97 protein-coding genes and 2 pseudogenes (2 of these 99 running past the window's edge) are annotated in these 114,429 nt (G+C 72.7%); 60 read left to right on the top strand and 39 right to left on the bottom strand.

What is annotated here, in order from left to right; all coding sequences use genetic code 11:
• The 5 genes from AC4H2S_RS11210 to AC4H2S_RS11190 all read left to right on the top strand — a co-directional run.
• Window positions 1-60 carry the end of a branched-chain amino acid ABC transporter substrate-binding protein gene (locus AC4H2S_RS11210; protein ID WP_491497055.1) on the top strand. It extends 1,113 nt beyond the left edge of the window, so 60 of the gene's 1,173 nt are visible here — the last part of the coding sequence; its start codon lies beyond the left edge, outside the window; it ends in the stop codon at window positions 58-60.
• Between the two features lie 106 nt (window positions 61-166).
• Window positions 167-1,156: a branched-chain amino acid ABC transporter permease gene (locus AC4H2S_RS11205; protein ID WP_491497054.1), complete on the top strand. Its 990-nt coding sequence runs from the start codon at window positions 167-169 to the stop codon at window positions 1,154-1,156.
• Window positions 1,153-2,286, top strand: coding sequence for a branched-chain amino acid ABC transporter permease (locus tag AC4H2S_RS11200; protein WP_491497053.1), 1,134 nt, complete (start codon window positions 1,153-1,155; stop codon window positions 2,284-2,286). Before AC4H2S_RS11205 ends, AC4H2S_RS11200 begins: the two co-directional genes overlap by 4 nt.
• Window positions 2,279-3,061, top strand: a complete 783-nt coding sequence (locus tag AC4H2S_RS11195; RefSeq protein WP_491497052.1) for an ABC transporter ATP-binding protein — start codon at window positions 2,279-2,281, stop codon at window positions 3,059-3,061. Before AC4H2S_RS11200 ends, AC4H2S_RS11195 begins: the two co-directional genes overlap by 8 nt.
• Window position 3,062: 1 nt before the next feature.
• Window positions 3,063-3,770 carry an ABC transporter ATP-binding protein gene (locus AC4H2S_RS11190; RefSeq protein WP_491497051.1) on the top strand — a complete coding sequence of 236 codons (708 nt, stop codon included), beginning with the start codon at window positions 3,063-3,065 and terminating at the stop codon, window positions 3,768-3,770.
• A 112-nt stretch (window positions 3,771-3,882) separates the two neighbouring features.
• On the opposite strand, the gene AC4H2S_RS11185 is transcribed toward AC4H2S_RS11190, so the two are convergent.
• Genes AC4H2S_RS11185 through AC4H2S_RS11175 form a run of 3 tightly spaced genes read right to left on the bottom strand, consistent with a single transcriptional unit; the run spans window position 3,883 to window position 6,291 of the window.
• Window positions 3,883-4,632: an amino acid ABC transporter ATP-binding protein gene (locus AC4H2S_RS11185; protein ID WP_491497050.1), complete on the bottom strand. Its 750-nt coding sequence runs from the start codon at window positions 4,630-4,632 to the stop codon at window positions 3,883-3,885.
• Window positions 4,633-4,634: 2 nt separating this feature from the next.
• Window positions 4,635-5,459 carry an amino acid ABC transporter permease gene (locus AC4H2S_RS11180; protein ID WP_491497049.1) on the bottom strand — a complete coding sequence of 275 codons (825 nt, stop codon included), beginning with the start codon at window positions 5,457-5,459 and terminating at the stop codon, window positions 4,635-4,637.
• Window positions 5,460-5,466: 7 nt separating this feature from the next.
• Complete coding sequence (locus AC4H2S_RS11175; RefSeq protein WP_491497048.1) at window positions 5,467-6,291, bottom strand: ABC transporter substrate-binding protein; 825 nt, start codon at window positions 6,289-6,291, stop codon at window positions 5,467-5,469.
• A 208-nt stretch (window positions 6,292-6,499) separates the two neighbouring features.
• Here AC4H2S_RS11175 and AC4H2S_RS11170 point away from each other — a divergent pair, with 208 nt between their 5' ends.
• Window positions 6,500-7,069, top strand: coding sequence for a GNAT family N-acetyltransferase (locus tag AC4H2S_RS11170; RefSeq protein ID WP_491497047.1), 570 nt, complete (start codon window positions 6,500-6,502; stop codon window positions 7,067-7,069).
• A gap of 15 nt (window positions 7,070-7,084) precedes the next feature.
• Here AC4H2S_RS11170 and AC4H2S_RS11165 read toward each other — a convergent pair whose 3' ends face one another.
• Window positions 7,085-7,540 (bottom strand): hotdog fold thioesterase, encoded by a 456-nt coding sequence (locus tag AC4H2S_RS11165; protein ID WP_491497046.1) that lies wholly within the window; start codon window positions 7,538-7,540, stop codon window positions 7,085-7,087.
• A gap of 82 nt (window positions 7,541-7,622) precedes the next feature.
• Here AC4H2S_RS11165 and polA point away from each other — a divergent pair, with 82 nt between their 5' ends.
• Window positions 7,623-10,325 (top strand): DNA polymerase I, encoded by a 2,703-nt coding sequence (polA, locus tag AC4H2S_RS11160; protein ID WP_491497045.1) that lies wholly within the window; start codon window positions 7,623-7,625, stop codon window positions 10,323-10,325.
• A 19-nt stretch (window positions 10,326-10,344) separates the two neighbouring features.
• Here polA and AC4H2S_RS11155 read toward each other — a convergent pair whose 3' ends face one another.
• Window positions 10,345-11,598 carry a lipopolysaccharide biosynthesis protein gene (locus AC4H2S_RS11155; protein WP_491497044.1) on the bottom strand — a complete coding sequence of 418 codons (1,254 nt, stop codon included), beginning with the start codon at window positions 11,596-11,598 and terminating at the stop codon, window positions 10,345-10,347.
• A 66-nt stretch (window positions 11,599-11,664) separates the two neighbouring features.
• Here AC4H2S_RS11155 and AC4H2S_RS11150 point away from each other — a divergent pair, with 66 nt between their 5' ends.
• Both AC4H2S_RS11150 and AC4H2S_RS11145 read left to right on the top strand, forming a co-directional pair.
• Window positions 11,665-13,449, top strand: a complete 1,785-nt coding sequence (locus AC4H2S_RS11150) for an MmpA family trehalose lipid delivery protein (protein WP_491497043.1) — start codon at window positions 11,665-11,667, stop codon at window positions 13,447-13,449.
• 53 nt (window positions 13,450-13,502) lie between these two features.
• Window positions 13,503-13,649 (top strand): hypothetical protein, encoded by a 147-nt coding sequence (locus tag AC4H2S_RS11145; protein WP_491497042.1) that lies wholly within the window; start codon window positions 13,503-13,505, stop codon window positions 13,647-13,649.
• Between the two features lie 92 nt (window positions 13,650-13,741).
• On the opposite strand, the gene AC4H2S_RS11140 is transcribed toward AC4H2S_RS11145, so the two are convergent.
• Complete coding sequence (locus tag AC4H2S_RS11140; RefSeq protein ID WP_491497041.1) at window positions 13,742-14,905, bottom strand: glycosyltransferase family 4 protein; 1,164 nt, start codon at window positions 14,903-14,905, stop codon at window positions 13,742-13,744.
• Between the two features lie 103 nt (window positions 14,906-15,008).
• On the opposite strand from AC4H2S_RS11140, the gene AC4H2S_RS11135 reads away from it, so the two are divergent.
• A complete protein-coding gene (locus AC4H2S_RS11135) occupies window positions 15,009-15,839 on the top strand; it encodes a class I SAM-dependent methyltransferase (RefSeq protein WP_491497040.1) in 831 nt (276 codons plus the stop codon).
• Window positions 15,840-15,877: 38 nt separating this feature from the next.
• Here the strand turns inward: AC4H2S_RS11135 and AC4H2S_RS11130 are convergent, their stop codons facing one another.
• Window positions 15,878-16,597 carry a class I SAM-dependent methyltransferase gene (locus AC4H2S_RS11130; protein WP_491497039.1) on the bottom strand — a complete coding sequence of 240 codons (720 nt, stop codon included), beginning with the start codon at window positions 16,595-16,597 and terminating at the stop codon, window positions 15,878-15,880.
• A 100-nt stretch (window positions 16,598-16,697) separates the two neighbouring features.
• Between AC4H2S_RS11130 and AC4H2S_RS11125 the strand changes: the two genes are divergently transcribed.
• A complete protein-coding gene (locus AC4H2S_RS11125; RefSeq protein ID WP_491497038.1) occupies window positions 16,698-20,816 on the top strand; it encodes an alpha-(1->3)-arabinofuranosyltransferase domain-containing protein in 4,119 nt (1,372 codons plus the stop codon).
• A pseudogene (locus AC4H2S_RS11120) lies at window positions 20,789-23,938 on the top strand (alpha-(1->3)-arabinofuranosyltransferase domain-containing protein); the annotation flags it as partial. The gene AC4H2S_RS11125 and the pseudogene AC4H2S_RS11120, both read left to right, overlap by 28 nt.
• Window positions 23,939-24,450: 512 nt before the next feature.
• Here AC4H2S_RS11120 and AC4H2S_RS11115 read toward each other — a convergent pair.
• Complete coding sequence (locus AC4H2S_RS11115) at window positions 24,451-25,740, bottom strand: acyltransferase family protein (protein ID WP_491497037.1); 1,290 nt, start codon at window positions 25,738-25,740, stop codon at window positions 24,451-24,453.
• Window positions 25,741-25,864: 124 nt separating this feature from the next.
• Between AC4H2S_RS11115 and AC4H2S_RS11110 the strand changes: the two genes are divergently transcribed.
• Window positions 25,865-26,617 (top strand): class I SAM-dependent methyltransferase, encoded by a 753-nt coding sequence (locus tag AC4H2S_RS11110; RefSeq protein WP_491497036.1) that lies wholly within the window; start codon window positions 25,865-25,867, stop codon window positions 26,615-26,617.
• A pseudogene (locus tag AC4H2S_RS11105) lies at window positions 26,614-29,859 on the top strand (alpha-(1->3)-arabinofuranosyltransferase domain-containing protein); the annotation flags it as partial. The gene AC4H2S_RS11110 and the pseudogene AC4H2S_RS11105, both read left to right, overlap by 4 nt.
• Window positions 29,860-30,635: 776 nt before the next feature.
• Here AC4H2S_RS11105 and AC4H2S_RS11100 read toward each other — a convergent pair.
• Window positions 30,636-31,901 carry an acyltransferase family protein gene (locus AC4H2S_RS11100; RefSeq protein WP_491497035.1) on the bottom strand — a complete coding sequence of 422 codons (1,266 nt, stop codon included), beginning with the start codon at window positions 31,899-31,901 and terminating at the stop codon, window positions 30,636-30,638.
• Between the two features lie 49 nt (window positions 31,902-31,950).
• On the opposite strand from AC4H2S_RS11100, the gene AC4H2S_RS11095 reads away from it, so the two are divergent.
• Together AC4H2S_RS11095 and pgfA are read left to right on the top strand one after the other, a co-directional pair.
• On the top strand, window positions 31,951-32,727 hold the full coding sequence (locus AC4H2S_RS11095) for a class I SAM-dependent methyltransferase (RefSeq protein ID WP_491497034.1): 777 nt from the start codon (window positions 31,951-31,953) through the stop codon (window positions 32,725-32,727).
• Window positions 32,728-32,772: 45 nt separating this feature from the next.
• The gene (pgfA, locus tag AC4H2S_RS11090) at window positions 32,773-33,762 is read left to right on the top strand and encodes a cell envelope lipid trafficking protein PgfA (protein ID WP_491497033.1); all 990 of its coding nucleotides are present in this window, start codon (window positions 32,773-32,775) and stop codon (window positions 33,760-33,762) included.
• Window positions 33,763-33,771: 9 nt separating this feature from the next.
• On the opposite strand, the gene AC4H2S_RS11085 is transcribed toward pgfA, so the two are convergent.
• Window positions 33,772-34,998, bottom strand: a complete 1,227-nt coding sequence (locus AC4H2S_RS11085) for an SGNH/GDSL hydrolase family protein (protein ID WP_491497032.1) — start codon at window positions 34,996-34,998, stop codon at window positions 33,772-33,774.
• 9 nt (window positions 34,999-35,007) lie between these two features.
• Window positions 35,008-35,844 (bottom strand): class I SAM-dependent methyltransferase, encoded by an 837-nt coding sequence (locus tag AC4H2S_RS11080; RefSeq protein WP_491497031.1) that lies wholly within the window; start codon window positions 35,842-35,844, stop codon window positions 35,008-35,010.
• A gap of 61 nt (window positions 35,845-35,905) precedes the next feature.
• On the opposite strand from AC4H2S_RS11080, the gene AC4H2S_RS11075 reads away from it, so the two are divergent.
• The 9 genes from AC4H2S_RS11075 (at window position 35,906) to AC4H2S_RS11035 (ending at window position 42,490) form a co-directional block, all read left to right on the top strand.
• Window positions 35,906-36,808 carry a phosphotransferase family protein gene (locus AC4H2S_RS11075; RefSeq protein ID WP_491497030.1) on the top strand — a complete coding sequence of 301 codons (903 nt, stop codon included), beginning with the start codon at window positions 35,906-35,908 and terminating at the stop codon, window positions 36,806-36,808.
• A 254-nt stretch (window positions 36,809-37,062) separates the two neighbouring features.
• A complete protein-coding gene (gene rpsA / locus AC4H2S_RS11070; protein WP_491497029.1) occupies window positions 37,063-38,544 on the top strand; it encodes a 30S ribosomal protein S1 in 1,482 nt (493 codons plus the stop codon).
• Between the two features lie 109 nt (window positions 38,545-38,653).
• Window positions 38,654-39,496 (top strand): patatin-like phospholipase family protein, encoded by an 843-nt coding sequence (locus AC4H2S_RS11065; RefSeq protein ID WP_491497028.1) that lies wholly within the window; start codon window positions 38,654-38,656, stop codon window positions 39,494-39,496.
• Between the two features lie 68 nt (window positions 39,497-39,564).
• On the top strand, window positions 39,565-39,948 hold the full coding sequence (locus tag AC4H2S_RS11060; protein WP_491497027.1) for a MerR family transcriptional regulator: 384 nt from the start codon (window positions 39,565-39,567) through the stop codon (window positions 39,946-39,948).
• 29 nt (window positions 39,949-39,977) lie between these two features.
• The gene (locus AC4H2S_RS11055; RefSeq protein WP_491497026.1) at window positions 39,978-40,439 is read left to right on the top strand and encodes a VOC family protein; all 462 of its coding nucleotides are present in this window, start codon (window positions 39,978-39,980) and stop codon (window positions 40,437-40,439) included.
• Between the two features lie 61 nt (window positions 40,440-40,500).
• Window positions 40,501-41,043 carry a putative immunity protein gene (locus AC4H2S_RS11050; RefSeq protein ID WP_491497025.1) on the top strand — a complete coding sequence of 181 codons (543 nt, stop codon included), beginning with the start codon at window positions 40,501-40,503 and terminating at the stop codon, window positions 41,041-41,043.
• Window positions 41,044-41,120: 77 nt separating this feature from the next.
• Window positions 41,121-41,564 (top strand): DUF5063 domain-containing protein, encoded by a 444-nt coding sequence (locus tag AC4H2S_RS11045; RefSeq protein WP_491497024.1) that lies wholly within the window; start codon window positions 41,121-41,123, stop codon window positions 41,562-41,564.
• Between the two features lie 166 nt (window positions 41,565-41,730).
• Complete coding sequence (locus AC4H2S_RS11040; RefSeq protein ID WP_491497023.1) at window positions 41,731-42,117, top strand: VOC family protein; 387 nt, start codon at window positions 41,731-41,733, stop codon at window positions 42,115-42,117.
• 109 nt (window positions 42,118-42,226) lie between these two features.
• Window positions 42,227-42,490 (top strand): hypothetical protein, encoded by a 264-nt coding sequence (locus AC4H2S_RS11035; protein ID WP_491497022.1) that lies wholly within the window; start codon window positions 42,227-42,229, stop codon window positions 42,488-42,490.
• A gap of 366 nt (window positions 42,491-42,856) precedes the next feature.
• On the opposite strand, the gene AC4H2S_RS11030 is transcribed toward AC4H2S_RS11035, so the two are convergent.
• The 3 genes from AC4H2S_RS11030 to AC4H2S_RS11020 all read right to left on the bottom strand — a co-directional run bounded on the left by AC4H2S_RS11030 (window position 42,857) and on the right by AC4H2S_RS11020 (window position 52,533).
• Window positions 42,857-43,438, bottom strand: a complete 582-nt coding sequence (locus AC4H2S_RS11030) for a hypothetical protein (protein ID WP_491497021.1) — start codon at window positions 43,436-43,438, stop codon at window positions 42,857-42,859.
• Window positions 43,439-43,522: 84 nt separating this feature from the next.
• Complete coding sequence (locus AC4H2S_RS11025; protein WP_491497020.1) at window positions 43,523-44,896, bottom strand: class I adenylate-forming enzyme family protein; 1,374 nt, start codon at window positions 44,894-44,896, stop codon at window positions 43,523-43,525.
• Window positions 44,875-52,533: a PKD domain-containing protein gene (locus AC4H2S_RS11020; protein ID WP_491497019.1), complete on the bottom strand. Its 7,659-nt coding sequence runs from the start codon at window positions 52,531-52,533 to the stop codon at window positions 44,875-44,877. Before AC4H2S_RS11020 ends, AC4H2S_RS11025 begins: the two co-directional genes overlap by 22 nt.
• 203 nt (window positions 52,534-52,736) lie before the next feature.
• Between AC4H2S_RS11020 and AC4H2S_RS11015 the strand changes: the two genes are divergently transcribed.
• The 4 genes from AC4H2S_RS11015 to AC4H2S_RS11000 all read left to right on the top strand — a co-directional run bounded on the left by AC4H2S_RS11015 (window position 52,737) and on the right by AC4H2S_RS11000 (window position 57,063).
• Window positions 52,737-53,687 (top strand): GlxA family transcriptional regulator, encoded by a 951-nt coding sequence (locus AC4H2S_RS11015; RefSeq protein WP_491497018.1) that lies wholly within the window; start codon window positions 52,737-52,739, stop codon window positions 53,685-53,687.
• Window positions 53,688-53,776: 89 nt separating this feature from the next.
• Window positions 53,777-55,069 carry an aspartate aminotransferase type Ic gene (locus AC4H2S_RS11010; protein WP_491497017.1) on the top strand — a complete coding sequence of 431 codons (1,293 nt, stop codon included), beginning with the start codon at window positions 53,777-53,779 and terminating at the stop codon, window positions 55,067-55,069.
• 40 nt (window positions 55,070-55,109) lie between these two features.
• Window positions 55,110-55,712, top strand: a complete 603-nt coding sequence (coaE, locus tag AC4H2S_RS11005; protein WP_491497080.1) for a dephospho-CoA kinase — start codon at window positions 55,110-55,112, stop codon at window positions 55,710-55,712.
• Between the two features lie 28 nt (window positions 55,713-55,740).
• Entirely contained in the window at window positions 55,741-57,063 is a 1,323-nt protein-coding gene (locus AC4H2S_RS11000; protein WP_491497016.1) for a glycoside hydrolase family 3 N-terminal domain-containing protein, read from the top strand.
• Between the two features lie 15 nt (window positions 57,064-57,078).
• Here AC4H2S_RS11000 and AC4H2S_RS10995 read toward each other — a convergent pair whose 3' ends face one another.
• Window positions 57,079-58,041, bottom strand: a complete 963-nt coding sequence (locus tag AC4H2S_RS10995; RefSeq protein WP_491497015.1) for a sigma-70 family RNA polymerase sigma factor — start codon at window positions 58,039-58,041, stop codon at window positions 57,079-57,081.
• Between the two features lie 185 nt (window positions 58,042-58,226).
• Between AC4H2S_RS10995 and AC4H2S_RS10990 the strand changes: the two genes are divergently transcribed.
• The 3 genes from AC4H2S_RS10990 (at window position 58,227) to AC4H2S_RS10980 (ending at window position 60,869) form a co-directional block, all read left to right on the top strand.
• Window positions 58,227-58,991 (top strand): 5-oxoprolinase subunit PxpA, encoded by a 765-nt coding sequence (locus AC4H2S_RS10990; RefSeq protein ID WP_491497014.1) that lies wholly within the window; start codon window positions 58,227-58,229, stop codon window positions 58,989-58,991.
• Between the two features lie 442 nt (window positions 58,992-59,433).
• The gene (locus tag AC4H2S_RS10985; protein ID WP_491497013.1) at window positions 59,434-60,027 is read left to right on the top strand and encodes a 5-oxoprolinase subunit B family protein; all 594 of its coding nucleotides are present in this window, start codon (window positions 59,434-59,436) and stop codon (window positions 60,025-60,027) included.
• Window positions 60,024-60,869: a 5-oxoprolinase subunit C family protein gene (locus tag AC4H2S_RS10980; protein WP_491497012.1), complete on the top strand. Its 846-nt coding sequence runs from the start codon at window positions 60,024-60,026 to the stop codon at window positions 60,867-60,869. The genes AC4H2S_RS10985 and AC4H2S_RS10980 overlap by 4 nt, the downstream gene beginning before the upstream one ends.
• Window positions 60,870-61,170: 301 nt before the next feature.
• Here the strand turns inward: AC4H2S_RS10980 and AC4H2S_RS10975 are convergent, their stop codons facing one another.
• Complete coding sequence (locus tag AC4H2S_RS10975) at window positions 61,171-62,472, bottom strand: DNA polymerase IV (protein ID WP_491497011.1); 1,302 nt, start codon at window positions 62,470-62,472, stop codon at window positions 61,171-61,173.
• 207 nt (window positions 62,473-62,679) lie between these two features.
• On the opposite strand from AC4H2S_RS10975, the gene AC4H2S_RS10970 reads away from it, so the two are divergent.
• Together AC4H2S_RS10970 and AC4H2S_RS10965 are read left to right on the top strand one after the other, a co-directional pair.
• Entirely contained in the window at window positions 62,680-63,669 is a 990-nt protein-coding gene (locus AC4H2S_RS10970) for a DUF4192 domain-containing protein (RefSeq protein ID WP_491497010.1), read from the top strand.
• 53 nt (window positions 63,670-63,722) lie between these two features.
• A complete protein-coding gene (locus AC4H2S_RS10965; RefSeq protein ID WP_491497009.1) occupies window positions 63,723-65,186 on the top strand; it encodes a glutamate-cysteine ligase family protein in 1,464 nt (487 codons plus the stop codon).
• A gap of 90 nt (window positions 65,187-65,276) precedes the next feature.
• On the opposite strand, the gene AC4H2S_RS10960 is transcribed toward AC4H2S_RS10965, so the two are convergent.
• Window positions 65,277-65,822, bottom strand: a complete 546-nt coding sequence (locus tag AC4H2S_RS10960) for a hypothetical protein (RefSeq protein WP_491497008.1) — start codon at window positions 65,820-65,822, stop codon at window positions 65,277-65,279.
• Window positions 65,823-65,950: 128 nt separating this feature from the next.
• Between AC4H2S_RS10960 and AC4H2S_RS10955 the strand changes: the two genes are divergently transcribed.
• Together AC4H2S_RS10955 and AC4H2S_RS10950 are read left to right on the top strand one after the other, a co-directional pair.
• Window positions 65,951-66,352, top strand: a complete 402-nt coding sequence (locus tag AC4H2S_RS10955; RefSeq protein WP_491497007.1) for a universal stress protein — start codon at window positions 65,951-65,953, stop codon at window positions 66,350-66,352.
• Window positions 66,353-66,392: 40 nt separating this feature from the next.
• Window positions 66,393-66,971: an HhH-GPD-type base excision DNA repair protein gene (locus AC4H2S_RS10950; protein ID WP_491497006.1), complete on the top strand. Its 579-nt coding sequence runs from the start codon at window positions 66,393-66,395 to the stop codon at window positions 66,969-66,971.
• 36 nt (window positions 66,972-67,007) lie between these two features.
• On the opposite strand, the gene AC4H2S_RS10945 is transcribed toward AC4H2S_RS10950, so the two are convergent.
• A complete protein-coding gene (locus AC4H2S_RS10945) occupies window positions 67,008-67,541 on the bottom strand; it encodes a hypothetical protein (protein ID WP_491497005.1) in 534 nt (177 codons plus the stop codon).
• 257 nt (window positions 67,542-67,798) lie between these two features.
• On the opposite strand from AC4H2S_RS10945, the gene AC4H2S_RS10940 reads away from it, so the two are divergent.
• The 5 genes from AC4H2S_RS10940 (at window position 67,799) to AC4H2S_RS10920 (ending at window position 74,063) form a co-directional block, all read left to right on the top strand.
• The gene (locus AC4H2S_RS10940; RefSeq protein ID WP_491497004.1) at window positions 67,799-69,292 is read left to right on the top strand and encodes an RNA polymerase sigma factor; all 1,494 of its coding nucleotides are present in this window, start codon (window positions 67,799-67,801) and stop codon (window positions 69,290-69,292) included.
• Window positions 69,293-69,445: 153 nt separating this feature from the next.
• Window positions 69,446-71,020 (top strand): SLC13 family permease, encoded by a 1,575-nt coding sequence (locus AC4H2S_RS10935; RefSeq protein WP_491497003.1) that lies wholly within the window; start codon window positions 69,446-69,448, stop codon window positions 71,018-71,020.
• 100 nt (window positions 71,021-71,120) lie between these two features.
• On the top strand, window positions 71,121-72,404 hold the full coding sequence (locus AC4H2S_RS10930) for an SGNH/GDSL hydrolase family protein (RefSeq protein ID WP_491497002.1): 1,284 nt from the start codon (window positions 71,121-71,123) through the stop codon (window positions 72,402-72,404).
• Window positions 72,401-73,003 carry a TetR/AcrR family transcriptional regulator gene (locus AC4H2S_RS10925; protein ID WP_491497001.1) on the top strand — a complete coding sequence of 201 codons (603 nt, stop codon included), beginning with the start codon at window positions 72,401-72,403 and terminating at the stop codon, window positions 73,001-73,003. The genes AC4H2S_RS10930 and AC4H2S_RS10925 overlap by 4 nt, the downstream gene beginning before the upstream one ends.
• 43 nt (window positions 73,004-73,046) lie before the next feature.
• Entirely contained in the window at window positions 73,047-74,063 is a 1,017-nt protein-coding gene (locus tag AC4H2S_RS10920) for a M28 family metallopeptidase (RefSeq protein ID WP_491497000.1), read from the top strand.
• Here the strand turns inward: AC4H2S_RS10920 and AC4H2S_RS10915 are convergent.
• On the bottom strand, window positions 74,060-75,277 hold the full coding sequence (locus tag AC4H2S_RS10915) for a CapA family protein (RefSeq protein WP_491496999.1): 1,218 nt from the start codon (window positions 75,275-75,277) through the stop codon (window positions 74,060-74,062). The two genes, AC4H2S_RS10920 and AC4H2S_RS10915, sit on opposite strands and share 4 nt — an antisense overlap.
• An 82-nt stretch (window positions 75,278-75,359) precedes the next feature.
• Here AC4H2S_RS10915 and AC4H2S_RS10910 point away from each other — a divergent pair, with 82 nt between their 5' ends.
• Window positions 75,360-75,899, top strand: coding sequence for a hypothetical protein (locus AC4H2S_RS10910; RefSeq protein ID WP_491496998.1), 540 nt, complete (start codon window positions 75,360-75,362; stop codon window positions 75,897-75,899).
• Between the two features lie 21 nt (window positions 75,900-75,920).
• Here the strand turns inward: AC4H2S_RS10910 and AC4H2S_RS10905 are convergent, their stop codons facing one another.
• The 3 genes from AC4H2S_RS10905 to AC4H2S_RS10895 all read right to left on the bottom strand — a co-directional run bounded on the left by AC4H2S_RS10905 (window position 75,921) and on the right by AC4H2S_RS10895 (window position 77,578).
• Complete coding sequence (locus AC4H2S_RS10905; protein ID WP_491496997.1) at window positions 75,921-76,748, bottom strand: EamA family transporter; 828 nt, start codon at window positions 76,746-76,748, stop codon at window positions 75,921-75,923.
• A gap of 7 nt (window positions 76,749-76,755) precedes the next feature.
• Window positions 76,756-77,232, bottom strand: coding sequence for a DUF456 domain-containing protein (locus tag AC4H2S_RS10900; RefSeq protein WP_491496996.1), 477 nt, complete (start codon window positions 77,230-77,232; stop codon window positions 76,756-76,758).
• 121 nt (window positions 77,233-77,353) lie between these two features.
• Entirely contained in the window at window positions 77,354-77,578 is a 225-nt protein-coding gene (locus AC4H2S_RS10895; RefSeq protein WP_491496995.1) for a DUF7455 domain-containing protein, read from the bottom strand.
• Between the two features lie 256 nt (window positions 77,579-77,834).
• Between AC4H2S_RS10895 and AC4H2S_RS10890 the strand changes: the two genes are divergently transcribed.
• Window positions 77,835-79,907, top strand: coding sequence for a DNA gyrase/topoisomerase IV subunit B (locus tag AC4H2S_RS10890; RefSeq protein WP_491496994.1), 2,073 nt, complete (start codon window positions 77,835-77,837; stop codon window positions 79,905-79,907).
• Window positions 79,908-80,091: 184 nt separating this feature from the next.
• Here AC4H2S_RS10890 and AC4H2S_RS10885 read toward each other — a convergent pair whose 3' ends face one another.
• The 5 genes from AC4H2S_RS10885 to AC4H2S_RS10865 form a co-directional block, all read right to left on the bottom strand.
• Window positions 80,092-80,883, bottom strand: a complete 792-nt coding sequence (locus tag AC4H2S_RS10885) for a hypothetical protein (RefSeq protein ID WP_491496993.1) — start codon at window positions 80,881-80,883, stop codon at window positions 80,092-80,094.
• A gap of 249 nt (window positions 80,884-81,132) precedes the next feature.
• Window positions 81,133-81,627: a beta-class carbonic anhydrase gene (locus AC4H2S_RS10880; RefSeq protein ID WP_491496992.1), complete on the bottom strand. Its 495-nt coding sequence runs from the start codon at window positions 81,625-81,627 to the stop codon at window positions 81,133-81,135.
• Window positions 81,628-81,647: 20 nt separating this feature from the next.
• Window positions 81,648-83,456 (bottom strand): MFS transporter, encoded by a 1,809-nt coding sequence (locus AC4H2S_RS10875; protein ID WP_491496991.1) that lies wholly within the window; start codon window positions 83,454-83,456, stop codon window positions 81,648-81,650.
• Complete coding sequence (locus tag AC4H2S_RS10870; RefSeq protein WP_491496990.1) at window positions 83,453-84,181, bottom strand: LppX_LprAFG lipoprotein; 729 nt, start codon at window positions 84,179-84,181, stop codon at window positions 83,453-83,455. Before AC4H2S_RS10870 ends, AC4H2S_RS10875 begins: the two co-directional genes overlap by 4 nt.
• Window positions 84,182-84,186: 5 nt before the next feature.
• The gene (locus tag AC4H2S_RS10865) at window positions 84,187-86,697 is read right to left on the bottom strand and encodes a DNA gyrase/topoisomerase IV subunit A (RefSeq protein WP_491496989.1); all 2,511 of its coding nucleotides are present in this window, start codon (window positions 86,695-86,697) and stop codon (window positions 84,187-84,189) included.
• A 478-nt stretch (window positions 86,698-87,175) separates the two neighbouring features.
• Between AC4H2S_RS10865 and AC4H2S_RS10860 the strand changes: the two genes are divergently transcribed.
• The 3 genes from AC4H2S_RS10860 to AC4H2S_RS10850 are packed head-to-tail and all read left to right on the top strand — an operon-like array spanning window position 87,176 to window position 91,651.
• Window positions 87,176-89,899 (top strand): bifunctional acetate--CoA ligase family protein/GNAT family N-acetyltransferase, encoded by a 2,724-nt coding sequence (locus AC4H2S_RS10860; RefSeq protein ID WP_491496988.1) that lies wholly within the window; start codon window positions 87,176-87,178, stop codon window positions 89,897-89,899.
• Window positions 89,900-89,922: 23 nt separating this feature from the next.
• The gene (locus AC4H2S_RS10855; protein WP_491496987.1) at window positions 89,923-90,504 is read left to right on the top strand and encodes a DUF5998 family protein; all 582 of its coding nucleotides are present in this window, start codon (window positions 89,923-89,925) and stop codon (window positions 90,502-90,504) included.
• A gap of 10 nt (window positions 90,505-90,514) precedes the next feature.
• Entirely contained in the window at window positions 90,515-91,651 is a 1,137-nt protein-coding gene (locus AC4H2S_RS10850; protein ID WP_491496986.1) for an alkaline phosphatase family protein, read from the top strand.
• Window positions 91,652-91,698: 47 nt separating this feature from the next.
• On the opposite strand, the gene AC4H2S_RS10845 is transcribed toward AC4H2S_RS10850, so the two are convergent.
• The gene (locus AC4H2S_RS10845; protein ID WP_491496985.1) at window positions 91,699-92,352 is read right to left on the bottom strand and encodes a thymidine kinase; all 654 of its coding nucleotides are present in this window, start codon (window positions 92,350-92,352) and stop codon (window positions 91,699-91,701) included.
• 54 nt (window positions 92,353-92,406) lie between these two features.
• On the opposite strand from AC4H2S_RS10845, the gene AC4H2S_RS10840 reads away from it, so the two are divergent.
• Window positions 92,407-93,246, top strand: coding sequence for a sulfurtransferase (locus AC4H2S_RS10840; RefSeq protein WP_491496984.1), 840 nt, complete (start codon window positions 92,407-92,409; stop codon window positions 93,244-93,246).
• 75 nt (window positions 93,247-93,321) lie between these two features.
• Here AC4H2S_RS10840 and sepH read toward each other — a convergent pair whose 3' ends face one another.
• The gene (gene sepH / locus AC4H2S_RS10835; protein ID WP_491496983.1) at window positions 93,322-94,332 is read right to left on the bottom strand and encodes a septation protein SepH; all 1,011 of its coding nucleotides are present in this window, start codon (window positions 94,330-94,332) and stop codon (window positions 93,322-93,324) included.
• A gap of 130 nt (window positions 94,333-94,462) precedes the next feature.
• On the opposite strand from sepH, the gene AC4H2S_RS10830 reads away from it, so the two are divergent.
• Complete coding sequence (locus tag AC4H2S_RS10830; protein WP_491496982.1) at window positions 94,463-95,098, top strand: trimeric intracellular cation channel family protein; 636 nt, start codon at window positions 94,463-94,465, stop codon at window positions 95,096-95,098.
• Window positions 95,099-95,139: 41 nt separating this feature from the next.
• Here AC4H2S_RS10830 and AC4H2S_RS10825 read toward each other — a convergent pair whose 3' ends face one another.
• Window positions 95,140-96,462: a D-arabinono-1,4-lactone oxidase gene (locus AC4H2S_RS10825; protein WP_491496981.1), complete on the bottom strand. Its 1,323-nt coding sequence runs from the start codon at window positions 96,460-96,462 to the stop codon at window positions 95,140-95,142.
• Entirely contained in the window at window positions 96,459-97,661 is a 1,203-nt protein-coding gene (locus tag AC4H2S_RS10820) for an MFS transporter (protein WP_491496980.1), read from the bottom strand. The genes AC4H2S_RS10825 and AC4H2S_RS10820 overlap by 4 nt, the downstream gene beginning before the upstream one ends.
• A 33-nt stretch (window positions 97,662-97,694) precedes the next feature.
• On the opposite strand from AC4H2S_RS10820, the gene AC4H2S_RS10815 reads away from it, so the two are divergent.
• The 3 genes from AC4H2S_RS10815 (at window position 97,695) to AC4H2S_RS10805 (ending at window position 100,171) form a co-directional block, all read left to right on the top strand.
• Window positions 97,695-98,813 carry a ferrochelatase gene (locus AC4H2S_RS10815; RefSeq protein WP_491496979.1) on the top strand — a complete coding sequence of 373 codons (1,119 nt, stop codon included), beginning with the start codon at window positions 97,695-97,697 and terminating at the stop codon, window positions 98,811-98,813.
• Window positions 98,810-99,619, top strand: a complete 810-nt coding sequence (locus AC4H2S_RS10810; RefSeq protein ID WP_491496978.1) for an inositol monophosphatase family protein — start codon at window positions 98,810-98,812, stop codon at window positions 99,617-99,619. The genes AC4H2S_RS10815 and AC4H2S_RS10810 overlap by 4 nt, the downstream gene beginning before the upstream one ends.
• A 261-nt stretch (window positions 99,620-99,880) precedes the next feature.
• Window positions 99,881-100,171 (top strand): DUF4193 domain-containing protein, encoded by a 291-nt coding sequence (locus AC4H2S_RS10805; protein WP_056600397.1) that lies wholly within the window; start codon window positions 99,881-99,883, stop codon window positions 100,169-100,171.
• Window positions 100,172-100,269: 98 nt separating this feature from the next.
• Here the strand turns inward: AC4H2S_RS10805 and AC4H2S_RS10800 are convergent, their stop codons facing one another.
• The 3 genes from AC4H2S_RS10800 to AC4H2S_RS10790 form a co-directional block, all read right to left on the bottom strand.
• Window positions 100,270-100,905, bottom strand: a complete 636-nt coding sequence (locus AC4H2S_RS10800; protein WP_491496977.1) for a helix-turn-helix domain-containing protein — start codon at window positions 100,903-100,905, stop codon at window positions 100,270-100,272.
• A 445-nt stretch (window positions 100,906-101,350) separates the two neighbouring features.
• Window positions 101,351-101,683, bottom strand: coding sequence for a DUF4235 domain-containing protein (locus AC4H2S_RS10795; RefSeq protein ID WP_491496976.1), 333 nt, complete (start codon window positions 101,681-101,683; stop codon window positions 101,351-101,353).
• A 9-nt stretch (window positions 101,684-101,692) separates the two neighbouring features.
• Complete coding sequence (locus AC4H2S_RS10790; protein WP_491496975.1) at window positions 101,693-102,151, bottom strand: DUF3093 domain-containing protein; 459 nt, start codon at window positions 102,149-102,151, stop codon at window positions 101,693-101,695.
• 138 nt (window positions 102,152-102,289) lie between these two features.
• On the opposite strand from AC4H2S_RS10790, the gene dut reads away from it, so the two are divergent.
• Genes dut through AC4H2S_RS10770 form a run of 4 tightly spaced genes read left to right on the top strand, consistent with a single transcriptional unit; the run spans window position 102,290 to window position 104,508 of the window.
• Window positions 102,290-102,733 carry a dUTP diphosphatase gene (dut, locus tag AC4H2S_RS10785; protein WP_491497079.1) on the top strand — a complete coding sequence of 148 codons (444 nt, stop codon included), beginning with the start codon at window positions 102,290-102,292 and terminating at the stop codon, window positions 102,731-102,733.
• Window positions 102,734-102,772: 39 nt separating this feature from the next.
• A complete protein-coding gene (locus AC4H2S_RS10780) occupies window positions 102,773-103,408 on the top strand; it encodes a DUF3710 domain-containing protein (protein WP_491496974.1) in 636 nt (211 codons plus the stop codon).
• Window positions 103,409-103,411: 3 nt separating this feature from the next.
• Window positions 103,412-103,774: an OB-fold nucleic acid binding domain-containing protein gene (locus AC4H2S_RS10775; protein WP_491496973.1), complete on the top strand. Its 363-nt coding sequence runs from the start codon at window positions 103,412-103,414 to the stop codon at window positions 103,772-103,774.
• A complete protein-coding gene (locus AC4H2S_RS10770; protein ID WP_491496972.1) occupies window positions 103,771-104,508 on the top strand; it encodes a DUF3159 domain-containing protein in 738 nt (245 codons plus the stop codon). The genes AC4H2S_RS10775 and AC4H2S_RS10770 overlap by 4 nt, the downstream gene beginning before the upstream one ends.
• Before the next feature lie 59 nt (window positions 104,509-104,567).
• Here AC4H2S_RS10770 and AC4H2S_RS10765 read toward each other — a convergent pair whose 3' ends face one another.
• Together AC4H2S_RS10765 and AC4H2S_RS10760 are read right to left on the bottom strand one after the other, a co-directional pair.
• Window positions 104,568-105,239, bottom strand: coding sequence for a potassium channel family protein (locus AC4H2S_RS10765; RefSeq protein ID WP_491496971.1), 672 nt, complete (start codon window positions 105,237-105,239; stop codon window positions 104,568-104,570).
• An 89-nt stretch (window positions 105,240-105,328) separates the two neighbouring features.
• Complete coding sequence (locus AC4H2S_RS10760) at window positions 105,329-105,991, bottom strand: potassium channel family protein (RefSeq protein WP_491496970.1); 663 nt, start codon at window positions 105,989-105,991, stop codon at window positions 105,329-105,331.
• Window positions 105,992-106,045: 54 nt separating this feature from the next.
• Here AC4H2S_RS10760 and AC4H2S_RS10755 point away from each other — a divergent pair, with 54 nt between their 5' ends.
• Both AC4H2S_RS10755 and AC4H2S_RS10750 read left to right on the top strand, forming a co-directional pair.
• Entirely contained in the window at window positions 106,046-108,097 is a 2,052-nt protein-coding gene (locus AC4H2S_RS10755; protein WP_491496969.1) for an APC family permease, read from the top strand.
• Window positions 108,094-109,320 carry a class I SAM-dependent RNA methyltransferase gene (locus tag AC4H2S_RS10750; protein WP_491496968.1) on the top strand — a complete coding sequence of 409 codons (1,227 nt, stop codon included), beginning with the start codon at window positions 108,094-108,096 and terminating at the stop codon, window positions 109,318-109,320. The genes AC4H2S_RS10755 and AC4H2S_RS10750 overlap by 4 nt, the downstream gene beginning before the upstream one ends.
• 132 nt (window positions 109,321-109,452) lie before the next feature.
• Here AC4H2S_RS10750 and AC4H2S_RS10745 read toward each other — a convergent pair whose 3' ends face one another.
• Window positions 109,453-110,199 (bottom strand): molybdopterin-dependent oxidoreductase, encoded by a 747-nt coding sequence (locus tag AC4H2S_RS10745; protein ID WP_491496967.1) that lies wholly within the window; start codon window positions 110,197-110,199, stop codon window positions 109,453-109,455.
• Window positions 110,196-110,939 (bottom strand): DUF2867 domain-containing protein, encoded by a 744-nt coding sequence (locus AC4H2S_RS10740; RefSeq protein ID WP_491497078.1) that lies wholly within the window; start codon window positions 110,937-110,939, stop codon window positions 110,196-110,198. The genes AC4H2S_RS10745 and AC4H2S_RS10740 overlap by 4 nt, the downstream gene beginning before the upstream one ends.
• A gap of 88 nt (window positions 110,940-111,027) precedes the next feature.
• Here AC4H2S_RS10740 and AC4H2S_RS10735 point away from each other — a divergent pair, with 88 nt between their 5' ends.
• Complete coding sequence (locus AC4H2S_RS10735; protein WP_491496966.1) at window positions 111,028-111,585, top strand: TetR/AcrR family transcriptional regulator; 558 nt, start codon at window positions 111,028-111,030, stop codon at window positions 111,583-111,585.
• Window positions 111,586-111,684: 99 nt separating this feature from the next.
• Window positions 111,685-112,041, top strand: coding sequence for a hypothetical protein (locus AC4H2S_RS10730; RefSeq protein WP_491496965.1), 357 nt, complete (start codon window positions 111,685-111,687; stop codon window positions 112,039-112,041).
• Between the two features lie 4 nt (window positions 112,042-112,045).
• Here the strand turns inward: AC4H2S_RS10730 and AC4H2S_RS10725 are convergent, their stop codons facing one another.
• The gene (locus AC4H2S_RS10725; RefSeq protein ID WP_491496964.1) at window positions 112,046-112,579 is read right to left on the bottom strand and encodes an AAA family ATPase; all 534 of its coding nucleotides are present in this window, start codon (window positions 112,577-112,579) and stop codon (window positions 112,046-112,048) included.
• Window positions 112,580-112,764: 185 nt separating this feature from the next.
• Between AC4H2S_RS10725 and AC4H2S_RS10720 the strand changes: the two genes are divergently transcribed.
• Window positions 112,765-114,429, top strand: the 5' portion of a protein-coding gene (locus AC4H2S_RS10720) for an aconitate hydratase (protein ID WP_491496963.1). It continues 1,236 nt past the right edge of the window; the window shows 1,665 of its 2,901 coding nt (coding positions 1-1,665); the start codon lies at window positions 112,765-112,767; the stop codon falls past the right edge of the window.

Genomic DNA, 114,429 nt, shown 5'->3' with positions numbered 1-114,429 from the left:
CACGTCTACGCCTACACGGTCGACGGCGGCGAGATCGTCCCCGAGGGCGAGATCAAGTGATCGACGGCTAGATCGTCACGCACGACAGGCGCGGCCGGGGACGACGTCCCCGGCCGCGCCGATGTCCACGATCCGACTCGGCGATACTCCGGCCAGGAGGCCTTGCGTGAACTTCGAGTTCTTCTTCAACAACCTGCCCGGGCTCACCGTGTCCGGGCTCGCGTTCGGCGCGATCTACGCGCTGATCGCCCTGGGCTACACGATGGTCTACGGCGTGCTGCAGCTGATCAACTTCGCGCACTCCGAGGTGTTCATGTACGGCACCTTCGCCATGCTGTGGACCGTCATGGCGCTGGGTGGGGCCGACGCGAGCGGTATGCAGCTCGTGCTGATCCTCCTGGCCTCCCTGGTGGCGGCGATGTTGATGTCCGCCGCCATCGCGCTGATCCTCGAACGGGTGGCCTACCGCCCGCTGATCAAGCGCAACGCCCCCCGCCTCATCGCGCTCATCTCGGCCATCGGAGCCAGCTTCGTGCTCGCCGAGCTGATGGGCCTGCGCGACCGGGTCGCCGGCTGGTTCGGGCTCGACGACGACCTCTCGGCGTACGTCGGCAAGGCCCGCATCAACAACAGCATCGCCGACGTCATCGAGGCGCCCCGCTGGGAGATCGGGGGCGTGAACGTGTCGAGCATCGACATCCTGGTGATCTGCGGCGCCGTCGGGATGATGGTCGTCGTGGACCAGTTCGTCCGCCGCTCCAAGCTGGGCAAGGGCATCCGGGCCACGGCCCAGGACGCCGAGACGGCCTCGATGATGGGCGTCAACCCGACGCGCACCATCCAGATGACGTTCCTCATCGGCGGCCTGATGGCCGGCGTGGCGGCGTTCCTCTACATGCTCAAGATCGAGACGACGAAGTTCGACATGGGCTTCCTGCTCGGCGTCAAGGCGTTCACCGCCGCCGTCCTCGGTGGCATCGGCAACCTGCGCGGCGCCCTGCTGGGCGGGCTGGTGCTGGGCGTGGCCGAGAACTGGGGCGCTGCGCTCCTCGGCACGGAGTGGCGCCACGTCGTCGCCTTCGTCCTGCTGGTGGTCATCCTCCTCTTCCGGCCCACGGGCCTGTTGGGTGAGTCGCTCGGAAAGGCCCGCGCATGAGCAAGCTCAAGGACTCCCTGTCGCGGATGCCCAAGCCGGTCAAGATCGTGCTCTGGGTCCTCCTCGTCATCCTCGCCTACGCGCTCCCACTCCTGGAGCCCCCGTTCATCACCACTCCCGGCGTCGACTTCGGCGGAGTGCTCTTCGTCGTCACGATGTACATGCTGGTCGCGCTCGGGCTCAACATCGTCGTCGGCTACGCCGGACTGCTCGACCTCGGCTACGTCGGGTTCTACGCGATCGGCGCCTACACCGCGGCCATCCTGACGTCGTTCCACGCCAACTGGCCCCTGCTCCTGGCCATCCCGGTCGCCGTCGTGGCCACCACCATCTCCGGCGTCCTGCTGGGCGCGCCGACGCTGCGCGTGCGCGGCGACTACCTCGCCATCGTGACCCTCGGCTTCGGCGAGATCATCCGCCTCGTCGCGGTCAACACCGAGTGGCTGGGCGAGGCGAAGGGCATCAGCAACATCGCCCGTCCGCCGAGCCTGGGTGGCACCGAGGGCCTGTTCGAGGTCCCGCACCTCTACTGGGGCGACGGCACCGTGCTGCTCGACACCCAGGACACCACCAAGTTCCTGGTGTTCGGCGTGCTCGACCAGATCCCGTACTACTGGATGGGACTGACGGTGGTCATCGTCGTCCTGTTCGCCGACTACCTGATCAAGAACAGCCGCGTCGGCCGCGCCTGGGAGGCCACCCGCGAGGACGAGGACGCCGCCGAGCTGATGGGCGTGCCGACCTTCCGTTTCAAGCTGCTGGCCTTCGCCACCGGCGCGTTCATCGGGGGCCTGGCCGGTTCGCTCTACGCCAGTCGACAGAGCTTCATCAACCCCGCTTCGTTCCTGCTGCTCTTCTCGATCCTCTTCCTGGCGGCCGTCGTGGTCGGTGGGCAGGGCAACAGGTGGGGTGTCCTGGTCGGAGCCGCGCTGGTGGCCTACCTGCCCCAGCGCTTCCGCGAGTTCGACGACTTCCGCGTGCTGGTCTTCGGCCTGGCGCTGGTCCTGCTCGCGGTGCTGCGGCCCGAGGGCCTGTTCCCGCCGAAGCGCACCGTCCGAGCCAAGCAGCTTGAGCACGAGCTCGAGGGGCTCGAAGAAGGCACCGAGGGAGAGGAGAAGGCACGTGTCTGACGCACGCATCCTCGAAGTGGACCACCTGACGCTCACGTTCGGCGGCCTCACGGCGCTGGACGACGTGAGCTTCGACATCAAGGAGGGCGAGATCCTCGGCCTCATCGGCCCCAACGGCGCCGGCAAGACCACCTGCTTCAACGCCATCACCGGCGTCTACAAGCCCACCTCCGGGACGATCCGGTTCCAGGGCGAGTCGCTGGCGGGCAAGAAGCGCTTCCAGACCACCCAGGCGGGGATCGCCCGGACGTTCCAGAACATCCGGCTCTTCCCGGCCATGACCGCGCTGGAGAACGTGCTCGTGGGTGCGGACGCCCAGCACACCACGGGCATCGTCAGCGCTCTCTTCCGGCTGCCCAAGCACCGCCGCGAGGAGGCGGCCGGCCACGACCGGGCGATGGATCTGCTGCGGTTCATGGGACTGGCCCGGCAGGCCGACGAGCTGGCCGCCAACCTGTCCTACGGCGACCAGCGCCGCCTGGAGATCGCCCGCGCCATGGCGACCCAGCCCAAGCTGATCTGCCTCGACGAGCCGGCGGCGGGCTTCAACCCGCAGGAGAAGCGCACCCTGATGGACCTGATCCGCAAGGTGCGCGACCGGGGCTTCACCGTGCTGCTCATCGAGCACGACATGCGCCTGGTCATGGGCGTGACCGACCGGATCGTCGTGCTCGAGTTCGGCAAGAAGATCGCCGAGGGCACCCCGGCGGAGATCCGCGACAACCCTGCGGTCATCGCCGCCTACCTCGGAGTGGAGGAAGAAGATGCTTCTTGAGGTGGAAGGCCTGTGTGTCAACTACGGGCACATCGAGGCCATCCGTGACATCAGCTTCAGCGTGCCCGAGGGCAGCGTCACCACGCTGATCGGCGCCAACGGCGCCGGGAAGACGACGACGCTGAAGACCCTCTCCGGCATCCGCAAGGTGCGTGCCGGGTCGGTCAAGTTCGACGGCAAGGACATCACCCACGACGCGCCCTACGACCGCGTCAAGCTGGGCATCAGCCAGTCCCCGGAGGGACGCCGGTGCTTCGTGGGCATGACCGTGCGCGAGAACCTCGAGATGGGCGCCTTCGTGCGCAACGACCGCAAGAGCAAGGCCTACCAGGACGACGTCGACCGGGTGCTCGGGCTGTTCCCCCGCCTGGCCGAGCGGATCAACCAGTCCGCCGGCACGATGTCGGGCGGCGAGCAGCAGATGCTCGCGATCGGGCGCGCCCTCATGGCGCGGCCGCGGCTGCTGCTTCTCGACGAGCCGTCGATGGGCCTGGCGCCCAAGCTCATCGCCCAGATCTTCTCGATCATCAAGGAGATCAACGCCCAGGGCACCACGGTGCTGCTCGTCGAGCAGAACGCCGCCCAGGCGCTCAAGGCGGCCGACGACGCCCACATCCTCGAGACGGGCGAGATCGTCCGCTCCGGCAAGGGCAAGGACCTCGCCGGCGACGACGCCGTCAAGGCCGCCTACCTCGGTGGAGACATCTGAGTCACCCCGCACGTACGACACAGGGCCCAGCCGGATCGGCTGGGCCCTGTGTCTGTGTCGTACGGGGTGACTCAGATGTCTCCACCGAGCGGGAGGAGGCGCCGGAGGAGCGTCAGAGGACCTTCGACAAGAAGGCCTGGGTCCGCTCGTGCTGCGGGTTGGCGAGCACCTCGCGGGGGTCGCCCTCCTCCACGATGACGCCGTCGTCCATGAAGACCAGCTTGTCGCCGACCTCGCGGGCGAACCCCATCTCGTGGGTCACGACCATCATCGTCATGCCCTCGGAGGCGAGCGTCTTCATCACCTCGAGCACGTCGCCGACCAGCTCGGGGTCGAGCGCCGAGGTGGGCTCGTCGAAGAGCATCATGTCGGGGTCCATCGACAGCGCCCGGGCGATGGCCACTCGCTGCTGCTGCCCGCCCGAGAGGTGGGCGGGATAGACGTTCTCGCGACCGCTGAGCCCGACCTTGTCGAGGTTGGTGCGGGCGACCTCGATCGCCTCCTTCTTGGAACGACCCTTCACCTTCTGCTGCGCGACGGTGAGGTTGCGCAGCACGTTCATGTGCGGGAAGAGGTTGAACTGCTGGAACACCATCCCGATGCGCGAGCGCATGGCGTCGAGGTCGGTCTCCGGGTCGGTGATGTCGATGCCCTCGACGAAGATCTGGCCGCTGTTGGGCTCCTCGAGCCGGTTGACGCAGCGCAGCAGCGTCGACTTGCCCGAGCCCGAGGGCCCGATCACGCAGACCACCTCGCCGTCGTCGACGTGGAAGTCGATGCCCTTGAGCACCTCGTTGGACCCGAACGACTTGTGCAGGTCGCGGATCTGGATGGCGGGAGCCGCCTGGACGCTCTCGGTCATGGTCACCGGGCCTTCTGCTGCTTGCGCTCGAGCCACGTCACGAGTCGGGTGAGCGGCAGGGTGATCAGGAGGTAGAGCACCGCCGCCTGGATCAGGCTGGTGGACGTCCCGGCGGTGGGGCTCGAGGCCATGAAGTCGCGCGCCATGGTGGTGAGCTCGCGCTGGTCGGCGGCGAAGCCGATGACGAAGAGCAGCGCGGTGTCCTTGATGAGCAGGACGAACTCATTGGTCAGCGGCGGGATCACGATCCTGAACGCCTGCGGCAGCACTACGGTGAGCGTCGTGCGCCCGGCGCTCATGCCGAGCGAGCGGGCGGCCTCGGTCTGGCCCTTGGGCACGGCCTGGATGCCGGCCCGGATGGTCTCGGCCATGTAGGCGCCGGCGATCAGGATCAGGCCCACGACGCCGGCGCCGATGGTGCCGCCGGGCGGGGTCCAGCCGTTGAACGCGATCGGGATGCCGAAGGCCATCAGCAGGATGACGAGGAGTGCGGGCAGCCCGCGGAAGAACTCGACGTAGGCGGTGGCGATCCAGCGGTAGGCGGCGACGGGCGAGAGCCGCATGAGCGCCAGCACGACCGCCAGCACCAGGCCGACCGCGAAGGCGACCGCGGTGTAGATCAGGGTGTTCTTGACGCCGACCGTGATCAGGTCGGGCCAGGTGCCCCAGTCGCCCTTGAACGGGTTGCCGATGCCGGCGGGGGCGAAGAAGTTGGCGCGGATCGTGGCCCAGTCGGCGCTGAGCGCGACCAGGACCACCACCCCCAGCAGGACGATGTAGAGCACCGCCCTGCTGAGGGCGCGGCGCGTCGAGCGCTTCAGAGCCACGTGCCGATCACTCGGTGGCGAAGTAGGTGTTGTAGATCTCGTCGTAGGTGCCGTCGTCGCGCATCTCACCGAGCTGCTCGTTGACCGCGTCCACGAGGGCGGTGTTGCCCTTCTTCATGGCGAGGCCGTAGGACTCGTCGGTCGAGAAGGTCTCGACGACCTTGAAGCCGCCCGACTCCTGGTGGTTGATGTTGACCGGGAGGTCCTGCAGCAGCGCCTCGACCTGGCCGGCCTTGATCGCCTGGAACATCTCGGCGTCGCTGGGGAACGACACGATCTCCGCGCCGCTCGCGTTCTCCTCGGCGTAGGCCTTGCCGGTGGTGCCCTGCTGGACGCCGATCTTCACGCCGTCGAGGTCGTCGATCGAGGCGATGTCGGAGTCGTCGGCGACGAGGAGGGACTGCTGGGAGTCGTAGTAGCCGTCGGAGAAGTCGAGGGCGGCCTTGCGCTCGTCGGTGATGGTCATCGCGCTGGCGGCGAGGTCGCACTGGGCCGCGTTGAGCGCCTGACCGCTCTGGAGGGCGTCGAAGGAGGAGTCCTTGACCGCGAGCTCGAGCTCGAGGCCGTCGGCGATCTCCTGCACGATGTCGATGTCGAAGCCCTTGAAGCCGGAGTCGGAGGTCTCGTCGAAGTCCTCGAACGGCGGGTAGGGCACGTCGGAGCAGACCGTGAGGGTGCCCGAGGACACCGTGTCGAGGCTGCTCTCGCTGCTGGTGTCGTTGCCGGCGTCGGGGGAGTCGTCGCTCGCGTCGTCGCCGCACGCGCCGAGCGTGAGGGCCAGGGCCAGAGCGGGGACCAGGGTCAGGGATCGGTGAAGGGTGCGAGTGCGCATGCGGCGGAGCCTAGACCACAAGGACCGGACCGGAAGATGGCTTTGGCAGGTACGTCGGCAACGATCCGATGACGCTTGTCCCCAGACCCTGGTGGGGGTCCTCCTGACAGACCCCTCGCGACGGCGTAGGGTCTGCGGCACTGCCCGAGCCGGGATGCGGCAGGGCACGGGGGAAGCGGTCACATCGAGCTGATCCTTGGGAGTCGACATGAGCAGGACTGCGGTGGTCGTGCGAGCGGCCGACCCCTCCGACGCGCCGTCGCTGCGCGAGCTGTGGTGCGGCATCCTCCGCAGGGGCAGTCGCGACGAGCAGCTCGCCGACGTGGCGCGGATCGTCGCGACGGCCTGCTCGAGCGACGATCGGTGCGTGGTCGTCGCCGAGATCGACGGCGAGGTGGCCGGCGCGGTCTACCTCGAGGCCGCCACCTTCACCCCCCTCAACCTCGAGCCCGCCGTGCTGGCGGTCTCGCCCCACGTGTTCACGCAGTTCCGCCGCAAGGGCGTGGGCAGCGCGCTCATGGAGGCGGCCTGCCGCTTCGCCGAGCAGCACGGCATCAGCCACGTGCAGACGGCCGCGGCCGCCGAGGCGCGCGACGCCAACCGCTTCATGGCCCGGCTGTCGTTCGCGCCCCAGGCGACGCTGCGCGCCGCCACCACGGGCGCCGTACGCGCGCGGCTGCCGCAGGGCCGCCAGGCGACCCCCGCCGCGTCGAGCCGCCAGCGCATCGACCGGGTGCTGGCCGCCCGCCGAGTGCGCCGCGAGCGCGTCCCCGGCTGAGCAGCGCCCGCCGGCTCAGCCCTGCGGGGCGTCGAGCAGCGCGCAGGTGATGCGCGAGGTGCACACCCGCCGGCCCTGCTCGTCGCTGATCACGACCTCGAAGCACGTCGACGACCGGCCGAGGTGGATCGGGGTGGCGACGCCGGTGACCACGCCCGCGGTGGCGGAGCGGTGGTGGGTGGCGTTGATGTCGACGCCGACCGCGATCTTGGCCGGGTAGGCGTGGACGGCCGACCCGATCGAGCCCAGCGTCTCGGCCAGCACGACCGAGGCGCCGCCGTGCAGGAGGCCGAACGGCTGGGTGTTGCCCTCGACGGGCATGGTGGCCACGACCCGCTCGGCGGAGACCTCGACCAGCTGCACGCCCATCTTGTCGTTGAGCCGCCCGTTGCCCTCGGGGAGGAACGCGATGAGCTCGTCGATGCTGAGGTCGGCCAGGGACGCGGGGGGCGTGGGGGGTGTCTCGCTCATGGCGCCATTGTGTCCGAGCGGTGCCCCCGGATGGGGCCGGGGCTCGGGGCGTGCTGTCGGCGACGACGGCTAGAGTCGGCGGGTGCCTGAGACGAGCGAGTCGACCCGCCCCCGCCTCCTCCTGCTGGACGGCCACTCACTGGCCTACCGCGCGTTCTTCGCCCTCCCGGTGGAGAACTTCGCGACCGCGTCCGGGCAGCACACCAACGCCGTCTACGGGTTCACCTCGATGCTGGTCAACGTGCTCCGCGACGAGCGGCCGACCCACGTGGCCGTGGCGTTCGACAAGTCGCGCCAGACCTTCCGGCTCGAGGAGTACAGCGAGTACAAGGCCAAGCGCAACAAGACCCCCGACGAGTTCGGCAGCCAGCTCCCGCTGATCCGCCGGGTGCTCGACGCGCTGCGCATCCAGCACCTGTCGATGGACGGCTACGAGGCCGACGACATCATCGCCACGCTCGCCACCCAGGGCCTCGCCGAGGGCATGGAGGTGCTGATCATGACCGGCGACCGCGACTCCATCCAGCTCGTCACCGACGACTCGACCGTGCTCTACACGATGCGGGGGGTCAGCGACCTGGCCCGGCTGACGCCGGCGGCCGTGCAGGAGAAGTACGGCGTCCCGCCCGAGCGCTACCCCGAGCTGGCGGCGATCGTCGGTGAGACCTCCGACAACCTGCCCGGCGTGCCGGGTGTCGGCCAGGGCTACGCCGCCAAGTGGATCAACCAGTTCGACGGCCTCGACAACGTGATCGCCCGCGCCGACGAGATCACCGGCAAGAAGGGCGAGGCGCTCCGCGCCCACCTCGGCGACGTCATCCGCAACCGCCGGCTCAACGCCCTGGTCCGCGACCTCACCCTCCCCGTGCGCCCCGACGGCCTCGTGCGGCAGCCGTGGGACCGCACCGCCGGCCTCGAGCTGCTCGACGAGCTCGAGTTCCGCGGCGAGCTGCGCGGCCGGCTGCTCGACACCATCGACCCCGACCCCGACGAGGCCACCGAGGCCGAGTCCGGCTTCGAGCTCGACGGCCGTCGTCTCGGCACCGGCGAGGCGGCGGCGTGGCTCGACGAGCACGCCCCCGAGGGCACGCGGGTCGGGCTGTCCGTCCAGGGCAGCTGGCGCGCCGGCACGGGCGACGTGCTCTCCATCGCCGTGGCGACGCGGGAGGGTCAGGCCGCCTGGGTCGACGTGAGCGACATCGACCCCGACGACGACGCCGCGATCGCGGCGTGGCTCGCCGACCCCTCGCGCCCCAAGGCCGTCCACGACGCCAAGGGGCCGAGCCTCGCGCTGGCCGCCCGCGGGTGGGAGCTCGCCGGCCTCGAGGTCGACACCGCCCTCGCGGCCTACCTCGTCCAGCCCGACCAGCGCTCCTACGACCTCGCCGACCTGACCCTGCGCTACCTCAAGCGCGAGCTGCGCCAGGACACCGTCGACGCCGACCAGCTGAGCTTCGACGCGATGGACGACACGACGGCCAGCGACACGGCCATGCTGACCGCCCGGGCCGTCCTCGACCTCGCCGACGCGCTCGACGACGCGGTCGAGGAGCACGGCGGCACCCGCCTGCTGCGCGAGGTCGAGCTGCCGCTGATCGGCACGCTCGCGCGGATGGAGCAGGTGGGCATCGCCGTCGACGTCGACTACCTCGAGGGCCTCGAGTCGGAGTTCAGCGACCAGGTGCGCGCCGCGGCCAACGACGCCTACGACGTGATCGGCAAGGAGATCAACCTCGGCTCGCCCAAGCAGCTGCAGGTGGTGCTGTTCGACGAGCTCGACATGCCCAAGACCAAGCGCACCAAGACCGGCTACACCACCGACGCCGACGCGCTCCAGCAGCTGTTCGAGAAGACCGAGCACCCCTTCCTCCAGCACCTGTTGCGCCACCGCGACGTGATCCGGTTGCGCCAGACGGTCGAGGGCCTGCTCAAGTCGGTGGCCGCCGACGGGCGCATCCACACGACCTACAACCAGATCATCGCGGCCACGGGCCGGCTCTCCAGCACCGACCCCAACCTGCAGAACATCCCGGTCCGCACCGAGGCCGGTCGGCGCATCCGGGAGGGCTTCGTCGTCGGCAAGGACGGCGAGGCGCTGCTGACGGCCGACTACAGCCAGGTGGAGATGCGCATCATGGCGCACCTCTCCGAGGACGCCCTGCTCATCGAGGCCTTCCGCTCCGGGCAGGACTTCCACTCGATCACCGCGGCACGGGTCTTCGGCGTCGCCGCCGAGGACGTCACGGTCGAGCAACGCGCCAAGATCAAGGCGATGAACTACGGGCTCGCCTACGGCCTGTCGGCGTTCGGCCTGTCCCAGCAGCTGCGGATCTCCACCTCGGAGGCCAAGGCCCTCATGGACGAGTACTTCGAGACGTTCGGCGGGGTCCGCGACTACCTGACCGGCATCGTCGACGAGGCACGCCGCTCGGGCTTCACCGAGACGATCATGGGGCGTCGCCGCTACCTGCCCGACCTCACCAGCGACAACCGCCAGCGCCGTGAGACCGCGGAGCGGATGGCGCTCAACGCCCCCATCCAGGGCTCGGCCGCCGACCTGGTGAAGGTCGCGATGCTGGGTGTCGAGCGCGCCCTGGTCGAGCACGGGCTGCGCTCACGGATGCTCCTCCAGGTCCATGACGAGCTCGTGCTGGAGGTGGCGCCGGGGGAGGGCGACGCGCTCGCGGAGATCGTCCGGGCCGAGATGGGCGGCGCGGCCGACCTGGCCGTGCCCCTCGACGTGTCGATCGGCACCGGGCGCAGCTGGCACGACGCCGCTCACTGAGCGCGCGGTCAGGCCGCGGTCAGGCCGCGAGCGTCGCAGGCTCTGCCGGCGGGGGCGCCGTCCGGGCGATGCGGAGGCTCGCCAGGGTCAGCACGCCGAGCAGGGTGGCGTCCACGACGACGACCGAGGTGACGAGACCGCCGACCGTGTCGGCCCGAAGCCCGAGCGCGACGACGGCGGCGAGCGCTGCCCAGACCAGGAGCACCGAGCGCCGCGCCTGGCGCGCGAGGACGGCGTAGACCTGCAGCTGCAGCATCGCCAGCACGGTACCCAGCGCCGCGAACAGCCACAGCAGTCCCTCCACCTCGCCGAAGTCCGAACCGCCGACGAAGATCATCGCGACCCCGGACAGCACCTTGGCGGCGACCACGGCGAGGGCACCGAGGACGCCGATCGCCGCCAGGCTGCGCACCAGCGCGCGCCGTCGCCGCTCGGGCGAGGCCATGTCGGGGAACGCCACCACGACGATGAACTGAGGCAGGAACAGCATCACCTTGGTCATGATGAGGCCCGCGGCGTAGAGACCGGCGTCGTGGCCGTCGAGCACCTGCCGGGCGACGACGATGTCGACGCTCGACAGGGCGAAGAACGCGAACAGCACCTGGGCGTTGTGGGTGCTCTCCGCCAGCATCGCGCGCGCCGAGTGCTCCGGCGCCTCCACGCCCGGCGTACGACGATCGCGCACGGCCCACCACCCGACGGCCAGGGGGAAGAGGAAGCCGATGGCCACGCCGAGGACCGCGCTGGTCGCGTCGGGGCGCCACAGGATCAGCGAGGTGCCGACGACGAGCCGGGGGATGCCGCTCGCGAGGTAGAGGGCCGACAGCGCTCCCCACCGGCGCTCGCCCTGGAGCACGCCCGCCTGGCCGCCGGTGAGGGTCATCGGGACGACCACGAGCGAGACGATGACGGCGGTGCTCAGCTCGTCGAGCCGGAGCAGGCGCTGGGTCACCGGGGCCAGCGCGAGCATCACCCCTCCCGCGACCAGCGCGACCTTCCTGGTGAGCGAGAGGATCGCCCGCTCGATGGCAGCGACGTTGTCGCGGTCGACGGCGATGCGTCGGGCCGCGGTGGCCTGCAGGCCGAGTGCCCCGACCTGCAGCACGATCAGCAACCCCAGGCACGCGGCCAGCGCGCCGTACTCGCTCGGCCCGAGGACCCGGGCGGCCACCATGGTGAACCCGTAGGTGGCGATGTTCATCGCGCTGGTGGCGACCGCGACGGTGCTGCCGTCGAAGGTGCGCGGGGGGCGCACCCTCGTCGGCCTGGTCACTGCGGCATCCTAGGTCCCGGCCTCGGCACCGGGTTGCGAGCCCCGGTGCACCTAGGCTGTGCTCCCGTGCGGACGACGACCAGTGCGGTGGCCCTTCGCCTCGCCCCCGTGCTGTGGTCGTCCCTGCTCGGCGTCCTGCTGCTGGGGGGTGCGCTGGGCCCGGGCTACGTGCTGGCCTACGACATGGTGTGGGTGCCCGACCTCGCGGTGCGCCCCGACTTCCTGGGTCTCGGATCGGGCCTGCCGCGGGCCGTGCCGTCGGACCTGGTGGTCGCGCTGGTCGACGAGGTGGTGCCGGGGGCGGTGCTGCAGAAGGCGGTCCTCCTCGGGGCGCTCGCCGTGGCCGGCACGGGCGCCTGGCGAATGGCCGAGCGCGGAGGCCTGCTCGCCTCGGTGGCGGCCGCGACGCTCTACGTCTGGAACCCGTTCGTCGCCGAGCGGCTGGGCATCGGCCACTGGCCGCTCCTCCTGACCTACGCCGCACTGCCGTGGATCCACCTGTGCGCCCGGCGGGTGGGGGCGGGGGAGCGGGCGCTCCCGCAGCTCGTGCTGTGGCTGGGCCTGGCGAGCCTGAGCCCCGTCGGGGGCCTCGTCGCCGGCGTGATGGCGACGGTGGGTGTGGTGGCATCGGGACGCCCCGCGACGCGCAGGCTCGGGTGGACGGTCGCCGCGGTGGCAGCGGTCAACTCCCCGTGGGTCGTGGCCGGCGCCCTCCACGGCACCGGCGCGGTGAGCGACCCCACCGCGGTGACCCTGTTCGCGGCGCACGCCGAGGGACACCTTCCCCCCTGGGCGGCCGTGCTGGGGCTCGGTGGCATCTGGAACGCCGAGGTCGTCCCGGGCTCGCGGACCACGTGGGTGGCCGTCGTGGCCCTCGTCCTCGTCCTCACCGTCTGCGCCGCGGGCGCCGCACGCTGGGTCCGGTCCACGGCCGGGCCCGACCGGGTGGCGCTGCTCGTGCCCGCGGCGCTCGGCCTGGTGCTGGCACTGGCCGGCGCGGCCGCGCCCGAGGTCGTGGGCTGGGTGGTCGCCCATGTCCCCGGAGCGGGGCTGCTGCGCGACGGCACGCGGTTCGTGGCGCTCGTCGCACCTCTGCAGGCGCTGCTCTTCGGCCTCGGGGTGGTGCGGCTGGTCGAGGCGGTGCCACGGCGGGCGCCGGCCGCGCTGCTGGGCACCGTGCTGGTCCTCGCGCCGGTCACGCTGATGCCCGACGCCGCGCTCGGCCTCTCCGGGCGCCTCGACGCCGCGGACTACCCGGACGAGTACGCCGAGGCCCGCCACGCGCTCGCGGACAGCCGACGCGCCGGCCATTCCGGCGACGTGCTGGCGTTGCCGTTCACGTCCTACCGCCGTCCGGGCTGGAACGGCGGGCGCCGGACCCTCGACCCGGTCGGTCGCTACCTCCCGGCCGACTACCTGGCGAGCGACACGCTCGTGGTCTCCGGCACGCAGGTGCCCGGCGAGGACGCCCGGGCCCGTCGCGTGGCGCGCGCCCTCTCCTCGATGCGGGGCACCGACCTGCGGCGGGCGCTGGCCGACGAGGGCATCGGGTGGGTCGTCCTCGACCGTGAGGCCGCGCAGGCGCTCGCCGACGAGGGCCTCGACGCGCCGGCGTACGGCACTGCCCCCGCGCTCGGGGACGCGACGGTCCTGCACGACGGCAGCCTGCTCACGGTGTGGGCGCTGCCCGGGGAGCCCGGCGAGGAGACGAGGGCACCCGCGGAGCGTCCCTTCCCCCTGGTCCTGCTGCTCCTCGCCTGGACACTCGCCGGCGGCTCGCTCACGGCCGCCGCCGTGCTCGTGGCGACCGGCCGGTGGAAGAGTCGGCGTCAAATGCACCGCAGCGTCTGACGGAGTGCTAGGTTTCTCTCGGTCTACTGAACTGGAGCATTGACGTGCAGGGAATGATTGGTGGCATCGTCGCGGTCGTTGTCGGCTGCGTGCTTGCCGGACTCACCACCGTGGGCGTCGTCAGCACGGTGAGCAGCGCGCCGTCGCAGCCTGACCAGAGCGTCATGGACTACGGCACCAACCAGCAGACCGCCGAGTAGCACGGCGCCGCTGCCCCCGAGCCGGCACCCCCTCCCCGCAGCACCGCCCGCGGCACTGTCCCGCGGCAGCGTGATCGGTGGTCGTCGCCCTGTCAGGGCCCGTCAGGGTCCTCGACCGCGACACGCCGTCCAGCGAGCACGTCGGCGAGCACGTGGGCGAACGACTCCTGTGAGTGCGACCAGGAGAACATGTCCGACATCTCGCGCGCACCCTTGCCGAGGCGAGTGCGCTCGGAGTCGTCGCGCACGAGACGGCGCACGGTCTCGGTGAGCTCCTCGGGCGTGTCCACGAGCAGTCCCGAGGTGCCGTCGGCGATGGACTCCCGCGTCCCACCCGCCGAGGCGTAGGCCACCGTCGGCACGCCGTGGCTGCCGGCCTCGCCGACCACGATGCCCCAGCCCTCCTTGAGCGACGGCAGCACCATGAGCCAGGAGCTGGCCAGGATCTCGTGCTTCTCGTGCTCGCTGACGTGCCCGGTGAACCGGACGGCGTCCTCGGCCGCGTGCTCGGCGACGTAGGCGCGCAGGGACTCCTCCCACCAGCCGTTGCCCACGACCACGAGCACTGCATCGGGCCGATCGGCCCGGAGCGCGACGATCGCGTCGATGGCGTGCTCGACCTGCTTGTGGGGGACCAGTCGCCCCAGCACGCAGAGCAGGGGCGAGGTGCTGGGAGCGATGTCGAGCGCCGGCGGCGGCGCGGTGCCGTTGTGGACGACGGCGATGCGATCGCGGCCCACGCCCAGGGCGATCAGCTCGGCCCGGGTGGCCCGCGACACGGCGACGTACTGCGAGCGACGATAGACGCGCGGCGCGACGACCCGCTCGATCCACCAGCCGACCCGTCCCAGGAGGCCCGGGAAGACGACCGGCCACTGCTCACGGTGGACGTGGTGGACCAGGACGACGACGGGGACCCGGGTGACCAGGCGGGTGAAGAAGGGCAGCCCGTTCTGCACGTCGACCACCAGGTCGACCCTTCCGAAGCGGCGCAGCACCAGGTGGAGCATGCCGAGCAGGTAGATCGCGAGGTGGTCGCCGCGGCGGACGTAGCGCACTCCGTCGACGACCTCGTCGCCCGGCGCATGGTCGTGGGCGGCGCAGAAGATGGTGGCTCGTGCGCCGCGGTCGACGAGGCCGCGCGCCATCGCCTCGACGTAGCGCTCCGACCCGCCCCCCTCGGGGTTCTGGGTGTCGCGCCAGTTGAAGAGCACGACGTGGCGTCCCTCGAGTGACGCCCGGTCAGGTGCCTGCATGCGCAGGATGTTACCCGTCAGTTGGGTTTCGTGTGAGCCTGCTCTCCAGGAGATCGCCGACGCGGCCCGAGCGGCCGGGTCGTGCCTGACATACTCCGTCCCCATGACCGGCCTGGACGCTCTCCGACTGTTCTACGAGCGCCGCATCGCGGTGCCGGTCGACGACGACGCGCTCGTCCTCGACGTCGGCAGCGGAGACAAGCCCTCGTGGCGCGCCGACGTGCTGCTCGACCGCTACGCGGGCGCCGAGCACGCCGCCCAGCGCTCCGGACGGGCGGCGGCTCGGGTGAGCCGTCCCCTCTTCGACGCCGACGCCGCCGACATGCCCTTCCGCGACGGTGCGTTCGACTACGCCATCTGCTCCAACCTGCTCGAGCACGTGGAGGACCCGGCCGCCGTCGCCGCGGAGCTCGGCCGGGTGGCCAGGGCCGGCTACATCGAGGTCCCCGAGGCGGCGAGCGCCAAGATCGTCGACTTCCCGTCCCACGTGTGGTGGTGCCGGCTGGAGGAGGGCGCCGACGGGCCGACGCTGGTCATGACGGCCAAGCAGGCGCCGTGGTTCGACGCCGAGATCGACGCCTACATCGAGCGCGCCGGCGTACGCCAGGAGCTGGACGACCTGCTCAACCGGCGCTTCGAGCACCGCGTCATCCAGTATCACTGGAGCGGGTCGGTCGACCTGCGGACCGAGGGCGAGCTCGATCCGGCGTTCTTCGCCGAGGCGATGCGCGCACCCGGACACCAGCGCGGCTGGGAGGCCGCGGCCGCGCAGGCGCTGACCGGGGCGCTGACGTGGCGCACGCGGCGGCGGCGCAGCGACCGGACGATCCGTCTGGACGAGGTCGTCAAGCCGGAGCTCTGCCGCGGCCGCGACGGCGGTGAGGTGCTGGAGCGCAGGATCTACCGCCTGCCCGGGACCGACGCCGCGCAGTGACACCGCGAGGTGCCTGTGCGCGCGTGCGGGCCGGGCGGTCAGAAGGGGTCGTAGGGCCCTTCGTGGCCGAAGGCCCGTGCCGCCACGGAGCGCAGCCGCAGTCGCAGGAGCACCTTGACCGCGACGTTGCGCACCCACCAGGGGATCTCGCGCACGATGCGCACCCGGTCGGCGACGCTCGGGCGGCCCACCCGGAACAGTGCCAGCGAGCCCGCGCGACGCTCGTAGCGGATCGTGCGCGACGGCAGGACCTTGGCGAGCACGCCGAGCGTCACCCCGATGGAGGAATAGCAGTCGTGCACGAGGATCGGTGCGCCGGGCGGCAGGTGGCCGGCCCACTTGAGGTCGTCGCTGAGGGTCCAGTAGTCGTGCTTGCCGTCGATGTAGAGGTAGTCGATGCGACGGGTCCACGTGGGCCGCGCTCGGGTGCTGTAGTCGGGGAGCAGCTCCACGGTGTCGGCCAGCTCCGCGTGACGGACGTTGGTCTCGAACTTGGTCCGGGTCGAGGGACCGCCGAAGAGTCGACCGTCGACGAACGGGTCGACGGCGACGACGCGGCCACCGTGCGCCCGGGCGGCGGATCCGAGGACGACCGTCGACTTTCCCTGGTGGCTGCCGATCTCGAGCAGGAGCGGGCCGGCGGGCAGCTCGCGCGCGGTGTCGAACAGCAGCCTCGCCTGCTCCTGGGTGAGCCACCCCGGGATCGTCGACGCGACGTCCCAGACGGCCTCGAAGTCGAGGGCTGGGCGATCGCTCATCTGGAGTTCCTTGCGGCCGGGCGGCCGGGGTGGCCGAGAGTGACGACGCAGAATATAGACTGCGCCGCGCTCGGCTGGGTCGACATGGGAGGCAGCCTCAGTGACTGACGGCGCCGCCACCACGGCCCCGGTGCGCCAGTGGCGCCGGCCATCACGGCCCGCGTGGCCCACCCGCGTCACCATTCTCGTCTACGTCGGCGTGGTCGTGCTCAACCTGCTGCAGCAGCCGGGACGCATCACGTTCGACACCAAGCTCGACCTCCAGCTCGATCCCGGTGCCCTGCTGTCGCGCAGCCTCGACCTGTGGAACGCCGACTGGGCGCTGGGTGGGCTGCAGAACCAGGCGTCGGGCTACCTCTTCCCGATGGGCCCGGCCTTCCTCCTCGGTGAGGCACTCGGCGTCCCGATGTGGGTGTGGGAGCGGTTGTGGTCGGCGGCGGTCATGCTGCTCGCCTACGAGGGGGCGCGACGTCTCGCCTCGAGGTGGCCGGGGATCGGCCCGGCAGGCGCCGTGCTGGCCGGTCTCACCTACATGCTGTCGCCCCGGGTCCTCACCACGGTCGGTGGGCTGAGCGGCGAGACCCTCCCCGCCGCCGTCCTGCCGTGGACCGTCCTGCCGTTGGTGCTGTTCCTCAGGGGCCGGATGCGCGGCTGGGTGGCCTTCGTCCTGTCGGCCGCGACGGTGCCCCTGATGGGAGGCCAGAACGCGACCCTGGTCGTGGCGTGTCTGGTCCTCCCGGCGCTCCTCCTCGCCCTCGCCTCCGGACGGTCGCTGCGCCAGCGGTTCGGCCACCTCGCGGGGTGGGGCGCGCTCGTGGGCGTCGCCTCCCTGTGGTGGGTGGTGCCGCTCCTGCTGCTCGGTGCGTACGCCCCTCCCTTCCTCGACTTCATCGAGTCCGCCCGCAACACCGCAGGTGCGACGGGGTGGCTGTCGTCGCTGCGCGGCACCAGCCACTGGGTCGCCTTCTTCCCCGGGGGCGGCCAGGTCGGCTGGGAGGGCGGCTACGAGCTGGCGTCCTCGCGACTCCTGCTGCTCCCCACCGTGCTCGTCGCGGCGGTCGGCCTGGTGGGCCTGCTGCAGCGTGGGCTCTGGGAGCGGCGGACGCTGGCCGTCTCGGTGCTGGTCGGCCTGGCGGTGCTGACCGCCGGGAGCGGTGGATGGGCCGGCTCCGTGCTCGCCGACGCCTGGCTCCACGCGCTCGACACCTCGCTCGCGCCGCTGCGCAACATCCACAAGTTCGACCCCGTCGTCAGGCTGCCGCTGAGCCTCGGGGTCGGCGCCTTCGTGACGTCGGCGCTGCCGCGCACGTGGCGCCGTACGAGCACCTCGGCCGCGCTCCCCGCCCGCGGCATCGCCATGGGCGCGGTCGCTCTCGTCGTGCTCGTCGCCGCCGGCCCGGCAGCAGCAGGGTCGCTGCGCACGACGGGTGGTTTCGACGACATACCCGACCAGTGGCGCGACGCGGTCGCCTTCCTCGACGAGCAGCCGGGTCCGACGCGGGCGATCGTGCTCCCGGGCGCGGGGTTCGCGGTGCAGACCTGGGGGCGGACGATCGACGAGCCGATCCAGGTGCTCGACCCCACGCCGTGGATGGCCCGTGCCCAGGTGACCGTCGCGCCCGCCGGGACGCTGCGCCTGCTCGACTCCGTGGAGCAGTCGGTCGCCGAGCCGCGGCCGCAGAAGCGCCTCGCCGCCGCACTCGAGGCACTCGGTGTCACCCACGTGATGGTGCGCGACGACCTCGACCGCGACGAGGCCGACGCACCCGATCACGCGCTGGTGCGCACCGCGGTCGCCAACGTCCGGGGAGCCGCGCTGGCCGCCGCGTTCGGGAGCACGTCCGACGGCGTCGCCGAGGTGGAGGTCTACGAGCTGCGCCACGATGACGAGCCGCGCGTGGACGTGCAGGACTGGGCCGACCGGGCGGTCGTCGACGGCGCACCCGAGGCCGTCCCCGACGTGCGCGCAGCGGGCCTGGTGGGGGAGGACCAGGCGGTCGTCCTCGCGACGGGCGACGAGCGCCCCGACGTCGTCACCGACAGCCTGCGCCGCGTCGAGCGCAGCTTCGGCCGGGTCCAGGACCCCCGGTCGGGCGTGATGACGGCGACCGACTCCTACCGGGTCCGGCGGCTGGCCCACGACCACAGCGACGACGCCATGCCGCAGGCGCGCACCGTCGCCGACTATGACGGGGCCGCCGAGATCGTCGCGTCCACCTCCGCCGGGTACGCCGACATCCTGGGGCCGGTGCGGCCCGAGCAGCACCCGTGGTCCGCCTTCGACCACTCGATCTTCACGGCGTGGGGCACCGACCCGTTGGCGCCACCCGAGGGACAGTGGATCGAGGTGACGTTCGACGCACCGATCCGGGTGGGCGAGGTGTCGCTGTCCTTCGACACCTTCACCGGAGCACCGGTCACCTCGGTGCGGGTATCGACCGACGACCGCTCCGCCGTGGCCGAGGTCGAGCCCGGCGGTGCGGTGCCGACCCTCAGCATCGACGACGACGCCACCACCCGACTGCGCATCACCGTGCTCGGAGCGGGAGCCGAGCGCGGACAGGTCCGTCTCTCCGACGTGCGGATCGCGGGTCACGACGTGACGCGGTCACTGGTGGTGCCGGGCCCCGTGTCCGCCGACACCGCCGTCCTGCTCCACGCCGAGGTGCCCCGACGGGCCTGCGTCGTGGGCACCGACCACTCGGTGGTGGGCTGCGAGCTGGCCTGGCAGCGGGAGACGTCGGAGACGCCGGGCTTCGACCGCACGATCACGGTCGCGGAGAGTGGGGAGTGGACCCTCAAGGGGCGCGCCTTCGCGACCCACGGCCCGGCGCTCGACCGGCTCTTCGCTCCGCTGGACGACGACCTGGTGACGGTCACCGCCACGTCCACCTACGGCGGCGACCCGGCGGTGACCGCGGCCGGCGCGCTCGACGGACGTGCGGAGACGGGCTGGACGTCGGCGCCCGGAGACCCGGCCGCCGCTCTGCAGCTGACGTGGGGTCCGCGTCGCACGGTCTCGAGCGTGAGGCTCCGCGCCTCGCCCGGCACGCCCGGTGAGCTGCCCGAGCTCGTCGTGGTCGACGGCGGCCCCGGGACGGGCGACCCCCAGCTGGTGGCGACCCGGGGAGGCGGCGCCGGCGAGATGCGACCGGTGCGGACCAACCGGCTCCGCGTCACGGCGTACGGACCAGCCGGCCTCGACGGCGTGGGCGTCTCCGAGCTCGAGGTCGACGGGATCGAAGACCTGCAGGTCCGACCGGACCCCCGAACCTCCACGGGCACGGCGTGCGGCTTCGGCCCGACGATCGAGGTCGGCGGGCGCATCGTGCAGACCCGCGTCAGCGGCACCCTCGACGACATCCGAACGGGCGCCGATCTCGAAATCGTCGCCTGCGGCAAGCGGTCGATCTCGCTGCCGGCGGGGGAGCACCGCATCCGCGTGATGAACCCCGACGGCTTCGTGACCTCCAGCCTGGCGCTGACCCCGTCCGCGCCGGCTGCGGCGACCTCCACCGCTCGACCCTCCGTCCTGGAGTGGGCGGCCACCCACCGAGAGGTCGAGGTGTCGGTGTCCTCGGAGTCGGTCGTGGGCGTCGCCGAGAGCGCCAACAGCGGCTGGACCGCACGCGTCGGCGCCACGGAGCTCGATCCGGTCGTCCTCGACGGGTGGCGCCAGGGCTTCGTGGTCCCCGCCGGCACCACCGGGGTCGTCGTCATGGACTACGCACCCCAGACGCCGTTCCGGCTGGCGATCACCGTCGGGCTCGCCATGGCGGCGGCCCTGCTCGCCCTCGCCGTCGCCCTGCTCGTGCGGCGGAGCTGGCGCACGCGGTCCGGGTCGTCGTGGCCGACGGAGGGACCGCGTCACGGCCGGGCTGAGGTCGAGGTCGCGGAGGACGCCGGGGCTGGCGGGGAGGATGGCGGCGAGGCTGGCGGCCGGGATGGCGACGAGGACGGCCTGCCCCTCTGGGCGCGGGTGTCGGGTCTCGTGGTGCTTGCCGTCGTGTCCTTGCCGCTCGCCGTCGGCACCGTGGTCGGGTGGCTCACCCGGAGCCGTCCCGACGTCCAGGGCTGGGCGGCCGCCGCCGGCGCGCTGGTATTCGCAGGCGTGATCGCCCTGTCCACCTCTGCCATCGTCGTCCCACCGGTAGGCTCCGACGTCGTCGTGGCGCTGGCCGTGGGAGCCGTGTGCGGCCGGGTGCTCGCCCGGCCGTGAGCGATCCGGATCGGAGCCTGGTGTCCGGACGAGGAGGAGGGCGAGGGGCGGTGCCGGTAGCCGGTGTGCGCACGCTGGTCGTGTCGGTCCTCGCCGCGGCGGTCGCCGTCAGGCTGACCGCGACGCAGCCTCTCGCCGGTGCGTTCGCCCGGATCGGCGCTGACCCCGGTCGTGCGCTGGGGGACTCCTTCTCCGGGTGGACGGTGTCGGGCACGCTGGGCGACGCCACCGCACAGGGACTGCGCGAGGTGCCGCTCTCGAGCTTTCTGTGGTTGACCGACGTCCTGGGCCTTCCCCCGTCCGCTGGCAGGACGGTGTGGTCGGTGCTGGTGCTGGTGCTGGCCGTGGTCGGCGCCGTCCGGCTCGCACGTGCCCGCCCGGTGACCACCGAGCAGACCGTCGCGGGCGCGGAGGAGCCCTGGACGGCGTGGGTCGCTGCTGCGCTGTACGCGTGCGGACCCGTCCTCCTCGCCTCGCTGCAACACGCCCCGGGTGACGCGTTCGCGGCGGCCCTGCTGCCGTGGGTGCTGGTGCCGCTGGTGCGGCGTGTCGACGGGTGGCGGGCCGCGGCCGGCTCCGCCGGCTGGTTGGGGCTGGTCGGGGCCGGGTCGCCTGTCTGGGCTCTCGCTGCACTGGCGGCGGGTGCCGTCGCGGCCGTGACGACGTCCCGGCGGCCGGGGGGCGCCCGGCAGCTCGCACGGTGGTCCCTGCTCGCCGTGGCAGCGTCGGCCTGGTGGCTCGCCGCCTACGTGTGGGAGGCGTCGTACGCCACCGACGTGGGCGGCCTGGCAGCCACCGAGGCGTCGGCTGACGCCCTCGCGCTCGCCGCCGGGGTCTCCGCGACGTCGCCGGGCTGGGTCGCCGGCGTGGTCCTCGCGCCGGCGGCGGTCGCGCTGGCGTCCCTGGCCCTGCGGGTGGGACGTGAGCGGGTGCTCGTCGGCGCACTGCTGGCGCTGACAGCGGCCATGGCGGTCGCGGGCATCGCGTCGGGCGGGTGGCCGTCCTGGCTGCCGCTCCCCGCCGCAGCCGCGGGCGCGACCGATGCGGTTCCGGCGCCCTGGGGCATCCTCGCGGGCTGGATCGGCGTCGCGGGGCTGCTCGCGTGGACGCCGGTCGTGGAGTCGGCACGCGCCCGGGTGCCCCGTGCTGCGTCGGGCTGGTCACGCGAGGCCGGCCTCGCGGGCGCTGGCCTCGCCGTGCTGGTCCTGGGGACGCTCGCCGGGCCGGTCCTCGCCGTCCAGGAGGAGGGCGCCGCGACCGCAGCGCCCGACCCACGGGCCTGGGCCGACGTGGCCGCCTGGTCGGACACCGCGCCGCCGGGCCGGGTGCTCGTGCTGCCCGCCGTGACCGACGGTCGCGTGGACCCGATGGTGGCGCAGGCACTCAGCGGGCGGCCCTGGATCGGCCGTGACGCCCTCCCGCTGTCCGGCACCGCGGCGACGACAGCGGTCGACGCCGCTGTCAGTCGGCTCGACCGCGGTCACGACGGTGCAGGGACGGCTGCCGCGCTGCGCCACCTGGGCGTCTCCTACGTCCTGCTCCGCAACGACGTCGCCGCGGCGGTCGATCGCGAGCGTCCGATCGCGCTGGTGCGGCACGCGCTGATCCGCCTGGGAGCCTCCCGGGTCGCCGTCATCGATCCCACCGGGGCGCAGGACGCGGACGGCGGATCGGTGGTGCCGGCCATCGTGGACCTCGGCGTCCGCGACCCGTCCGGTGCTCTCGAGATCTGGGCGGTCGACGAGGCCGCGGACGGGGCCGTCGTGGACGGCGAGCCGCTGGCGGTGTCGGGAGACGCGCAGGTGGTCGCCGACCTGGCGGACGCCCGCCTGGCCGGCGGTTCGACCCTCGCGATCGGCTCGCCCGCCGACGGGCGGCCCGACATCGTGTCCGACAGCGCCAGGCGGCGCGACATGGACCTGCGTGTCGCCGTGGACCCGGCAGGTCCCAGCCTCGGTGCGGACGAGCCACGCAACGCCGTGCCGGCGGATGCCGGGGCCGGGGCGACCGCCACGCGCGCGGTGCAGGGGGCCGGACAGGTGCACGCCTCGTCGTCGGCCGCCGACCTCGACAGCTCGCGACGACGTCTCGGCGCCGTGCCCACCGCGGCGATCGACGGCAACACGTTCACGGCATGGCAGTCGCGTCGTGGCGCGGTCGTCGACGAGTGGTGGGAGATCTCCTTCGACGGGGTCACCGACCTGACGAACGCGTCGATGCAGGTCGTGCAGAACGTCTTCGCGACCTACCAGCTCACCCGGGTGCGGCTCGAGTCCGACAACGGCTCGACCGAGGTCGACGTCCCCGCCGACGGCGTGGTGCCGCTGGCGGTCGCCGGCCGGACCGCCCGGCTGCGGGTGGTCGCCACGGGCGTGGGCGGCACGCCGTCGGCGACCAGCAGCTTCGCGATCGCCGAGGTCGCCATTCCGGGGCTGGAGGTGGAGGAGGAGCTCGTCGTCGACGGAGGCGACGCCGATGCCTGGGTCCTCGCGGCTCGCCCGTCGAGCTTCGCCACGTGTGTCCCCTCCTTCTCGATCGGCGGCACCCGCGACCCCGGCGCCTACGAGACGGTGTGCAACCGGGGTCTGTCGGTCGACGGGCCCGACGCCGGCGCCATGGCCAGGGTGCTCCGCACCACGGTCGAGCAGAAGGTCGCCGGCCGCGTCTGGGTGCGCGCAGCGGACAGCACGCAGTCCGCTCGGCTGGCGCAGGAGCTGGCGCACCCCTCGATCGTCGCGTCGGCGTCGAGCGTCGCCGCGCCAGACCTCGTCGTCGGCCCGCAGGCCGCGGCGGACGACGACCCCAGCACCGCGTGGCGTCCGTCCCCGGAGGACGAGACACCGACACTCGACCTGTCCTGGGAGCGCCCCGGCGTGGTCACCGGGATCCGGGTGACGACCGCGGCGCGGCGTCTCTCCAGCCAGCCGACCCATGTCACCGTGTCCTACGGCGGCCGGACGCGCGTGGCGCTCGCGGAGATCGGTGCCGACGGGGTGGTCGACCTCCCGCCGGTGCGCACGCGCCGGGTCTCGCTGGCCTTCGAGTCCGAGCTGCCCCAGCCGTCGCTCGACTCCCTCACCGCCGCGTCGCAGCCGGTGCCGCTCGCGATCTCCGAGGTCGAGGTGCTCGGAGTTCCTCCCGCGGTCTACGAGGCGGATGCCGTCGAGCAGCTGCCGTGCGGATCAGGTCCGGAGGTGACGGTGGGCTCACGGTCCTACGAGACGGCCGTTCGGGCGTCGGCCCGTGAGGTGGCACAGTCGGCCGTCGTCCCGGCCACGCTGTGCGGTCGACCGGTGCTGGGCGCGGGCGACGTGCCGGTGAGGGTCGATGCGTCGTTCGCGTGGATCCCGGTCGGCCTGGTGCTGGCAGCGCCCGACTCCGCGCTCGGCGTCGTCGACGAGCTCTCGGATCCCACCGAGGTCGGGTCCACGGTCCCCCCAGGTGTGATCGGCGCGCGGCCACGCTCGCAGACCGTGCAGGTCGATGCGACCGGCCCGGCGACGCTGGTCCTCGCGGTGCCGGCAGGGAAGGGCTGGACCGCGACTGCGGCCGGCCGCGAGCTGTCCGGGTCGACGGTGGACGGGTGGGCCCAGGCGTGGCAGGTGCCGGCCGGTGCGTCCGCGGTGGCGCTGCGCTACGCCTCGGGCGAGGTGTTGCGCTGGACGGCCGGCGCCGGAGCCTGCGGCTGGCTCGTGGTGGTCGCGCTCGCGCTCTGGCCGGTGACCAGGACGCGGCGGCCGCGGGGCCCCGGCAGGTGGGGACGGCGGGACCACGCGATGGTCGGCCGCTCGACCCAGGCATAGGTCGCGGCCCCGAGCGGGATCGAGATCCCCAGCACCCACACGAGCCGCCACAGCAGGCCGATCACGCCGTCGGGGAAGGCGATGTCACGCTCGAGCACGACGATGACCGGCAGGTGCCAGAGGTAGATGCCGTACGACCAGCGGCCGACGGCGGTCGACGCGCGAAGACGCAGGATCCGGTTGACCGGCGCGGACACGGGCGAGAGGACCGCCGTCACGAGCAGGAGCAGTGCGATGGCCGCGGCACAGACGACCCGCACCTGGTGCTCGACGTAGGAGACGGCTGCGAAGCCGTTGGGCCCGGCGACCGACGAGGTGGCCAGCAGCACGGTCGCCACGGTCAGGAGCGGCAGCGCCCACGGGTCGTCGCAGACGCGCTTGAGCCGGTCGAGGGACACCAGCTCGGCGCGCTCACCCTCGACGAGGTGCGCGACCATCGCTCCTCCGGCGAAGCAGAACAGGAACGCGGGGAGCCAGAAGGAGTAGGTGAGGTACTGCTCGAGGTCGTTGACCTCCACCCAGCGCCGGTAGCCGAAGGAGATCGGGATCGACACGCACAGCAAGGCCGCCGTGAGGCGGAACCCGGCACGGGTGCTGAGCCGCCGCGCCATGAGCGCGGCCGCACCGCCCAGCAGCGGGAGCGCGACGTACCAGGACAGCTCGGTCCCGAGGCTCCACGTCTGGAACAGGGAGGTCCGCAGGTCGTCCTGAGGGGTGTAGATCCAGGTCAGCGTCACGGCCCGGAACCAGTCGCCGGCACTCTGTGGCCGGTCGTGGGGATAGACCACCGACACGACGGCCAGGACCACCAGATAGGCCGGGAAGATGCGCAGCAGTCGCCGGCGCCCGAAGTCGACGATGGACGGTCGATCGGCGGTCCGCATCCCCCAGCGTGCCCAGGGGCGGTAGAGGAGGAAGCCCGAGAGCACGAACAGGCTGACCGGGCCGTACTCCGGCACCCCGAGCCACGAGTACTCGGTCAGGACCGAGGTGTGGATGAGCACGACCATCAGCGCCGCGAACCCCCGCAGGCCGGTGAGGCTGGCGATCTCGGCTGCGCGCCTGGCCCGTGCCTCGTCGGCGGGGGTGTCCTCCCACTCGACCGCGGTGCTCGCTACCACGCGGGCGATTAGATCACGGCCGCGGCCGGGCCGGGGACGTTCACCGCGGACCGTCACCGCCGACCGTCAGCGGGTCGCGCCAAGCGCAGCATGGGCGGCGCGACCCATCGGCTACAGTCGCGCCGTGCCGCAGCAGTCCTCGTCCGCTCAGTCGGCATGGTCGCCGACCTTGCGACGGTCGGTGCGCCTGTTCCGCGCCTTCCGGGTCGAGCAGACGCAGCCCGACGTCTTCTACGGCCAGCTCGCCGACGACGCGGTCGGGCACGTGTCCCATTACGCCGACCTGCGCGGCGCCCGGATGCTCGACGTCGGTGGCGGGCCGGGCTACTTCCGCACCGCGTTCGAGGGCGCGGGAGCGACCTACTTCGCCCTCGACGCCGACGTCGGTGAGCTCTCCGGTCTCGGCGGCATCGCCCCGCGCACGGTGCTGGGCAGCGGCATGCAGCTGCCGTTCGCCGACGCCACCTTCGACATCTGCTACTCCTCCAACGTGCTCGAGCACGTCGACGACCCGTGGCGGATGGCGGACGAGATGGTGCGGGTGACCAGGCCGGGCGGTCTGACGTTCATCTCCTACACCGTCTGGTTCGGCCCGTGGGGAGGCCACGAGACGTCGCCGTGGCACTACCTCGGCGGCCGACGCGCCCGGCGCCGCTACCGGCGCCGCCACGGCCACGAGCCGAAGAACAGGTTCGGCGAGTCGCTCTTCGCGGTCACGGTGGGTGCCGGCCGGGAGTGGGCGCGCAGCCAGACGGCGGCCGAGGTGCTCGACGTCGTGCCGCGCTACAACCCGGCGGCCGCGCGCTGGCTCTCCAGGGTTCCGGTGCTCCGCGAGGTCGTCACCTGGAACCTGGTCATCGTCCTGCGCCGGCGATGAGCTCTCCCTCCCCGCACGAGCCTGCCCACGAGTCGCCGTCATCGGTCACCTGGCGCTTCCGGCTGTTCGTCTGCTCGCTGGTGCTGGTCGCCCTGGCCTTCGCCCAGCGTCCCGGCCGGCTGGTCAGCGACACCAAGTTCGACCTCGTCGCCGACCCGGGCGCCATGCTGGCGCGCGCCCTGCACATGTGGGACCCCTCGGGTGGGTTCGGGCAGGTGCAGAACCAGGCCTACGGCTACCTCTTCCCGATGGGCCCGTTCTTCTGGCTCGGCGACCTGGCCTCGGTCCCGGCCTGGGCCGTGCAGCGGGCGTGGTGGTCGCTGCTCCTGGTCGTCGCCTTCCTCGGCGTCGTCAAGCTCTGCGGCGCGCTGGGCCTGGGCAACCCCACGGGTCGGATCGTCGCCGGCTTCGCCTACGCGCTGTCCCCGAGGATCCTCGCCACGCTCGGCCCCATCTCGATCGAGGCGTGGCCGATGGCGCTCGCGCCGTGGGTCCTCGTGCCCCTGGTCATCGGGGCACAGCGAGGCTCACCGCGTCGCGCGGCCGCCCTGTCCGCGCTCGCGGTCGCGGCCGTGGGCGGCGTCAACGCCGCCGCCACCTCGGCGGTCCTCCCGCTCGGGGTCATCTGGCTGCTGACCCGCGCCCCCGGACCCCGCCGGAGGGCGTTGCTCCTGTGGTGGCCGGTGCTGGTGGGGGTCGCGACGCTCTGGTGGCTGGTCCCGCTCTTCCTCCTCGGCAACTACAGCCCGCCGTTCCTCGACTTCATCGAGACCGCGGCGGTGACGACGTTCCCCACCACTCCCTTCGACGTGCTGCGCGGGACCTCGCACTGGGTGCCGTACGTCGACGCGACCTGGCAGGCCGGCAACGACCTGATCGCCACCGGCTACGTCGCCGTCAACGGAGCGGTGCTCCTGGTGCTCGGACTCGTGGGGCTCTCCCTGCGCAGCAACCCGCACCGCCGGATGCTGGTGCTCGGCCTGCTCAGCGGGCTCGTCCTGGTCTCGCTCGGGCACTCCGGTGCCGTCCACGGCTGGTTCGCCGACGCCGAGCGCTCCCTGCTGGACGGCGTGCTCGCCCCGCTGCGCAACGTGCACAAGTTCGAGCCGGTCATCCGGCTCCCGCTCGTGCTGGGGCTGGCCCACGTGCTCGGGGTCGCCGCCGCTGGTCTGCGCGCGCCCGACCCCGGCCGGCGCGGCTGGCGCTCGCGCCTCCAGGACGGGCAACGCGTCGCCCACACAGGCCTCGTCGTGCTGGCGAGCGTCGCGGTGGTCGGTGTGGCGAGCCCGGCGCTGGCGGGGCGGCTGGCGCCGGCGCAGGACGTCGAGGCGGTGCCCGGCTACTGGGAGCAGGCCGTGTCGTGGCTGGAGGAGCAGGACGCCCGCGAGCGTGGCACCGCGCTGCTCGTGCCGGGGTCCAGCTTCGCGACCTATCTCTGGGGCACGACGGAGGACGAGCCGGTCCAGTCCTACGGGGTGTCCGGGTGGGCGGTCCGCAACGCCGTCCCGCTGGCACCGCCCGGCAACATCAGGATGCTGGACGCGGTGGAGCAGCGGCTCGCGAGCGGGCAGCCGTCCGCAGGGCTGGCGCCGTTCCTCGCCCGAGCCGGCGTGGGTCTGCTGGTGGTGCGCAACGACCTGCGCCCGAGCGACGACGTGCCGCTTCCCGTGCTGGTGCACCAGGCGCTCGAGGCCTCACCGGGCATCGAGCGCGTCACCGACTTCGGTCCCGACGTCGGGGGACCGGTCCGGCTCGAGTCGGAGCGAGGGACCACCCTCGTCGCGGAGGGCGGCTGGCACTCGTCCTACCCCGCCGTCGAGGTCTACGAGGTCGTCGGCGCCGAGGACGCCGTCCTCGGCAGCGCCCCGCCGGTCGTCGTCGGCGGCCCGGAGGACCTGCTGGGCCTGCTGGACGCCGGGCTGCTCGGCAGCGAGCCCACGGTGCTGGCTGCCGATGTGGACACCGACGACGGTGCTGCGGACGCCCGAGCGGGTGGCGTCCTGCTGACCGACGGCATGCGCCGGCGCGAGGCGACGTTCGCCCGCGTGCACGACGGGCGCTCGGCCACCCTGGAGGCGTCCGACGACGGCCGGCGCGGCGCACCCGCACGCGACTACGTCGCAGGCGACGCGACGGCGTGGGAGACCACCGCACGCCTCGTCGGCGCGCGTTCCGTCACCGCCTCCGGGTCGCGGGCGTACGCCGACACGGTCGGTCCGGTCCGGCCGGAGACGCTGCCCTATGCGGCCTTCGACGGCCGCCCCGGCACCCAGTGGGAGTCGGGTCCGCCCCGCGGTGGCGAGCCGTGGGTGGAGGTCGGGCTCGATGAGCCGATGGAGCTCGACCAGGTCACCGTGCTCACCGGTGAGACCGGGGCCGACGACCCGCTCACGATCGTGGTGGAGACCCAGCGGGGCAGCTCCGAGCCGGTGCGCGCCCCCGCGGGCGAGGCCGTGGTCGTCCCGCTGCCGGACGGCACGACGTCGTGGCTGCGGATCCGTGCGGCCGACGCGGACGCCTCGCGGCCGGCGCGGGAGCTGGCGATCGCCGAGGTGGTCGCCGAGGGTCTCGACGTCGACCGCACGCTCGTCCTGCCGCGGGTGCCCGCGGCCTGGGGTGCCCCTGAGCACGTGCTGCTGTCGGCCGGGTCCGCCGTCGACGCGTGCGTCCGGGTGGACGACGACGTGCGCTGCGCTCCCGACCGGGCGCGCCCCGACGAGGGCGGCGGCGTGATCGACCGCACGGTGCGGCTCGGCAGCGGCGCGGACTACGAGGTGGCGATGCAGGTGCGGCCCGTCGCCGGTGACGCGCTGACCGGGCTGATGCTGCGTGACCAGCTCGTCAACGTGACCGCGTCCTCGACAGCCGTGGCGGACGCGCGGGCTTCCGGTCTGGCCGCGATCGACGGACGGACCGGCACCACCTGGCTCGCCGACGAGGACGACGCCGAGCCGACGCTGAGCCTCACCTGGATCGGCAAGCGCGACGTGCGGGGGCTCCGGCTCTCGCTCGACCGCCAGGTGGCGGCCTCGCGGCCCACCCGCGTCGAGGTCACTTATCCCGGGGGCCGGCAGGTCGTGCGGCTCGACGCGGCCGGACGCGCCGACCTGGCGCCCTTCCGCGCCGATCGGGTCGCCGTGCGGGTGCTGGCGGAGGAGCGCGCCTACGGGCGTACGCGCGGCGGCGACCTGGTGCCGCTGCCCGTCGGGGTGAGCGAGCTGCGGTTGACGGGCGTCGAGGTCGTCCCGCTCGCGCTCTCCGACACCCCGGTCGACATCGGCTGCGGCTTCGGTCCGACCCTGCGGGTCGGCGACACCCTCTTCGCCAGCAGCGTCACCGCCTCCCCGCGCCAGCTCTTCGACGCGGAGGCGGTGTCGGCGCGGGCCTGCGGTCCCGAGACGGCGCGCCTCGACGCCTCCTCCACCCGTGTCGTGGCGGCGCCGGCGCCGGCCTTCCGTCCCGTCGAGGTGACGTTGTCGCGGCCGGGAGCCGCGGAGCCGGGCACCGCCGAGGTCGCGACCCTGAGCCGGCAGTCGCCGGTCGCCGCGACCGCCGAGCTCCCCGACGCGGACGGCGGCGTGCTCGCGGTGCGGCACAACGTCAACGCGGGCTGGCGGGGCGAGCTCCCGGACGGCTCGACGACCGATCCGCTGGTCGTGGACGGCTGGCAGCAGGGCTGGCGGGTCCCGTCGGGGGTCACCGCCCTCGACCTGCGCTACGTCCCGGACCGCACCTACCGCGCGGCGCTCGCCGCGGGCCTGCTGCTCCTGGCCGGCCTGGCCCTGGCGGTGCTCGTCGTCCGGCGCCGCCCCGGGCGGCGGCTGCCGCCCGCAGGGACCAGAGTGGGTCGGTGGGCGGTCCCGATCGCGGGCGCACTCGCCCTCGGACTGGTGGGCGGCTGGTGGGGCGTGGCCTGCGGAGCCGCGGGCGCAGCGGCCTCGATCGCCGCACGACGCCGGCTCGCGGCCCCGACGGTGGCGTGGGCGGCGGGCCTCCCGGTGGTCGCCGCGGGGCTCGTCTACTGGTGGCGGCCGCTCGGCTCGGCGGACGGCTGGGCGGGTGCGCTGCTGCTGCCCCAGCTGCTGGTCGCGGTGGCGCTCGGGGCCCTCGTCGTGGCCGACGTCGACCTGCGTGGCCAGACGTCCCGCAGCCGCAGCGCGGGGCGCTCCACGGCACGGTGAATCACCTCGGCCACCACGAGCGAGGCCGTCAGGGTCAGGGCGAACAGCTCGATGCCGCGACCCTCGAACAGCCCCACGCCGCGCCAGTCGGCGATCAGCTCCAGCAGCAGCAGGTGCACGCAGAAGATGCCGTAGGACAGGTGGCCCACGTGGCGCAGCGCCGGCGACGAGAGCGCCCGGACGAAGCGCCCGTCGGCAGGTGCGAAGACCGCGGGCAGGATGACGAACCCGGCGATCGCGGCGTAGAGGAGGTTCTTCGTCAGGGCTGCCCCGAGCGTGGTCGGGGTCAGGTCGGCCGGACCGGCCAACGGGGTCGCGGCGACGACGAGCAGGGCACCCGCTGCCAGCCAGCACAGGCCGGGGGAGCGGCCCAGCTCGCGGACCACGGCCGTGACGCGGTCCGCGGCGGCGCCGCGGTCCTCACGTGAGCGTACGTCCAGGGACGCCAGCGAGATGCCGACGGCGAACCACACCAGGTAGGACGGCAGCCACAGCCGGATCATCGTGTCCCCGCCGTCCCAGCGCACGGACAGGTCCATCAGCCACACGATGCTCATCGCCGTCATCACCAGCGCGACACGACCCAGCCGGTCGTGCCCGGGCCGGGTCCGGGCGAGGGCGAGCCACATCAGGACGGGCAGCAGCAGGTAGAAGGCCACCTCGGTGGCCAGGCTCCACATCTGGGTGAGGCCGTCGGGCAGGCGGTCGTCGACGTAGATGTCGGCGAGCAGCAGCGTCTGCACCCACTGGCCGAGCCCGGCCCCGCGATTGCCCGGCAGGAGGACCAGGGCGGCGACCACCGTCACGACGTAGACCGGCACCAGCCGGAGGGCGCGCTTCCACAGATAGTGCGACGCGGACGGCGGCGGCAGCCCCGCGCGGTGCCGGGCGATCCACGGGCGGGAGAGCAGGAACCCCGACAGCACGAAGAAGATCGCGACACCCACGTCGAGTCGGGCGAGGGCCGTGCCCCAGACGGGGTGGGCGTAGGCCCCGGCCCAGAAGGCGGCGTGGGTGGCCAGGACGGCCACGGCCGCCAGTGCCCGGAGGGAGTCGAGCGCAGGGAAGGTGACCGGGGATCCCGGACGGGGCGCGCTCGACATGGGGCGAGTGTTCCACGCGACCGCAGGTCCCCAGCACTACTGTTCGCGCATGCTGCTGCTCAGACGAGGCCGTGCCGTGCTGTCCCGGGTGGTCTCGGAGTCCCGGGAGCGGGGCGTGGGGGAGGTCGTCGGCTCGTGCCTGCGGTGGGCGAGCGGTCGGGTGACCGGGCGCCCTGCGCGGGGCCGCGACCACGGCTCCTTCGCGTGGGACGGACGGCGCCTGCCCTACTTCGTGCACGACTACCACTACACGTGGCTCAACGAGCGAGCCGTCGAGGTCGCCCTCGCCCTCGACCTCCTCGAGCGGCACCCCGGGGCCACGGTGCTGGAGATCGGCAACGTGCTCGGCCACTACGTGCCCCTCGAGCACACGGTCGTCGACAAGTACGAGCAGGCGCCGGGCGTGCTCAACGAGGACGTCGCCGACCTCGACCTGGACCGGCGCTTCGACCTCGTGCTGGCGATCTCCACACTGGAGCACGTCGGCCTCGACGAGGACGAGGTGGACGAGGACAAGCCGCTGCGGGCCCTGGAGCGGCTGCGCGCCCACGTCGCACCCGGCGGGCGGCTCTGGGTGACCCACCCCGTCGGCTACAACGCCTCGCTCGACGACCGGCTGCGAGCCGGCGTTCCGGGGGTCGTGCGGATGCGGGCGCTGCTGCGCGACCCGTCGCGCAACGAGTGGCGCGAGGCGGCGGTCGAGGACGTGTGGGACACGCCCTACGACCGGCTGCTCTACACCGCGCACGCGATCGTGGTGGCCGAGTTCGACGCCGCGCAAAACCGTCTCGTCGAGTCTGGTGCCGACGAGGTGACTGGCTGGTAACGTTCGCGCGTCGTATGAGGCCGAACACATTCTTGAGGAGCTCAGGTGGGTAAGAAGCTGGCCGTCGTCTTGACGGGGTTGGGCGTCTTCGTCCTCGGGGTGGCGTTGCTGGCCCGGTTCTATGCCTACGACCGATTGGCCGTGGTTCCGCTCGACCAGGACACCGTGTCGGTGTCGGAGGGCCCCGGCGCCACGATCTTCGACATCGCCAGTCAGCAGGAGATCAACGTCGACCTCGTCTCCACGCGCAACGTCGTGGGTGACGTCGAGGCCTCCGAGGCGGCGAGCGAGGAGCTCGGCCGAGACGTCGCCGTGTGGGAGACCCTGGTCTACACCGACGAGCCCGGCGCGGAGATCAGCGCCGACAGCCCGCCGCGCTCCGGCACCCACGACCTCGTCGCGTTCGACCGTCACACGGGCGAGACCATCAAGTGCTGTGACACCTACACCAGCACCTCGGCCGACGACCGCGGGGTCGAGACCAAGGACACCATCGGCTTCGAGGGCCTCTACTTCAAGTTCCCCTTCCAGACCGAGAAGAAGACCTACGAGTTCTGGGACGGCTCGCTCCTCGAGGCACCCGAGATCGAGTACAAGGAGACCGAGAGCATCGAGGGACTCGACGTCTACCGCTTCGAGCAGGTCATCCCGCCCACGCCGGTCGGCACCATCACGGCCCCCGCCTCGTTCTTCGGCATCGACGAGGACGGCGACGTCACCCTCGACCGGATCTACTCCAACACCCGCACGCTGTGGATCGAGCCGGAGACGGGCGTGATCATCCGCGGCCAGGAGGACCAGCTCAGCGTCGCCGAGTACGAGGGCGAGCAGATGGCGACCCTCACCGACGTGACCATCGGCTACAACCCCGAGACCATCTCCGACAACGTCGAGACCTACTCCGCGCTCGCCACACAGCTCAAGCTGGTGCGCATCTGGGTCCCGATCGTCGGCGGCATCCTGGGTCTGCTCCTGCTGATCGCAGGGATCGTCATGCTCCGCGCGCGGCGCTCCCACCCGCACGAGGCGCGCTGACGCCGAGGGTCACTCGCAGGTGGTCGGGTCGCGGTGGGGCCGTGCCGCCTCGCGCCCGTCCGGTCGGCCGTCGCCGTCGGTGTCGGCCACGGCCGGGTCCGTCCGCACCATCCGGCCGTCGGCGAGCCGGTAGCCCTCGACCTCGCGGCGGTCGGTGATGGTGTCGCCGTCGGTGTCGCGCACGTAGGGCAGGCTCCTCGTGCGCAGGCGCGCGCGGACCGTCCCCCCGCACGGGACGACCGACTGTCGCAGCACGTAGCCCCTGACCTCCCGGCCGTCACGGAGCCCGTCGCGATCGGTGTCCGCGCGAGCGGGGTCGGTGCCCGTACCGAGGTCGTGGCCCGCGAGCCCGAGCGACATGACCAATGTGCGGGCGAGCAGCGCGTGCCCGGCATCGGTGGGGTGGACGCGGTCCGGGCCGATGAGGTCGTCGGGGTCGGCGCCCAGGGCGTCGTGCGCCTCGAAGGCGGCGCCCAGGTCGAGGAACGTCGTGCGCGGCAGCCGCGATGCCAGCTGGTGCAGCGCGTCGCCGTAGGCCTGCCAGGTCGAGACGTCCACCTGGTAGCGGCGCACCGGCTGGAGCAGCAGGTGGCAGGGAGGACGGGTGCTGGCGGCGTCGATCCGGGCGACGGCAGCCTCCACCTGCGCCACGAAGGTGGCGGGGGGCAGCCGGGCGATGGTGTCGTTGGACCCGATCATGTGGACCACGCAGGTGGGCTGTCCCACGTGGACCGCATAGGCATGGGCGTCGGTGACGTAGGTCGCCGCGGTCGACCCGCCCACGGCGCCGTTGACTCCGTGGATGCCGGGCGTCTCGTCGGGATGCTCCACGCTCTCGCGCAGGCTCTGGGGCGCGGCCGTCGGGCCCGGGCCGGCCGGGAACCGGTCCTGGAGGCGGCGGACGGCCTGCGCGACGAATCCCGCAGCCGGCGAGCTGGCCCCCACGCCGTACGTCGTGGACGAGCCGACGAACATCAGCCGGACGGGCTGGCTCCGGCGCCGGGCCAGGGCGGTCGTCAGCGGGATGAGGGCCGGCCGCGAGACGGCGGCTGAGCCGAGCTCGGCCAGGTCGGTGAGCCCGTCCCGGTCCTGGTCGGCAGCAGCCCGGGCCTCGATCGCGGGTGCGGTGGCCTGCGCCGGTCGCCCCTGCGCCGGCGTCGCGACCACGCACGTGCTCGCACCGACGAGCGCGAGGGCACACCACGACAGCGCCCGGCTGGGCTGGGGTGTGGACACCGGCGCAGGCTACCCGGACGGCTGGGCGGGCCCGCCCAGCCGAGCGACGAAGATCGCCGTGCCCGGGGTCAGCAGCCCGCGGACGCGTGACCAGCCGCCCCACACGCGGTCGTGGTCCTCGGGCCACTCGGGCTCGACGAGGTCGACCAGCCGGAACCGGTGGGTGGCGAGCAACCGCACCCAGTCGCCGATCGTGCGGTGGTGCTCGACGTAGGACACCACCCCGGTGGCGTCGTCGACCTCGACGTAGGGCGTGCGGTCCCAGTAGGACTGGGTCGCGGTCAGGCCCGCCTCGCCTGGGTCGTCGGGGAACATCCAGCGCGTCGGGTGGGTGACGGAGAAGGCGAAGCGCCCGCCCGGGCGCAGCACGCGGGCCACCTCGGCGACGGCGACGTCGATCTCGCTGACGAACTGCAGGGCGCCGAAGGAGCAGAAGACGACGTCGAAGCTGCGGTCGGCGAAGGGGAGCGCGGTGGCGGTGCCGCGCACGGACGGGACCGGGACGCCCGTCTCCTCGTCGAGGCGCAGCGAGTGCTGCAGCTGGCGGTGGGACAGGTCGAGGCCGAAGCCGCGGCCGCCGTGCAGGCGCACCCAGCGCGAGCACTGTCCGGCGCCGCTGCCGACCTCGAGGACGTCGAGGCCCTCCACGTCGCCGAGCACCCGGAGCTCGTCCTCGGTGTGGCCCTCGGGCCCCCAGACGAACCCCGCGTCGCCGAGGAAGGCGCCGTGGGTGGCCTGGTACTCGTCGGCGTAGCGGTCCCAGTCGGGACCGTTGGCGAGGCGCGACTCCTGCTCGGAGACAGACCGCCGCTCGACACGCACGGACTGGGGCAGGTGATCCTCCACGTTCCGGAGCGTACTTCCCGCCCGCCGGTCGCGCGGACGGGGCGTGGCACGATGCGGGGCGATGAGTGCCTTCGACCCCACCCTCGTCCCCCTGGCCGGCGGTCACTCGGGGCGGACCTTCCTCGGCGAGGCCGGCGGGGAGCGCGCCGTCGTACGCCTCTACCCGCCGGACGACCCGCGCGGCGCCGCCGCGCCCGAGGTGGACCAGGCGGCGCTGCAGCTGGTGCGCGGCCTGCTGCCCGTGCCCGAGGTGCTCGAGGTGCGGCGGGCCGACCCGGCCACGGGACACCCCGGGCTGCTGGTGACGTCGTGGCTGCCGGGGGAGCGCGGCGACCTCGTCATCGAGCGACTCACCGCCGCCGGTGACGCCGAGGCGCTGCGCCGGCTGGGCACCCGCACGGGCGCGGTCGCGGGCACGCTGGCCGGGATGCCGATGCTGCGCCCGGGTCCCTTCGCCGACCCCGATCTCGGCCTCGGCCGCTTCCCCGACATCGGCCTGTTCGAGTGGGTCGAGTCGCGGCTGGCGCACTGGCCCGAAGAGGAGCGCGCGGCCCTCGGGGACGTGGCGTGGCCCGCCCAGGAGCTGCTCGACACGGTGCGGCGCTCGTGCCTGGTCCACAGCGACCTCAACCCCAAGAACCTGCTGGTCGACCCGCACACGCTGGAGGTGACCGGCGTGCTGGACTGGGAGTACGCCCACGCCGGACACCCGTGGACCGACCTGGGCAACCTGCTGCGGTTCGACCGGCACCCGGACTACGTGGATGGGGTCCTCACCGCGTGGACGTCACTGCGCGGGGGCGAGCGCGACGCCGCCCTCGAGGGCGCCCGCGCCGCGGACCTGTGGGCCCTGGTCGACCTCGCCGCGCGGGAGGGGGAGAACCCCGTGGCGGACCGGTCGGCGACCCTGCTCCGGGCCGTCGCGGCTGGCGGCGACCTGCACGCCTGGCCCTTCGGCACCTGAGCGTCGGGCGGGGCTGCGGCGCCCGCGGGCGGCAGCGGTCGCTGAGCGTGGGCTGAGCGTGCGGCGCCGGTTGGACGCGATGGTGCGCGCACGCGTAGGCTTGGGTGTTGCGTCAGTCGTCTGCCCGGCTTCCATACCGAGCGAACTCGGGCTCGCCGCGTCACCGCGTGTGATCAGTCACCGTCGGAGACCAGTGAAACGGACCGCTGCACGCGTCCGCACGACTCCATCCATCCAAGGGAACCTCCTTCCACATGACGAGCACCCTCTCCACTCTTCCGGACTACGACGCCCCCCAGGTGGCGATCAACGACATCGGGTCCGAAGAGGACTTCCTCGCGGCGATCGACGCGACCATCAAGTACTTCAACGACGGTGACATCGTCGACGGGACCATCGTCAAGGTGGACCGCGACGAGGTCCTCCTCGACATCGGCTACAAGACCGAGGGCGTCATCCCCTCGCGCGAGCTGTCGATCAAGCACGACGTCGACCCCAACGAGGTCGTCAGCGTCGGCGACAAGGTCGAGGCCCTGGTCCTCCAGAAGGAGGACAAGGAAGGCCGCCTGATCCTGTCCAAGAAGCGTGCTCAGTACGAGCGTGCCTGGGGCACCATCGAGCAGGTCAAGGAGGAGGACGGCGTCGTCGAGGGCACCGTCATCGAGGTCGTCAAGGGTGGCCTCATCCTCGACATCGGCCTGCGCGGCTTCCTCCCGGCGTCGCTGGTGGAGATGCGTCGCGTGCGCGACCTGCAGCCCTACGTCGGCCAGACGCTCGAGGCGAAGATCATCGAGCTCGACAAGAACCGCAACAACGTGGTCCTGTCGCGTCGCGCCTGGCTCGAGCAGACCCAGTCCGAGGTCCGCCACGGCTTCCTGACCCAGCTCCAGAAGGGTCAGATCCGCAAGGGTGTCGTCTCCTCGATCGTCAACTTCGGTGCGTTCGTGGACCTCGGCGGCGTCGACGGCCTCGTCCACGTCTCCGAGCTGTCGTGGAAGCACATCGACCACCCGTCCGAGGTCGTCGCCGTGGGCGACGAGGTCACCGTCGAGGTCCTCGACGTCGACATGGACCGCGAGCGTGTCTCCCTGTCGCTGAAGGCGACGCAGGAGGACCCGTGGCAGCACTTCGCCCGCACCCACCAGATCGGCCAGATCGTGCCCGGCAAGGTCACCAAGCTGGTGCCCTTCGGCTCGTTCGTCCGCGTCGAGGAGGGCATCGAGGGCCTGGTGCACATCTCCGAGCTGGCCGAGCGCCACGTGGAGATCCCCGAGCAGGTCGTGCAGGTCAACGACGACGTCATGGTCAAGATCATCGACATCGACCTCGAGCGTCGCCGGATCTCGCTGTCGCTCAAGCAGGCCAACGAGACCGCTGCCGCCTCTGACGTGGAGGAGTTCGACCCCACGCTCTACGGCATGACGGCCACCTACGACGAGCAGGGCAACTACGTCTACCCCGAGGGCTTCGACCCCGAGACGGGCGAGTGGCTCGAGGGCTTCGACGAGCAGCGTGCGATCTGGGAGGACCAGTACGCCAAGGCGCACGCCCGCTGGGAGCAGCACGTCAAGCAGCAGGCCGAGGCCAAGGTCGCCGAGGCTGAGGCCGGCGAGGCCACCTCGTACTCCTCTGGTGGCGACACCGCGGCCGAGACCGGTGACGAGACCGGCGGTTCGCTCGCCTCCGACGAGGCGCTGCAGGCGCTCCGCGAGAAGCTCACCGGTGGCCAGGCCTGATCGCCTGAGCACCTGAACAGCACCACCACGACGGCCCGCCGGGACTCCCGGCGGGCCGTCGTCGTACGTCCTGAGCCGCCGGTCAGGGTGCGTCCGCTACAACTGGCCCATGACTGATCGCGGCACATCCGCCTTGGTGCTCGGCGGAGGAGGCATCACCGGCATCGCCTGGGAGCTCGGCATCCTCACCGGACTCGCCCGCGAGGGGGTCGACCTCACCGGCGCGGACGTCGTGGTGGGCACGTCGGCCGGCTCCGTGGTCGGTGCCCAGGTGACCGGCGGCCCGTCCCTGGAGGAGCTCTACGCCACCCAGCTCGAGCCCGCCGACGCCGAGCTCGGCGGGCGGCTCTCGCGCATCGCGGCGCTCAAGCTCGTCCCGCCCTACGTCCTGCCCGGCAGCGGACGCGACAAGCTGGCGCGCGTCGGCCGGGTGGCCCTGGCCTCGCACGCGCCGGGCAGCGTCGACCGCGAGGCCGTGATCCGCTCGCGCCTGCCGGTCCGGGCGTGGCCCGAGCGCGACCTGCGGATCACCGCCGTCGACACCACCAGCGGGGAGTTCACCGTCTTCACGCGCGACTCCGGCGCCGACCTCGTCGCGGCGGTCGCGGCGAGCTGTGCGGTGCCGACGGTGTGGCCGCCGGTCGAGATCGACGGGCGCACCTACATGGACGGCGGCATGCGCTCGACCGCCAACGTCGACGTGGCCGCGGGCGCCGAGAGGCTCGTGGTGCTCGCGCCCCTGCCGCGCTCGGTCAGCCGGAAGGTGTCCATCCGGGCGCAGGTCGAGCGCGTCGCGCCCCGGGCGTGGTCGGTCGTGACCCCCGACGCCGAGGCGCTGGCCGCCTTCGGTCGCAACCTGCTCGACCCGGCCAAGCGCGCCGTCGCCGCCGAGGCCGGGCTGCGCCAGTCGCGCGACCTGGTCGACCGGGTCGGCGCGGTCTGGGCAGCCTGAGCGGGCTGGTCGGTCCGCTCGCCGGCGGCACGCAGCCGGGGCCCTCCGGGTCGTGGGATCCTGTGCCGGTGAAGATCGGCCGACTCTCCCACCTGACCGGGGTCAGCGTGCGGTCCATCCGCTACTACGAGGCCCGCGGCCTGGTGCGCCCCGCCCGCGACAGCTCGGGCCAGCGCCTGTTCGCCCCCGAGGACGTCGACCGCGTCATCCGCATCCAGGAGATGCTCGCGGCCGGTCTCGGCACGCGCACCATCGCCGAGATCCTCCCGTGCATCGACGCGCCTGTCTCGCAGCGCACGGGCTTCCTCGAGGAGAGGCTGCGCGAGGAGCAGCAGCGCATCGAGGACGAGCGTCGCGAGCTCGACCGTGCCCAGCGCGTGCTGGACGGGCTGCGGGCCGAGCTGTCGGTCGTGCGACCCGACGCGACCCGGCGCGATCCGGCTTGCACCTGACACCGGTGTCAGGGCCGATCCTGTGGAGCATGGACACCGACACCAACAGGAACGTCAGGCAGCTGCGACTGGTCGTCGAGGCCGCTGACTACGAGCAGGCACTCCACTTCTACCGCGACGTCCTCGGGATGGAGGAGGTCGCCGCGTTCGCCAACGGGGGCGACGACCTCGTCGCCATCCTTGACGCCGGACGCGCCACCCTCGAGATCGCCAACCCGACCCACAAGCGCGTGATCGACGAGGTGGAGAACGAAGGCCGCCCCGGGGCGTCCCTGCGCGTGGCCTTCGAGGTCGACGACGCGGCCGCCACGACCGACGCCGCCACCGCCGCCGGCGCCGAGCTCCTCGCCAGCCCTCGTGAGACGCCGTGGCGTTCCCTCAACTCGCGGCTCAACGCGCCGGCAGGACTCGAGATCACCTTCTTCCAGGAGCTCGAGGACCAGGCCACCAGGGCGAGGAGGCCCGGCTTCGGCACCGACGCCGACAGGTGACGGGCGCCGGGGTCGTGCTGGAGGATGCCGGCTGACGGCGAACGACGACAGGAACGAGGCGATGGGTCTGGACCCGGACGGGCGCATCGACCTCACCGGGGACGACCTGCGCGAGGTGGTGCGCTTCGCCGCGCGAGGCGCTGAACGCGTGCTCGAGCTCGAGCTCTTCGAGCGTGCCGCGCCGGATGATCGGCGCCCGCGGGCCGCGGTGGAGGCGGCCCGGGACTTCGCTCGTGGGAGCCGGCGCAGCCAGCTGCTGCGCACGACCGCCTTCGCCGCTCACCGGGCGGCCAAGGGCGTCGACGACGAGGCGGCCAGGCACGCGGCCCTCGCAGCGGGTGACGCTGCAGCAGCCGCCTACCTCCACCCCCTGGCGCGAGCGAACCAGGTCGGACACATCCTCCGCGCGCACGCCCACGCCGCCTGCGCCGAGGCGATCGAGCGTGGCGATCCGTCGTACGCGCTCACCTGCATCGTCCGGTCAGCCGGGCAGGCGACGCCGCACCTCGTCGAGGTGCTGCGCCGCTACCCACCGGCGCCCGCGAGCCGCACCCGCGTCGGCGTGATCATGAAGACGATGGACGACGAGCTCCGAGCGCTCTGACTCCCGGGGTCGCGGTCACGGCAGGTCCGGACGTTCGGATGCAACATGAGGGTGCGTTCCGATGGCAGAGTTCCCGCATGCCTTCGTACCCGGATGCCGTGGCGCGACTTGTCGGTGCAGCCGAGCACTACTGCTACCTGATCCAGACTCCCTCGACAGCCGGGGACCGTGCCGCTTTCGTTCGTGGCGTCCGCGCCGGTCTCGCCGAGGTGCTTGCTTCGGGCTTCGCGGTGCCAGAAACCGAGCCGTCCGACGATCTTCCCGAAGGCCCGGCCCACGCGGGGTGGACTTCGGTGTTCATCTCCGCGCAGACGATCCTCGGTGAGCTGCCGGGCGGCCCAGAGGCGTACTTCTCTGTGCCGGACGACCTTGCCGACGTTTGGAGAGACCTCAGGCGTTGCCTGAATGCGCTCACCTCCGGTGCGCGCTGGGAGGACGTCACATGGGAGTGGAACTTCGGCCTTCAGGCGCATTGGGGCAAGCACGCTGAAGACGCCCTCGTGGCGCTACACGACGCGTGACGGGCCGACGCTCACCCCGCAGATCCGTGCGCTGATCGCGGCAGGTGCGGATGCTTGCCATCTATGGTCGTCCCGTGATTGGACCAGTCATGGAGAACTCGACGTCGGCCCAAACACCGTCGGTGTCCACCACTGAGAGGACCATTGAATGAGTAGCCGGGTCACCGTGAGCTTTCCCATCAACGATCGGCAGGCATCTCGAGACTTCTACTCCGCGTTCCTAGGGCTAGATGCCGCCGGTGTACCCGCGGAGGACGGCGTTCCGGAACCACTTCAGTTCCATCTCAGCGACGGCTTCACTTTGATGCTGATCCCGCCGGGTGGTCTCAGCGCCGTGGTCGAAGATGCCGGGGTTGTTGCGAAGCGAGGGACGTTCAGTGCCCTGCTAACCCTTGATGCGTCCAATGCCGCCGACGTCGACGCCATCACGAGTCGAGTTCACACGGCGGGAGGCGCGGTCGTGCGAGGCGCGCGTCATGAGGAGTGGGGCTACTGCGCGCTGGTGGCGGACCCGGATGGCCACTTGTGGGAAGTGGTCGCCCCGCCGGAGTGAGTCGACCACCGACGCCGGAACCACGGCCCGTCCTGACCGCTCATCGCGGCAGATGAGTGCGTTCACAACCGAGTGGACGCTGGTCGCTCGGACGAGCATCGTTGGCCGCGTGAACGGAGAGCGCGAGCACTCGGACAACGTCACCGTCGTCACGCTTGAGGTGGACGGCGAACAGTTCGCCATTCGTGAAGCAGAGGAGCGTGTGCCTGGCTACATCGACACCGGCTACACGTGGCTGACCGGTCCCAACGAGGGTTATGGGTTTGCCGTACAAGGTCCAGGGCGACCGTCATTGGAGGACCACCGTGGTCGCCTGCGGGACTTCCTCAGAATGGTGGACCCCGCCACGGGGTTCATGAAGGAAGAGTGGTGACCACATCGCGTTCAGCCCGCAGCCGCTCAACTGGACAGCAGCGGACACGGATCGCGGCGGATGAGTACGTCTGGTTCACTCCTGAGCGAAGTCGGGCCACTCCTCGTGCAGCGCTTCGCCCAGGGATCGGCCAGCTGAGTCCCGTGGGTGCAGCGAGGCGGCGACGAGCACCATGGCCACCGACGTGCCCCACATGGGCGACCGAGGATCTGCGAGTACAGCAGTCAGCCTGTAGAGGCCAACAACGGCGCACAATGCGAGCAGCACCTCCTTCCCAGTCGCCATGCTGGACGGTAGCGCGAAGTCGCGCACATCGGCATGAGCGGACGCACGGGTTGCAGCTGATCCGGACGTCGGCCCAGGGCGCTAGGCAAGGCATCCCGGGTTGGATCCGCGCCGTCGGAAGGCGAGATCCTGGTCGCTGGAGATGTCGTGGCTTCGCCCCAATGCCTCTACCGTCACGGTCGGCCAACCGGGCACCCACATCGTGCCTGGTGCGGTGCAGCCGGCGGGGTTGAACACGAGGATCACGTCGAACGTCGTGGACTCCCCGGCGCCGAGGTCGTCTGCGAGTGGGAAGACCGCGTCGATGGCGAGTCCGGACTGCGCGCTGCGGCCGGCGTTCTGTGCGGTGACGACCGTTCCGGTCTCCGGTCCGACCATCGGAGCGACTGCCCGTGCGATGTGGATGGTGCGGGTGCCCCTGTTGGCGACACGCACCTCGATGACGCAGCGCATGGTCTTGCGGGCGTCGAAGAGGGGAGAGTGCGGTCCCGACCACTGCACAGGCGTGCCCGTGCACCGGGGCGAGGCAGGCGACCACGAGACGACCACGTTCGCCGCCGTGCGCGAGGACCATTCCAGCCATCCGCCGACCATGGCAACGGTCGCCAGAAGGACGGCCGAGACGGCGACGGTTCGAGATCTTCCGCGCATGAAAGGCAGCATGTCACCGCACTGCGTCTCGGGCCGAGGGCTTGCTGACCGATCAGGGCAGCGGCGTCCCCTCGATGGAGGGCCCTGACACCCGACTCAGAGCAGGTCGGGCAGCGCGTCGCGCCGCACCTTGCCGGTGGCGGTGAGCGGTAGCTCCGCCACGGCGACGTAGTCCTTGGGCCGCTTGGCCGGGGCGAGCACGCGTCGCGCGTGGGCGTCGAGCGCCCCGGTCGTCGCGTCGCCGACGACGGCGGCGCAGACCCGCTGGCCCCACTCGGGATCGGCGACCCCGAACACCGCGACCTCGTCGACGCCGTCGACCTCGCGCAGCGCGTTCTCCACCTCGAGCGGGTAGACGTTGACGCCGCCGGTGATGATCAGGTCGGTGCGCCGGCCGTCGAGGTGGAGGTAGCCGTCGGCGTCGAGGCGCCCGACGTCGCCGACGGTGAAGGCGGGCCCCGCCGGCGTCTGCCGCCAGGCCGCGGCCGTCTGCTCGGGCGCGCCGAGATAGCTGAACCGGGCGTGGCGCGGCACGGCGCACCAGATCCGGCCGTCGGCGCCGGTGCTGAGCGTGCGACCCGGGCGGGCGCGGCCCACGGTGCCGGGGCGCTCGAGCCACTCCTCCGAGCGGCACGCGGTGAACTGGCCCTCCGTCGACCCGTAGAACTCCCACGTCGCGCCGTCGGGGAAGAGCTCGACCAGGCGGCGCTTGATCGGCGCGGGGCATGGCGCGCCGGCGTGGGCGACGAGCCGGAACGACGAGAGGTCCGGCACGCCGACGCGGTCCCAGTGGGCGAAGAGGCGCTGCAGGTGGGTGGGCACGCAGAACATGGTGGTCGGGCGGTCGCGCTCGATGGCCGCGGTGACGACGGCCGGGTCGAACCTGCCCGGCACCACGATCCGTCCGCCGGCGAGCAGCGTGCCGCTGGCGAAGCGGAGCGGCGCGGAGTGGTGGAGCGGGCTCACCACGAGGTTGACGTCGTCGGGGACGAAGCCCCACAGGTCGCGCTCCTCGGCGACCAGCGCCGCGGCGTCGGCGTCGGGGAGCAGGCCCGACCACACGCCCTTGGGTGTCCCGGTGGTGCCGCTGGTGCAGTGGATCGGCCGGCCCAGCGGCAGGGACCGGGACCGGCCCACCCGCTCGGCGAGCAGCCGCTCGACCTGCTCCTGCGAGGTGACGAGGAGGTCGGGGGAGATCGGCGCGAGGACGCGCTCACGCTCGGCGTCGGTGAGCGCCGGGTCGAGCGGCACCGGGAAGACGCCGTCGGCGAGCAGCGCCAGCACCAGGTCGACGTACGACGGGGAGCCGGGGACGAGCAGCGCCACGCGGGCGCCCGGGGCGAGCTCGTCACCCCTGCCGGCACCGACCATGGCGGCATTGTGCTGCAGCCGCACCCGTCGGTGGATCGGCGGGTGCGGCTGCGAGGTGGTGCTGGTCAGGCGCTGGGTCAGCGGAGCACCAGCAGCCACCAGCGGAGCACGCGCTTGTTGCCCGCCTCGTCACGGACCACCAGCACGACCCGGTGGCGTCCGGGGGCGAGGGTCTTGGACGTGGCGACCAGGAGGCCCTTGCGGGTCACCCGCACGTCGGCCGCGGTCCGGCCGCCGAAGCGCACCGTCACGTCGCTCGCCCGGATCCGGTCGTGGCGGTCGCTGATCCGCGCGCGGACGGTCGGCGTCCGGTCACGGGTCGGCGTCTTCCCCGAGACCACCGTGACCTTCGGCTTGCCGCGGTCGACCGTCCAGGTGCGGACCGCCGGGGTGGCCTCGGTGTTGCCCGCCGCGTCGGTGGCGCGCACCTTCAGCTCGTGCTCGCCCTGGCCGAGCTTGGTGAACGTGGCCGGGGAGCTGCACGCCGCCCACGCACCGCCGTCGAGGCTGCACTCGAACCTGCTGCCGGGCTCGGAGGAGACGAAGGTGAACGTCGCCGCCGGGCCGCGGCCGTGGCCCTTCGGTCCACCGGTGATGGTGGTGTCCGGGGGAGTCGTGTCACCCGGGTCGGTCGGGCCGTCACCGGCGACGACGACCTCGACGGAGTCGGTGACCTCGTCGGTGCCCCCGTCGCGGGCCACCGTGACCGTCGCCTCGTAGGTGCCGGGCTCGGTGTAGGTGTGCGTCGGGTCCGCGACGTCGGCCGTCCCCCCGTCACCGAAGTCCCACGCGTAGGTGAGCCCGGTGGTGCTCGGGTCGAGGTCGACGCAGCCGATCCGCTTGGCCGGGTTGTCCGGGTCGTGGATCACGATGGCGACGGCGTCGGAGCCGGCACGCTGGTCGCTGGTCACGACCACCTCGCCGCTGGCGCCGTCGTCGTCGCTGGTGAACGGCAGCCAGATCTCGTTGTCCTCGCTGAACGGGAGATCGGTGTCGAAGCGGAAGTGCGGCCCGCCATTGGCGTCCGAGCAGGCCTGCTCGTGCACGTGCACCATGTGGGCGGCGTCGGGCTTGAGCCCGGTGACGTCCAACGTGGTCACCGTCGTCCCCCGCGAGCGGACCATCGAGGCGGTGCCGACCAGCTCCGGGTAGGTGGTGGTGCCGTCGGCGAATGCGGCGACGTCGCCCTCGGTGGTGACCGCCGTGGAGAAGTCGACCTCGAGCGGGGCGTCACCGCTGGTCGGTGAGGCGAGCGCCTCGATCCCGGGCAGCGCATCGACGCTGATCTCGACGCTGTCGCTGCCCTCGTTGCCGTCGGGGTCGGTCACGGTCAGCGTGGCGGTGTAGCTGCCGGAGGCCGTGTAGACGTGGTTGAGCGGCGGCTTGGGACCGGTGTACGTCGTCCCGTCACCCCAGTCCCACGTGTAGCTGAGCGGGCCTCCCTGGTCGTCGATCGCGTTGATGGTGAACGCGACCGGCAGGGGAGCGGGGCCGCTCGTGGGCGTGGCCGCCACGCTGACGCGCGGTGCCACCCCGGTGGCGGAGATCTCGAACTCCTCCTCGTAGGTCCCGCCCTTGCCGTCGCTGACGGTCAGGGTCGCGGTGTACCTGCCGGGGTCGGCGTACGTCACGTGGGCGTGCGACTCCGTCGACTGGTCGGACGGCCGGTCGCTCTGGCCGAAGTCCCACAGGTAGGTGAGGGCGTCGCCGTCGGGGTCGCTGGCGCGGGCCTCGAAGTGGACGTAGAGCGGCGCGGGCCCGGTGCGCGGGGAGACGAACGGATCGGCCGTCGGCGGACGGTTGTCCCCGGCGGGCTCCTCCACGACCACGGTGCCGCGCATGGTGGCGCCGTGGATGCTGCACCAGTACTCGTAGGTGCCCGGTCGGGTGAAGGTGTAGCGCACCGGCGCACCGTTGGCGTCGCGGTACTCCTGGAGGGGCGGGTTCCAGGCGTCGGCGGTGTCGCGCGAGGTCAGGTCGTGGCCCATCGTGGCCCGGTCGAACTGCCACTCGACGGTGTCGCCCACCTCGACGGTGACCGTCGACGTGCCGGTCTGCTCGGCCACCCACTGGTTGTCGGTGGCCGTGTCGACCGCGTCGACGACGAAGACGTCGCCGCCGGCCGGCTCCTCGACCACCACCTCGACGGTGTCCTCACCGGTCTGGCCGTCGGGGTCGGTGACCGTCACGGTCGCCGTGTAGGTGCCGGGCTCGGTGTAGGTCCAGCTCGCGTCCGCGCCCGTGGCCGTGTCGTCCTGGGTGCCGCCGACGCCGAAGTCCCAGGCGTAGGTGAGGTCGCCGCCCTCCGGGTCGGTGCCCTCGGCGCTGAAGTCGACGTCGAGCGGCGCGGTGCCGGAGGTCGGCTCGGCCGTGGCGGTCACGGTCGGGTCCTCGCCCTCCTGGACGCCCGACCACCGGAAGAAGTCGAAGTCGGCGACGGGGCTGCCCGAATCGCCTCCGGTGAGCGCCATCACGCCGACACGGGGGTTGGTGATCCCGGCCAGGGCGCGCGGGTCACCGACCTCGGTGAACTGCTGGCCGTCGGTGGAGTACCAGCCACGCAGCTGTGCGCCGTCGGAGGTGAACCGCAGCCAGAACGTGGTGGGGAAGCTCGCGGGCAGGAACGGCCCGTCGAAGCTGCCGCCGCCGGTGTTCCAGTTGCCGCTGAAGTCGAAGTCGTTGTTGCTCGGGCTCGACGAGCGCAGGAACTCGATCCACTCCCGGTCGCTGCCCTTGTCGACGAAGGTCAGCTTGGCGAAGCCGGAGCCGCCGCTGCCGGCGACCACCAGACCCGCCTGCTGACCGGCCTCGAGCGGGTCCCAGGTGAGCTTGGTCGTCGCGGTCCACGCACCGTCGGGGGCGGCCTGGGTGATGATGTTGGGGGTGTCGTTGTACTCGCCCCGGCGCGCCGTCAGGTGCAGCGCGCCGTCGGAGACGTCGTACGCCGTCTCGTCGGGGCGGCGCACCGTCCAGTGGCAGTTGTCGAGCAGCTCGGTGTCGTTGAACTCGTCGGAGCGCTCGGGCTGCTCGCACGGCGGCTCCGGCTCCTGCGACCGCGTGCCGGAGACGGCGAAGACGTGCAGCTTCGGGTCGACGGGCAGGGTCAGGGTGTCGGGCTGCTTGCCGGCCGCGAGCGGGATCGGCTGGGTGAAGATCATGACCCGCGGTGAGGTGTCGCCGCTCCCGTTGTGGCGGTAGGGCATGTCGATGGCGATCTCCTCACCGAACTTGGGCGCCACCGCCCAGTCGGTGAACCGCAGCGGCACCTGGACGGTCGTGCCGTCGTTGTAGGCGAGGGTGGCGTCCTTCTGCACGTCGCCGTTGTGGGCGGTGGCCAGGACGCTGAGCTCGTCGTAGGTGCCGGTGGGCAGGGTGATGACCTGGCCGTCGGCCTCGACGTTGTTGAGCCGGCCGTCGGCGGGGCTGCCGAAGTCGTAGTCGACGCCGTTGATCCGCACCGGGCCCCCGTCCTCCTGCACGGCCGGGGGGAGGAGCTCGGCGGCGAAGGTCCAGCCGCCGCCGTCGAAGTTGCCGTCGCCGGGGTTGGCGTCGGTGGAGATGCCGTCGTTGTTGAACAGCTCGGACAGGTCGGCCACCGGGCGGCACTCGCCGTCGGCGAGCACCTCGATGCGCACCGAGCTCGTGCCGGTGTTGCCGTCGGGGTCGGTGGCGGTGACGGTGGCGGTGTACTCGCCCGCCTCCATGTAGGTGTAGGTGGGCGACTTCTCGGTGGAGGTGTCGTCGTCGGTGCCGTCGACGCCGAAGTCCCAGCGCCACGTGACGGCCTGGTCCTGCGGGTCGGTCGCGGAGGCGTCGAAGGCGACCTCGAGGGGGAGCACGCCGCACCGCGGGGTCGCGGTCGCCGTGGCGACCGGGTCGACCAGGACGGTGATCTCCTCGGTGGTGCGGGTCAGGCCGCGGTTGCCGTCGGCGTCGACGGGGGTCACCTCGGCGGTGAAGGTGCCGCCCTCGGTGTAGGTGTGCGAGACCTCGCCGGTGCCGGTGACCGGGTCGGACCCGTCGCCGAAGTCCCACTCGTAGGTGATCGCGTCGCCCTGGCGGTCGATGCCCTCGGCGGTGAAGGCGACCTCGAGCGGGGCCGCGCCGCGCACGGGCTCCGCGGTGAGGGTGTTGACGAACGGCTCGTCGACGTCGAGCTCCCTGATCTGGATGTTGCGGAAGCTCACCTCGTCGGCGTCGCCGTGGTTCTGCAGGCCGAGGTAGCCCTCGGCGCCGCGCGAGCCGTCGGAGGTGTACTCGTTCACCACCTGGCCGTTGAGCGTCATCGTGTAGGTCTGGCCCACGACGCGGATCTCGTAGTCGTTCCACTCGCCGACGGGCTTGGCGTTGCGCGCGTCCTCGCGGTCGAAGTTGTAGACCGAGCCGGTCTTCTGCGGCTCGTCGCCGGGCTGGCCCTCCTTGATCTGGATCTCGTGGCCGTTGTCGACGGCGACCCACGGGTCGTTGCCGGGGTCGGGGAAGCGGGTGAAGACGCCGGAGTTGTCACCGTCGTCGGACAGTTTGAACTGCACCTTGAGCACGTAGTCGGCGAAGGTGCGCTCGGAGTACCAGAACAGGCCGAGGCCGCCGCGGCTGGTGAGCGCGCAGTTCTCCACGGTGAAGGCGCCGGGCCCGGCCTGCTTCCACGCCGACACGTCCGTGCCGTCGAAGAGCAGCTCGTAGCCGTCGTCCGGGGTGGGCGCGCTGGCGCAGGGCTGCCGCACGATGACGTCCACGGCCCGGCTGGTGGTCTTGCCGGTCGCGTCCTCGACGGTGATCGTCGCGGTGTAGGTGCCGGGCTCGGGATAGGTCCACGACGCGGTGGCCGTGGTGGCGGTGTCGTCCTCGGTGCCGTCGACGCCGAAGTCCCACGCGTAGGTGATGTCGTCGCCGTCGGGGTCGCTGGCCTGGGCCGCGAACTCCACCTCGAGCGGCGCGAGCCCGTCGGCGGGCGTCGCGGTGGCGGAGGCGATGACGGGGGAGGTGTTGCCCGCGATGCCCTTGCCGGCGACGGAGAACTCGTCGAAGTTCATCTCCCCGCTGCCGGAGTAGACGAAGTAGAGGCCACGGCCACCCGGGTCGGCGTCGCGGGCGGTGATGCGCGCGCTGACCGTCTTGTAGAAGTACTGGCCCTGGGTGCCGCCGTCGAGCGGCACGGTGGCCACGACGGGGCCGTTGGCCGCACCGGCGCGCACCTGGATGGTGGCACCGGCCTGCGGTCCGCCGGAGTAGCGGATCGACACGTCGGTCATGTTGACCAGGCTCATCGGGTCGAACATGACCCAGTCGCCGTTGCCCATGCCGGTGATCAGGCCGCCGCCTCCGGGGCGCGTGCCGGACTTGTCGTCGTAGCCGGTGTAGCCGACGCCCTGGCGGTTGGTCGCGTGCTCGGCCTGGCGCAGCTTGGGCTGGAGGATGACGGTGTCGCTGCCCTGCAGCGGCGCGTTGGCGCCGTCGTTGGCGCCGCCGTCGCGGTAGGTGGCGATGAGGACGCCGTAGGTGTTGGCGTCGGGACCGTGGTCGCCGGAGGCGGCGGTGCGGATGGTGCCCTCGCAGCCGTTGACCGACAGGTTGGGGTGGACATGGATGTCGTGGCCGAGGCCCTCCTGCACCACGACCTCGCTGCAGTCGACGGTCTCCTCGGCGTCCTGCACGTCGACGACGAACGGGATGTCGTCGCCGGAGGAGTAGAAGCCGCCGTCGGCGGGCAGCTCGATCGTGACCTTCGGGGCCGTGTTGCCGACGTTGATCACGACCTGCGACGTGGCGGACTTGCCCGTCGCGTCGGTCACGGTGAGCAGCACCCGGTAGTCGCCGGGGGTGTCGTAGGTGCGGGACGGGGCCGGGTCGGTCGAGTCGGTGTCGCCGTCCCCGTCGAGGTCCCAGGCGTAGGTGACGGCGTCGCCGTCGGGGTCGCTCGTGCCCGCGCTGGTGAACTGGACGGCCAGCGGTGCCGGGCCCTCGGTGACGTCGGCGCCGGCGCGCGCCACCGGGGCGGAGCCGTTGATCGCGTAGTCGATGCGGACGAGCTTGGTCTGGGGGGACCCGGAGAAGAAGCCGGTGCCGTACTCGAGGACGTACATCGAGCCGTCGGGCCCGAACTCGAGGTCACCCGGGGCGACGAACCCGTCCATGAAGTCGTTGATGGCGGTGATGTTGCCCGCGGCGTCCATCCGGACCTCCTTGATCCAGCCGCGGCTCATCTCCGACATGAAGTAGGAGCCCTCGTAGTCGGCGGGGAAGGCGGTGTCCTTGGCCGCGGTGTTCTGCGACTGCCGGTAGACCTGGCCGCCGGTCGGGGTGGCGCCCTGGACGGCGGGGTACTTGTAGGGGCCGACGTCGGAGTAGGGGATCCACGCGTCGGTCATCGGGGGCAGGTCCTGCAGCCCGGTGCTGTTGGGCGAGTCGTTGACGCCCGTCATCCCCTCGGGGTCGTCGCAGGGGAAGCGCTTGGGGCTGCCGTCGGGGTTGGTGCGGTAGCGGTTGGCCACGAAGTCCCAGTCGACGTAGGCGCCGCCGAAGTCCATGTTGGTCAGGTCGGGGCCGACCTCGCCGCCGCAGTAGGGCCAGCCGCCGTTCATCGCGACCTCGGTGCGGTTGAACTCCTCGAAGTGGCGCGGGCCCCGGTTGGGGCTGTTGACCCGCGAGTCCGGGCCGACCTCGCCCCAGTAGAGGGCGTCGGTGTCGGGGTCGACGCCGAGGCGGTAGGGGTTGCGCAGGCCCATCACGTAGATCTCGGGACGCGTCCTGGCCGGGTCGGCGTCGGGGTAGCGCGCGGACGGGTAGGCGCCGCCCTCGCCGAACAGGTTGCCGTCGGGGATGTCGTAGGAGATGCCGTCGCCGGGGGTCGGGTCGACGTCGCCCGCGTCGTCGTTGCGCGGGACGACCCGCAGGATCTTGCCGCGCAGGTCGTTGGTGTTGGCCGAGGACTTCTGCGCGTCGTAGTCGGAGCGTCCGGGCCGCTCGTCGTGGGGGGAGTAGCCGTCGTTGTCGGAGGAGGAGGTGTTGTCACCGGTCGCGAGGTGCAGCACGCCGCCGTCGCCGAACTGCAGGGAGCCGGCCGAGTGGCAGCACACGTTGCGCTGGGTGCCGACCTCGAGGATCACCTTCTCCGACGACTTGTCGATGTACGTCTCGCCGTCGTCTCCGGTCTCGATCGTCAGCCGCGAGAGCCGGTTGACGGTGAGCGAGGCGGGCAGCGGGGCGTAGTAGACGTAGACCCAGCCGTTGTCGGCGAAGGCGGGGTCGAGCGTGATGCCCAGTCCGCCGTCCTCCAGGCCGCTCCACACCCCGAGGCTCGGGTTGTTCATGATGATGTCGATGCTGCCGTCGGCCGGGTCGTACATCGAGATGTCGCCGGCGCGGGTGATGAAGAAGACCCGACCGTCCGGCGCGACGGTGAGCTCCATGACCTCGCCGAGGCCGGTGCCCTGGCCGAGGACGACCTTCTGGAACTTCGACAGGTCGGGCGCGGCGGCCGCCGCCTTCGCGCTCGCCGTGCCCGAGCCCTTGCCGGAGCCCTTTCCGGAGCCCTTTTCCGGCTTGCCGGAGGTCGTCGCCGACCCCGCGGCGCCCGTGTCGGGGCCGGGGGAGGCGTCCGCCCGCTCGCCGGCGGCCGGCGGGGCCACCGGGTCGGGGACCGCTGCCATGACCGGGGCGGTGAGCCCGAGGGCCAGCGCCAGGCCGGTCACCAGGGCGAGCAACGAGACGACGAGCTGACGAGACCGCAGGTGCATGATGCGCCTTCCACAACCGAGTTCGGGGGCGCCCCAGGGCATCTTCGCGCCCTGTGACCCATGTCACGCTAGGGCCGACTTTTGCATGGGGTCAAGCAAAAGGTGGTTTCTGCTCGTCGGAACGCCGTCAACCGCTTGCCTGCCGCGGTGGCAGGAATGTCGAGATCGTTGATTTCCTGCCACCGGGCAGGCACGCTGTCGGGATGAGGAAGGTCGCAGCAGTGGTGCAGGACGGCGCCGAGCCGTTCGGGCTCGGGTCGATGTGCGAGGTGTGGGGCGAGCCCTACCACCCCCAGGACGACAACCCCGTCTTCGACTTCGTGGTCACCACGCCGCGGCCCGGGCGGGTGCGCGGCGCGACGGGCTACGACCTCCACGTCGAGCACTCCCTCGACGACGCCGCCGACGCCGACCTGGTGTGCCTGATCCCGAAGCGCGGCTACCTCGAGCCGTCGCCGGAGGTCGTCGAGCTGGTGCGCGGCGCGTACGACCGGGGCGCGCAGGTGTTCGCCCACTGCACCGCCGCATTCATCCTCGGTGAGGCCGGACTGCTCGACGGGAGGCGGGCCACCACGCACTGGCGCCACGTCGACGAGCTCGCGGCCCGCTACCCAGAGGCGAGCATCGACGGCAACGTCCTCTACGTGCAGGACGGCTCGATCGTGACCGGCGCCGGCTCGGCCGCCGGCCTCGACGCCGCGCTCCACGTCATGCGCCAGCACTTCGGCGCCCGGGTCGCGGCCACCACCGCCCGGCGCATGGTCGTGCCCCCGCACCGCGACGGCGGGCAGGCACAGTTCATCGCCCGGCCGGTGCCGGTCTGCGAGTCGGAGGCGCTGGCGCCCCTGCTGGCGTGGATCAGCGCCCACCTCGCCGACGACCTGGACGTCGAGACGCTGGCCCGGCAGATGCACATGTCGGGGCGCACCTTCGCCCGGCGCTTCAAGGAGGAGACCGGCACGACGCCCTACAGCTGGATCCTCGGCGAGCGGGTGCGGGCCGCCCAGGAGCTGCTCGAGCTGACCGACCACTCCATCGACTGGGTGGCCGCCGAGGTGGGCTTCGGCAACGCCGCCACCCTGCGCCACCACTTCGGCCGGGCGCGCGGCGTCAGCCCCCAGGAGTACCGGCGCACGTTCCGGATGACCGCCTGAGCGGCGCGCCGGCCGAGGGATGCCGCCGTCCGTCCCGCTCCGTGGGTACGACCGGCCGGGCGCGGGCCGTGTCTCGGTAGCCTTGGGGGGTGAACGCGACTGCGCTGGCCGACCTGTCCGCCGACGACCTCGCCGCCCTGCTCGAGGAGCAGCGGGCGGCCTACGAGGACCTCAAGCGGCGCGGGCTCAAGCTGGACCTGACGCGCGGCAAGCCGTCGGCCGAGCAGCTCGACCTCGCCGACGACCTGCTGCGGCTCCCGAGCTCGACCCGCGACGCCAAGGGGGTCGACGTGCGCAACTACGGCGGCCTCGAGGGCCTGCGCGAGCTGCGCGAGATGTTCGCCGACCTGCTCGGGGTCGAGCCCGACCAGGTCGTCGCCGGGGGCAACTCCAGCCTGTCGATGATGCGCGACTGCCTGGTCTGGATGATGCTCTTCGGCGCCGTCGACTCCAAGCGGCCGTGGAGCAAGGAGGACCAGGTCAGGTTCGTGTGCCCGGTGCCGGGCTACGACCGCCACTTCACCCTGCTGGAGAGCCTCGGCATCGAGATGCTCACGGTGCCGATGAACGACGACGGCCCCGACGTCGACGCCGTCGCGGCGCTGGTCGCCGACGACCCGAGCGTCAAGGGCATGTGGGTCGTGCCGACGTACGCCAACCCGACGGGCGCCGTGTGCAGCGTCGAGGTCGCCGAGCGGCTGGCGGCCATGCCGACCGCTGCCCCCGACTTCAAGATCTTCTGGGACAACGCCTACGCGCTGCACCACCTCGGCGACGACGAGACCGAGAGCGCCGACATCCTGAGCCTCGCCGCCGCCGCGGACCACCTCGACCGGCCGGTCATGTTCGCCTCCACGTCCAAGATCACCTTCGCGGGCGCGGGGGTGGCGTTCCTCGCCGCCTCGACCGACAACGTCCGCTGGTACCTGGAGCACCTCGGCACCGGGTCGATCGGCCCCGACAAGGTCAACCAGCTGCGCCACGCTGAGTTCTTCGGCTCGCCGCAGGGCGTGCGCGAGCACATGGCCAGGCACCGCGAGATCATCGCGCCCAAGTTCGCCGAGGTCGACCGGGTGCTGTCCGAGCGGCTGGGCGGGCGTGGCGTGGCGACCTGGAACGCTCCCGCCGGCGGCTACTTCGTCAACCTCGACGTGGTGCCGGGCACTGCGAGCCGGGTGGTGGCGCTCGCCAAGGACGCCGGCATCGCCCTGACCCCAGCCGGGTCGTCGTTCCCCTACAAGCAGGACCCGGACGACACCAACATCCGGCTGGCGCCCACGATGCCGCCGCTCGAGGAGGTCACCGCCGCCATGGAGGCGGTGGCGACGTGCGTGCTGCTCGCCGCGGCCGAGCAGGCCGTCGACCGCGCCACCGCATCCTGACCGCCATCCTGGATCTCGTCGTGGGGGAGGACCTGTGAGCGTGCGTGTCGGGCTGACCGGAGGCGTCGCCTCGGGCAAGAGCACCGTGTCGACGATCCTCGCCGAGCTGGGAGCGGTCGTCATCGACGCCGACCTGATCGCCCGCGAGGTCGTGGCGCGGGGCACGCCCGGGCTGCAGGCGGTGGTCGAGGAGTTCGGGCCGGAGCTGCTCACCGCGGACGGCGACCTCGACCGGCCCGCGATGGGCGCCCTCGTCTTCGCCGACCCCGACGCGCGTCGGCGGCTCGAGGCGATCATCCACCCGCTGGTGCACCGGCGCAGCGCGGAGCTCGAGGCGGCTGCGCCCGCCGACGCGGTCGTCGTCCACGACATCCCCCTGCTCGCCGAGGTGGGGCGGGCCGACTCGTTCGACGCGGTCGTGGTCGTCGATGCCCCCGCCGAGCTGCAGGTCGAGCGGATGGTGCGCGACCGTGGCTGGACGAAGGAGGACGCGGAGGCGCGCATCGCCGCGCAGGCGACACGGGAGCAGCGGCTCGCCATCGCCACCCACGTGGTCGACAACACCGGCTCGCTGGCCGACCTGCGCCGGCAGGTCGAGGCGGTCCACGCCGAGCTGGTGGAGCGCGCCCGCGTTTCCGGCTGACGGGGGTCCGGCCGGTAATCTCCGCGGGGTGTCCCCGCTCCGACCCCGCCTGGCCGTGATCGCGACGGGCGTCCTGCTCCTGGGCGGCTGCGCCGGTCTCACCTCGACGTCCGACGACGCCGATCCGGCCTCGTCGCCGCCCTCGTCGTCGGCCTCCACGACCGGCGACGCCGAGCAGGCCGCGCCCGAGGCGGAGGAGACCGACGACCCCGACGCACCGACGGGCTGGGGTCCCACGACGGGTGAGCTCGAGGAGGCCCGCGAGCTGGTCGGGTCGTGGAGCTCCGCGCAGCTCGCCGGCGGGGTGATCGTGGGCCGCTTCCACGGCACCGACCCGCAGGAGCCGGCCCGGATGGTGCGCGACCTGCACCTCGCGGGTGTCTCGGTGACCGGCGCCAACGTGACCGACCGCGAGCAGGTGCTCGCGATGACGTCGGCGATCGCCGACGCCGCCGCGGCTGACGGCCGCGACCACCCGCCCGTCATCGGCGTCGACCAGGAGGGCGGCTACGTGTCGCACCTGCGCGGCATCGCCACCGACTTCCCGCACTTCCAGACGGCCGGCCTGGCCATCGGCGCCGACGCGCGCCTCGGGCGCCGGGTGACCCGGGACGCGGCCCTCGCCACCGGCCTCGAGCTGCGCGACCTCGGCTTCACCTGGGTCTTCGCCCCCGTCGCCGACGTCACGATCGGAGCCGCCGACCCCACCATCGGCGCCCGGTCGCCCTCGACCGACCCCCGGGTGGCGTCCCAGGCGGTGGGCGCGGCGATCAAGGGCTTCGACGAGGCGGGCGTCGTGTCGACCGTCAAGCACTTCCCTGGCCACGGCGGAGCGACGAGCGACAGCCACGACACGCTCCCCGTGCTCGACTCGACGCGCGCCGAGCTCGCGGCCCACGACCTGCCGCCGTTCGAGTCGGCGTTCCGCCAGCACGCGCCCGCGGTCATGCTCAGCCACCTCGACCTGACCGACATCGCCCCCGGCGTGCCGGCCAGCATGGCGCCGGAGGTCTACGACCTGCTGCGCGAGGACCTCGGCTTCGAGGGCGTCGCCATCACCGACTCGCTCGGGATGGGCGCCGTCGGCGGCCGCCCGACCCCCGCCCTGCAAGCACTCCAGGCGGGAGCCGACCTGCTGCTGATGCCGGTCGACACCGCCACGACGCACGGCATCGTCACCGACGCCATCGACTCCGGCCTGGTCTCGCGCAGCCGCGTGGAGGAGGCCGCCGCCCGGGTCGTGGCGGTGCAGCTGTGGCAGGCGCGGGTGGCAGCACGACGGCCCGTGCCCGCCGACGTGGTCGAGCGGGCACGGGCCGCGAGCGCGGACCTGGAGTCCGCGGCGTACTGAGGCTGCCGGTCCGGGTCAGGCAGCGAGGTCCGGGTCGCCGGCGCGGCGCAGCTTCTGCAGCGCCTCCCGCTCGAGCTGGCGGACCCGCTCGGCGGAGATGCCGTGGCGGGCACCGATGTCGGCCAGCTTGTGCTGGCGACCGTCGGCCAGCCCGTAGCGCGCCCGGACGATGTCGGCCGAGCGCTCGTCGAGGATCCCGACGAGGTCGTCGAGCCGCTGGCGGGCCTCCGCGTCGAGGACGTTGAGGTCGGGGCCGGGGGCGGTCTCCTGCGCCATCAGGTCGCCCAGCGACGTGTCGCCGTCCTCGTCGACCGGCGTGTCGAGCGACACGTGGTCGCGACCCCAGCTCATCAGGTCGAGGACCCGGTCGAGGTCCATGCCGAGCTCGGTGGCGATCTCGTGCGGCTCCGGGTCGCGGCCCAGCTGGCGCTCGAGGGTGCGGCGGGCGCTGCCGACCTGGTTGAGCTCCTCGACGACGTGGACCGGCAGGCGTACGACGCGGGCCTGCTGGGCGATGCCGCGGGTGATCGCCTGGCGCACCCACCACGTGGCGTAGGTCGAGAACTTGTAGCCCTTGGTGTAGTCGAACTTCTCGACCGCGCGGATCAGGCCGGTGTTGCCCTCCTGGATCAGGTCGAGCATCGGCATCTGCGAGCGGCCGTACTTGCGCGCGATGGACACCACCAGACGCAGGTTGGCCTCGATGAACCGGTCGACCGCGAGCCGGCCCTGCTCGGCGAGCCACTCGAGCTCGGCCTCGTTGGCGCTCATCGGGGCGCCGCCCTTGCGACGTCCCACGCGGCCAATGTCGAGGAGGTGCTGGGCCAGCAGGCCCGCCTCGATGGTCTTGGACAGCTCGACCTCGGTCTCGGCGTCGAGGAGCGGGGTGCGAGCGATCTCGTCGAGGTAGAGGCCCACGCTGTCGCGGCCCTCGATCTCACGAGTGGTGCTGGTGCGCTTGGCCTGTGCGGTGCTCATCTCGTCCTCCTGCTCTCGTGCGCGACCACCCCGTGTCGCACATCTGATCCAACGCCTGTGTCCGTCGCGGGATTCCCCACCGGATGTGGTGCCTTCACCTGCCTTGACGAGTCAGTACCCACTCGAGTTGCACGATCCACCAACTCTCAGGGACTTCTCAGGGGCCTCCCGGGGACACTGGGGCCATGCCGACCCCCGAAGACCCCCATCCGGAGGACCCTCGCGCGGTCGACCCCCTCGCGGTCGACCCCCTCGCGGTGGACCTCAACGCCGACCTCGGCGAGGAGGTCACCGACGACGAGGAGCTGCTCGCCCTGGTCACCAGCGCCAACGTCGCCTGCGGCTTCCACGCCGGCACCCGCGCCACGATGCGGGCGGTGTGCGCGGGCGCGGTGCGGCGGGGGGTGGCGATCGGGGCCCAGGTGTCGTACGCCGACCGCGCCGGCTTCGGCCGGGTCGAGCTCGACGTGGCCGGCCACGTGCTGCGCGAGCAGGTGGCCGAGCAGGTCGGTGTCCTCACCGAGCTGGCCGCGGCCGAGGGGGCGGCTGTGACCTACCTCAAGCCGCACGGCGCGCTCTACCACCGGGTCGCCCGCGACGAGGAGCAGGCGGCCGCCGTGCTGGACGGGTCGGGCGGGCTGCCGGTGCTCGGGATGCCCGGCTCACTGCTGCTGGCGATGGCGCAGGGACGCGGACGCGGGGTGCGGCACGAGGGCTTCCCCGACCGCGGCTACGACGACGACGGCGGGCTGCTGGCCCGGGACCGGCCCGGGGCCCTGGTGACCGACCCCGACCAGGTGGCGGCGCGCGCCCTCGAGCTCGCCGCGACGGTGCACTCGGTCTGCGTGCACGGCGACTCCCCGGGAGCGGTGCGGACCGCGGCGGCGGTGCGGCGTTCGCTCGAGCTGGCGGGACTGTCGGTCGCCACCTGCTGGCCGTCCACAGGCTGAGTCCCTCCCTGTGGAGGGGATGGGCTGCGATGTGGATCACGGCGCGACTTCTGTGGGCAACCCTGTGGGACCGCGGGTTTGTCGCCCGGAAGCCTTGCGGGACGCCGTCCGCACCGCGTAGAACTCTGGCTACCGGCACCGCTTCGGCGGGGTCGGGGATCGGATCGGACGAACAGCTCCAGACGGCGACTTGTTCGCCGCGCAGGCCCGGTGGCGGGGTCTGTGGGGGCCGGGAGGCCGGTCCGGTGGATCGGACGTCACCACCCCGATCACATCGAGGGGCTCCTGGTGCTCATACCACCGGGAGCCCCTCACCTGTGTGCGCCCACGGCGCCGAGATCCGCCTCCATGATGCCCCCGCGATCCAGCCCCGCGATCCAGCCAGCGTTCACCTGCGACGACGGCGGCCCGCGGGTGACGCGCCCGGTGGACAATGGCCGCCGTGAGGGTCATCGACGTCGGCACGCGCGCCTGCCTGGTCGAGGTGGAGGACGCCGTCGCCGCCGCCTCGCTCGCCACCTGGGTGCGGCGCGCCGGCCTGCAGGCCGACGAGGTCGTCCCGGCCGCCGCCACCGTCCTGCTCGACGGCGTCGACCCGGAGGCCGTGCGCGCGGTGCTGCCGCAGTGGGCGAGCGACGGGACCGTCGACCGAGGCCCGCTCGTGCGGGTGCCGGTGCGCTACGACGGTCCCGACCTCGACCTCGTGGCGGAGCACTGGGGATGCACGAGCGCCGAGGTGGTCGACCTCCACACCTCGCTCGAGCTGACGGCGGCCTTCTGCGGGTTCGCGCCGGGCTTCGCCTACCTCGCCGGGCTGCCCGCCGCGCGCGCCGTGCCGCGGCTGGAGTCGCCGCGGGCCCGGGTGCCCGCCGGCGCGGTCGGCCTCGCCGACGCCTGGTGCGGGGTCTACCCCGCGGCGTCGCCCGGCGGCTGGCTGCTGATCGGCACCACCGACGCCGACCTGTGGGACGTGAGGCGCGAGCCGCCCGCGCTGCTGGCCCCGGGCACCCGCGTGCGGTTCGAGGCCGTCGGGTGAGCGGCGTCGAGGTCGTCGACCCCGGACCGCTGTCCACGCTCCAGGACCGGGGGAGGCGGGGATGGGCCCACCTCGGCGTCCCCCGCGCGGGCGCCCTCGACCGCGGCGCGGCGGCGCTGGCCCGGCGCCTCGTCGGCGGTCAACCCGACGACGCGGTCGTCGAGACGACGGTGGGCGGGGTGACGCTGCGCCCGCAGCGCGCGGTGACCATGGCGGTCACCGGCGCGGCGTGCACCGTGCGGGTCGGGCGCAGGGCGGTGGAGCACGGCGCCGCTGTCACGGTGCCGGCGGGTGCGCTGGTCACCGTGGGACCGGCCACGACCGGCGTCCGGTCCTACGTCGCGTTCGCCGGCGGCCTCGCGGTCGACCCGGTGCTCGGGTCGCGCTCCACCGACACCCTCGCCTGGATCGGGCCGCCGCGCCTGGCCGCCGGCGACGTGCTCGCGCTCGGGACGCCCGGGCTGCTGCCGGAGCCGCCGCCCGCGGTCGTCGTACGTCCCCACGAGCCGGTGCTGCGACTGCGGCGCGGGCCGCGGGCCGACTGGCTCGACGCGCGCGGGTGGGCACGCCTCGACGGCGCGACGTACGCGGTCGACGCCGACAGCGACCGCATCGGCCTGCGGCTCGCGGGGCCGCGGCTCGACCGGCGGGCCGGTGAGGTGGCGAGCGAGGGCATCGTGCTCGGGTCGGTGCAGCTGCCGCCGTCGGGCCAGCCCGTCGTGTTCCTGGCCGACCACCCGACGACGGGTGGCTACCCGGTCGTCGCGACGGTCGAGGACGACGACCTCGACGGGTGCGCCCAGCTGCGCCCCGGCGACGAGGTGCTGGTCCGGGTGGTGTGAGGGTGCGTGCGGGGCTCATGGGTCCGCGGCACCACCTGGCCGTGCCAAGGCTAACGGGAGCCGAACAGGGTCGAGTGGGCGCGTCCTGACCGCCGAACAGGGTCGAGTCGGCGCGTCCTGACGCCCGTAGAGGGTCGAGTCGGCGCGTCCTGACGCCCGTAGAGGGTCGAGTCGGCGCGTCCTGACCTCGACTCGAGGGGCTGGGCGTGTGAAGACGCGCCGACTCGAGGGGCTGGGCGTGTCAGGACGGGCCGACTCGACGGGCTGGGCGTGCCAGGACGCGCCGACTCGACGGGCTGGCTCAGTCCTCGGAGGGCGGCTCGAGGCGGTGCAGCGCCGGGTCGTCGACCCGGAAGCTGCGCACCGGACCCGGCGGGGTGTCGGCGGTCTCGAAGCGGACCGTCACCACCCCGGCCCCGGAGCCCCAGACCCACCCGGGGCCCATCTCGTCGTGCACGACGTCCGCACCGGGTGGCCACGTGCGCCGCGGCGGCTCGGGCAGCACGACCTCCACCTCGTCCTCCTCCTCGGCCTCGCCGAAGAGGTCCTCCTGCACCCAGTCGGCGAGACCGGACACTCCGACGCCGAGCAGGCGCACGCCGCCGGTCGTGTCGAGGTCGGCCAGCAGCGAGCGCGCCACCCGGGCGATGGTGCCGGCGTCGTCGGTCGGGCTGGCGAGGGTGCTCGACCGGTTGAGCGTGGTGAAGTCGTGCAGGCGCACCTTGATCGTCACGGTGCGCCCGGAGGAGCCGTTCTTGCGCATCCGCGCGCCCACCTCGCGGGCCTGCCGGGTGAGCAGGCCCTGCATCAGCCGGCGGTCGGTCAGGTCGGAGTCGTAGGTGCCCTCCACGCTGATCGACTTGGCCTCGCGCTCGGCGACCACCGGGCGCGAGTCCTGGGCCCGGGCCAGCTGCCACAGGCCGTGGCCCTGCGCCTGCCCGAGCAGCCGGACGAGCTCGTCCTCGGTCACCGCCTCGAGCTCGGCGACGGTGTGGATGCCCGCTCGGCGGAGCCGCTCGGCCGTGGCCGGCCCGACGCCCGGGATGACCTTGACCCGCATCGGTCGGAGCAGGTCGAGCTCGGTGCCGGGCGGCACCACGGTCATCCCGTCGGGCTTGTCGAGCTCGCTGGCCACCTTGGCGAGGAACTTCGACGAGGCGATCCCCACCGTGGCCGTCAGCCCGCCCGTCACCTCCTGCACACGCGCGCGCAGCGCGGCGCCGGCCTCGGTGACGGTCCCGACCTCCAGGTCGGGAAGGTCGGCCGCCGCCAGGTCGACGAAGGCCTCGTCCAGCGACAGCGGCTCGACCAGCGGGGACAGCTCGCGCAGCACCTGCATCACCCGCCGGCTCGTGTCGCGGTAGGCGTGGAAGCGTCCGCTGAGGAACGCGGCGTGGGGGCACCGGGCCCGGGCCTCCCGCGTCGACATCGCCGACCCCACGCCGTACCTGCGGGCCTCGTAGGACGCGGTCGACACCACGCCCCGGCCGCCGGTGCCGCCGACGACGACCGGCTTGCCGCGCAGCGAGGGCTTGTCGCGCTGCTCGACCGCGGCGAAGAACGCGTCCAGGTCGAGGTGCAGGATCGACGCGGTGCTGCGCATCAGCCGGTGCGGCCCGAGGCGGGGGACTGCGTCACGCTGCCATCCTCCCGCATCCCGGTCGCCGCACCCGCCACCGCCGTCGCCCTGCTCCCGAACGGCGCGCCTTCGGGCCGCCAGTCGTCCACAGACCCGCCGGATCCGCCGTCGTCCACAGGCCCGCGCGCCGGAGGGCGTGCACGGTCGGTGCCGGCGGGAAGCGTCCCCGCCATGGAACCCCTCGACCCGTCCCCTCCGTCAGCCCTCGCCCCGGGTGCCACGCCGATGCAGGCACGCACCCCCGAGGACATCGCCGCCTTCGTGCCCCTCGCGCTGGGCTTCGTGCCCCAGCACTCGGCGGTCGTGGTGAGCGTCGGCCGCCAGGGCGGCATGCACGCCCGCGTCGACCTGCCCCACGACCCCGACGACGTCGACGACGTCGTGGAGGCGCTGCTCCGCGCCGCCCGGCTCAACGACGTCCGCGAGGTCGTCGCCGTGGTCTACGACGACGACACGACCGTCGCCGACGTGACCGCGTGGTCGCTCCACGACGAGCTCACCGCCGCCGGCATCGCCGTGCACGAGGTGCTGCGCGTCCACGACGACCACTGGTACGCCGTGCTGCCGGGGGCGCCGCTCGCCGCCTACCGGGGCGTGCCGTTCGCCCGCTCCGAGCACCCCTTCACGGCGCGGTCGGTCTTCGAGGGCCGGGTCACCCATGCCAGCCGCGACGCCCTCCGGGCCACGATCGCCCCCGACCACGCGGCCGCCCGCCGCACCGGCGCCCACCTGCGAGGCGCGGTGCCGTTGCCCGAAGGGGCGCTCGGCGCGCTGGTGCGTCGCCACGTCCGGGCCGGCACCACGCTGTCGGTCGCCGAGCTCGCCTCGGTCGCCGCGAGCGTCCGCGTGGGCGCACGCCGCGACGAGGCGTGGGTCTGGCTCGACCGGTCGACGGCCCGCCCGGCGGTGGAGCTGTGGTCCGACGCGGTGCGGCGGCTGCCGGCCTCCCACGTAGCGGGTCCTGCAGCGGTGCTGGCGTTCGCCGCGTGGCTCTCCGGTGACGGCGCCCTTGCGTGGTGCGCGGTCGACCGGTGCCGCGAGGCCGAGGAGGCACACTCCCTCGCCGGGCTGGTGGCCCAGCTCCTCGAGTCGGCCACGTCGCCCGACGCCTGGGCGAGCCTCCGGCCGTCGCTCGGCGCGAGCGGGGATCCCGCCGCGTGAGCCCAGCCCTCGGGACGGTGTCCGCCGGGCGGTCACGTGGTTAGGGTGCCGCCATGGGAGAAGAGGTCGCGCAGCAGGAGTTCAGCCGGGCCGACCGGACGCGGCACCGCGAGAAGGTGCGGCGCAACCTCGACGTGTTCGCGCGGATGCTCCGCGAGTCGGCGTTCGACACCGACGACCCGATGACCGGGCTCGAGATGGAGCTCAACCTCATCGACGAGGTGGGCGACCCGGCGCTGAAGAACGCCGAGGTGCTCGAGGCCATCGCCGACCCGGACTTCCAGACCGAGCTCGGCCAGTTCAACATCGAGATCAACGTCGCGCCGGCCAAGCTGCGCGAGGGCGGGCTCTCGGAGTTCGAGCAGAGCCTGCGCCGCTCCCTCAACGACGCCGAGGAGAAGGGCGCCAAGGTGGGCGCCCAGCAGGTCATGATCGGCATCCTCCCGACGCTGGCCGAGGGCCACATGAACGTCTCGTCGCTCAGCTCCAACCCGCGCTACAAGCTGCTGTCGGAGCAGATCCTCGCCGCGCGCGGCGAGGACATCACGATCAGCATCTCCGGCCGGGAGCGGCTCACCACCACGGCCGACTCGATCGTGCCCGAGGCGGCGTGCACCAGCACCCAGTTCCACGTGCAGACCTCACCCGACCAGTTCGCCGCGCACTGGAACGCCGCCCAGGCGATCGCCGGCGTGCAGCTCGCGGTGTCGGCCAACTCTCCCTACCTCCTCGGCAAGGAGCTGTGGCGCGAGACGCGCATCCCGCTGTTCGAGCAGGCGACCGACACCCGCAGCGAGGAGCTCAAGGCGCAGGGGGTGCGGCCGCGGGTGTGGTTCGGCGAGCGGTGGATCACGTCGGTGTTCGACCTCTTCGAGGAGAACGTCCGCTACTTCCCGGCGCTGCTCCCCGTCACCGACGAGGAGGACCCGCTCGAGGTGCTCGAGTCGGGCGGCACGCCCTCCCTCCACGAGCTCAAGCTCCACAACGGCACGGTCTACCGCTGGAACCGTCCGGTCTACGACATCTCGCTGGGCATGCCCCACCTCCGCGTCGAGAACCGGCTGCTCGCCGCCGGGCCGACGGTCGCCGACACGATCGCCAACGCCGCGCTGTGGTTCGGCCTGGTGCGCTACCTCGTCGAGAGCGAGCGCCCGCTGTGGTCGCAGATGTCCTTCTCCGCGGCCGAGGAGAACTTCCACGTCGCTGCGCAGATGGGCGTCGACGCGCAGGTCTACTGGCCCGGCCTGGGACAGGTCCGCGCGACCGAGCTGGTGCTGCGCCGGCTGCTGCCGATGGCGCGCGCCGGTCTCGAGTCGTGGGGCGTGCCGACCGAGGAGAGCGACCGCTACCTCGGCATCATCGAGCAGCGGTGCCAGACCGAGTCGAGCGGCGCCGGCTGGTTCGTCGACCGGGTGCGCGAGCGCGGGGGAGCCGACCGCTACGACGCGCTGCGCGGCGCCCTGCTCGACTACCGCGACCGGATGCACAGCAACGAGCCCGTGCACACCTGGGACTGACCCCGCACCCCGCCCGGCCACGCCATCGCGTCAGGGCAGGGTGGGCCCGGCCGGCGGACGTGGGGGAGTGCACCGGTCAGCGGGCACCGATCAGCGGGCGCCGGGCCGCGGGCGCAGGCGACGCCACTCCCGGCGTACGTCGCTCACCGGGTCGAACCACCCGCGCCGGGTCACCACCACCAGGCCGACCGGCATGCCCAGGGCGCGCGCGGCCCACGCGGCGGGGCCGAGCCAGCGCAGGTCGTCGTCGTGCACGGAGAGCTCACCGGGACGGGTCAGCCACAGCAGCGGACGTGGGGCGAGGGGCGTCGCCGCGCGCAGCAGGGCGAGGACGACGTCGGCGCGCGACCCGGCGTCTGCGACCGGAGGGTCCTCGACGTGGCGGACCGAGCGTCCCGGGACCCCGGCGTTCAGCGCGGTCGGGAACCGCCGCGGCGCCTCGGCCTCGACGAGCTCGAGGGTGGCGGCACGCAGGACGTCGTGGGTCCACCGGTCGACCGGGGCGTGCACCGCTGCCTGGACGGGTGGCTGCACCACGGTCCGGACCGCGAGCCGGAGCCCGGCGGCTGCGCCTCCCGGGCTCGCGGGACGGTGCGAGGGGTGGGTCGCGGGAGGGGGCGCGGGCCGAGGTGCCACGCGCCCAGCGTGCCCCAGGCGCGGGGTTCGCGACCCACCCCTCCACAGGCTGCCCAAGGCCAGCCGTTTCCGTTACGGTGCCAACAGGCCACCGGCGAGGCGCTGTGGCCACGAGAAGAGGAGACACCATGGGCACCGTCGTCGTCGGATACGTCCCCAAGCCGGAGGGCGAGGCGGCCCTCGCCGCCGGGATCAACGAGGCGAAGCTGCGCGGCAGCAAGCTCGTGGTCGTGAACTCCCACCGGGGTGGCCAGGACTTCGACGGATCGGCCGCCCGTGCCGCCGAGGACGAGCTCACCGGGATCGAGAAGCAGCTCAAGGACAGCGGCGTCGAGCACGACGTGCGCCAGCTGGTGCGCGGCTTCGAGCCGGCCGAGGACCTGATCAGCATCGCCGAGGCCAACGGCGCCGAGCTGCTCGTGATCGGCCTGCGCCGCCGCTCGCCGGTCGGCAAGCTCATCCTCGGCAGCAACGCCCAGCGCGTGCTGCTCGACGCCCCGTGCCCCGTGCTGGCGGTCAAGGCCACGTAGCCCGCGCCCACCCGGTCACCACGTCGGGCACAATCGCCCCATGGGCTTCCAGATCACCGGCGACCCCGCTGCCGACAAGGTTCTCGACGACTCCGCGTTCGCGCTGCTCGTGGGCATGATGCTCGACCAGCAGTACCCCATGGAGCACGCGTTCCGGGGCCCGGCGAAGGTGCTCGACCGGTTCGGCACCGTGGACCCCGACGCGATCGCGGCCGCCGACCCGGAGGAGTTCGCGGCGATGGCCGCGACACCGCCGGCCATCCACCGGTTCCCGGGCTCGATGGCAGCGCGCCTCCAGGAGCTGGCCCGCATCGTGGAGGAGACCTACGGCGGGGACGCCTCGCGGCTGTGGACCGAGGCCGCGGACGGCAAGGACCTGCTCAAGCGCGTGATGGCGCTGCCGGGCTTCGGCAAGCAGAAGGCGCAGATCTTCGTCGCGCTGCTGGCCAAGCAGCTCGGGGTGCGCCCGGAGGGCTGGGAGGCCGCCGTCGGCGACTACGCGCTCGACGGCCACCGCTCGGTCGCCGACGTCGTCGACGCCGAGTCGCTGCAGAAGGTGCGCGACCACAAGAAGGCCCAGAAGGCCAAGGCGTCCACGAAGCCGGCAGCACGGAGCTAGCCGATCGGCCGGCCAGCGGCCGCGGCCCGGGATGGGTCAGCGTGCGCCGGTGAGCACCTCGCGCCGCACCCGGGCGCCGAACCACGCTGCCGCGAAGACGGTGACCACGTAGATGCCGACCGCCTGCGTGGCGTAGTTGGGGTAGCTGAGCACCCATCCACCGGCGGGGTCGCGCCAGATGTGGGGCATCAGCCATGCGAGGTAGAGCCCCACCAGCTGGGAGGCCACCAGCCAGCCGCTCGCCTCGGCGACCAGGCGCCACCACCGCCCGCGGCGGTGCCGGCGCAGCTCGCGGAAGGCGTGCCAGGCGGTCCGCGGCTGCCATCGAGGGGTGCGCGCCACCGCGGCCGAGACGCGCACGGAGACGGCCACCAGGAGCAGCGTCAGGGCGGGGGCACCGTAGATCCCGAGCCACGCGCTCCCGTCGAACCAGGCGACCCTGGTGCGCATCAGGCCGGGGCTGAGCAGCAATGCCAGCAGGGGGAGCCCGATGCCGAGGAGGGCGAGGTACGTGCGCCCCAGGGCCGGGAGGAACGACGTCGCGGAGAGTGTCTGTGGGTGGTTGGCCATCTCTGCCCCCGGTGGCATGCTGCGCGGTCCCGTCGGTGCCCATCGTATCGCCTCCCCGCCGCCCACCGGCGCCCAATTGGGCGTGCTCGCGGCAGGGCGGCGTGGCAGACGACGAAGAGGTCGGGCTGAGCGCCGAGCCGCCCCGACACGCGCGGTCGTGCGCCCGGTGGCCACTCGTCAGGAGGGCCGTGGCACAATTACGGCGCGGCTCTTGACGTCACCGGGCCTCGCCGCGCCCCGAAGCTGTTTGACGAGAGGTGTTCGTGTCCTCACACGCACGCAAGTTGCTCCCCGCGGAGGTGCTCACGCACCCCTCCATCGCCACGCTCGTGGCCGGTGCCACCCCAGCCGGCACCGTGTCCCCCGAGGACGTCCGGCGAGCCAGTGAGGAGGCCGGGGTCGAGCCTCGGCACCTGAAGGCGCTGCTGGTGCATCTCAGCGGTCTCGGGATCTCGGTCCAGATCGACGCGGAGGGCACCCGAGCGGTCGCCGCGACCAGCAAGCGTGCCGCCAGCTCGTCGGCGGCCAAGAAGGCGCCCGCCAAGAGCGCCGCGGCGAAGAAGGCCGCGCCCAAGAGCGCCGCCAAGAGCGCCGCCCCGGCCAAGAAGGCCGCAGCCAAGAAGGCTGCCGAGGCTCCCGCCGACGAGGTCGTCGACCTCGGTGTCGTCGAGGCCGCCGTGGTCGGACCGGACGGCAAGAAGATCCTCCCCGACATCCCCGACGACCAGTTCGAGAAGGACGTCGTCGCCGACCCGACCATCAAGGAGGACGAGAAGCAGGCCTTCACCGTCTCCGCGGCGGACGAGACCGACGAGCCCGAGCAGCAGGTCATGGTGGCCGGCGCGACGGCCGACCCGGTCAAGGACTACCTCAAGCAGATCGGCAAGGTTCCGCTGCTCAACGCCGAGATGGAGGTCGAGCTCGCCAAGCGCATCGAGGCCGGCCTGTTCTCGGAGGAGAAGCTCGCCAAGGGCGGGCGGATCAGCCCGAAGATGCTCGAGGAGTACGAGTGGATCGCCGAGGACGGTCGCCGGGCGAAGAACCACCTGCTCGAGGCCAACCTCCGTCTGGTCGTCTCGCTGGCCAAGCGCTACACCGGTCGCGGCATGCTCTTCCTCGACCTCATCCAGGAGGGCAACCTCGGCCTGATCCGTGCGGTCGAGAAGTTCGACTACACCAAGGGCTACAAGTTCTCGACCTACGCCACCTGGTGGATCCGCCAGGCGATCACCCGCGCGATGGCCGACCAGGCCCGCACCATCCGCATCCCGGTGCACATGGTCGAGGTCATCAACAAGCTCGCCCGCGTCCAGCGGCAGATGCTCCAGGACCTGGGCCGCGAGCCCACTCCGGAGGAGCTGGCCAAGGAGCTCGACATGACCCCCGAGAAGGTCATCGAGGTCCAGAAGTACGGTCGTGAGCCGATCTCGCTGCACACGCCGCTCGGCGAGGACGGCGACTCGGAGTTCGGTGACCTCATCGAGGACTCCGAGGCGATCGTGCCGGCCGACGCGGTGTCGTTCACGCTCCTGCAGGAGCAGCTGCACGCCGTCCTCGACACGCTCTCCGAGCGGGAGGCGGGCGTGGTGTCGATGCGGTTCGGCCTCACCGACGGCCAGCCCAAGACGCTCGACGAGATCGGCAAGGTCTACGGCGTGACCCGCGAGCGGATCCGCCAGATCGAGTCGAAGACGATGTCCAAGCTGCGCCACCCCAGCCGCTCGCAGGTCCTGCGCGACTACCTGGACTGATCGACCACCCGGTCTCACCGACCACCTGCCGACGACGGCCCGGATCCCACGGATCCGGGCCGTCGCCGCGTCCGGGCGGGTGACCGGTTGGGGTGTGGTCGGACCCATCCGCGCTGGCTAGCGTCAGGGCCTTCCCGACCCGAGGAGCCCGCCGTGCCCGACCACGCCCGCCCCGCGACGTACCGCACCTTCGACGAGGTGGAGGAGACGCTCAGCCCGGCCGAGCAGCGCTTCGAGCGGCTGCGGCGCACCTCGGGCCTGGTGATCGGTCCGGCCGTCGCCGTCGTGGTCTACCTGCTCTGCTCCGGCCTCGACGAGCCCGCGCAGAAGCTCGCCGGCATCCTCAGCCTGGTCATCGTCTGGTGGATGACCGAGGCGATCCCGATCCCGGTGACCGCGATGCTCGCGATGGCGGCGTGCGTCCTGCTGGGCGTCGCCCCGGCCGAGGAGGTCTTCGCCCTCTTCGGCAACTCCACGATCTTCGTCTTCATCGGCGGCTTCGTGCTGGCCGAGGCGATGCGCAAGCACGGCCTGGACCAGCGGTTCGCCTACGGGGTGCTCAGCATCCCGGGCGTCGCGTCCTCCACGGTGCGGGTCATCGTCGCCTTCGGGCTGATCAGTGCCGGCCTGAGCGCGTTCGTGTCCAACACCGCCAGCGCGGCGATGCTGATGCCGATCGCGATGGGGATCATCGGCTTCCTGGCCGGGCGCGTCTCGGCGCAGTCCGACGAGGACGCCGATACCGACGACGTGCGGCGGTTGCGGTTCTCGACCGCCCTGCTGCTGATGGTCGCGTACGGCGCCAGCGTGGGCGGCCTGTTGACCCCGGTCGGCAGCCCGCCCAATCTCATCGGCCGCGAGCTGATCACGCAGGAGACCGGCGAGGAGATCCCGTTCTTCACCTGGATGCTGCTCGCCTTCCCCGTCGTGGCGCTGATGTTCGTCGCGCTCTGCGTGGTCCTGCTGCGGCTCAACAAGCCCGAGACCAAGCGGATCGAGGGGGCCGAGGAGTTCATCCGCGAGCAGCGCAGCAACCTCGGCCCGATGGGCAGGGGCGGGCGCAACACGCTCGTCGCGTTCGCGGTCACGGTGACGCTGTGGATCCTGCCCGGGTTCGTCGCGCTGGTGACCGGCGGCGAGGGCTCGTTCTACGAGTCCGTGTCGGCCCACCTGCAGGAGGGGGCGGTCGCCATCCTCGGCGCCAGCCTGCTGTTCCTGCTGCCCGTCGACTGGCCGCGGCGGCAGTTCACGATCACGTGGAACGACGCGTCCCGCATCGACTGGGGCACCATCGTGCTCTTCGGCTCCGGCATCGCGCTCGGCGGCTTGCTGGGCTCCACGGGCCTGGCGGAGTCGATGGGCACCGGGCTGAGCGACCTGCTCGGGGTCAGCTCGCTGCTGTCGATCACGCTCCTGTCGACGGTGATCGCGGTCGTCATCAGCGAGACCACGAGCAACACGGCCAGCGTGGGCGTGGTGGCGCCGATCGCGATCCAGCTCGCGCTCGCCGCCGACGTCAACCCGGCGATCCCGGCGCTCGCCGCGGTCTTCGGCGCCTCCTACGGCTTCATGCTGCCCGTCTCGACGCCGCCCAACGCGATCGTCTACGGCACCGGGCTGGTCCCGATCACCCGGATGGTGCGCTCGGGCATCGTCTTCGACATCATCGGCATCGTCATCATCGTCGCTGGCGTCACCACGATGGCCAACGTCCTCGGCATCGGCTGAGGCCGGGGCGCTCCTGCCGACCCGCCCTTGACGGGACGCACGGGCCGGGCGCACGATCGAGAACGCGAATCCTCTTTCGCGTTCCTCTCGGGAGGCTCCCATGCTCGGACGTGGTGCTCGTGCGTCGTTCTCACTCGCCGGAGCGCTGCTCCTGGCCGCGGCGACCGCCGCCGGGACGATGGCGCTCGCGCCGCCGGCCTCGGCCGACCCGCTGCCACCGACCGCGGTCGCGATGGGCGACAGCTTCATCAGCGGCGAGGGGGCGGGCGGCTACGTCGCGGTGACCGACCAGAACGGCGTGGCGCAGGGCTTCCCCGGCTGGGCGGCGCCCAACAGCAACCCCTACTTCTGCCACCGCTCGGCCAACGCGTCCATCCAGGTCGCGGACCTGCCCGGCATCTCCCGCCGGGTCAACCTCGCGTGCTCGGGGGCCCAGCCCGCCGACATGGCGTCGCCGTCCAGCGCCCGCCCGGCGGGACGCACGGTCGCCGCCCAGATCGCGCAGCTGCGCGCGGTCGCGCAGACCGGTGACATCGACCTGGTGCTCCTGGGGCTGGGGTCCAACAACAGCCAGTTCACCTTCGGCGGCGTCGCCGCCGAGTGCGCCGGACGGTTCGTCGCCGACGGCTACACCGGCTGGTGGGAGGTCTGGATCCACTTCATCAACTGGGTCACCGGGGAGGAGCTCAACGAGCGGGCGTGCAGCGACGCGGACTTCGCGACCGCGGCCCAGCTCGCCACCGCACGGGCCGAGACCACCGCCGCCGTGCGGCAGGTGCTCGACGTGCTCGACGAGGTGGACGCCGACGGCGACCACCGGGTCGTGCTGCAGGACTACACCAACCCGCTCCCGCCGGCGTACGCCGAGCAGTACCGCACCGAGGACGGTCGCAGCGACACCCGCGACAAGTACCGCGCCCTGGTGGACGAGCGGTACGCCGCGGGGTGCCCCGCGGACATCGACTCCCTGGCACCCGCCCACCGGTTCAGCCAGAACCTCGGCGGGCTCGTCGGCGGCGTCGCGGCCACGCTGCGGGCCGAGCGCCCCAGCGCGAAGATCACCTACCTCGACGTGCAGCGCGCCTTCGACGGGGCGCGGCTCTGTGAGGCGCCGGGCAGCCCCGGTAACTCCCTGGCGACCCCGTTGCGGGTGATGGACGGCCCCAGCGGCGTCCACGTGCAGAGCTTCGGGCCCTTCGACAAGCTCGACATCAAGCGTGTCACCGACACCTGCTCGGACTACTACCAGACCTGCCAGGAGTCGTGGCACCCCAACGCGGCCGGGCACCGTGCGCTCGGCCAGTGCCTGCGCGGGGCGTGGCTGGCCGCCCGCGCAGCGGTGACCTGCACCCGCGCCTCGTCGGGCGTCATCACCACGCAGTGACCCGCGCCCGGCGCGACCCCCAGCAGGACCGGTCCCGCGAGACCGTCGACCGCATCCTGCGAGCAGCGGACGAGGAGGTCGGCGAGCGCGGGGTGGCGCTGTCCAGCACCACCCGGATCGCGGCGCGCGCCGGCCTGTCGGTGGGCGCGCTCTACCGGTTCTTCCCCGACCTCGACGCCATCGTTGGCGCCCTCGCCGCGCGCTACCTCGAGGCGGCCGCCTCGGCGTACGTCGACGCCGTCGCCGGGCTGGCGTCGCTCGACGACCTCGGGCCCGTGCTCCGCGAGCTGCTCCGGCGTGCGGCCGCCCTCCAGCTGCAACACCCCGGCTACTACCGCCTCACCGAGGAGGTCGCGCCCGAGCGCGCCGACTCGCCCGCCCACGTCGTGCGCGAGCACCTGGTGGGCGAGTTCGCCCGCGCCCTCCGCGGGGCGGGGGTCACCACGCCCGACCCGGAGCTGCGGGAGGTGCTGGGGCTCTGCATCGAGACCGTGCGGCACGCCCTCGCCCGGCATCCCGCCGGCGACCCGGAGCGCGACCCGCTCCTCGCCGAGCTCGAGGTGATGCTCGCGGCCTACCTCGCCGCCCGGCTGCGCTGAGCGCACGAGGACCGGGGTGGGCACCGGCTGGCAGGGTGGACCCATGCAACCGGGCGCGGGTCGTGGGCGAGGGGCCCTTGCCGCCGTCCTCGCGACCCTCGTCCTGGCCGCGGGCTGCTCGGCCGGTGACGGGGTCGGCTCCCCGGCGCCGACCCCCGACGAGGGCAGCGGACCCGCCACCACCGACCGACCGGTCGACCCGCCGACGTCCGGCGGGGCCACGACCGGCGCCGAGCCCGAGCCCGTCGCGGTCTCCCCGGACGACCTCGACCGGGCGACGGCCGTGGGCACGGTGCGCCGGCTCGCCGGAAGGATCGGACCGCGGGAGGCGACCGGAGCGTCGTACGCCCGCGCCGCCCGCTGGGTGGCCGGCGAGCTGGACCGCCTGGGCTACGACGTCACCCGCCAGCGCATCGACGTGCCGGCCGGCGTCTCGTGGGGCGTCCCGGTGGCGGGCGGCGCGTCGGTCAACGTCGTGGCCCGGCCGCCGGGGATGGACCCCGCCGCGCCGCACCTGGTGGTGGGCGCGCACCTCGACACGGTGCCGCAGGCGCCCGGCGCCGAGGACAACGCCTCCGGCGTGGGGGTCCTGCTGGCGGTGGCGGAGGCCGTGTCGGAACGCCGCACGCGGCTGCCGGTGGTGCTGGTCGCCTTCGGCGCCGAGGAGCCTCGCGGTCCCTCCGACGACGACCACCACTACGGGTCACGTCGCTACGTCGCCGCGATGACGCCTGCCGAGCGGCGCGCGATGCGGGCGATGGTCTCGCTGGACCGCGTCGGTGTGGGCGACCGGGTGCCGATCGGGTCGGCCGGCGTCGCGGACCCGGTGCAGCGAGCGCTGCTGGCCGCGGCCCGGCGCGCCGGTGTGCCGGCGGTCGCCGACGCCGAGCAGCGCAGCAGCGACCACTGGTCGTTCGTTCGCGACGGGCTCCCCGCCGCCCGGCTGGGGTCGACCCCCTACGCCGGCTACCACTCCGCCGGCGACCTGCCGGGCGTCGTGTCGCCCGCGCAGCTCGAGCGGGTCGGCCGGGTGGTGCTCGCGTGGCTGGCGCCGCGCTAGCGGGTCCGTGGCGCGGCCAGGCCGGCGCACGTACGCAACGACGCACGCCTGGCGTGTGACGCCGCGGCCGAGGGACCGGTGGCGGCCGCGGCCAGCCCGTCGGGGCCGATCGTCGCGGGCCACCACCGCGACGCGGTGACCCTGGCCCGGCCCGACCGCTCGCGCGGCGGCCGGACGGTGAGGGTGAGGACGCCCGTCGGGCCGGGGGAGTACCACGCGAAGTTGCCCAGCCCGTAGGCGACGTACCCCGGCCCGAGGCGGCCGTCGCCCTGCACCTCGTGGGCGTGGCTGCCCACCACCACGTCGGCGCCGGCCGCGACCAGGTCGCGGGCCAGACGCCGCTGGTCGGGGGACGGGCAGCGCTCGCCCTGCACGCCCCAGTGGAGGTAGGCCACGACCACGTCGGCGGCGCGGTCGGCGCGCCGGACCTCGCGCAGCAGGCGCCGCGGGTCGGTGGCGTCGGCAACGCCGGAGCGGCCCGGGCGGGCGGCCCAGTGGCCGGTGGGGTCGGCGTTCGGGTCCTGGTCGGCGGCGGACGCCGCGAGGGTGGCGACCACCGTGCCGTCCACGACGGTGCGCGCCGCGCGGTGCGCCTCGTCGGCGTCGGCGCCGATGCCGACCACCTGGAGCGGCGGGTCGGCGGCTGCCGCCCGTCGTGCCGCGCGCAGCGTCGACGGAAGCCGGGCCCGTCCGAAGTCGAGGGCGTGGTTGTTGGCCATGCTGGCCACGTCGATCCCCGCGGCGGCCAGCGCGGTGAGGGCCGGCGCGCCGGCGGAGAAGGTGAACCGCTTGCCCGGCTCGGGGCTGCCCCCGTCACCCACGGACGTCTCCAGGTTGACGATGGCGACGTCGGCGTCGGCCAGGACCCGGGCGGCCGGTGCCAGCGCGCCCGCCGGCCGGCGCAGCCGCTCGGCGAGGGCGCCCTCGAAGTGGACGTCGCCCGCCACGGCGATCCGCACCGGGGCGGGGCGGGCGCGCGTGGTGCCGTCGGCACCCTCGTCGGCACCCTCGTCGGCCCCCTCGTCTGCTCCGTCCGGTCCCGGGGCCGCCGGCGTGGGTGTCGTCGTGTCCGCAGCCGGGTCGTCCGGGCGGGCCGGCCGGTCCGCCGGCGTGGCACCCGGCGCGCAGCCGGCGAGGGCCGGGACGAACAGCAGGCAGGCGAGCGCGAGGGCACTCACGTGACGACGTACGTCGGCGCCGCCCGCTCCGCTCATGCGGCCATCGTGCCACCGCCGCGGAGTCCAGCCCTCGGAAGTCGCTGGACGCGGCACCCGTGCGCGGTGTCACACTCGACGCATGAGAACTCGGATCTCTCTCCTGGCCGTCCACGCCGTGGCGCTCACCATCCTCGTCGCTGCGCCGGCGCACGCGGAGTTCTACACCGTCGACGACCCGGCCGACGCCAAGGGCTCGCTCACCGACATCTACCGGCTCGAGGCCCGCCACGGGGACGAGACCATGGTCGTCAAGGTGCGGTTCGCCGAGCTGGTGCGCTCGAGCGCGGCCGGGGTCTCGGTGTTCTTCGACACCGACCGCGACCGCAAGGGACCCGAGTACGTCCTCAGCAGCGGCCTGGGCGACGGCACCGACTACGTCCTCACCGCTGCCGACGGCTGGCGTGCCAGCGGCGACCAGGTCCGGTGCGACTACCGGGCGCGGCCCAAGTGGGGTCAGGAGGTGTTCCGCGCGGTCGTGAGCCGTGACTGCCTCGACCGGTCGCAGTCCGTGCGCGTCTCAGCCAAGATGATCGACCATGCCGGGCAGCGCGCCGTGCGCGACTGGGCGCCCAAGCGGCGTCGCTGGAGCCTCCCCCTCGCGCCGGGCCTGGGGGTCTGACGCCGGCCACCTCGTCCCGCGTCACGCCGCTGCGACGAGCGCGACCGCGAGGCCGCAGAGCAGCAGGCCGACGGCCTGGGCACGGTGGATCCGCTCGTGGAGGAGGACCGCGGCGAGGGCGATGGTGACCGCGGGATAGAGCGAGGTCAGCACGGAGGCGATGGCGAGCAGGCCGGACTGGGTGGCGAGGAGGAACGCCGCGGCCGCTGCGGTGCCGAGGACACCGGTCGCGACACCCCACGCCTGGGAGGGATGGTGGGGCACCCACCGGGCGCGGAGGGCGCTCGCGGTCAGGGCGACCGCGACGACGGCCACCCCCTGGGCGACGGCGAGCGGGGCGAACCCGGCCTCCTCGGGCACCTGGCCCATCGCGGCGAAGAGCAGGCCGAAGCCGAGGCCCGCCAGGACGCCGTCGGCGATGCCCGCCGCGAGGTCGCCCGCCCCGCCCGGCTCGCGGCTGACCAGCCAGATGCCCGGCACCGCCGCGAGCACGCCCGCCCACGCCAGCACCTCCGGGCGCTCGCCGGTGACGACGCCGACGCTGACGGGCAGGAGAGCGGACCCGACCGCCGAGATCGGTGCGACGACACCCATCCGCCCGGCCGCCAGGCCGCGGTAGAGGAAGGCGCCGCCCGTCCCCGTGCCGACGCCGGCCAGGGCGCCCCACCACAGGTCGGTGCGCGTCGGCGACCCCTCGACGAGCAGGGCGAGGACGACGGCACCGACGAGGGCCGCGGCCGATCCGACGACGGCGACCGGCCACGCCGACGTACGGCGCGAGGCGAGGCCACCGATGAAGTCGGAGAGCCCGTAGGCGAGCGCGGCGGCGAGCGCGAGCAGGACGGCCATCGGTGCCTCAGGTGGCGGCGACGCCGGCCACCCACGCGAGTGCCGCGAGCGATGCCGCCGCCAGCTCGATGAGGATCGACACCCCGACGGCGCGGAGGGCCGAGCGGGTCGACGGCCCGGCGGCCGCGGCTCCCACGCGCGTGCGCTCGGCGAGGTAGATCCCCAGGACGAAGCCGATGAAGAGGCCGACCACGGGGACGACGAAGAAGCCGATGAAGGCGAGCAGGGCGCCGACCAGGAGCGTGCGGTTGGGCACGCCCGAAGCCTTGAGGCTGCGACCGGGCACGAGGTACTTCACGACCGACCCGGCGGCCAGGACGACCGCGCACACGGCGAAGACCGCCCACGCCGTCGTGGTCCCGATGTCGAGGGCCCAGACGAGGACGGCGCCCAGCACGAGGATCGACCCGGGCAGCACGGGCACGATGATGCCGGCGATGCCCACGGCGATCACGAGGGCGACGAGGATCTCGGTGGAGCTCACGGGGCACAGACTCCCAGACGCCGGCCCGTCGTGGCCGACGACACCGTCCAGACACGCAGAACGGCCCCGGAGAGCGTGTCCGGGACCGTCCTGGGAGTCGGTGGGTGGGAGTGGGTCGAGATCAGGCCTCGCTGCCCGCGGCGGGGGACTCGAGCTTGTGCGTCTCGTCGTGGACGTTGGCCGCGATCTCGCGGAGCTTCTCGCCGTGCTCGCGGGCGTGGTGGGCGCAGAACAGCAGCTCGCCGCCAGTCTGGAGCTCCACGCGGAGGTAGGCCTGGGCACCGCAGCGGTCGCAGCGGTCACCGGCCGTCAGGACGGCTTGGGTGGGTGCGGTGGCAGTGGTCACGTCAGCCTCATTTCTTGTTCATTCGGTGTCAGGCCCAACGTAACCAGTGGGGCAAAGATTCCCCGCCGGCCCCCGGGCCCGGGACACTTCAAGTCAACCACGCCGTGCCCCTTCCCGGTGGTGATGTCCCCAACAGTGGACCGTGCGTCGCCGGAGCGACACCTGTGAGGTGCCCCACGCTAGACCCGAGCATGCGCGCGACGGGGCAGGCGTGCCTCCGTCGCCGTCCGGCGTGTCGCGGGTAGGTTCTTCCCTTGTGGCAGCACCGGCAGACAACACCTACAACGCCGCGCACCTCCTCGTCCTCGAGGGACTCGACGCGGTCCGCAAGCGACCGGGCATGTACATCGGCTCGACCGACACGCGCGGGCTGATGCACTGCCTGTGGGAGATCATCGACAACGGCGTGGACGAGGCCCTGGCCGGCGTCGCGCACCGCGTCGAGGTGACGCTGCACGACGACGGGTCGGTCGAGGTCTTCGACGACGGGCGCGGCATCCCCACCGACAAGGAGCCCAAGACGGGCCTGTCGGGGGTCGAGGTCGTGGCGACCAAGCTGCACGCCGGCGGCAAGTTCGGCGGCGGGTCCTACGTCGCGACCGGCGGCCTGCACGGCGTCGGCCTGTCGGTCGTCAACGCGCTGTCCTCGCGGATGGACATCGACGTCGACCGCTCGCCCTCGCAGCAGGGCCTGTCGTTCCAGCGCGGCGTGCCGGGCGTCTTCGAGGGCGAGGGCCCCGACGCGCCCTTCACGCCGCAGTCGGGCCTGACCCGCAAGGGCAAGCGGGTGGCCAAGGGCCGCACCGGCACCCGCATCCGCTTCTGGCCCGACCGGCAGATCTTCACCAAGGACGCACGCTTCGAGATGGAGGGCCTGGTCGGCCGCGCCCGCCAGACGTCGTACATCGTGCCGGGCCTCGAGCTCGTCATCCGCGACCAGCGCTCCTCGGAGATGGTCGAGGAGAAGTTCCGCCACGACGGCGGCATCGCGGAGTTCGTGGACTTCCTCTCCCACGGCGAGCCGGTCACCGACATCCTGCGCCTGCAGGGCACCGACACCTTCACCGAGACGGTGCCGCTCCTCGACGACAAGGGCCACATGACGCCCCAGGAGATCGAGCGCGAGCTGTTCGTCGACGTCGCCGTGCGCTGGGACACCGCCTACGACACCGAGGTCCGCTCCTTCGTCAACGTCATCGCCACTCCCAAGGGCGGCACCCACGTCAGCGGCTTCGAGTCGGCGCTGACCAAGACGTTCAACGACTCGATGCGCGCCGCGAAGGTCCTCAAGGCCGCCGACGCCGACGTGATCAAGGACGACGTCCTCGAAGGGCTGACCGCCGTCGTCACCGTGCGCCTCGCCGAGCCCCAGTTCGAGGGCCAGACCAAGGAGATCCTCGGCACCCCGGCGGCTCGCGGCGTCGTCCGCAAGGTGGTGGCCGGCGAGCTCAAGGCGTTCCTGACCTCCACCAAGCGGGCCGAGAAGGCCCAGGCCAAGCTCCTGATGGAGAAGGTCGCCGGCGCCTCGAAGACCCGCCTGGCCGCGCGCCAGCACAAGGAGAACCAGCGCCGCAAGAACGCCCTGGAGTCCTCGGCGCTGCCTGCCAAGCTCTTCGACTGCCGCAGCTCCGACACCGAGCGCACCGAGCTCTTCATCGTCGAGGGCGACTCGGCGATGGGCACGGCCAAGGCCGCGCGGAGCAGCGAGTTCCAGGCGCTGCTCCCGATCCGCGGCAAGATCCTCAACGTGCAGAAGGCCAGCGTCGGCGACATGCTCAAGAACGCCGAGTGCGCCTCGATCATCCAGGTCGTCGGCGCCGGCTCGGGCCGTACGTTCGACCTCGAGGCGGCGCGCTACGGCCGGATCATCCTGATGGCCGACGCCGACTCCGACGGCGCCCACATCCGCTGCCTGCTCGCGACGCTGTTCTTCAAGTACATGCCCGACCTGGTGCGCGACGGGCGGCTGTTCTCGGCCGTGCCCCCGCTGCACCGCATCGAGCTGTCCAACCCCAAGAAGGGGATGGAGAAGTACATCTACACCTACTCCGACGACGAGCTCCAGCGCAGGCTCGCGGAGCTGAAGAAGAAGAACGTGCGCTGGAAGGACCCCATCCAGCGCTACAAGGGCCTCGGCGAGATGGACGCCGACCAGCTGGCCGAGACCACCATGGACCCCCGCCACCGCACGCTGCGCAAGCTGACCATCGACGACGTCGACGAGGCCAGCAAGGTCTTCGACCTGCTCATGGGCTCCGACGTCGCCCCGCGCAAGGAGTTCATCGTGCAGGGCGCCTACGAGGTCGACATGGAGTCTCTGGACGCCTGACGGCCGCGCGGGTGGCCGCCCGGCGCGTCGGACAGGACGAAGTGGGGCGTCGAGGCACCGACGAGCGTTGGTCGGCCGTCGTCGGGCGGGTTTGTCCTGTTCGACGCGCGGGACGCCGGACGGCGCTGGGCCGCACGTACGTGGGACGCGAGCCGCGGCGATTCCGCCAGGAACAGTCCGGGGCCTAGGCCGACGGGGGACGAAGCGTGGCGAGGTCGAGGAGGCGGACGTTGGCAGGGTCCTGGTTGGCGGCCAACGACCAGATGGTGGTCTCGTGGGTTGCGCCGGGGAGCGTCACCGTGGTCTCGCCAGAGACGTGGAAGTGACCGTGGGCGAGCAATTGTGGCTTCACGCCGACTACCGCGCTTGTCACCTTGTCGATGCCGTCCTTGGCGTAGCTGAGGATGGACTCGGGCCACCCGTTGGGGTTGGTCGCCATGATCTCGGCGACAGGTGCCGTGCAGTACGGCGACCTGGGACTGTCGTGGGTGAGCATCACGTCGGCATGACCACCAGCAACCGTCGCTGTCACGTGCTCCTCACGAATGACCTCGGATGGCCACCAGTCGACACCCTCCGTCAGACGTAGGCGGTTCACTGACGGCGCACCACCGAGCGCCACGAACGTGCGTCCACCCATCGCCCAGCGGTGCGCCCGCGGGAGTGCGGTGACATGCTCCGAGAGGTCGATCGGCCTGAGGGTGCCGTCTGGGTTCTGCCAGCGCGGGTCGGCCCACTGTCGGTCGAGGCGTGCCCAGTTCTCGTGGTTGCCGTTGATGCACAGCAGCCGAAGTCCGAACTCGGCACAGACGGACTCGATCGCGCCAAGGTATCCCGCTGGGTCGGCACCCATGCCGTACCGCAGGTCGCCCAGCTGGCAGGCCACCTGCACGTCGCCGCGTTCACCCAGTGCTCGCAAACGGTCCACTGCCCAGTCGCGGTCGCCCTCGAGGTCGCCGATGAGTCCGACAATCACGACGCGAACTATGGCAGGAGAGATCCTGCAACGGTTGTCTTCCGTTCCTGGAAGAGCTTCATCGCCGGGCACCGCTGAGATCGACGTCGACGCGCTCGACCCTGAGGGCCGCCCGGCGCGTCGGGCAGGACGAAGTGGGGCGCCGAGGCGCGGACGAGCGTAGGTCGGCCGCCGTAGGGCGGGTTTGTCCTGTCCGACACGCCGGGAGCTGAGAGCGCCCTACGAACAGGCGTCCCCGGGGGGCGAGGCTCAGACCTGCTCGTCCAGCAGGCCGGTGTCGACGTCGTAGAGGAAGCCGCCGACCTTGGCGCGCTCACCGATCAGCGGGTGGGTACGCACCTTGGCGACGTCCTGGCGCAGCTGGTCGAGCTGGTCGGACACCACGCCGAACGACTGCCAGCTGGCGTCGACGCCGGCGGACTCGCCGACCTTGGCGCGCAGCTCCTGCTCGGACGCGGACGCCATCGCGCACCGGGTGTGGGGGACGACGAGGATGCGGCGCACGCCGAGCAGGTGCACGCCGAGGACCAGCGCCTCGAGGGCCTGGGGGGTCACCCGGGCGCCCGGGTTGCGGAAGATCTTGGCGTCGCCGTGGCGCAGCCCGAGCATGCCCAGCGGGTCGATGCGCGAGTCCATGCACGTCACCAGCGCGATGCCGGCATGGGCCTTGCCGTCGAAGCCGCCGAGGTCGAAGGAGCCCGCGAACTCGCGGTTGGCCTGCAGGAGGTCGTCGAAGTCGCTCACGCCCGGCAGGCTAGCGCGCCTCAGCTGCCGGCCGGGAAGACGTCCCGCGCCGCGAGCCGGGTGGGACGCACCTCACGGAACAGCACCAGCGCGAGGACGGCGGCGACGACCGAGCAGCCGGCCGCCCCCCAGAAGACGGCGTGCTCCTGGGCGATGCCGGCGACCCGCAGCAGGTCGGAGAACTCGGGGCACCGGCTCTTGCCGTCGCACACCTCCTGCACCGGCGGCACGGCGAGCTGCTCGGAGTAGTAGCGACGCAGGCCGATCGTGGTCAGCGCGGAGATGCCCACGAGCATTCCCACCATCCGGGCGACCACCACGAAGGCGCTGGCGACGCCGTGGGCGTCGTCGTCGGTGGACGCGAGCAGCGCGGCGTTGATCGGGGCGAGGGCCAGGCCGAAGCCGAGGCCTCCGGTCACCAGGGCCAGGTTGGCGATCGGCTCCTCGATCGTGGTGAGGCCCCAGCGGGTCATCAGCACGAAGCCGGCGCCGGCGAGCAGCATCCCGACGGCCGTGACGAGGCCGGGGGCCACGACGCGGATCAGGTAGCCGCCGGCGATCGCACCGACGGGCAGGGCCAGGAGGAAGCGCACCAGCACCAGGGCGGCCGGCAGCTGGTCGTCGGGATAGACGGTGGTGCGCGCGAAGAGGGGGATGTCGATGAGGGCGGCGATCAGCGCGGCACCGACGAAGAAGCTGACCAGCAGCGCCCCCCACGCCGGCGTACGCCGCAGCGCGCCGCGGGGCACGAGCGGCTGCACGGCGCGGCGCAGGTGCCAGGCGAACGCGACGGCGGCCAGGGCGGCGCCGAGGAGGTACCAGCGGCCCTGCGGCGAGAAGACCTCGACCTTGGGGTCCGCCGTGGCGAAGGCGAGGATGACCCCGCCGAGTGCCGCCGCGAGCAGCAGGGCGCCGACGAGGTCGGCGTCGACCAGGACCCGGGCCCAGCCGCGCAGGTCGAGCAGGGGGCGGGGCGCGAGCCAGCACCACGCCACCAGCAGGACGAGCGCGGCGACGGTGACGGCGCCGATCGGCGTGAGCCAGCGACCGTCACCGGCGAACGGGACGAAGAGCCGGCCCCACGTGAGGTCGCGCATCAACGACGCGGGCCGCAGGAACACCACGGCGGCGCCGGCGAGGGCGGCCGCCACGAGGAACAGTCCGACGAGGTCCGGCAGCCGTCGCCGGCTGGTGACGCCGCCCGCACCGTCCGTGCCGGTCGTGCGCGGCGCGAGGGAGCGGATCGCGACGGCGAGCACCAGGCCGACGGCGAGGTTGATCGCGAAGATCGCGCGCCAGTCGGCGAACGCCAGCACGGCGGCGCCGAAGAGTGGGCCGAGGACCGACCCGATCTCCTGCACGGCCGAGACCACGCCGAGGGGGACACCGCGCCGCTCGACCGGATAGAGGTCGGCGACCAGCGCCAGCGTGGCCGGCACGAGGCCGCCGCCGCCGACGCCCTGGAGGAACCGTCCGGCCACGATGCTGGGCATGTCGTAGGCGACGGTGGTGATGAGCGAGCCGAGGGCGAAGAGCACCAGCGCCATCACCAGCACCGGCACGCGGCCGCGCAGGTCGGCGATGCGGCCGATGAGCGGGAGCATCGCGACGTAGCCGAGCAGGAAGCCGCTGACGATCGGGGCGGCGCGCTGGAGCTGGTCGATCGGCACGCCGACGCCGGTCATCATGTCGGGCAGCGCGAGGACGACGACGTAGGTGTCGGCTGCGGCGAACGCCACCGCGACCGCCGCCAGGGCGAGCAGCAGCCGGGAGCCGCGCGCGACCCCGTCGTCGGACCGCCGTCCGGTCGCGCCCGCGGTCTGGCTCACGGTGCGGTGATGTCCTTCTCGATCCCGTAGTCGGCGAACTCGACGGTGTAGGTCATCGGATCGGCACGCGGGTAGAAGACGCCGGTGAGCGTCGCCTTGCGGAGCTCGCCCTCGTCGGTGACCTGCCACTCCACGTCGAAGGAGTCGCCGGAGGACGACGGGATGATCGCCTCCATCGCCGTGCCGGGCACGGTGCCGGTGTAGGTGGTGAGGATCTCGGAGTTGCCGACGCCGCCGCGCACGCTGTCGCCGGCCTCGGGCGACTCGGTGAGCCCGAGCAGCCCGGCGAAGCCCTTCTCGCCGATCAGGTTGGCCGGGTTGGGCGCGCCGTACTCCTTGGGGTTGACCACGTTCCAGCCCGGCGTGAACGGCAGCTGGGCGTGGACGGTCTTGTCGACCGCGATGACCGGCACGTCGACGGTCTGGCCGGCGAACACGACGGTGATCGAGCCGTCGAAGGCGGGCGCGTCGGTGATGGTGCCGACGGCCCGGGTGATGCCCGAGACGCCGTCGGGCAGGGTCGGCGTCGAGAGGGTCAGGTCGACCCCACTCGTCTCGGCGAGGGTGGTCGCGGCCTCGTCGAGGGCCTCCTCGGGGGTGGGCCGGTCGTCGGCGGCGCTGCCGCCTCCGTCGTCGCCGGAGCAGGCGGCCAGGGCGGGGAGGGCGAGGAGGAGGGCGGCGACCGTCGTGACGAGTCGTCCTGAGGTGCGGGCACGGGCTGACATGGGGCTCAGCCTTCCACAGGGGTGGGGGCGTCACCGGCGTCCGTGCCGGCCTCCGCGAGGGTCGCCACCTGGGCCGACACCGGGGAGGCCACTGCTGCGATCGGCTGGGACGCGGGCACGCCCGAGCCGTCGCGCCGGCCGTCGGCCTCGGGCAGCTCGACGGGCGCGCCGCTCGCCGCCGCCGCACGCGCCGGGCCGGGGCCGGCCCAGGCCGCGACCAGCGTGTCCTCGCCCTTGAGGAACCGGTGGCTGCGCACCCCGCCGGTGGCGCGCCCCTTGCCGGGGTACTCGGTGAACGGCGTGACCTTCACCGAGCCGGCCTCGGTGCCGGGCAGGGCCGTGGACGAGCCGGACGCGGTCACGACGACGGCCTCGGCCGGGTCGAACGCGCCGAAGAACGCCACCCGCTGACCGGCGCCGAGCTTGATGCCGGCCATGCCGCCGCCGGACCGGCCCTGGGGCCGGACCACCGACGCCGGGAAGTGGAGCAGCTGGGCGTCGGTGGAGATGAAGCAGAGCTCCTCCTCACCGGTGGTGAGCTCGACGGCGCCGACGACCTCGTCGCCGTCCTTGAGCCCGATGACCTCCCACTCGTCGCGGTTGAGCACCTCGGGGTTGACCCGCTTCACCACGCCGTCGCGCGTGCCGAGCGCCAGGCCCGGGCCGTCGGTGGCGAGCGAGGTGAGGGCCAGGGGCCGCTCGCCGGGCTCGAGGGCGACGAGCTCGCTGAGCGAGAGGGTGCCCTGGAGGTTGGGGTCGTTGGCCGTCGACGGGAGCTCGGCGTTGCCGAGGTCGAGCACGGAGAGCCGGACCAGGCGGCCCTTGTTGGTCAGCACCCCGACCTCGCCCCGCTTGGTGGTGCGCACCGCCGAGACGGTGACGTCGTGGTTGGTCCGACCACCGCCACGCCCGGGGAGGGCGACATCCTTGGTGCGCGCCAGCAGGCCGGTCGAGGAGAGCAGCACGAAGCACGGGTCGTCGCTGACCTCGACGTCGGTGGCGGCCGTCACGGCCGGGGCCGCGCCGAGCAGCACCGTGCGCCGCGGCGTTCCGTGCTCCTTGGCCACCTCGGTGAGCTCGTCGGAGACGACCTTCCGCAGGAGCTTCTCGTCGGCCAGGATCGCGTCGAGGTACTCGATCGTGCGCTCGAGCTCGCTCTTCTCCTTCTCCAGCTCCAGCCTGCTGAACTTGGTGAGGCGGCGCAGCGGCATGTCGAGGATGTAGTCGGCCTGGACCTCGGAGAGCTCGAAGATCTCGATCAGCCGCTCCTTGGCGGCGGCCGCGTTGTCGGAGCCGCGGATCACCTGGATGACCTCGTCGATGTCGAGGATGGCGATGAGCAGGCCGGCGACGAGGTGCAGCCGGTCGGCGGCCTTGGCGCGACGGAAGGACGAGCGACGGCGTACGACGTCGAAGCGGTGGCCGAGGAAGACCTCGAGCATCTCCTTGAGCCCGAGGGTGCGCGGCTGGCCGTCGACGAGCGCCACGGCGTTGATGCCGAAGGAGTCCTCGAGCGAGGTCTGGCGGTAGAGCTGCTCGAGGATCGCCTCGGGCACGAAGCCGTTCTTGATCTCGATGACCAGCCGGAGGCCGTGCTCGCGGTCGCTGAGGTCCTTGATGTCGGCGATGCCCTGCAGCTTCTTGGCCATCACGAGCTTCTTGATCTGCTCCATGACGCGCTCGGTGCCCACGCCGTAGGGGAGCTCGGTGACGACGATGCCCTTGCGCCGCGCGGTCACCGACTCGATGCGGGCGGTGGCCCGCATCTTGAAGGTGCCGCGGCCCGACTCGTACGCGTCGCGGATGCCGTCGAGGCCGACGATCTTGCCGCCGGTCGGCAGGTCGGGCCCGGGGACGAACCGCATCAGGTCGTCGAGGGAGGCCTTCGGGTGGGTGATGAGGTGCTTGAGCGCCTGCACCACCTCGACGAGGTTGTGCGGGGCGATGTTGGTGGCCATGCCGACCGCGATGCCGGCCGAGCCGTTGACCAGCAGGTGCGGGATGGCAGCCGGCAGCACGACCGGCTCCATCTCGCGCGAGTCGTAGTTGGGCTTGAAGTCGACCGTGTCCTCGTCGATCGAGGCGGTCATCGCGACCGCGGCCGGCGCCATCCGGCACTCGGTGTAGCGCATCGCGGCGGGGGAGTCGTCCGGCGAGCCGAAGTTGCCGTGGCCGTCGACGGTGCGCAGCCGCATCGACCACGGCTGCGCCATGCGGACCAGCGCGTCGTAGATCGCGCCGTCGCCGTGCGGGTGGAGCCGGCCCATCACCTCGCCGACGACGCGGGCGCTCTTGACGTGACCGCGGTCGGGGCGCAACGACATGTCGTCCATCGTGTAGAGGATGCGGCGCTGCACCGGCTTGAGGCCGTCGCGCGCGTCGGGCAGCGCCCGGGAGTAGATGACCGAGTAGGCGTACTCCAGGAACGACGTCTGCATCTCGTCGCGGATGTCGGTGTCGAGGATGTGCTCCTCGAAGTCGTCCGGCAGGGGCTGCTGCTTCGTGCGTCGTGCCATGGCGGTCATTGTCCCCGGTGTCCTCCCGCCGACGACCGGGGGCACGCCGACGGCGCCCCGCCGGTTCACCAGGTCGAGTGGGCGCGTCTTGGCGCGCAGATGGGGTCGAGTGGGCGCGTCTTGGCGCGCAGATGGGGTCGAGTGGGCGCGTCTTGGCGCGCATACGGGGTCGAGTCGGCGCGTCCTTGCGCGCACACGGGTTCGAGTCGGCGCGTCCTCACCGACGACCGGCGACGATGCGCCGAATCGGCGGTGATCTGGAGTCAGGACGCGCCGACTCGACGGTGATCTGGGGTCGGATGCGCCGACTCGGCGGTGATCTGGGGTCAGGACGCGCCCACTCGGCGGTGATCTGGGGTCAGGACGCGCCGACTCGGCGGTGATCTGGGGTCAGGATGCGCCGACTCGACGGTGATCCCGGGGTCAGGACGCGCCCACTCGGCGTGGGGGCGTGGGCGGGGGCCGATAGATTGCAGCCGTGACCGAGACGGACGCTGCTGCAGACGAGGCGCGTACGACGCCCGCGCCCCGGCACTGGGAGGCCGACGTCCTGCTCCGCGACGGGCGCACGGCCCACATCCGGCCGATCCAGCCCGAGGACCGCGAGCTGCTCGTCGAGTTCTACAGCCGGGTCTCGGACCAGTCGAAGTACTACCGCTTCTTCTCCCCGATGCCCGAGCTGTCCGACCGCGACCTCGACCGGTTCACCCGCGTCGACCACCGCGACCGGGTCGCGCTGATCCTGCTCGTGGCCGGCCAGATGATCGCGGTGGGCCGCTACGACACGATCCGCCCCGGCTACGCCGAGGTGGCCTTCCTCGTCGAGGACGCCCACCAGGGCCGCGGCATCGGCCAGCTCCTCCTCGAGCACCTCGCCCAGGCCGGCCGGGAGCGCGGCGTCGAGGAGTTCGTCGCCGAGGTGCTTCCCGACAACCAGGCGATGATCCACACGTTCCGCGACGCCGGCTACCAGGTGAAGAGCGCCTTCGAGGACGGCGTGATGGAGATGGTGTTCCGGATCGACCCGACCGACACCGCACTCGGCGTGATGGAGCAGCGCGAGCACCGGGCCGAGTACGCCTCGATCGAGCGCTTCTTCTCGCCGCGGTCGGTGGCCATCATCGGCGCCAGCCGCCGCCAGGACACGATCGGCCGGGCGCTGGTGCGCCACCTCGTGCTCGGCAACTTCACCGGCCGCATCCACGTGGTCAACCCGAGCGCCGACTCGGTGTCGGGGATGCCGGCGTGGAAGTCGGTGGGCGACATCCCCGGCGACGTCGACGTGGCGATCGTCGCGGTGCCCGCGGAGGCGGTGCAGGACGTCGTCCTCGACTGCGCCGCCAAGGGCGTCCACGGCCTGGTCGTCATCTCCTCGGGCTTCGCCGAGACGGGCGAGGAGGGTCGCATGCGGCAGCGCCGCCTGGTCGGGCTCTGCCGCTCCTACGGCCTGCGCCTGATCGGGCCCAACGCCCTCGGCGTCATCAACACCGACCCCGACGTCCAGCTCAACGCCTCGCTCTCGTCGGTGATGCCGCCCCGCGGCCGCGCCGGCTTCTTCTGCCAGTCCGGCGCGCTCGGCTCGGCGATCCTGGAGAAGGTGCAGAACCGCGGCCTCGGCCTCACCACCTTCGTCAGCGCCGGCAACCGCGCCGACGTGTCGGGCAACGACCTCCTGCAGTACTGGGAGGAGGACGACGCCACCGAGGTGGTGCTGCTCTACCTCGAGTCGATCGGCAACCCGCGCAAGTTCTCCCGCATCGCCCGGCGGGTGAGTCGCCGCAAGCCGATCGTCGCGGTGCGCTCGGGGCGCAGCTCGCAGGGCGTGCCCATGGGCCACGCGGTGCGCAAGATCGGCGCACCCGGCGAGGCGGTCGACGCGATGTTCCGGCAGGCCGGGATCATCCAGGTCGAGTCGCTGGAGGAGATGTTCGACGTCGCCCAGCTGCTCGCCCACCAGCCGCTGCCGCGGGGGCGCCGGGTCGCCGTCGTGGGCAACTCCGACGCGCTCGGCCTGCTCGCCGCCGACGCCGCCAACTCCGTCGGCCTGGTCGTCAACCGACAGGAGGCGCTCGGCGCCGACGCGACCGCCGAGGACTTCGAGGACGCGCTCGACGCCGCCATCGACGACCCCGACGTCGACGCCGTCGTCGCGATCTTCATCCCCCCGCTCAACGTCGCCGGGGCCCGTGAGGACGTCGCCAACGTGCTCGCCGCCGTCGGCGAGCAGTCGGACAAGCCGATCGTGTCCACCTTCCTCGGCACCGAGGGCGTCCCCGAGCTGCTGCGGGTGCCCGACGTCGCCGGGTCCAGTGCGGGCCGCGGGTCGGTGCCGTCGTACCCCGCCGTCGAGGCCGCCGTGCGCGCGCTCGCGCACGTCGTCGAGTACGCCGTGTGGCTGCGGGTGCCGCAGGCGCCGGCCGTCGAGCCGGTCGCCAACGACGTCGACGCCGCCCGCCACCTCGTCAACGAGGCCCTCATGCGTCACCCCGAGGGCCGCGACCTCGACTTCCAGGAGCAGAACCGGCTGCTGGCCGCCTACGGGATCGACCTGTGGGACACCTACGCCGTCGCGACGCTCGACGAGGCGACCACGGCGGGGGAGGCGCTGGGCTGGGACGTGGTGCTCAAGGCGACCGCCGACCACCTGCGCGACCGGCCCGACCTCGCGCACGTGTGGCGCAACATCGAGACGCCCGCGGAGATGGCGCAGGCGTGGCGCTCGCTCAGCCAGGTCATCACCGACCCTGACCGCGCCGGCTTCGTGGTGCAGCGCAACGCCCCGCCCGGCGTGCCGGTCACCATCGCGACCATGGAGGACCCGCTCTTCGGCCCTGTGCTGTCCTTCGGCATCGGCGGCCCGCTCACCGAGCTGCTGGGTGACCGGGCGTTCCGGATCCCGCCGCTCGCCGACCACGACGCCCAGGACATGGTGCGCGAGATCAAGGCCTCGCCGCTCCTCTTCGGCTACCGCGGTGGCGAGAGCGTCGACGTGGCCGAGATCGAGCGCCTGGTGCGCCAGGTGGCCCAGCTCCAGCACGACCTGCCGCAGGTCCGCGCGCTCCAGCTGCCGCTCGTGCTGGCCGGCACGAAGGGCGCGACGGTGCTCGGCGCCACGGTGCGGGTCGAGCCGGTCAAGGACCCGCGGTCCGACTGGTTCGTCCGGCGGCTGAGCACGATGCCTGGGGACACCCTGCCCGACTGAGCCAGTCGTGACAGACTGCCACCATGCCCCGCTCGACCCGTGACGCGGACGTCTCCCACGACCTCCGCAAGGCGATCCACCGCACCGGCTACTACCCCGAGGTCGTCGCCGACGGCGTCTTCTCCGCAGCCGGTGGCGAGGAGGTCGTGTCCTACTTCGTCCACCACGAGACGACGTTCGACCACGAGGAGGTGCGTCGCCACCTGACGGCGCTCCTGCTCACGCCGACGCGACTGGTGATCGCGCACACCGACGAGCACCCGGGCGACGACCTGCTGCCCGAGCCCTACACGTCGACGACCACCGAGGCCGTGACCCTCACCTCGATCCGCACCGTCGTCGTGACGCGGATGGTGGCCAACCCGACCAAGGGCGTCGCCCCTCCCGCCGAGGCCGTGCTGACCATCGGCTGGGGCGGCGTGGGCCGCCTCGACCTCGAGCCGGCGGCCTGCTCCGACCCGGACTGCGACGCCGATCACGGCTACACCGGCACGCTCGCCGGCGACGACTACACCCTGCGGGTGTCGGCCGCCGCCGAGGGCGCCGACGCCGTGGCCGGCCTGCTCGCGTTCGCCGAGGCGCTGTCCGCCCGCACCCGCGGATGAGCACCCACCGGTGACGGCGCACCAGGCGCCGGCGGGCTTCACCGCGCCGGCCTACGGCGACCGCTCGCTCGCCGACGTGGTCCCGTCGGTCGCCCGCGCGCTCGGCGTCGAGCTCGAGGGCCACCCCGTCGGCATCGAGCTCCCACCGGCCCCGTCCTACGTCGTGTTCCTCATCGACGGCATGGGGGCCGAGCTGCTCGCCCGCTACGCGCACTCCGCGCCCTACCTGTCGTCGCTCCTCGACGGCGCGGCCATCGGCACCGCGGGGGTGCCCTCGACCACCGCGACGTCCCTCACCTCGCTCGGCACCGGGCTGCCGCCGGGCGCGCACGGCCTGGTCGGGTTCACGGCCCGGATCCCGGGCACCGACCGGCTGCTCAACCACCTGTGGTGGGACAAGGGCGTCGACCCGGTCGAGTGGCAGCCCCACCCGACCGCGCTCGGCCGGCTCGCGCACGCCGGGGTCAGGGTCACCTCGGTCAACAAGCGCGACTTCGAGGGGTCCGGACTCACCGTCGCCTCCCAGCGCGGGACGGCGTACGTCGGGGCCGACCGCGTCGGCGAGCGGATCGCCGCCGCCGTGGCCGCCTCGGCCGACCAGCCGTCGCTGACCTACGTCTACGACTCCGACCTCGACTGGACCGGCCACAAGTTCGGCGTCGCCTCGACCCAGTGGCTGCAGCAGCTGGCGATGGTCGACGCCGAGGCCGAGCAGCTGCGCGAGGCGCTGCCGCCCTCGACCCGCCTCGTGGTGGTCGCCGACCACGGCATGGTCGACAGCCCGCGTGACGCGCGGGTCGACGTCGACGAGGTCGACGGCATGCGCGACGGGGTGGCGCTGCTCGGCGGCGAGGCGAGGTTCCGCCACCTCTACTGCGCGGCCGGCGCCGTGCCCGACGTGGTCGCGAGCTGGCGCGAGGTGCTGGGGGAGCGGGCGAGCGTCGTGACCCGCGACGAGGCCATCGGCCTGGGATGGTTCGGCCCGGTCGCCCCGGGCGTGCTGCCGCGGCTGGGCGACGTGATGGTCGCCTGCCGCGACGACACCGCCGTGATGTCGTCGCGCGACTTCGCCTACGAGGACACCCTGGTCGGGCTGCACGGCTCGCTCACCTCGACCGAGATGCTGATCCCGATCCTCGTCGGGTGAGGGCCGGGTGAGGGCCGGGCGAGGGCCGGGCGACGGTCCGAGCCGGCTCAGCCGAACGGCAGGGGCTCCGGCGCCAGCGAGACCGCCTTGGCCCGCGCCGCGGTGAGCCGTCGGCGGTGGTGCTGGCGGCACAGCACCTCGTAGGCCACGTCGGCGGGCGGCTCGTCGACGGTGTCCACGTCGCCGACGACGACGACGTCGCCCTCGACGACCATCGCTCCGTTCTCGGTGCGGGCGTTGTGGGTGGCGCGCTTGCCGCACCAGCACAGCGCCTCGACCTGGAGGACGTTCATCCGGTCGGCGAGCTCGACGAGCCGCGCGCTGCCCGGGAAGAGCTGGGAGCGGAAGTCGGTCAGGATGCCGAACGCGAAGACGTCGATCTGCAGCTCGTCGACGACCTTGGCCAGCTGGTCGATCTGAGTGGCGGTGTAGAACTGGGCCTCGTCGCAGACGAGGTAGTCGATGCGGCCGCCGCGGGTCAGGGTGTCGACGACGTAGGCCCAGAAGTCGAAGCCCGCGTCGACCTCGAGCGCGTCGTGGGTGAGCCCGAGCCGGCTGGAGACCACCGCCTGACCGGAGCGGTCGTGGGTGGTGAAGATCCGGCCGACGCGTCCCCGGGCGGCGTGGTTGTGGTTGGTCTGGAGCGCCAGCGTCGACTTGCCGGAGTCCATCGTGCCCGTGAAGAAGTGCAGTTCAGCCATGTCCGGGGAATCCTGTCACAGTGCCGCCCCGGACGGGCGGCTACCGTGCCGGGCATGGACGTCGACTTCTCCCGCCGGCCGCTGGTCAGCCCCGACGAGCTGGCCGACGAGCTCGCCTCCGATCCCGGCCGGGTCACCGTCCTCGACGTGCGCTACGTCATGGGCGGGCCGCCGGGACGCGAGCTGCACGAGGCCAGCCACGTGCCGGGGGCGGCCTACGTCGACCTCGACGCCGACCTCGCCGACCCGCCGGGCGCGGGTGGACGCCACCCTCTGCCCGACCCGGCGCGGTTCGAGTCCGCGATGCGCCGTGCGGGCGTGCGTCGCGACCGTCCGGTGGTCGTGTATGACGACTGGCAGGGGCGGGCGGCCGCGCGGGCGTGGTGGCTGCTGCGCCACCACGGGCACAGCGAGGTGCGGGTGCTCGACGGCGGGTGGACCGCGTGGCTGGCCGACGGTCACCCCGCCGAGACCGGGCCGGTCGACGTCGCGCCGGGCGACTTCACCGTGGCGGCGGCGCCGCAGACGCCCGTCGTCGGGCCGGAGCATGTGCTCGACGTGGAGGTGCTCGTCGACGCGCGTGCCCCCGAGCGCTTCCGCGGCGACACCGAGCCCGTCGACCCCGTCGCCGGCCACATCCCGGGCGCGGTCAACGTGCCGACCACGGCCAACCTCGACGACCGCGGCCGGTTCCTGCCGCCGCACCGGCTTCGGGAGATGTACGGCCGAGTGGGCGCCGACACGGCGACGTCCGTCGCGGTCTACTGCGGCTCCGGCGTCACCGCGGCGCACGGCCTGCTCACGATGGAGGTGGCGGGCATCCGCGCGGCGCTCTACCCGGGCAGCTGGAGCGGCTGGATCACCGACCCCGACCGGCCCGTCGAGACCGGCTGATCAGCTCACCGAGACCCGGCGCCGACGCTCGGCGGACGTCAGCGGGTGGACGTCGACCTGGACCAGACGCGACCCTCAGTCGCCCTTGCCGCCGCCGAACATGATCTCGTCCCAGCTCGGCACCGACGCGCGACCGCGCTTGCGGGCCGGCTTGGACCGGGGCTCGCCCGCGGCCGCGGCGGCCGCGTCGGACTGCTGCTCGGACTGCTGGTCGGACTGCTGGTCGTTCCGGGGCTCGGGCGAGGGGGAGGGCTCCCCGGTGGCGGCCGGCTCGGCGGCACCACGGCTGCTGCGGGCGTCGCGCTCGTCGAGATAGGCCTCGACGGGCTGCTCGGCGCCCAGGTCAGGGGCGGGGAGCTCCATGGTGGTCTCCTCGGGAGAGGCGGGCGCCTCCTCGCCGGTGACCATCTCGATCGCGTCGTCGCCGAGCGGCATGTCTTCGTCCACCGCGCTGAGGCGCCGCCGCCGTGCGGCGGCGAGGTCGTCGGCGGCCGGCGAGGTGGCGGCGGCCGGGGCGGCGTCGCCGACGAGCCAGCGGGCGTCGTCGTCGTCGACGGTGACGAAGCTGCCGCGCGGGTCGTGGGAGAACGTGGCGGTGCCGACGCGGCCGGCCACCTCGTAGAGCGCGGTGAGGGTCCATCGGCCGTCCTCACGGCGCCAGGCGTCCCACTCGATGGTGGCCGGGTCGACGTTGTGCGAGCGCAGGTGGGCGCTCACGGCCTCGCCGAGCGTGCGGGCGCCCGACTCGCTGGCGCGGCGGCGTACGGAGGCGAGCTGGGCGCGCTGGGCGACGTGCGCGCGCTCGGCCATGACCGGCGCGGCGAAGGGCATGATCTTCTCCACCGAGGTGCCGGCCGCGTGGGCCACCGCCTCCGGTGACTCACCGGCTCGGATGCGTGCCTGGATGTCGCGTGGACGGAGGCTTGATTCCATCGGGATCTCCAACTGGCCGTTGCTGTCGGGGGCGCCGGTGAGCGCGCGGCGGAGCCGGGCGTCGATCGCCAGGGTGTGCTCCTGGCCCGACTCGTCCACCAGCAGCAGGCGCTTGCCGTCCCTGCTGCGTCCGGTGAACGTCAGCTTGGCCATCGACGGCGGGCTCCTGCCTGGCTGGTGGTCGGGGGATGGTCGCGGATGCGGGTGGCACCCGTGCGCTCGAGCCTACGCCAGCGCACCGCCCCAGAGCGGGCACCTCCGCGGCGCGCCCTAGGCTTCAGGGGTGCCCGGGACGGACTTCGCGACGACGATCATCGCGCTCGACCTGATCGGGATCTTCTTCTTCGCCGTCGCGGGGGCGCTGGTCGCCGTCCGCCGCAACCTCGACGTCTTCGCAGCACTCGTCCTGGGCGGCGTCACCGGGCTGGGCGGGGGCATCATCCGCGACGTGCTGATCGGGGACACGCCACCGGCGGCCCTGGCCGACTGGCGCTACCTGGTCGTCCCGGTCGTCGCCGGCCTCCTCACCTTCACGTTCCACCCCATCGTCGGGCGGCTCGAGCGCGTGGTGACGGTCTTCGACGCCGTGGGCCTGTCGATGTTCTGCGTCACCGGCGCGCTCAAGGCGGTCGACTACGGGCTCGACCCGGTGGCCGCCGCGCTGATGGGGATGGTGACCGGCATCGGCGGCGGGATGATCCGCGACGTCCTCGCGGGCACCGTGCCGGTCATCTTCGAGGGCGTGCTCTACGCCACCCCGGCCCTGGCCGGTGCCGTCGTCGCGGTCCTGCTCGACCGCACCGACCTGCCCCTGCTGGTGGTGGCGGCCGCGGGGTTCGCCACCTGCCTGGTCTGGCGGCTGCTCGCCCTGGTGCGGGGCTGGCAGGCGCCGCTGCCCAAGGGCCCCGCCAGCGTGTGAGCCACCTGGTCGCGGTCAGTCGCCGCGGTCAGTCGCCCGGCTCAGTCGCCCAGCACCCGGCGCAGGTGGGCGTTGGCGAAGACCCGGTCGGGGTCGAGCCGGTCGCGCAGCGCCAGGAAGTCCTCGAACCGGTCGTAGGCCGGCGCCAGGTCGGCAGCGGTGCGGGTGTGCACCTTGCCCCAGTGCGGCCGACCGCCGGCCTCGCGCAGCACCGGCTCGAGCCCGCCGAAGTAGGCCGTGTGGTCGGTGTCGGCCGGCACGTGGACGGCGAGGTAGAGGCTGTCGCGACCGTACGCGGTCGACAGTGCGACGTCGTCGGCCGGCGCCGTCCGGACCTCGACGGGGAAGGCGATCCGCCAGTCGCTGGCCTCGACGACCCGGCGGCACTCGCGCAGCACGTCGAGCCCGATCTCGCGCGGCACGGCGTACTCCATCTCCCGGAAGCGCACTCGTCGCGGGCTCACGAAGACGCGGTGCGCGAGGTCGGTGTAGCGGCGCTCGGACAGGGCGCGTCCGGCGACGCGGTTGATCCGGGGGACCAGGCCCGGGGCCCGCTCGCCGACCCGGCACAGCGCCCCGAAGGCCGTGTTGGAGACGAGCTCGTCCTCCCACCACGCGGCGAGCGCCGACGGCGGCTGCTGCTCGCCGGGGTCGAGGTCGGTGCGGACGTTCTGTTTGACCAGCATCCGGTCGGTGTGGGGGAACCAGTACATGTCCACGTGGTGCGCGGCGGCCACCATCTCGTCGTACGACGACAGCGCCCGGTCCCAGGTCATCGGCTGCTCGTGGGCCTCGACGACGAACAGCGGCTCGACGTGGAACGTCAGGCTGGTGAGGATGCCCAGGGCGCCGAGGCCGACCCGGCCCAGGTCGAGGACGTCGGGGTTCTCGGTGGCGGTGGCGCGGACCACCTCGCCGGTGCCGGTGACGAGCTCGAGCCCGGCGAGCTGGGCGGCCAGCCCGGCGGCCGTGCCGCCCGTGCCGTGCGTGCCGGTCGAGGTGGCGCCGGCGAGCGTCTGCTCGGCGATGTCCCCCATGTTGTGCACCGACAGCCCGAGCCGCTCGAGGGCGAGGTTGAGGTCCTTCAGCGGCGTGCCGGCCCGGGCGGTGACGGTCATCGCCTGCCGGTCGACCTCGACGACCCCGCGGAGCCCGTCGGGTCGCAGCAGGGTGTGCTCGGGGGCGGCGATCGCGGTGAAGCTGTGCCCGGTGCCGGTCATCTTGACGGTCGTCCCGGCCTCGCGGGCCCGGCGTACGACGTCGACCACGTCGTCGACCGACCGGGGCGTCTCGACGTGGCGGGGGACCGCCTCCTCGAGACCGGACCAGTTGCGCCAGAGGTGGCCGTGCAGGGCGGTGCTCATGCCCGCAGACTAGGGGCCCGGTCCGGTGTGCGTCCGCCGCGCGCCGTCTGTGCCGCGAGCGCGCCCAGCAGGCCGCCGGCCAGGGCCACGGCGTACGCGGCCGAGGCGCCGCTGTGGTCCACGACGAACCCGGCGATGCTCGCGCCAGGTGCCACGCCCGCGACGATCCCGGTGTGCAGGATCGCCATGCCCTCGGTGAGGCGACCGGCGGGCACGCCCTGCTCGACCATCGTCATCGCGCTGATCATGGTCGGGGCGATCGCGAGCCCGCCGACGAGCAGCACCACCGCCATGACGGGGATGGAGTCGACGAACATCAGCGGCGCCATGGCCAGCGCCATGGCGGCCGAGCCCCAGCGCAGCCGCACCTCGGGTCCGCTGCGCCAGGCGACCGCGCCGGTGACCAGGCCGGCGACGAGGCTGCCGAGGGACCACACCGCCAGGAGCCAGCCGGCCATCCAGCGCTTGCCCTGCTCCTCGGCGAAGGCGACGGTGGTGACCTCTGCGGCCCCGAACAGCGCCCCGAGCGTCAGGCAGACCAGGGCGAGCGGGAGCACCAGGCGCCACGGCATGGGCGGTCGGACCTCGCTCGGCGTGGTGCGGCCGGCGGGTGGCTCGGTGCGTCGCTGGGCCGCGAAGGCGTACGTGCCGACGAGGCCGCTCACGAGCGCGGCGGTGAGTCCGGCGACCGGGTGCCAGCTCGTGGCGAGCAGCGTGACCAGCACGGGGCCCACGACGAAGACCACCTCGTCGAGCACCGCCTCGAGGGCGAAGGCGGTCTGCTTCTCGCCGGGGTCGTCGAGCAGGTGCGACCACCGGGTGCGCACGCTCGCGCCGACCTGGGGGAGCGCCGCCCCGGAGACGGCGGCGAAGACGTAGGTCCAGGCCCTGGGCCAGTCCTGCTCGACCGCGAGCATCATCAGGGCCAGTCCCGCGCCGAACACCGAGATCGCCAGCGGCAGCACACGGGACTGGCCGTAGTGGTCGACCCACCGGCCGTGGAGGACCGCGAACGCCGCCTCGGCGAGCACGAACACGGCCGACACGGTGCCGGCGAGGCCGTAGGACCCGGTGCGCTGCTCGACGAGCAGCACGATGCCCAGGCCGACCATGGCGATCGGCAGCCGGGCGACGAGGGCGGCGCTGCTGAAGGCCAGCGCTCCCGGGCGCGCCAGCACCCGGCCGTAGGAGTCGAGCATCATCCGCATGGTAGGTCGCTCTACGCTGGCACCATGAATCCTGCGGGTCACCCCGACGTGAAGCCGTACGACGCCTTGCTGGTCCTCTCCTTCGGGGGCCCGGAGAGACCGGAGGACGTGGTGCCGTTCCTGGAGAACGTCACCCGTGGCCGGGGCATCCCCCGCGAGCGTCTCGAGCAGGTGGGGGAGCACTACTTCCTGTTCGGCGGCAAGAGCCCGATCAACGACCAGAACCGCGCGCTCATCGCAGCGCTGGAGAAGGACTTCGCCGACCAGGGGATCGACCTGCCGGTCTACTTCGGCAACCGCAACTGGGACCCCTACCTGGCCGACACCCTCGCCCGGATGACGGCGGACGGCGTGCAGCGGGCAGCGGTCTTCGCCACCTCGGCGTACTCGTCGTGGTCGTCGTGCCGGCAGTACCGCGAGAACCTGTGGGACGCCGTGGAGCAGACCGAGGGCGCGCCCCGGCTCGACAAGCTGCGGCAGTACTACAACCACCCCGGCTTCATCGAGCCCGTCGTCGACGCGTGCCTGGCGGCGCTGGCCGACCTGCCCACCAACGGCGAGGCGGCCCACCTGGTCTTCGTCACCCACTCGATCCCCACCGAGATGGCCGAGACCAGCGGGGCCCCGCCGGAGGCCGGCGCCCAGCCGCGCGGCGCCTACGTCAAGCAGCACCGCAGCGCCGTCGACGAGGTGGCCGACCGGGTGAAGGCGGCCACGGGTCGCTCGCACCGCCACGACCTCGTCTACTGCTCGCGCTCCGGGTCGCCGGCGACGCCGTGGCTCGAGCCGGACGTCAACGACCACCTCGAGGACCTGGCCAGCGACGGGGTGAGCCAGGTCGTGATGGTCCCGATCGGCTTCGTGTCCGACCACATGGAGGTCATCTACGACCTCGACACCGAGGCGATGGCGACGGCCGAGCGCCTCGGCATGCGGGCGGTCCGCGCCGCGACGGCTGGCACCGACCCGCGGTTCGTGGCCATGGTCCGCGACCTCGTGCTGGAGCGCGCCGCGACCGAGCGCGGGGAGCGGCCCGAGCGCCCGGCCCTCGGCTCGATGCCGGCCGGTCCCGACATCTGCGGGGCGGGCTGCTGCCCCAACCCGCGCGGACCCCGTCCGGCCCTCTGCGGAGCCGACTCGTGACGGCCACGCCCGCGGAGCTGCGCGACCTGGCCCGCTCGCTGGCCCACGAGGGGGCCGCCCTGGCCCGGGAGATGCGCGCGGGCGGGGTCGACGTCGCGAACACCAAGACCAGCGCGACCGACGTCGTCACCAGGGCCGACCACGCGGTCGAGGCACTGCTGCGCTCGCGCATCGCCGCCCAGCGGCCCGACGACGCCGTCCTCGGCGAGGAGGGGGACGACCTTGCCGGCACCTCCGGCGTGCGGTGGGTCCTCGACCCGATCGACGGCACCGTCAACTACCTCTACGGCCTCCACGACTGCGCCGTGTCGGTCGCCGCGGAGGTCGACGGCGAGGTCGTCGCCGGAGCCGTGGTCACCATCCCGACCGGCGTCGAGTACGCCGCCGCGCTCGGTCGGGGCGCCACGCGTGACGGGCGGCCGATCGGCGTACGCCCCTCGCCGCCGCTCGCCGAACGGCTGGTGCTGACCGGCTTCGGCTACGAGCGCCGGGTGCGCGAGCACCAGGCCCGCTGCATCGCGGCGCTGCTGCCGGAGGTTCGCGACATCCGCCGGCTGGGCTCGTCCGCCCTCGACCTGTGCCACGTGGCGGACGGCAGCGGCGACGCCTACGTCGAGGCCGGACCCCAGCCGTGGGACTGGTCGGCCGCGGGGCTCGTGCTGCGCGAGGCGGGCGGCCGCTTCGCGCTCCTCGACGGGACCTATGGTGTCGAGGAGCACTCCGCACGCCGGGTCGTCGTGGGAGCGCCCGCCGACGGGTGGGACGACTTCGTGGCGGCGATCACCAAGGCCGGTTTCCTCGCCTGACGACAGCCCGGGACGGGCTTTCCATCCGCCCTCGCGCCCCTTCGACGTGGGACCCTGTGGGGGTCCGGGGCAGACCTGACGAGGTGGGGCCGGTACGGGAATACCCAGACCTTGCCCACTGTTCAGGCGACACGTTCCGGACCGGCTCACCACGGAGCCTGTCCATGGTGCACAATCTGGCGCCGACGACGCGCACACACTTGGACGACCCGCCGCGATCCGGTCGGGTACGGGTCCACAGCATTGGGGAGAGAGATTTCGATGGCCACCGACTACGACGCACCGCGCAAGTCCGAGGAGGACCAGAGCGAGGAGAGCATCGAGGAGCTCAAGGCCCGACGCCACGACAAGAACTCTGGCAAGGTCGATGAGGACGAGACCGAGGCGGCCGAGTCCTTCGAGCTCCCGGGAGCCGATCTGTCGCACGAGGAGCTCGCCGTCGAGGTCATGCCTCGACAGGACGACGAGTTCACGTGCATGAGCTGCTTCCTGGTGCACCACCGGTCGCAGCTGGCCGATGAGAAGAAGCTCATCTGCCGCGACTGCATCTGAGCGGCACCACCTCCGACTCGACAGCGCCCGTCCCCGCAAGGGGGCCGGGCGCTGTGTCGTGCGCGGGACGTGACGGCTGGTAGGGCCCTGACAGCGCCTCAGGCCGCGCGCCTGGCTGCCAGGGCGCGATCGCGCCGCGCCTGGCGCTCCTCCTCGAGGTGCTCGGCCTCGGCGTGCAGCTGCCCGAAGGAGGGATGGTCGACGGGCGTGCCGTAGATCCGCCGCTCGATCGCCCTGATCCACGGGCAGGCGCGGTAGCGGATCGACGGCCGACCCAGCTGGCGCGACCGGTCGCGGCTCCTGAGGTACTCGACGCTCGTCATCGTCCTCAGCTCGCGGGGCACCCACCACCCGGTGACTCGGAGGTCCACGTGTGCGGGGTAGCGGCTCCCGCCCCGGGTGCGGGCGCCGTCGTCGCGCATCGGCTCCACGGGCTCCCCGGTCCACTCGTCGCGGAGGGCGACCGCGACGCCGGCGAGCCGCAGCAGGTGCTGCAGGACGCTCGCTCGCGGGCTCGTGCGGGCGGTCTCCCAGCGCGCGACGACCGACTGGGACACCCCGAGCACCTCGGCCAGCCCCCGCTGGGACACGTCGAGGATCCGCCTGACGCGGCGCACCAGCCCCGGCACGTCCCCGTCGACCGGCCCCCACACCAGCCAGTCCGGCCCGTCCTCTGCCGGTTCGATCGGTTCGATCGGTGCGGTCGTCCTTGGCGCCGTCGCGGTGTGGCTCATCCGCCGTCCTCCTGTGCGTTCGCGTGTCCTGGTATGAGCAGCGAACCGCGAGGAGCCGACACCCGACACCGCCCGTCCACAACGAGCGCCCTCGCCCACGCCGAAGCAGGTCTGTGGACGAGTTCTGGCCCGCCCGGGCGCGCCGCCGGGCCCGCTCCGCGCCTCGGGCGCTGCCGCACTGGCCAGTGAGTCGCGGGGAGACTCACCGGCCAGTGGCGGTAGGGCGGTCGGACCGCGATGTTGAGTCGCTGGGAGACTCACTGGCCAGTGGCGGCGGGCGCCACGCTCAAGGGCGTACGGGCACCAAGGAGCGCGCCACAGGGCGCTACGGGCGTTTCCGGGGGGTAGGCGCGGGTCGGCTCAGGGCCGGCGCGCGGTCGGGCCGGTAGGTGGGGCGCGTGGCCTCAGGGCGCTCGCGCGTGATCGGCCACGGTGGGGCGGAGGCTCAGGACTCCGGGACGGGGGCCTTGTCGGCGTTCTGGCCGTCCTTCTTGAGCTGCGGGGGGAGGTGGCCGGTCGACTTGGCGTAGTACTGCGCGGTGCGGCGGGCAGCGAACATGCGCGCGACGCCGATCAGCGTGCCGCTGACGGCGGCCCACAGGACGGCCTCGCCGACGCTCACGTCGGGGTCGGCGGGGTTGGCGGGCGGGTTCTTGCCGGTGGCCGCGCGCCAGGACGTGTTGAGGGCCTTCTTGGCCACCGCTGCGGCGCCGACCGCAGCGACGAGGGAGACCGCGGTGTAGAGCTTGCTGTTGTCCGAGGAGGATGAGGAGGCCATGGATTCACCCTACCCAGCAGATCGGCGCACCCGCCCCGCCTCGAGGGCTGAGACGAGCTCCTCGGGACGACGGCTGCTGACCAACCAGTAGGGGGTCGGGTCGGTGGGGTCGGCGATGTCCACGCGCACGCCGCGCTTGATGTAAGGACGCAGCAGCAGGTACGCCCGGGCGTCCGCGTCGACGCCGGCCTGGCGGCGTACGCCCTCGGCATCGAGGGCCGTGACGTCGCCGATGAGCTCGAGCGGGATGTGCGCCCGACCGGCCCGGAAGGTGGTGCTGTCGACCGACACCCGGGGACGGCCGTAGGACCCCAACAGGCCGATCAGCAGGAGCATCGCGACGGCCGTGACCGTCCAGGCGATGACCTCGGGCGTGGCGGCGAGGACGGCCAGCCACAGCGAGGCCACGAGCATCGTGCCCTGCACCCACCAGCGCAGCGGAACGGTGAGGCGTTCGGCGTAGTCCACGGCGCAGAGCCTATAGATTCGCTTCTCGTGCCCGACCACGACCCGACCCCTCGTCCCGCGCCCGCCACGGGACCCGCCACGGAGCCCGCCACGGAGCCCGGCCCGAAGCCCGACCCGGAGACCGAGCGTGAGCCCGACCTGGACATCGCCGTCGTGCGCCTGGACGCCGACCTCCCGCTGCCGTCGTACGCACACCCCGGGGACGCCGGCGCCGACCTGCACACGACCGTCGACCTCATCCTCGCTCCCGGAGAGCGGGCACTGGTGCCGACCGGGATCTCGATCGCGCTGCCGGACGGCTTCGTCGCCCTGGTCCACCCCCGCTCGGGCCTGGCGCACCGGCACGGACTGTCCATCGTCAACACGCCCGGCACGATCGACGCCGGATACCGCGGCGAGATCAAGGTGCTGCTCGTCAACCACGACCCCGTCGAGCCGGTGAGCCTCACCCGCGGGGACCGGATCGCCCAGCTGGTGGTCCAGCGCTTCGAGCGGGCGCGGTTCGTCGAGGTGGGGGTGCTGCCGGAGTCGGTCCGGGGCGCCGGGGGCTACGGTTCTACAGGTACCGGTTCGCGTCGATGAGCCGGGACCCGAAGGAGCGATGATCGAAGGAGTGCTGACGTGAAGTTCCGCCGCAAGGCCGACCCGTCCTCGGAGACCACGGACACCTCCACCGAGGACACCGCGGACACCCCTGCCGGCCCGGCACCGACCGGCGGCCCGTACGACGCCTCGCAGGTCGAGGGCGACGGCATCGAGCGCGCCGACCTCGGCTCCGTGCTGGTGCCGGCCATCGCCGACCGCGAGCTGCGGCTGCAGGTCGACGAGAAGAGCGGCCGGGTGCGCGCGGTGATGCTCGCCGGGTCGGACGGCGCGTGCGAGTTCCAGCCGTTCGCCGCGCCCCGGAACGGCGATCTGTGGTCGGAGGTCCGCCCGCAGATCGCGGCGGACATGGAACGCCGGGGCGGTCAGGCCACCGAGCGCGAGGGTCGGTGGGGCACCGAGCTGGTGTGCCAGATGCCGGTCAAGCGCCCGGACGGGACGACCGCGACCCAGCCGTCGCGCATCGTCGGGATCAACGGCGACCGCTGGATGCTGCGCGCCTCGTTCCTCGGCCGACCGGCTGTCGACCCCGAAGCGGCCCCCGAGTGGGAGGACGCGCTCGCCCAGGTCGTCGTCCGCCGCGGGGAGCAGGCCATGCCCGTGGGTGAGCCGCTCCCGGTGAAGCTGCCCGACGACGCCCGCCGGGTCAGGTGAGCGGTGGGCGAGAAGGGCCGGCTGCGCCAGGCACTGACGCGCTGGGCCGACAGCTCCGAGGCCCAGCAGCGCGAGCTGCGACAGTCCCACACGACCGACGGCGCGATCGCCATCGCGGACGCGCCCGAGCGTGAGCCCGTCGTGGTCAACGGCGTGCTCCGCACCGTGACGCTGCGCCCGCGCGGCGGCGTCCCCGCCCTCGAGGCCGAGCTCGACGACGGCTCCGGCGTGATCACCGTCGTGTGGCTCGGCCGCCGCCGCATCACCGGCGTCGACCCCGGGCGCTCGCTGAGCGTCGCCGGCTGCATCGGCCGGCAGGGCGGCGTACCGATCATGTTCAACCCTCGCTACGAGCTCCGCCCGTGAGCGAGCCGAGCCACCCCGGGAGCACGGGGAGCACCGGCACCACCGTCGCCACCGACACGGTCGAGGCGGTCGTCCGCAGCCAGCTCGCCAAGGCGCTCGGCGGCCGGCGCGGGATGGCCGAGGCGGCGCTGCCGACGATCCTGTTCACCGTCACCTGGCTCACCGCGAAGGACCTGCGGCTCGCGCTGTCGGTCAGCGTCGGGGCGGCGCTCGTGCTGCTCGTCGTGCGGCTGGTGCAGCGCTCGACGGTGCAGTTCGTCGTCAACGCGCTCCTCGGCATCGGCATCGGGTGGTTCTTCGTCCACCGTGCCGCCCAGGCGGGGGGCTCCGAGCAGGAGCAGGCCCTCGCCTACTTCCTGCCCGGCCTGCTCTACAACGGCGGGTACGCCGTCGTGCTCGCCTTCACCTGCCTGATCGGCTGGCCGCTCGTCGGTTTCATGGTCGGCAGCATCACCGGCGACGCGACGGCCTGGCACTCGGACAAGCAGGTCGTGAGGCTCTGCAGCCGGCTGACCTGGCTGCTCGTCGCCCCGTGCGTCATCCGCGTGGCGATCCAGGCCCCGATCTGGCTCGCCGGCAGCTCCGGCTCGATGGACGCCGACGCCGCCGTGGCGGCCCTCGGCGTACTGAAGATCGCGCTCGGCTGGCCGCTGCAGCTCGCCGCGCTCGCGTCGATGATCTGGCTGCTCTCGCGCAACCGGACGCCCGTCGCGCCGGACGCCCCGGCGACCTGAACCGGCCTGAGCCGACCTGCACCGGCGACCGGACCGACTCGGCGGGACCGGGGTTCGGGTCAGCGGTGGTGGTGGCCGGGGGAGAGCAGCTGCTCGAGCTCGGCCTCGACCTCCGCTGGCACGACGAAGAGCAGCTCGTCGCCGGACTCCAGGGGCTGCTCGGCCTCGGGTGTGTAGACCTGCCCGTCGCGCAGGATCGTGACCAGCGCGCAGTTGTCGGGGAACGGCACCAGGCCGGCGGGCGTCCCGACGTAGGGCGAGTCGGCCGACAAGGTGAGCTCGACGAGGTTGGCGTTGCCCTGGCGGAAGGTGAAGAGCCGCACCAGGTCGCCGATGGAGACGGCCTCCTCCACCAACGCGGACATGATGCGCGGGGTCGAGACGTTGACGTCGACGCCCCACGCCTCGGTGAAGAGCCACTCGTTGTTGGGGTGGTTGACCCGACCCACGGTGCGGGGCACCCCGAACTCGGTCTTGGCGAGCAGCGAGGTGACCAGGTTGGCCTTGTCGTCACCGGTGGCCGCGATGACCACGTCGCACTTGCCCAGCTGGGCCTCGGCCAGCGAGGACAGCTCGCACGAGTCCGCGAGCAGCCACTCGGCGTTCGGCACGCGCTCGGGTCGGATCGCGGAGGGGCTCTTGTCGATGAGCAGGATCTGGTGGCCGTTCTCGATCAGCTCCCGGGCGATCGATCGACCCACGGCTCCGGCTCCGGCGATGGCGACGCGCATGTTGCAGTGCTCCTGGGTCGGGGTGTCGGGGTCGGGGTGTCGGGGTCGGGGTGTCGGGGTCGGGGTGTCGGGATCGGGATGTCGTGCGGTCAGTCGTCCGAGGGGCTGGACTCGAGCACGGCGTAGGCGTGGGCGGCGTTCTCCTCGCGGATCACCAGGTGGAGCATGTCGCCCTCCTGCAGCACCGTCTCGCGCGTCGGCAGCATGCCCTCGCCGAGCCGGTCGATCCACGCGATCCGGCTGCGCGACTGCATCTGGAACTCGACGGTCCGGTGGCCGATCCAGCCCTCGGGGACCGGGACGTGGTCGACGCGGATCGTGCCGGACGGGTCGCGGAAGTCGGGCTCGGCGCCGGCGGGCAGGATGCGCCGCAGGACCTGGTCGGCCGTCCACTTCACCGTGGCCACGGTCGTGATGCCGAGGCGCTGGTAGACCTCGGCGCGACCCGGGTCGTAGATGCGGGCGACGACCTGCTGCAGGCCGAACGTCTCGCGCGCGACACGCGCCGCGATGATGTTGGAGTTGTCGCCGCTCGAGACGGCGGCGAACGCGTCGGCGCGGCGGATGCCGGCCTTCTCCAGCACCTGCTGGTCGAAGCCGTAGCCGGTGATCTTGTCGCCGTTGAACTCCGGTCCCAGGCGCCGGAAGGCATCGGGCTCGCTGTCGATGACCGACACGGTGTGGTTGCGGTCCTCGAGGCTGCGGGCGAGCGTCGACCCGACGCGGCCACAACCCATGATCACGACGTGCACGCCCGAACCGTATCCCAGCCGGGACTCCGCCCGCTGCGGGTCTAGGCTGCCGCCGTGAGTGTCGGGGATGTGTCCAAGCGGATCCTGCTGGGCCGCAAGCTGCGCAGCAGCCAGCTGGGCGAGACCCTGCTCCCCAAGCGGATCGCGTTGCCGGTGTTCGCCAGCGACGCCCTGTCGTCGGTCGCCTACGCGCCCGACGAGGTGTTCATCATGCTGGCCGTGGCCGGCGCGTCGACCTATGTCTGGTCGTGGAAGATCGGCCTCGCGGTCGCGCTGGTGATGCTCACCGTCGTGGCCAGCTACCGGCAGACGGTGCACGCCTACCCGTCCGGCGGGGGCGACTACGAGGTCGCCACCGTCAACCTCGGGCGCAACGCCGGCGTCACCGTGGCCAGCGCACTGCTGGTGGACTACGTGCTCACCGTCGCGGTGTCGGTCTCGTCGGCGTCGCAGTACGCCGCCGGCGCGATCCCGGCGTTCATCGGGCACGAGGCGACCGTCGGCGTGGTGGCTGTCGTGCTGCTGACGGCGATGAACCTGCGCGGCGTCCGTGAGTCCGGCTCGTTCTTCGCGGTGCCGACCTACCTGTTCATGGTCGCCATCCTGGGCATGTGCGCCTACGGGCTGCTGCGCCTGGTGGCCGGCGACCTCCCGCAGGCCGAGAGCGCCGACCTCGTCATCCAGCCCCAGCCGGGCTGGGAGGAGCCGCTGACCCAGATCGGCCTGATGTTCCTGCTGGCCCGGGCGTTCTCGTCGGGCTGCGCGGCCCTCACGGGGGTCGAGGCGATCAGCAACGGGGTGCCGGCGTTCCGCAAGCCCAAGAGCCGCAACGCCGCCACCACGCTGCTCCTCCTCGCGCTGATCGCGATCACGATGATGATGAGCGTCATCGTGCTCGCCAAGCAGATGGCGATCCGCTACGTCGACCCGCACGAGCTCGACCGGCTGCGTACGGCGTCGGGAGACGCGCTGCCCGCGGGGTACGACCAGCACCCCGTGATCGCCCAGATCGCCGCGGGCGTGTTCGACCACTTCCCGCCGGGCTTCTACTTCGTGCTCACCGTCACCGGGATCATCCTGGTGCTGGCGGCCAACACGGCGTTCAACGGCTTCCCCGTGCTCGGCTCGATCCTCGCCCAGGACGGGCTCGCGCCGCGCTCGCTCGGCTCCCGCGGCGACCGGCTCGCCTACAGCAACGGCATCGTGTTCCTCGCCGCGATGTCGATCCTGCTGATCTGGATCTTCGACGCCGAGACCACCAAGCTCATCCAGCTCTACATCGTCGGGGTGTTCGTCTCCTTCAACCTCAGCCAGCTCGGGATGATCCGGCACTGGTCGCGGCACCTGCGCACCGAGCGCGACCCCGCCGAGCGGCGCCGGATGATCCGCTCGCGCGCGATCAACACCTTCGGCCTCGGGATGACGGCCGTGGTCCTCGTGATCGTGCTGATCACCAAGTTCCTGGCCGGCGCGTGGATCACCATCCTCGCCATGGGCTTCTTCTTCCTGCTCATGCAGGCGATCGGGCGCCACTACGCGCGGGTGGAGCTCGAGCTGGCGGCGGACGAGCAGGACAAGGTGATGCCGACCCGGGTGCACGCCATCGTGCTCGCCTCCAAGCTCCACAAGCCGACGCTGCGGGCCCTCGCCTTCGCCCGCGCCACGCGGCCCAACGTCCTCGAGGCGATCTACGTCGGCGTCGACCCCCGCGCCACCTCGCAGCTGCTGGAGGAGTGGGACGACCGGCACCTGGACGTCCCGCTGAAGGTGCTGTACTCGCCCTACCGCGAGGTCGTGCGCCCGATCGTGGAGTACACCCAAGAGATCCGCCAGGCGAGCCCGCGCGGCGTCGTGGCGGTCTACATCCCCGAATACGTCGTCGGCCGCTGGTGGGAGCAGCTGCTCCACAACCAGACCGCGCTGCGGCTCAAGGGCCGCCTGCTGTTCACGCCCGGGGTCATGGTCATCTCGGTGCCCTACCAGCTCCGCTCGTCGCAGGTGGCCGAGGAGCGGCGCCGCGACGACGACGTACGCGTGCACGCCGGTGACCTGCGCCGCGGCCGCGTGGCCCCGCGCGGTCACGACCGGAAGGACGACGACTCGTGAGCCGCACCAACCGCCCCCGCCGCGCCCGCGGCCGCTCCCGGGTGGGGGAGCGCTTCGAGGTCGAGGTCGGACCGATCGCCCATGGCGGGCACTGCGTCGCCCGGCTCCCCGAGCCCGAGTCGCGGGTGGTGTTCGTGCGCCATGCGCTGCCCGGCGAGCGGGTGCTCGTGCAGATCACCGAGGGCAACGACGGCGACCGCTTCTGGCGCGGCGACGCCGTCCGCGTCGACGAGCCGTCCCCCGACCGCGTCCCGCCGCCGTGCCCCTACGCCGGCCCGGGCCTGTGCGGCGGCTGCGACTTCCAGCACGTGGCGCTGCCCGCCCAGCGCGACCTCAAGGCCGCCGTCGTCCGCGAGCAGCTCGTGCGGCTCGGCCGCCTCGACCCCGCCTCCGAGCTGGTCGCCGGGCTGTCCGTCGAGGCGGTGCCCGTGCCCGGTCGTCCCGACGACGGCCTGCGCTGGCGCACCCGGCAGCGCTACGCCGTGCTGCCGGACGGCCGCCCGGCGATGCGCGCGCACCGCTCCCACCGCCTCGTCGCAGTCGACGACTGCCTGATCGCTGCCGAAGAGGCGCGCCCGCGTCCGGGCGCCGAGCCGGGGCCGCACGGCGAGTGGTCGCCGGGCGAGCCCGAGGCCGAGGCGTCGTCGCACGACGTGACCGTGGGGAGCGCGACCCACCCGTTCTCCGTCGCCGCCGACGGCTTCTGGCAGGTCCACCCGGCGGCGCCGAGCGTCCTGGTCGAGACGGTGCTCGACCTGCTGGACCCGGCGCCGGGGGAGCGCGCGCTCGACCTCTACGCCGGCGTCGGGCTGTTCGCGCGGTTCGTCGGTGAGGCCACCGGGGCCCGGGTGGTGGCGGTCGAGGCCGATCGCACCGCGTGCCGCCACGCCAGGGCCAACCTGTCCGCCCTGACGGCCGCCGCGGTCGAGTGCGGCCCGACCGACCGGGTGCTGCGCGACGGGCTCGACGAGCCCTTCGACCTCGTCGTGCTCGACCCTCCCCGCGAGGGCGCCAAGCGCACGGTCGTGGAGCAGGTCGTCGACCGCCGCCCCCGTGCGGTGGCGTACGTCGCCTGCGACCCTGCGGCGCTGGGCCGCGACGTCGCGATCTTCGCCGAGCACGACTACGAGCTCACCGCGATCCGGGCCTTCGACCTCTTCCCGATGACACACCACGTCGAGTGCGTCGCGCTGCTGGAGAGAACCGGCTCTGACCTGCGGTGATGCGATTCGGGTCCTCGATTCGCCCGACGCAGCTCCTTGACCTCACGTTCGAGCTCAGCGATCCGCTGCGCCTCGCCATCCGGATCGCTCCCGAAGCTCATCCGGGTACTTCCTCGGTGCTGCCCTGAACTCTCATCCCTCCGTGGAATGAGAGTCCCCATCAGACCCCGCACGGGACAGGCTTCGAGTTGCTGACACCCGGCGGATCAGTGGGATCAGGGGGCGGTAGAAGCGCCGGACGACGGGGCCTGGGAGGTATCCGTGGCGTTCCTCGAGCCACACCCTGGAGCGCGGGTGGCGGCGGAACACGATGAGCCGTAGGCCGAGTCTCGCGAGGCTCGAGGCGGCGCCGAAGTCGAAGTCGGGTTCGACGGTGTGCAACTCGATGAGGGACAGATGTTTCGTGCTGATGAAGCCGTACTGCTTCGGGCTGACCAGGCGCAGCGGCGCGCCGTGGTCCGGCGAGAGCGGTTCTCCGTCCAGGACGTCGACCACCAGCACGTCGTCGTCCATGACGTCCTCGGCGCAGACGACTGAGCGGTAGCCATCGAGTCCGCCGAACGTGACGTGGGTGATCTCCGTTCCAGTGGCCAACCGAGGTGCGATGAGATGCTCGTAGAACGTGGGGAAGGTGACGCCCTCCCAGTGCACGTCCGTCGCGGTCCAGCCTCCGACGCAGTGGAAGTCGCGAGTCCGGGAGACCCTCGGGAGGGCGCGGAAAGTGGACAGTGGAACAACGAAGGCGTCCATGCCGGCACCCATGATCTCGATGTGATGGTCGCGCGGGGTCTGCGGCGGCGGACGGTGCAGATGAGTTCCGAAGCGCGGAAATCCCTCGATGCGTCTCTGTCCGGGGGGCAAGGCACGGGCGGTGCTCATCTCACTCGTCCTGCCGTGCTCTTGTTGGCCCAGGCGGCAAACCCCTCGCGGTATGTGGGGTGAGCCGGCCGCCAGCCCAGATCCGACTCAGCCCGGTCATTGGATACGTTCATCGAGGTGGCCTCAGCGAGCAGATCGCGGCGCCACGTCCTGGCCGACTGGCGCTCGAGGGCTGGGTACACGATGAGGTAGCGGAACGGCCTGATGAAGGCCAGGTAGGCCTCTCCGAGGAGCCCGCGCGGCTTCACGTACACGGCCATCTGCGCGTGGAAGGAACCGCCGGCCCGAGGCGCCCAACCCAGGTGCATCACTCCATGGACGGTCTTGTTGGAGATCTCGGCGGCGAACTCGTCCGCGGTGAGGTACAGCGGCACAAAGGGCAGGTGCTCGAATCTCACGCCGTCGGCCGTGCCAATGAGGTCCGAGGGAAGGCGCCCGGCCAACGTTCGCTCCGCGGTCCCGGGGATCGCCAACCCCGCAGGCTCGTGCGGTGCCGAGATCCCACCCAGATCGAACCAGCGCCCAAGAAGGTCGCGAACCTGCCACAGGAGTCGCGTTGGTCCGTGCGGAGACGTGGCTGGATTGCTCGCAGTCGCCAAGCGGACCACGCGCTCAAAGTCTGCAGCAGGTCCAGAGATCTCCGGCTGGGCCCAGACGTCCTCGAGCGTGAAGTCCGGCAGTAGCTCGTGGATGCGCCAAGCCCGGTTCAGGTTCAGGTGCTCTGCTCTGGATATCCGCATGTGATCTCCGTCCACGATGTGTACGCCTGCGTATGGAACGTAGGACGTGGGTGGCGCCGGCGTCAATACGCTGGCGTATATTCCGGGCATGGCTACTGCGAAGACCCCTGCTGCGGAGTGGATCGCCGCGGGCCTCCGGGCCCTGGCTTCGGGTGGTCCCGACGCGGTCCGGGTCGAACGACTCGCCGCCGAACTGGGCGTAACCAAAGGTGGCTTCTACTGGCATTTCGCGGACCGGCGCGACTTCCTCGACAAGTTGCTGGACGCGTGGGAGACCACGGTCGTCGAGGAGGTCATCAGCCACATCGAGACTCATGGCGGCGCGGCGCGGGAGCGCCTGTCGGGGCTCTTCGAAGTGGCCGTCCTCCTGGCCGACGTGGACGGCGGGCTTCGCGCAGAGCCTGCGATTCGAGATTGGGCCCGGCGGGATCCCGCCGTCGCTGAGCGGCTTCGTCGCATAGACGGCCGGCGGATGGACTTCATGCGGTCCCTCTTCCTTCAGTTCTGTCGCGAACCACTAGATGCAGAGGCCCGCTGCCTCCAGGCGTACTCGCTCTTGATCGGCAGCTACTTCCTCCGCCCCGACCACGGCGACCTCGCCCACACGCAGGTGCTCGAGCGAGCCTTCGAGCACCTGCTCAGATAGCGGGTCCCGATGACGCACCACGTCGAGTGTGTCGCGCTGCTGGAGCCGCGGCGCCGCTGACTGCTTGCCACGCCCGCGGTGCGGCGCGAGGCTGGGCGCATGGCCAGCTACGACGTCAACCCGGCGGCCGTCACTTACGCGCGCCGCCTCATCGACGGCCGGCAGTACGTCCTCGACAGCGACTGGGGGCAGGTGCAGCCCGACGCTGAGGCGGAGAACGCCTATCTCGAGCGCCACTCGTGGGACGACTACGGCGCGTGGCACCTCGGTCTCACCGAGGGTGCGAGCGACGGGACCAAGGCGCGCTACGCGTTCGTCTACGGCGACCTGCGGCGCGTGCACCGCTCCGGGCTGATCGCGTGCGTCTACCGCGCGGCGGAGTGGCGTCACAAGGCGGTCGAGCTGGCGGCGCACGCCCTGCTCCAGCGCCTCGACCAGATGGCCGGCATCGACTGAGCGGTCAACCTCGGAGGAGCGAGGTGAGCTCCGCCAGGGCGGCTTGCCGGTCGGTCGCGTCCACGACCGCCCATCCGTGCTCAGTGGCGAGGTCGAGCAGCTGCCGCCGTCCCTCCAGCACGAGCTCGTCGCCGCCGCGCTCCTCGATGATCCGCGAGATGACCGTGCTGACCGCGGTCCGCGGACGCTCGCGGAGCCGCGCGAGCAGGACGTCCGGTGCCACGTCGAGCACCACGCCGACGTACGTCGCTCCCGCCTCTGCCGCGGCCGCCTCGAAGCGCTCGGCCTGGGCGGGGGTGACGATGAGCTGGGGGAGCACGACGTCGCGGCCGGTGCGCAGGTAGGCCGTCATCAGCGCCAGCGCGGAGGAGCGCACCGCCTCCCCGGTGCCGACGAAGTCGTCCGCCCAGCCCGAGACCCACGACCGGAGCTCGTCGATGTCGCACACGAGGGTGCCGGGACGTGCGGCGGCCAGGTCGTGCGCCAGCGTCGTCTTGCCGACGCCGGAGGGGCCGTTGAGGTGGACGAGGGTGGGCACCGGCGGACTGTAACGGCCCGGACCCGCCCGACTCGTCCGGGAGGGTGGTTGGTCCTCTCCTCGACCTCGTGTATCTTGATGTCGAGATAACTTGATCACCGGTACTAAGGGTCGCCTGCCTTCCCGCACCTCAGGGTGCGACGGCAAGATGGACGCGAACCCGCGAACTCCCGAGGAGATGGCTGATGGCCAGTCAGGACAGCTTCGGTGCCAAGGGCACCCTGGACGTGGACGGACAGTCCTACGAGATCTACCGCCTCGATGCGGTCGAGGGAGAGGGCCTCGACGTCGAGAGCCTGCCCTTCTCGCTCAAGGTGCTGCTGGAGAACCTGCTCCGCACCGAGGACGGCGCCGACATCACGGCCGACCACATCAAGGCGATCGCCGGCTGGGACGCCAGCGCCGCGCCCGACCAGGAGATCCAGTTCACGCCCGCCCGCGTGATCATGCAGGACTTCACCGGCGTGCCCTGTGTCGTCGACCTCGCCACGATGCGCGAGGCGATGGCCGAGCTCGGCGGCGACCCGACCAAGATCAACCCGCTCGCGCCCGCCGAGATGGTCATCGACCACTCCGTGATCGCCGACGTCTTCGGCTCGGCCGACGCCTTCGAGCGCAACGTCGAGATCGAGTACGAGCGCAACCGCGAGCGCTACCAGTTCCTGAGGTGGGGCCAGGGCGCCTTCGACGACTTCAAGGTCGTCCCGCCGGGCACCGGCATCGTCCACCAGGTCAACATCGAGCACCTCGCCCGCGTCGTCATGGTGCGCGACGGCGTGGCCTACCCCGACACCTGCGTCGGCACGGACTCCCACACCACGATGGTCAACGGCATCGGCGTGGTCGGCTGGGGTGTCGGCGGCATCGAGGCCGAGGCGGCGATGCTCGGCCAGCCCGTCTCCATGCTCATCCCGCGCGTGGTCGGCTTCAAGCTCAGCGGCGACCTGCCGGAGGGCGCCACCGCGACCGACCTCGTCCTCACGATCACCGAGATGCTGCGCGAGCACGGTGTGGTGGGCAAGTTCGTCGAGTTCTACGGCCCGGGCGTCTCGGTGCTCCCGCTGGCCAACCGAGCGACGATCGGCAACATGAGCCCGGAGTTCGGCTCGACGATCGCGGTCTTCCCGATCGACGAGCAGACCATCGACTACCTGCGGCTCACGGGCCGCACCGAGGAGCAGCTCGCGCTCGTGGAGGCGTACTCCAAGGAGCAGGGCCTCTGGCACGACCCCGCCGCCGAGCCGCGCTACTCCGAGCGGCTCGAGCTCGACCTGGCGACCGTCGTGCCGTCCCTGGCCGGTCCCAAGCGCCCCCAGGACCGCGTGTCGCTGTCCGAGGCCAAGGATGCGTTCCGCACGGCGCTCGCCGACTACGTCAGCGCCGACGAGACCGGTGGCGACGAGCGCAAGCCGGGCGTGCCGCAGAACGACACGCCGTTCGGTGTGCGGTCGAGCGTTGACGAGGCCTCGGCCGAGTCGTTCCCGTCGAGCGACTCCCCGGCGTCCAACGGTGGCGGGTCCACCGGCGGCAACGGCGCGGGGGCTCCGGACGACTGGCATGACCACGCCGCCGCGGCGTCCAGCGGCCGGCCGAGCAACAAGGCGTCGGTCACGCTGGCCGACGGCACCGAGTTCGAGATCGACCACGGCGCCGTGACCATCGCCGCGATCACTTCGTGCACCAACACCTCCAACCCGTCGGTGATGATCGGTGCCGCGCTGCTCGCCAAGAAGGCGGTCGAGAAGGGCCTGCAGCGCAAGCCGTGGGTCAAGACGACGCTGGCGCCGGGCTCGAAGGTGGTCTCGGACTACTACGAGAAGTCCGGCCTCACGCCCTACCTCGACAAGCTC

Source organism: Nocardioides sp. Z13_37, assembly GCF_058355585.1.
Note: the sequence above shows the minus strand (reverse complement) of the source record. Positions and strands in the feature narration are given on the sequence as shown.

Excerpts from the sequence above, each read along its gene's own strand:
- AC4H2S_RS11200 (WP_491497053.1), top strand. The coding sequence starts at position 1,153 with ATGAGCAAGCTCAAGGACTCCCTGTCGCGGATGCCCAAGCCGGTCAAG.
- AC4H2S_RS11185 (WP_491497050.1), bottom strand. The coding sequence starts at position 4,632 with ATGACCGAGAGCGTCCAGGCGGCTCCCGCCATCCAGATCCGCGACCTG.
- AC4H2S_RS11175 (WP_491497048.1), bottom strand. The coding sequence starts at position 6,291 with ATGCGCACTCGCACCCTTCACCGATCCCTGACCCTGGTCCCCGCTCTG.
- AC4H2S_RS11170 (WP_491497047.1), top strand. The coding sequence starts at position 6,500 with ATGAGCAGGACTGCGGTGGTCGTGCGAGCGGCCGACCCCTCCGACGCG.
- AC4H2S_RS11165 (WP_491497046.1), bottom strand. The coding sequence starts at position 7,540 with ATGAGCGAGACACCCCCCACGCCCCCCGCGTCCCTGGCCGACCTCAGC.
- AC4H2S_RS11145 (WP_491497042.1), top strand. The coding sequence starts at position 13,503 with ATGATTGGTGGCATCGTCGCGGTCGTTGTCGGCTGCGTGCTTGCCGGA.
- AC4H2S_RS11140 (WP_491497041.1), bottom strand. The coding sequence starts at position 14,905 with ATGCAGGCACCTGACCGGGCGTCACTCGAGGGACGCCACGTCGTGCTC.
- AC4H2S_RS11135 (WP_491497040.1), top strand. The coding sequence starts at position 15,009 with ATGACCGGCCTGGACGCTCTCCGACTGTTCTACGAGCGCCGCATCGCG.
- AC4H2S_RS11130 (WP_491497039.1), bottom strand. The coding sequence starts at position 16,597 with ATGAGCGATCGCCCAGCCCTCGACTTCGAGGCCGTCTGGGACGTCGCG.
- AC4H2S_RS11100 (WP_491497035.1), bottom strand. The coding sequence starts at position 31,901 with ATGTCGAGCGCGCCCCGTCCGGGATCCCCGGTCACCTTCCCTGCGCTC.
- AC4H2S_RS11095 (WP_491497034.1), top strand. The coding sequence starts at position 31,951 with ATGCTGCTGCTCAGACGAGGCCGTGCCGTGCTGTCCCGGGTGGTCTCG.
- AC4H2S_RS11075 (WP_491497030.1), top strand. The coding sequence starts at position 35,906 with ATGAGTGCCTTCGACCCCACCCTCGTCCCCCTGGCCGGCGGTCACTCG.
- rpsA (WP_491497029.1), top strand. The coding sequence starts at position 37,063 with ATGACGAGCACCCTCTCCACTCTTCCGGACTACGACGCCCCCCAGGTG.
- AC4H2S_RS11065 (WP_491497028.1), top strand. The coding sequence starts at position 38,654 with ATGACTGATCGCGGCACATCCGCCTTGGTGCTCGGCGGAGGAGGCATC.
- AC4H2S_RS11055 (WP_491497026.1), top strand. The coding sequence starts at position 39,978 with ATGGACACCGACACCAACAGGAACGTCAGGCAGCTGCGACTGGTCGTC.
- AC4H2S_RS11050 (WP_491497025.1), top strand. The coding sequence starts at position 40,501 with ATGGGTCTGGACCCGGACGGGCGCATCGACCTCACCGGGGACGACCTG.
- AC4H2S_RS11045 (WP_491497024.1), top strand. The coding sequence starts at position 41,121 with ATGCCTTCGTACCCGGATGCCGTGGCGCGACTTGTCGGTGCAGCCGAG.
- AC4H2S_RS11030 (WP_491497021.1), bottom strand. The coding sequence starts at position 43,438 with ATGCTGCCTTTCATGCGCGGAAGATCTCGAACCGTCGCCGTCTCGGCC.
- AC4H2S_RS11020 (WP_491497019.1), bottom strand. The coding sequence starts at position 52,533 with ATGCACCTGCGGTCTCGTCAGCTCGTCGTCTCGTTGCTCGCCCTGGTG.
- AC4H2S_RS11015 (WP_491497018.1), top strand. The coding sequence starts at position 52,737 with ATGAGGAAGGTCGCAGCAGTGGTGCAGGACGGCGCCGAGCCGTTCGGG.
- AC4H2S_RS10995 (WP_491497015.1), bottom strand. The coding sequence starts at position 58,041 with ATGAGCACCGCACAGGCCAAGCGCACCAGCACCACTCGTGAGATCGAG.
- AC4H2S_RS10990 (WP_491497014.1), top strand. The coding sequence starts at position 58,227 with ATGCCGACCCCCGAAGACCCCCATCCGGAGGACCCTCGCGCGGTCGAC.
- AC4H2S_RS10975 (WP_491497011.1), bottom strand. The coding sequence starts at position 62,472 with ATGCGCAGCACCGCGTCGATCCTGCACCTCGACCTGGACGCGTTCTTC.
- AC4H2S_RS10970 (WP_491497010.1), top strand. The coding sequence starts at position 62,680 with ATGGAACCCCTCGACCCGTCCCCTCCGTCAGCCCTCGCCCCGGGTGCC.
- AC4H2S_RS10965 (WP_491497009.1), top strand. The coding sequence starts at position 63,723 with ATGGGAGAAGAGGTCGCGCAGCAGGAGTTCAGCCGGGCCGACCGGACG.
- AC4H2S_RS10955 (WP_491497007.1), top strand. The coding sequence starts at position 65,951 with ATGGGCACCGTCGTCGTCGGATACGTCCCCAAGCCGGAGGGCGAGGCG.
- AC4H2S_RS10950 (WP_491497006.1), top strand. The coding sequence starts at position 66,393 with ATGGGCTTCCAGATCACCGGCGACCCCGCTGCCGACAAGGTTCTCGAC.
- AC4H2S_RS10945 (WP_491497005.1), bottom strand. The coding sequence starts at position 67,541 with ATGGCCAACCACCCACAGACACTCTCCGCGACGTCGTTCCTCCCGGCC.
- AC4H2S_RS10930 (WP_491497002.1), top strand. The coding sequence starts at position 71,121 with ATGCTCGGACGTGGTGCTCGTGCGTCGTTCTCACTCGCCGGAGCGCTG.
- AC4H2S_RS10920 (WP_491497000.1), top strand. The coding sequence starts at position 73,047 with ATGCAACCGGGCGCGGGTCGTGGGCGAGGGGCCCTTGCCGCCGTCCTC.
- AC4H2S_RS10915 (WP_491496999.1), bottom strand. The coding sequence starts at position 75,277 with ATGAGCGGAGCGGGCGGCGCCGACGTACGTCGTCACGTGAGTGCCCTC.
- AC4H2S_RS10910 (WP_491496998.1), top strand. The coding sequence starts at position 75,360 with ATGAGAACTCGGATCTCTCTCCTGGCCGTCCACGCCGTGGCGCTCACC.
- AC4H2S_RS10905 (WP_491496997.1), bottom strand. The coding sequence starts at position 76,748 with ATGGCCGTCCTGCTCGCGCTCGCCGCCGCGCTCGCCTACGGGCTCTCC.
- AC4H2S_RS10870 (WP_491496990.1), bottom strand. The coding sequence starts at position 84,181 with ATGTCAGCCCGTGCCCGCACCTCAGGACGACTCGTCACGACGGTCGCC.
- AC4H2S_RS10865 (WP_491496989.1), bottom strand. The coding sequence starts at position 86,697 with ATGGCACGACGCACGAAGCAGCAGCCCCTGCCGGACGACTTCGAGGAG.
- AC4H2S_RS10855 (WP_491496987.1), top strand. The coding sequence starts at position 89,923 with ATGCCCCGCTCGACCCGTGACGCGGACGTCTCCCACGACCTCCGCAAG.
- AC4H2S_RS10845 (WP_491496985.1), bottom strand. The coding sequence starts at position 92,352 with ATGGCTGAACTGCACTTCTTCACGGGCACGATGGACTCCGGCAAGTCG.
- AC4H2S_RS10840 (WP_491496984.1), top strand. The coding sequence starts at position 92,407 with ATGGACGTCGACTTCTCCCGCCGGCCGCTGGTCAGCCCCGACGAGCTG.
- sepH (WP_491496983.1), bottom strand. The coding sequence starts at position 94,332 with ATGGCCAAGCTGACGTTCACCGGACGCAGCAGGGACGGCAAGCGCCTG.
- AC4H2S_RS10825 (WP_491496981.1), bottom strand. The coding sequence starts at position 96,462 with ATGAGCACCGCCCTGCACGGCCACCTCTGGCGCAACTGGTCCGGTCTC.
- AC4H2S_RS10820 (WP_491496980.1), bottom strand. The coding sequence starts at position 97,661 with ATGCTCGACTCCTACGGCCGGGTGCTGGCGCGCCCGGGAGCGCTGGCC.
- AC4H2S_RS10815 (WP_491496979.1), top strand. The coding sequence starts at position 97,695 with ATGAATCCTGCGGGTCACCCCGACGTGAAGCCGTACGACGCCTTGCTG.
- AC4H2S_RS10805 (WP_056600397.1), top strand. The coding sequence starts at position 99,881 with ATGGCCACCGACTACGACGCACCGCGCAAGTCCGAGGAGGACCAGAGC.
- AC4H2S_RS10800 (WP_491496977.1), bottom strand. The coding sequence starts at position 100,905 with ATGAGCCACACCGCGACGGCGCCAAGGACGACCGCACCGATCGAACCG.
- AC4H2S_RS10795 (WP_491496976.1), bottom strand. The coding sequence starts at position 101,683 with ATGGCCTCCTCATCCTCCTCGGACAACAGCAAGCTCTACACCGCGGTC.
- AC4H2S_RS10765 (WP_491496971.1), bottom strand. The coding sequence starts at position 105,239 with ATGCGCGTCGCCATCGCCGGAGCCGGAGCCGTGGGTCGATCGATCGCC.
- AC4H2S_RS10745 (WP_491496967.1), bottom strand. The coding sequence starts at position 110,199 with ATGAGCACCGCCCGTGCCTTGCCCCCCGGACAGAGACGCATCGAGGGA.
- AC4H2S_RS10740 (WP_491497078.1), bottom strand. The coding sequence starts at position 110,939 with ATGCGGATATCCAGAGCAGAGCACCTGAACCTGAACCGGGCTTGGCGC.
- AC4H2S_RS10735 (WP_491496966.1), top strand. The coding sequence starts at position 111,028 with ATGGCTACTGCGAAGACCCCTGCTGCGGAGTGGATCGCCGCGGGCCTC.
- AC4H2S_RS10730 (WP_491496965.1), top strand. The coding sequence starts at position 111,685 with ATGGCCAGCTACGACGTCAACCCGGCGGCCGTCACTTACGCGCGCCGC.